This is a genomic window from Blastococcus sp. TBT05-19, from assembly GCF_003319095.1.
Classification (GTDB): domain Bacteria; phylum Actinomycetota; class Actinomycetes; order Mycobacteriales; family Geodermatophilaceae; genus Blastococcus.
The window spans coordinates 1-113849 of sequence record NZ_QOHI01000005.1 but is presented as its reverse complement, the minus strand read 5'-3'; the positions used below and the strand labels follow the sequence as shown (position 1 = coordinate 113849).

Genomic DNA, 113849 nt, shown 5'->3' with positions numbered 1-113849 from the left:
CGCTGAGCGTGCCGAGACCGTCGACCTGCACGGTGCGCACCGCCAGCACCGGCCCGAGCCAGAGCAGCCAGCCGATCAGGGCCAGGACGGTGAGCAGGGTGGCGGCCTGGAGCGAGCGCCGCTGCCGGGTGCCGAGCGCGCGGCGGTTGGGCAGCGGGGTGGCCCCGGCGCCGCGCCGCTCGGCAGGCCGGCGCCCGCCCCGCGTGCGGTCCCGGGTGGTGCGACCGGCGCGGTTCACCGTCCGGCGTCCGCCCCGTCGTCCGTCCCCGCCGTGCCCTCCGCGGCGTGCAGGGCGTCGAGGACCTCCGGGCCCACCATCGACACGTCGCCGGCGCCCATGGTCATGACCAGGTCACCCGGCCGCGCCCGCGCGGCCAGCGCCGGACCGGTGGCCGACCAGGACGGCTCGAACAGCACGCGGTCGGCCGGCAGCGGGACGGCGTCGGCGACCATCGCGCCGGTCACGCCGGGCACCGGGTCCTCGCGCGCGCCGTAGACGTCCATCACCACGACGTCGTCGGCCAGACCGAGCGCGACGCCGAAGGCCTGCGCGAACTCCTGGGTGCGGCTGTAGAGGTGCGGCTGGAAGGCGACCACCAGCCGCCCCTCCCCCGCGACCGCGCGGGCCGCGCGGAGCTGGGCTGCGACCTCGGTCGGGTGGTGGGCGTAGTCGTCGTAGACCCGCACCCCGCCGGCGACGCCCTTGAGCTCGAACCGGCGGTGGACGCCGCCGAAGCGGCCGAGCCCCTCGATCAGCGCGTCGGCCGGCAGGCCCAGCTCCAGGCCGGTGAGCAGCGCGGCCGCGCTGTTGCGCGCCATGTGCTCCCCCGGCACCTGGATGCGGACCCGGCCCAGCTCCGTGCCCTCGAGCACCGCCGTGTAGCTGGTGCCCTCGGCCGCGACGTCGAGGCCGGTGAGCCGCAGGTCGGCGTCCTCGGCGGTGCCGTAGGTGCGCACGCGGGCCGGCGTCGGCACGGTGCGCAGCCGCGCCGCCCCGGGGTCGTCGGCGCAGAGGACGACGAACCCGGCCGGGTCGACCGTCTGCAGGAAGCGGTCGAAGGCGGCCTCGACGGCGGCGAGGTCGCCGTAGTTGTCCAGGTGGTCGGCCTCGACGTTGGTGACGATCGCGCAGAAGGGCGAGAGCAGCAGGAAGGAGCGGTCGCTCTCGTCGGCCTCGGCCACGAAGACGTCGCCCTCGCCGGCGTGCGCGTTGCTGCCGGACTCGTTGAGCGTGCCGCCGATGGCGAAGGACGGGTCGACCCCGCACGCCTGCACCGCGACGGTGAGCATCGAGGTGGTCGAGGTCTTGCCGTGGGTGCCGGCCACGGCGATGCTCCGCCGTCCGGCCATCACCGCGGCGAGGGCGACCGCACGGGGCAGCACCCGCAGGCCCCGCTCGCGGGCGGCCACCAGCTCGGGGTTGTCCGGGCGGATCGCCGTGGACACCACCACGGTGTCGGCGTCGCCGACGTGCCCGCCCTCGTGCCCGAGCTCCACCCGCGCGCCGAGAGCGCGCAGGGCGAGCAGCGTCGGGCCGTCCCGGCGGTCGCTGCCGGAGACCCGCACCCCGCGGGCCAGCAGGATGCGGGCGATCCCGCTCATGCCGGCACCGCCGATGCCGATGAAGTGCACCGCGCCCAGCTCGGGCAGCGTGGGCACCGGTCCGGTCCAGGCCGCTACGTCGGAGGCGCTCACGAGGTCGTCACCCCGCAGACGATGTCAGCCAGGCGCTCGTCGGCGTCGGGCACCCCGGCCGCGGCGGCGTGCCGGGCCAGCCCGGCCAGCGCGGCGGGATCGGTGAGCAGCGGCAGCAGGGTGCCGGTGATCCACCCGGGGTCGAGGTCGGCGTCCTCCACCAGCAGCCCGCCGCCGGCCTCGATCACCGGCAGCGCGTTGCGGCGCTGCTCGCCGTTGCCGATGGGCAGCGGGACGAAGGCCGCGGGCAGCCCGACGGCCGACAGCTCGGCCACGGTCACCGCGCCGGAGCGGCAGAGCGCGAGGTCCGCGGCCGCGTAGGCGAGGTCCATGCGCTCCAGGTAGTCGACGACGACGTAGGGCGCGCGGCCGGCGGGCCGCTCGGGCACGACGACGCCGGTGTTCTTCGGCCCGCGGGCGTGCAGCACCTGCACCCCCGCCTCGGTCAGGGCGTCGGCAGCCGCGACGGCGGCCAGGTTGAGCGTGCGGGCGCCCTGCGAGCCGCCGAAGACCAGCAGCGTCGGCCGGTCGGCGTCCAGGCCGAACGCCTCCCGCGCCTCGGCCCGCAGGCCCGCGCGGTCGAGGGTGGAGATGCTGCGGCGCAGCGGCATGCCGACGTGCTCGCCGCGGTGCAGCGGGGTGCCGGGCACGGTGACCGCGACGCGGGCGGCGAGCCGCGCGCCGATGCGGTTGGCCAGCCCGGGCAGCGCGTTCTGCTCGTGCACCACGACCGGCACCTTCGCCCTGCGTGCGGCGAGGTAGGCCGGCAGCGCCACGTAGCCGCCGAAGCCCACGACGACGTCGGCCGCGACCTCGTCGAGCACCGCCCGGGTCTCGGCCACCGAGCGGAGCACGCGGCCGGGCACCCGGAGCAGGTCCGGGGTCGGCCGGCGCGGCAGCGGCACCGGCGGGATGAGCCGCAGGTCGTAGCCGCGCGCGGGGACCAGCCGGGTCTCCAGACCGCGCGCGGTGCCCAGGCAGGTGATCCGCAGGTCGGGCCCACCGCGGCGGCGCAGGGCGTCGGCGAGGGAGAGCATCGGCTCGATGTGCCCGGCGGTGCCACCGCCGGCCAGCACGACCGAGAGCGGGCCGCTCACCGGTTCCCACCCGGTCGCCGGCGCGGCGCGGGTGCACCGGTCCGGCTCGATCCCTCGCGCCGGGCGGTCTCGGAGCGGGCCGGGGAGCGGCGGGCCGCCGTCCCCCGGGCGTGCACGACGGTGCGCGCCCCACCGACCACTGGCTGCCCGGCGGCCGGCTCGTCGGGGAACCGCCGCGGCGGCAGCGGGTCGACGGCCGACGACGGCGCCGGCATCAGCAGCCGGGCCAGCCGGCTCCGGTCGGCGGTGCGGAGGTGCTCGACGGCGGCGGGCTCGGAGCAGGCGAACCGGACGAGCAACCCCACGATGAACAGCGTGAGGATCAGCGACGTGCCGCCGGCCGAGATCAGCGGCAGCGTCACACCGGTCACCGGCAGCATCCCCACCACGTAGCCCATGTTCATGGTCGCCTGGCCGATGAGCCACACGGTGATGGCGACGCTGGCCAGCTGGACGAACCGGTCGGCGGAGTTCCGCGCGATCCGGAAGCCGGCGTAGGCGAGCACGCCGTACAGGGTGACCACCACCAGGCAGCCGAGGAAACCCAGTTCCTCGCCGATGATCGCGAAGATGTAGTCCGACTCCGCCTCGGGGAGGATGTTCCACTTCATCGCGCTGTTGCCCAGCCCCACGCCCCAGAACCCGCCGGTGGCCAGCGCGTAGAAGCCGCGGATGGCCTGGAAGCCGGTGTTCGTGGGGTCGGCGAACGGGTCGAGGAACGCGGTGATGCGCTCCATCCGGTAGGGAGCCACGACCACCGCCAGGCCGACGAGGACGGCGCCGACGGCGGCGAACGCGCCGAACCAGCGCATGGGCAGCCCGCCGGCCCACAGCAGGCCGACCAGGACCAGGCCGAGGCTGACGACGCCGCCGAAGTCGGGCTCGAGGATGAGCAGCAGCGAGAGGACGCCGAACACCGGCAGCACCGGCACCAGCAGCGCCCGGGTGGTCATGTAGCGCTCGCGCAGCGCCAGCATGTGCGCGCCCCACAGCGCGAAGACGAGCTTGCCCAGCTCCGAGGGCTGGAAGTCGGTGACGCCCAGCGGGATCCACTGCCGGGCGCCGTTGCGCTGGATCCCGATGCCGGGGATCAGCACCAGCAGCAGGAGCGCGAAGACGACGACGAGGGCCTTCGGCGCGTGCCGGCGGACCAGGCCGACCGGCAGGCGCATGCCGACCACCATCGCGCCCACGCCGACGCAGGCCAGGACCAGCTGCTTGACGCCGGGCGCCCAGGCCGGCTGGTCGTCCAGCGCGGCCTCGATCGCCGACGCGCTGAACACCATGACCAGGCCGATGAGCAGCAGCAGGCCGGCCGAGCCGAGCACCAGGTGGGCGCTGGTCATGGGCCCGTCGAGCCAGGCGGGACCGGTCCAGCGACGGGTGGGTCGCGTCGGCCGCGGAGCGCGGGAGCCACCCCGGTCGGTGCGCGGGGAGCGCGGGCGGGCCTCGGTGCTGGTCATCAGCTCACCCCAGGGCCCGCACCGCGTCGGCGAAGGCCTCGCCGCGGTGGTGGTAGTCGCGGAAGACGTCCATGGAGGCCGCGGCCGGCGCCAGCAGGACGGTGTCGCCGGGGCGGGCCAGCTCCGCGGCCGCGGCGACGACGGCGGCCATCGTCGCCGCGGGGTCGGGCCGGGCGGCGTCCATCCGGCCATCGTCGCCGCTGGCCACCTCGACGACGGGCACCGACGGCGCGTGTCGCGCCATCGACCGGGCGATCTGGTCCCGGTCGCGGCCGAGCAGCACCACGCCGGCCAGCCGGGGGCCCACCGCCGCGACCAGCGGGTCGACGTCGGCGCCCTTGAGCAGGCCACCGGCGATCCAGACCACCCGCGGGTAGGCGGCCAGCGAGGCCCCGGCGGCGTGCGGGTTCGTCGCCTTGCTGTCGTCGACGTAGTCCACGCCGTCGACCGTGGCGACGAGGACGTTGCGGTGGGCGCCGCCGCGGAAGCCGGCCAGCCCGCGGGCGACCGCCTCGGACGGCACGCCGAGCGCCCGGGCCAGCGCGGCCGCGGCGAGCGCGTTGACCGTGTTGTGCGGTCCGGGTACCTGGAGCTCCGAGCGCTGGAGCATCACCTCGCCCGCGGGGTCGTCGGCGAAGGCCCTGTCCACCAGGGCACCGGAGCGCACTCCGAGCTGGCCGGGCGCCGGCTCGCCGAGCGTCACGGTGACCGGCCGGGCATGCCCCTCGACCAGGCGCGCGGCGACCGGGTCCCCGGCATCGGCGACAGCGACCGGCGAGCGCTCGATGATGCGGGCCTTGGCGTCGCGGTAGGCCGGGAAGGAACCGTGCCAGTCGGTGTGGTCGTCGGCCACGTTGAGCACCGCCGCGGCGGCCGGCGCCAGCGTCGAGGACCAGTGCAGCTGGAAGCTGGAGAGCTCCACGGCGACCGCGTCGAAGGCGGGGCTGCCGTCGTCGGCGCGGGCGGTGACCACCTCGACCAGCGGGCGGCCGACGTTGCCGGCCGCCACCGCGCGGCGGCCGGCCGCGAGCAGGATCGCCTCGAGCATCGTCACCGTGGTGGTCTTGCCGTTGGTGCCGGTGACGGCCAGCCACGGCGCGGGCGTGCCGTCGGGGCCGGGGATGCGCAGCCGCCAGGCGAGCTCGGGCTCCCCCACGACCTCGATGCCCCGCGCAGCGGCGTCGGCCAGCAGCGGGTTGTCCGGCCGCCAGCCGGGCGAGGTGACGACGAGGTCGACCTCCGCGGGTGCCCGGTCGACCGCGCCAAGCCACGTGGCGCCGGCGGCGGTCAGCTCGGCGACGGCCGGCACCTGCGCGGCGTCGGTGAGCAGGACGCGGGCCTGCTGGTCGAGCAGCACGCGGGCGGCCGCGACCCCGGAGACGCCGAGTCCGGCGACGAGGACGGTGCGGCCGGTCAGGTCCCCGCTCACAGTGCCCTCTGGTTCGCTCCCGCGGTGCGCTCCGCTCCTCGCTCGTTCCTCGCTGCGATGCTCACGCCCCTGTCCGCTCACAGGCCCACGAAGCTCAGCCAGTCGGCGTAGAACAGCCCCAGCCCGAAGGCGACCGCCATGCCGGTGACCAGCCAGAACCGGACGATGACGGTGCTCTCCGTCCAGCCGGCCAGCTCGAAGTGGTGGTGCAGCGGTGCCATGCGGAAGACCCGCCGGCGGGTGGCGCGGAAGAACGCCACCTGGATGACCACCGAGAGCGTGACGGCGACGAAGAGCCCGCCCAGGACGACGAGCAGCAGCTCCGTGCGGGTGACGATCGCGAGCCCCGCGATCAGACCACCGAGGGCCAGCGAGCCGGTGTCGCCCATGAAGATCCGCGCCGGGCTCGTGTTCCACCACAGGAAGCCCAGGCAGGCGCCCATCCCCGAGGCCGCGATGAGCGTGATGTCGAGCGGGTCGCGCACCGTGTAGCAGCCCTCGATCAGCTCGTTGGCGCAGTCGTGGGTGAACTGCCAGAACGAGATGACCACGTAGGAGGCCAGCACCATCGCCGAGGAACCGGCCGCGAGCCCGTCCAGCCCGTCGGTGAGGTTCACCGCGTTGGAGAACCCGGCGATGAAGAGGTAGGCGAGGATCACGAAGGCGATCGGGCCCAGGGCCAGCGGCGCGATGTCGCGGACGTAGGACACGGTGGTGGACGCCGGCGTGACGCCGTCGCGCGGGAAGTTGATCGCGAGCACCGCGAAGGTGACGCCGATGAGCAGCTGCCCGACCAGCTTGGCGGTCTTGTTCAGGCCGAGGCTGCGCCGGTGCCGGATCTTGAGGTAGTCGTCGAGGAACCCGACGGTGCCCATGCCGACCAGCAGGAAGAGCAGCAGCAGGCCGGTGGCGGTGAAGCCCCAGCCGGACTGGCCCACGAACACGAGGTGGGCGCCGACGTAGCCGAGCACCGTGGCGCCGACGATGACGGTGCCGCCCATCGTGGGCGTGCCCTTCTTCGACAGGTGGCTCTCGGGGCCGTCGTCCCGGATCTCCTGACCCATGCCCTGCCGCCGGAAGGCCCGGATGGCCAGCGGGGTGAGCAGGATGGAGACGATGAGGCCGACCGCGGCGGCGACCAGGATGCTCCTCACTGCCCGGCACCGCCCAGCAGGTCGGCCGCGAGCAGCTCCAGGCCGTAGGAGCGGCTGGCCTTCACGAGGACGACGTCCCCGGGGCGCAGCACCTCCGTCAGGAGCGCGAGGGCAGCGGCCCGGTCCGGCACGTGCACCGACTCCTCTCCTGCGCGCCGCCCCGCGGCGGTCGCACCTCCTGCAATGCCTACCGCATCGGTGCCGACGGCGATGACGACGTCGACCCCCGCGGAGACGGCGTCCCGCCCGAGCCGCTCGTGCTCGGCGGCGGCGTCCGGGCCGAGCTCTGCCATGCCGCCCAGCACCGCGATGCGGCGCTCCGCGGGCAGTCCGGCCAGCGCCGCGAGCGCGGCGCGCATCGACTCGGGGTTGGCGTTGTAGGCGTCGTTGACGATCGTCACGCCGTCGTCCCGGCGCGTGACCTCCATGCGCCAGCGGCTGCGCGGGCCGGCGGCCGACAGCGCGGCGGCCACCTCGGCCGGCGCCATCCCGGCGGCCAGCGCCGCGCCGGCGGCCGACAGCGCGTTGGCCACCTGGTGCTCGCCGACGACCTGCAGCTCGACCCGGTGCTCCTCCCCCGCGGTGACCAGCGTGAACCGGGGGCGGGCGGAGTCGTCGAGCGCGACGTCGGTGGCCCGGACGTCGGCGTCGGCGCCCCGGCCGGTCGCCAGGACGCGGGCCCGCGTGCGCGGGGCCATGCCGATGACCCGGGGGTCGTCGGCGTTGAGCACGGCGGTGCCGTCCTCGGGCAGCGCCTCGACCAGCTCGCCTTTGGCCTGCGCGATGACCTCGGCGCTGCCGAACTCGCCGAGGTGCGCCGAGCCGACGTTGAGGACGACGCCGATCTGCGGGCGGGCCACGCGGCACAGCCGGGCGATGTGCCCCGGCCCGCGCGCGCCCATCTCCAGCACCAGGTACCGGGTGCCCTCGTCGGCCGAGAGCACGGTCAGCGGCAGGCCGATGTCGTTGTTGTAGGAGCCGGGCGGGCTCACCGTGGGGCCGGCCGCGGCCAGCACCTGGCCGAGGAGGTCCTTGGTGGAGGTCTTGCCCGAGGAGCCGGTGATGCCGAGGGTGCGCAGACCGCCGTCGGTGAGCCGCGCGTGCACGGACGCGGCCAGCCGGCCCAGCGCGACGACGGGGTCCTCGACCACCACGCAGGGCAGCGCGGGATCGGGGCGGGTGACCAGCGCGGCGACCGCGCCCGAACCGGCCGCGGCGGCGAGGAAGTCGTGCCCGTCCACCCGCTCGCCGGGCACGGCGACGAACAGGTCGCCGGCGCCGACGGCACGCGAGTCGAGGGTGACCGCACCGGTGACGCGCGCGCCGGGGTCGCCCTCCAGGCGCCCACCGGTCGCCTCGGCGATCTCCGCCGCGGTGAGGGTGATCATGCCGGCGTCCCCGCGGCAGCGAGCAGTTCGCGGAGGACGTCGCGGTCGTCGAACGGGTGCACCGTCCCTGCGACCTCCTGACCGGTCTCGTGCCCCTTGCCCGCGACGAGCAGGGTGTCCCCCGCCCGGGCCAGCCGCACGGCCGCGGCGAGCGCGTCCCGGCGCCCGGCGACCTCGATGATCTCCGCTCGGAGCGCCTCCGGCACGTCGGAGGTCCCGGCCAGCATCGCGGCCCGGATGGTGGCGGGGTCCTCCGAGCGGGGGTTGTCGTCGGTCACCACGAGCACGTCGCTCCCCTCGGCGGCGGCCGCACCCATCCCGGGCCGCTTGCCCGCGTCCCGGTCCCCGCCGCACCCGAGCACGGTGATGAGGCGTCCGGGGGTGTCGGGCCGGAGGGCGGCCAGGGCGGTGCGGACGGCGTCGGGCGTGTGGGCGTAGTCGACGACCGCGACGAAGGGCTGGCCGGCGTCGACGGGCTCCATGCGGCCGGGGACCACGGTCTGCGCCACCCCGGTCAGGGCGTCGTCCACGGCGATCCCCACCCCGTCGAGCAGCGCGACGGCGAGCACCGCGTTGGCCACGTTGAACCGGCCGGGCAGCCGCACGCGGGCCGGCCAGGTGCGGCCGCCGGGGCCGGACAGCGTGAACGTGGACCCGCCGCCCGGCGCGGTGGCCACGTCGGAGGCGGTCCAGTCGGCGGCGGTGCCCTCGGTGCTGGACACCGTGACCGGGCGCCGGCCGGGCCGTGCGGCCAGCCGGCGGCCGTGCTCGTCGTCGACGTCGACCACCTCCACGGCGGCGCGGCCGTCGAAGAGCAGCGCCTTGGCCTGGAAGTAGTCCTCCATGTCGGCGTGGAAGTCGAGGTGGTCGCGGCCCAGGTTGGTGAACCCGGCGGCGGCGAACCGCACGCCGCCGACGCGGCCCATCACGAGGGCGTGGCTGGAGACCTCCATGACCACCGCGGACACCCCGTCGGCGGCCATGCCGGCCAGCAGGGCGTGCAGCGCGGGCGCCTCCGGCGTGGTCCGGACGCTGGGCAGCGCGGTCACCGAGCCGTCGGCGGCGCGGGTCTGGGTCCGGACCGTGCCGATCAGCCCGGTGGAGAGACCGGCCGCGGCGAGCCCGGCCTCGACCAGGTAGCTGGTCGTCGTCTTCCCGTTGGTCCCGGTGATGCCGAGGACGGTGAGCCGGGAGCTGGGCTCGCCGTACACGCGGTCGGCCACGGCGCCCAGCACCGCACGCGGGTCGTCGACCACGCACACCGGCAGCCCGGTCGCCACGGCGTCGTCCCGGCCGGTCGGGTCGGTCAGCAGCGCCACGGCGCCGCGCTCGACGGCGTCCGCGGCGTAGCGGACCCCGTGGGTGCGGGCGCCGGGCAGGGCTGCGTACAGGTCGCCGGGGCGGACCTCGTCCGAGGCGAGCGTGACGCCGGTGACGGCGGCTGCGGCAGCCGGACCGACCGGGTCGCCGACGAGGTCGGCCAGGTCGGCGAGGCGCAGCGTGGTCACGGGACTCCAATCTACCGGCGGGACGGTGCCGGACCGGCACGCGGAGGCTCGACCCGCGCGTCCGCGCGCGGGAAGGGGCAGCGGGGTCCGTCAGCCGGTGAGGTCGAAATCGGGGCGCGCGGTGCCGGAGGGCACGACGCCCTTCCCGGTGAGCGCCGCGCGCATGATGTCGGCGAACACGGGGGCGGCGACCTGCCCGCCCTCCGCGGAGCTGGTCGGCCGCTCCAGGTCGACGGCGACGACGTACTGCGGGTCGTCGGCCGGGGCGAACCCGACGAACGTGGTGATGTAGCCACCGCCGGCGTAGCTGCCGGTCTCGGGGTTGGCCCGCTGCGCCGTCCCGGTCTTGCCGGCCACGCGGAAGCCCTCGACCTGGGCCAGGGGCGCGGTGCCGCCGGGGCCGACGACGGCCTCCAGCATGTAGGCCAGCGAGTCGGCGGTGGCCTGGCTGACGACCCGGGTGCTCTCCGGCTCCGGGGCCGGCGTGACCCGCCCGCCGGGGCCGGTCACCGACTTCACGATCCGCGGCTCCACGCGCACGCCGCCGTTGGCCAGCGTCTGGTAGATCGAGGCCATCTGCAGCGTGGTCACCGAGACGCCCTGCCCGATCGGCACGTTGGCGGCGCGGCTGGCCGTCCACTCGTCGGAGTCCTGGAGGATGCCGCGGCTCTCACCGGGGAGCTCGACGCCCGTCGTCTCCCCCACGCCGAAGGCGCGCAGGTACTTCTCCAGCGTCGCGTCGCCGATCTCGCGCGCCAGCATGATCGTGCCGACGTTGCTGGACTTGGCGAGGATCCCGGTGACCGTCCAGTCGACCGGGGCGTGGTCGTGGGCGTCGGTGACGACGCGGTCGCCGGCCTGGATGTGCCCGTTGACCGAGAGGACCCGGTCCGGCGTCGCCTGCCCCTCCTCCACGGCGGCGGCGAGCGTGACGGCCTTCATGATCGAGCCCGGCTCGAAGACGTCGGAGACCACGGGGTTGCCGAGCAGGTCCGGGTCGGTGGTCGAGTAGGCGCCCGGGTCGTAGCCGGGGCAGGAGCCCATCGCCACGACCTCGCCGGTGCGCGCGTCCAGGACGACGGCGGAGGCCTGGGTGGTGGCGCCGTCGGAGCAGGCCTCGCCCAGCCGCTGGTCGGTGACGAACTGCAGGTCCTGGTCGAGGGTGAGGGTGACGTCGTGCCCGTCGGTGGCCGGCGTCGACTCGTCGATGCCCGAGGGGATCGGGTGCCCGCCGCTGCCCACCTCCACGATGCGCTGGCCGTCGGTGCCGGAGAGCTGCTCCTCGAAGGTGCGCTCGATGCCGGCCAGGCCCTCGCCCTCGCGGCCGACGAAGCCGACGACCTGGCCGCCGACCGCGCCGGCCGGGTAGAGCCGCTGGGGGTTGTCCTCGAGCACGATGCCGGGCAGCTCGAGCTCCTGCACGGCGTCGCTGGTCTCCGACGGCACCTGGGGGGCCAGGACGACGTAGCGGCCCTCGCGGGAGAGCTTCTCGGTCAGCTCGGGCACCGGGACGCCGAGCAGCGTGGTCAGGGCCAGCGCGGTGCGGCGCGGGTCCTCGACCACGGTCGGGTCGGCGACCACGCGGGAGGCGTCCACGGTGTAGGCCAGCGGGTTGCCGTCGCGGTCGAGCACCTGGCCGCGGAGCGCCGCGATCGTGTAGTCGCGCAGCCGGTCCTGCTCGGCGGCGCTGGCGTACGCGCTGCCGCTGATGCCCTGCACCACCACGAGGCGACCCACGACCAGCACGAGCAGGGCGATGAGGACCACCAGCCCCCACCGGTTGCGCCGGCCCCGCTGGTCCACCGAGAGCCCCGCACCCCGGGTGCGCCGGGTGCCGGGTGCCCGGCGGGAGACGAAAGGACCGGTGTCGGCCCGGCCGGGCGCGGTCGACCGGACGGCGCGGGATCCGCTGCCGGGCCCGCGGACGCTGTTCGGCACTGCTCAGTTCCCGCCCGGTACGCCTGCCGGCGGAGCGGGCTCCGGCGCGGGGGCGGGCTCGGGGGTGCCGCGCATCGCCGTCGCCTCGGGGCCGAGCACCAGGTAGCCGGCGACGCCCGCCGGCACGAGCCCGGCTGCTGCCGCCGCGGCGGCGACCGCGGCCGGCGTCTCACCCGAGACGACGTCCTGCTGCAGGCGCTGGACCTCCTGGGCCCGGGCGGCGTTGGCCTCGCGCGCCTTGCTGGCCTCGAGCGAGTCGACGGCGATGGCGGTGTTGAGCACCAGCAGACCCACGGTGGTGAGGCTGAGCATGAGCACGACGGCGAGGACGAAGGTCGCCTTGCGGGACAGCAGGGCGCCGCGTGCGCGACGGCGCGGGCGGGCGCCGACGGTCGGCACGAGCCGGAGCTCGGGGCGGGTGCTCGCGGCCCGGGGTGCCTTCGCCCCGGTGACCCGCGCGGAGGCGCTGCGCGGCGAGGCGGTCCGGGACGAGGCGACCCGGGACGACGCGGTCCGGGACGACGCGGTCCGGGTGGGGGTCGCCCGCGGCACCGCGGTGCGGACGGCGGTGGTGCGGACGGCGGCGGCGCGGCTCATGCGGCGCGCCGGATGCGCTCGGCGGCCCGGACCCGGGCGGAGGCGGCGCGCGGGTTGGCGGCGATCTCGGCCTCACCGGGCGCCTCTCCCCCGCGGGTCAGCAGGCGCAGGACGGGCCCGTGCTCGGGCAGCGGCACGGGCAGGCCCGGCGGTGTCCGGTCGGCCGCCTCGGCGGCGAGGGTCTGCTTCACGATCCGGTCCTCCAAGGAGTGGAAGGTGATGACCGCGACCCGGCCGCCCACGGCCAGGGCGTCGATCGCGGCGGGGAGGGCGCGCTCCAGCGCGCCGAGTTCGTCGTTGACCTCGATGCGCAGCGCCTGGAAGGTGCGCTTGGCGGGGTGGCCCCCGGTGCGGCGGGTGGCGGCGGGGATGGACTCGCGGACCAGCTCGGCCAGCCGCGCGGTGCCGGTGAACGGCTCGCGGGCCCGCTCCCGGTCGATGGCGCCGGCGATCCGGGAGGCGAAGCGCTCCTCGCCGTAGACGCGGAGCACCCGGGCCAGGTCCTTGGGCGGGTAGGTGTTGACCACCTCGGCGGCGGTCCGGCCGACGGTGGGGTCCATGCGCATGTCCAGCGGCGCGTCGGCGGAGTAGCTGAAGCCCCGGTCAGGGCGGTCGAGCTGGAGCGAGGAGACGCCGAGGTCGAACAGGACGCCCTGCACCTCGTCGATGCCGAGGCGGTCGAGCACGTCGGGCAGCTCGTCGAAGACGGCGGGGACGAGGGTGACGCGGTCGGCGTGACCGGCGGCCTCGATGCGGCGGGCGGCCTCGGCGCGGGCGTCGGGGTCGCGGTCCAGGCCGATCACGCGCAGACCCGGGTGGGCGTCGAGCATCGCGAGGGTGTGGCCGGCGAGGCCGAGGGTCGCGTCGACGAGGACGGCGCCGTCGGCGGCGCAGGAGGGGCCGAGGAGCTCGGTCACGCGCTCGAGGAGGACCGAGACGTGCACCGGGGACGCCGGGCCCTGGGCCTCGGGCGTTCCGGTGCTGCTCATCGTCTGCTGCCTCTCGAGGTGTCCGGGCGTTCCCCGCGATGGTGCCGCGCGCGGGGAGGCCTCGACGAGAGGCTGCGGTGCGCGCTGTGCGGGATCGGGCGGGTGGGGCGCAGGGGGCCGTGGGGGTGCGGTGGAGCGGGGTGGGGCCGGTGGAGCGGAATGGGGCCGGTGGAGCGGAGTGGGGCGCGGGAGGCCGGTCGGGGGTGGTCTCCGGCCCCGCGGGGTCCGCCTGGCGTCGGGGAAGAGCGTCAGGTGGCGTCCCGCGGGGCCGGTGGGGTCGTCCCCTGCCGGCAGGGCCCTCCGTCGAACCGGGCACGTCCTCCGCTGCGGGACCGAGCCGCGGGGAAGGCGGCTGGGGCCTGCGATCCGGTCGAGCCGCGGGGAAGGCGGCTCGAACGGGCGGCGCGGAGGCCGGTGGGGCGGGGAGGGCTCCCGGGATCACGACAGCGTCGGCATCCCCTCGCTCTCCATGTCGGCGTACGCGGCCTCCAGCTCGGCCACGTAGGCCTCCCAGTTGGCGGCGTCCCAGATCTCGAAGCGGGTGTCGACGCCGACCACGACCACGTCCCGGTCCAGCCCGGCGTACTCGCGCAGGCTGGCCGGGATGGTGATGCGGCCGGTCTTGTCGGGCTCGATCTCGACCATCGACCCGAAGCTCATGCGGGCGGCCATGCGCGCCCGGGCGGTGTCGGAGGGGGCCATGGCGGCCATCGCGGCGCTCTGCTCGGCGACCCGGGCCATGGTGAGGCCGTAGACGCAGCGCTCCTGGCCCTTCTTGATCACCATGCCGTCGGCCACCTGGTCGCGGAAGCGGACGGGGAGGGCGAGCCGGCCCTTCTCGTCGAGTCGCAACGGATAGCTGCCGACGAACACCGGATCACCCCCTGCATCGGTCCTCCCGTGGCCCCGCAGGCACCCCGGACGGTCCCTGCCTCTCCACCGGGCGCCACAGTAACCCACTGGCCCCCACCGGACACCACCTGAGGCCGTGTCGTGACCCACCGGCCCCACCTCGGCCCCCGCGTCGTCGCACGGAGGGCGGGCAGCTCACCGCAGCGCGATCACGACAGCCCGTCACCGCCGGTTCCCGACGTACGGTGGGAGGCGTGACGGAGACGACACGGGCCGCCGACGGGACGGCCGATCCGTCGGTCGACGTCGCCACCGAAGGTGCACGGATCGCGGCGAGCATCAGCCGTGTCGTCCAGGGCAAGCCGCACGTGGTGCGCCTGGCCCTGGTCGTCCTGCTCGCCGAGGGCCACCTGCTCATCGAGGACGTGCCCGGCGTCGGCAAGACCACGCTGGCCAAGGCCCTGGCCGCCTCGGTCGACGCCAGCGTGCGGCGCATCCAGTTCACGCCGGACCTGCTGCCGAGCGACGTCACGGGTGTGGCCGTCTACGACCAGGAGACCCGGGAGTTCGAGTTCAAGCCCGGCGCCGTCTTCGCCAACATCGTGGTCGCCGACGAGATCAACCGCGCCTCGCCCAAGACCCAGTCCGCGCTGCTGGAGTGCATGGAGGAGCGCCAGGTCACCGTCGACGGCGTCAGCTACGAGCTGGCCCGGCCGTTCCTGGTCATGGCCACCCAGAACCCGCTGGAGATGGAGGGCACCTACCCCCTCCCCGAGGCGCAGCGCGACCGGTTCACCGCCCGCGTCTCCATGGGCTACCCCGACCCCGCCGCCGAGCTGGCCATGCTCGACGACCGCGCGACCGCCGACCCGCTCGCCGGGCTGCGGCCGGTCGCCGACGCCGCGCTGGTGCGCTCGCTGGTGGAGGCGGTCGGCCGGTTGCACGTCTCCGAGGCGGTGCGCCGGTACGTGGTCTCGCTGGTGGAGGCCACCCGCCGCTCCCCCGACCTGCGCCTGGGCGCCTCCCCGCGCGCCGGGCTCCAGCTGCTGCGGGCCGCGCGGGCGTCGGCCGCCCTCGACGGCCGCGACCACGTGCTCCCCGACGACGTGCAGGCCCTCGCCGTGCCGGTGCTCGCCCACCGGCTGCTGCTGGGCAGCGAGGCCGCCGTCGGCCGTCGCAGCACCGAGCAGGTGGTGGCCCAGCTGCTCGCCTCCGTGCCCGTCCCCCGCGGGCGCTGAGGCGTGCGCGGGGTTCCCGGGCGGACGCTGTCCGCCCTCACCCCGCGCGGCCGCTGCCTGATCGGTGGCGGTCTCGCGCTCGGGCTGGTCGGGGCGTTCCTCGGCGAGCGGTCCCTGGTGCAGCTCGCCCTCTTCGTGCTCGTGCTGCCCCTCCTGGCGGCGCTGGGCGTGGCGCGCAGCCGGTTCCGGATCACCACCCGGCGGGCGACCAGGCCGGCGCGGGTGCCCCGCGGCACGCCGGCCGAGGTCCTCGTGGAGCTGGGCAGCACCGACACCCGGCGCGGCGGGCTGTGGCTGCTCACCGAGCGCGTCCCGGCGGCGCTGGGCCCCTCGCCCCGCTACACGGTGTCCGGGCTGCCGGCCGGCGCGACGACGCTGCTGCGCTACTCGGTCACCGGGCGGTTCCGCGGCCGCTACGAGCTGGGCCCGCTGCAGCTGCGCGTCGTCGACCCGTTCGGGCTGGTCGAGCGGTCGGCGTCGGGCACCGGCACCGCCCCGCTCGTCGTCGTCCCGCGGGTGCGGCCGCTGGGTCCCGGGGGCACCGGGGTCGAGCAGGGCCGCGGCAGCGAGGGCGTGCACCGCTCGATCGCCGCCCACGGCGAGGACGACGTCAGCGTGCGGGAGTACCGGCGGGGCGACGACCTGCGCAAGGTGCACTGGCGGGCGACCGCGCGCACCGGTGAGCTCATGGTGCGCATGGAGGAGCGGCCCTGGCACCCCCAGGGCACGCTGCTGCTCGACACCCGCTCCCGGGCGCACCTGGTCGCCCCGGCCCGGCTGGACGGCGTCGCGGTGCCCGGCCCGCCCGGCGACGACTGCCCGCCCGGCGACAGCCTGGAGTGGCTCGTGGAGGCGGCGGCCAGCATCGGCAGCACGCTGGCGCGCCGCGGATCGGTGGTCCGGGTCGTCACCGACGCCGGCGAGCTCACCCCCGCCTCCGGCCGGACCGGGCTCGGCTCCGAGGAGCTGCTCGACCGGCTGGCCACCGTCGGCCCGTCCCGGGTGGCGGACCTGCACGGCGCCGTCGAGACCGCGTGCCGGGCCGCCGGCGACGGCCCCCTGATCTGCCTGCTGGGCGCGGTGGGTCCCGACGACGTCGGGCTGCTCACCCAGCTGCGCCCGGGCACGGGCTCCGACATCGCCGTGCTGCTGGACGTGTCGGGCTGGGCGGCCCCCTCGGGCCGCGGCCGGGCCCGCGGCTCGGTCGCCCGGGACGCGCTCGCCGCCCAGCGGGACGACGCGGCGGCGCTGCTGACCGCGGCCGGCTGGCGGGTCGTCGTCGCCGGGGCCGGGCAGGGGGTCGCCGACGCCTGGGCGGCGGTCCCGGGCACGCCCGCGGGGGTGCCCGCGTGATCCGCGCCGACGTCCGCACCGCCTGCGCCGCCGCGCTCGCCACGCTGCTGGGCTCCGTCGCGCTCACCCCGGTCTTCACCTCGCGCGGCTGGTTGCCGCCCGCGATCGTCGTCGTCGGTGCCGTGCTGGCCGGGGGGCTGCTGCTGCGGGCGGCCGCGCGGCGGACGTCCCGCGGATCGGACCAGGAGCTGTCCGGGCCGTGGGCGGTCCTCGTGCCCGTCGGCCAGCTGGCCCTGGTGGTCTGCGCGCTCACCGCCCTCTTCGCCCCGGACGGCGCGATCGCCGGCCTGCTGCCGACGCCGATGAGCCTGGACGGGCTGGGCGGGGTGCTGGCCGACGGTGCGGCGGAGGTGCGGGAGCAGGCCACGCCGGCCCTTCCGCTGACCGGACTGCTGGCCCTCACCACCCTGTTCGTGGGCCTCGTGGCGATCGTGGTGGACCTCTTCGCGGTGACCGCGCGACGGGCGGCCGTGGCCGGGCTCGTCCTGCTGGTCCTCGTCTGCGTGCCGGTGGGCACGGTGACCGGCGGTATCGGGCTGCCGGCGCTGGTGGGTCCCGCCGTCGGGTTCGCCGTCCTCCTGTGGGCCGACCAGCGGCGCGTGCTCACCGGGCTGCACGGGTGGGCCGGAGGCGGCGGGGCCGCGGTGCGGATCGGCGCCGTCGCGCTGGCGGCCGGCATCCTGCTCGGCCCCCTCGTCCCGATCCAGCCCGAGGGCTCGTTCGGCACCGGCCTGGGCGGTGGGATCGGCGGCTCCACCGGGACGGCGCTGGACCCGGTGGCCGAGCTGCGCGGCGAGCTGAGCCGCCCCGAGCCGATCGACCTGCTGCGCGTCGACGCGTCCGTCGACGACCTGGGATACCTGCGGGCCGTGGCACTGGACCAGTACGACCCGGAGCAGGGCTGGACGCTGAGCAACCTCGACGGCGAGACGGCGGTGATCGAGCGCTACCCGCTCGCCCCGCTGGCGCCCCGCCAGCCCAGCCGCCCGGTGACCGCCGCGGTCGAGGTGCTCGAGCACGACGACCGGTTCCTCCCGGTGCCGACGTCGCCCCTCTCGGTGGAGGTGGACGGCGACACCGGCGACTGGCGTTTCGACGGGTCCACCGGAACGGTCTTCGGCCGCGACGTCACGACCGCGGAGGGGCGCTACCGCGTGACCGCCGCCGAACCGCGGCCCTCCGCCGAGCTGCTGGACCGCACCGCCCCGCTCCCCGAGGGCTCCGACCTGCAGGAGCGCTTCGGCAGCCTGCCCGAGCTGGACCCCTCGATCGGCGCGCTGACCGCCGAGCTCACCGCCGACGCGGCGACGCCGTACGAGCGGGTGCGCCGCATCCAGGACTACCTCACCGACCGGGCCAACGGGTTCACCTACAGCCTGTCGACCTCACCGGGGACGACGGGCGACGACCTCCTCGACTTCCTCCGGCTCAAGCGGGGCTACTGCGAGCAGTACGCGGGCGCCATGGCGGTGCTGGTGCGCCAGGCCGGGCTGCCCGCGCGGGTGGCCCTCGGTTACACCCCCGGCGAGGTCCAGCCCGACGGCACCCGCCTGATCACCAGCGACGACGCGCACGCCTGGGTCGAGGTCTTCTTCCAGGGCTCCGGCTGGGTGCCGTTCGACCCGACGCCGATCGCGATCGACCGGCGGGTCGCCCTGCCGTGGTCGCCGCGCGTCACCGACCGTCGCGAGGAGGTCGAGGAGGCCCCGGCCCCGTCCGCGCCGACCGAGGCGCCGCCGGTGGAGGTCCCGCGCGAGGACCGGGTGCCCGAGGCGGTGCCGCAGGCGCAGACGCCGCAGGAGGCGGCGGGCTCGCTGCGCCCGGTGCTGGTGACCGCCGGCGCGGTGGCCGGGGTCGCTGCGCTGCTGGCGCTGCCGGCCGGCCTGCGGCTGCTGCAGCGGCGCCGGCGGCTGGCCGGCGGGGACGCCGGCGGAGCGTGGGACGAGCTGCGGGCCGGCGCCACCGACCTCGGCATCCGGCTGGATCCGGCGTGGACGCCGCGCCGGGTGGCCGAGGAGCTGACCGCCGTCGCGCGCCCGGAGCCCGGCCTCGCGGAGGCGTTCAGCACCCTGGCCCGCGCCGAGGAGGCGGCCGCGTACGGCCCTCCGGGCAGCACCACCGACCCGCGGCTGCCCGAGGCGCTGCGGACGGCTCAGCACGCGCTGCTGGCCGCCCGGCCGCTGCCCCGGCGCCTGGGCGCGCGGCTGTGGCCGGCGTCGGTGCTGGACGGGGTGCGGGACGCGCTGCCACGGCGCCCCGGAACGGCACCGGCCGCCGTCCGGTGAGGACGGCGGCCGGGTGCTGGATCGCTGCTGCGGGCTACTGGTCGTAGCGGCGGCGGAAGCGCTCCTCGAGACGGTTCTTCATCGGCTGGCGGCCGCGGCCGCGGCTCCCGCGGCCGGTGGCGGAGGAGCCGCGCGGACCGGCGGGACCGGCCGGCTCGACCGCGCCGGTCGCCGAGCGGTAGTTCAGGACGCCGAGCGTGACCCCGCCGAACGCGACGAGGAAGCCCACCACGCCGAGGGCGACGGAGCCGGTGACGGGGCCTGCGACCAGGACGGCGAGGCCGACCAGGACCAGCAGGGCCCCGAGCTGCAGCTTGCGCCGGGCCTTGAGCCGGCGGTCACCGGTGCGGACCGACGAAGCGAACTTCGGATCGTCATCGACGAGGGCGCGCTCGATCTGCTCCAGCAGACGCTGCTCGTGCTCGGAGAGCGGCACGTCGACCTCCAAATGCCAGTTCCGTCGAAGGCTTCCTCCGACGGTGCCACCGAGGATACGAGCCGAATGCAGGCTGCGAAAGGCGACCGCACGGCGAGCCGTCGCGCGCGCTCGCCGATCACCCTTCGGAGGGGCCCTCCCGTCGCGTCTGCGCAGCTCAGCGGGGGGCGCTCCCGGGACGGCCCGATCGGTGCAGCAGGGTGGCCGGCCGGACCGCGCCCGCGCCGAACCGGCGGGCGGCGCGGTCGGCGGCGAGCTCGGCCTCCCGGCGGCCGTGCTCCCGGGCTCCGAGCTCCAGCTGCTGGGGGGTCTCGTCGGCGTCGACGAGCCGTTCGGCGCGCACCCCGACCAGCCGGATCCGGGCCCGGTCGAGCCCCAGGGCGTCGAAGAGGGCGCGCGCGGTGTCGTACAGGTCCTTGCCCACGTCGGTGGGGGTGCCGAGCGTGCGGCTGCGGGTGATCGTCGCGAAGTCGGCGAACCGCACCTTGATGCTCACCGTGCGGGTCAGGCAGCCCATCGAGCGCAACCGTCCCGCCGTGCGCTCGGACAGGTGCAGCAGCTCGCGGTGGATCACGGCAGGGTCGTCGACGTCGGTGGAGAAGGTCTCCTCCGCGCCGGTGGAGCGCTCCGGCTCGTCGGGGACCACCCGCCGCGGGTCGCGACCCCACGCCAGCTCGTGCAGGTGACTCCCGGCCGCGGCACCGAGCGCCCGCTGCAGCGTGCGCGCCGGGACGTGCGCCAGGTCGCCGACGGTGCGCAGCCCGAGCCGGGTCAGCGTCTCCTCGGTCCTGGGGCCCACCCCCCACAGGGCGCCCACCGGCAGGGGGTGCAGGAACCCCATGACCTCCGCCGGGCGGACGACGCGCATCCCGTCGGGCTTGGCGGAGGTGGAGGCGAGCTTGGCCACGAACTTGGTGCCGGCCACCCCGACCGAGCAGGTGATGCCCTGCTCGTCGTAGACCCGGGCACGGATGTACTCGCCGATCTCCGCGGCGTCCCCCAGCCGCCGCCCGGCCCCGGAGACGTCGAGGAACGCCTCGTCCAGGGAGAGCGGCTCGACCAGCGGGGTGATCGACCGGAACAGGGCCATGACCGAGCGGGACACCTCGGTGTAGAGCGCCATGTCCCCCGGCAGGACGGTCGCCGTCGGGCACAGCCGCAGCGCCCGGCCGGTGGGCATGGCCGCGTGCACGCCGTAGCGGCGGGCCTCGTAGGTGGCCGAGGTGACCACGCCCCGGTTGCCGGCCCCGCCGACGATCACCGGCGTGCCGGCCAGCTCCGGCCGCCGCCGCACCTCGACACTGGCGAAGAACGCGTCCATGTCGACGTGCAGGACGGTGCACCCCGTCGTCCGGTCCACCACTCCTCCTCGCTCGAACACGTGTTCGACACCGGATGGAGGGTAGCGCCCGCCCGGGCGCCGCACCGCGCGCCTCGCCGCGCAGGTCGGGCCGCAGGTGTGACTCCGCGATCTCCGAGGTAAGCAGCGCCCAGGGGCCGCCGTCCGGCGGCCCGGATCGACCCTGATCGGAGGAGCCATGGCTCTGGACGACGACATGACGACCGGTGACGGCGGCGCCGACGGCGGTGCTGACGGCGGCGCCCACGGCCCGGCCGACGGCAGCGCCGGCCCGGCCGACCACGGTGCGGCCGGCACGTCCGGCGGGCACGACGGCGGTGCGGACGGCGGCGCCGACGGTGGTGCCGACGGCGGCGCGGACTCGGGTGCGGACGGCGGCGCCGACGGCGGTGCCGACGGCGGCGCGGACGGTTCGGCCTGACCGAGGACCCGACCTCGCGGGGCGGGGCGGAGCAGCTGCTCCGCCCCGCCCTGCGGCGGTGCACCGACATGGCGCCGGAGGTCTTCGCCGCCGAGTACTGGGCCCGCCGGCCGCTGCTCACCCGTGCCGAGGACACCGGCAACTCCTTCACCGACCTGCTCGACCTGCCCGCGGTGGACGAGCTGCTGTCCCGCCGCGGGCTGCGCACGCCGTTCCTGCGGATCGCCAAGGACGGCGCCGTCGTCGACCCCAAGCGCTTCACGACCTCCGGTGGCGCCGGCGCCGAGATCGCCGACCAGGTCAGCTCGGACTCGGTGCTGCGGCTGTTCGCCGACGGCAGCACCGTGGTCCTGCAGGGCCTGCACCGGCTCTGGCCGCCGCTGATCGAGTTCGCCGACGCGCTCGCCGCCGACCTCGGCCACCCCACGCAGGTCAACGCCTACATCACGCCGCCGTCCTCCCGGGGGTTCAGCCCGCACTACGACGTCCACGACGTCTTCGTGCTGCAGGTGGCCGGCGAGAAGCACTGGACCATCCACGCGCCGGTGCTGCCCGACCCGCTGCGCACCCAGGTGTGGACCGACCGGGCCGACGAGGTGGCCGCCGCCGCGGAGCGGGAGCCGGTCATCGACGCCGTGCTGCGCCCGGGCGACGCGCTCTACCTGCCCCGCGGCTACCTGCACTCGGCGCGTGCGCTGGGTGAGATCAGCGCCCACCTGACCGTCGGCATCCACTCCGTCACCCGCTGGGCGGCCGCGGAGCAGGTGCTGGACCTCGTGCGCACCCTCGCCGCGGAGGACCGCTCGCTGCGCGGCTCGCTCCCCCTGGGCGTCGACCTGGCCGACCCGGACGTGGTCGCCGACGACGTCGCCGCCGTCGTCTCCTCCCTGAGGGAGTGGCTGGGCCGGGTCGACCCCGCCGAGGTGGCCGACCGCCTGCGCGCCCGGACGTGGGCGCAGGTGCGCCCCGAGCCGGTGGCGCCGCTGGCCCAGGCCACCGCGGCCGCGGCCCTCACCCCCGACACGGTGCTGCGCCTGCGCACCCGGCTGCGCTGCACCCTGCGCGACGGCGCGGACGGCGGGGTGCTGCTCATCGGCGGGCGGCGGACCCACTCCTTCGGTGCTCCGGAACGGCCCGCGCTGGCCGAGCTGATCGCCGTCGGCGAGCTGAAGGTCGGGGACCTGCCCGGGCTGGAGCCGGCCGAGCGGCTCGCGCTGGCCCGCCGGCTGGTGACGGAGTCGGTCGCCGTCGTCCCCGGCGCGGAGGCCGCGGGCCAGCCGCCCCTGCCGTGACCGCCCGACCGCCCGGCGGCGAGGACTTCTGCCGGACCGACGTCCCCGCCCGGCCGCTGGGCCGCCTCGACGCCGACCGCTGCTCGGTGCGGGCGCTCGCCCGAGCCGACTCCGGCATCGCCACCGCCGCCCCGCTGGACCGCTGGTTGCTGATCGAGCAGCCCGGTCCGTGGGGACGGCAGGCGCTGCCGCAGTCCCGGTTCGACGCCCGCGTGGCGCCGCTGCTGGCCGACCGGGCCGCGCGCGAGGGCGTGCGGGTGCTGCTGGTGCGCCGTCCCGGTGACCGGCTGGCCGACTCCGGCCGGCGGTGGGCCTACGCCGACAGCCGGCCCGGCCGGGAGGGGCTGTGGTGGTCGGTGCGGGAGTCCGACGCCGACCTGCTGACCGCCCCCTGGGACGGCTCGGTGGGCACGCCGGCCGCCGGCCGCACCTACCTGGTGTGCACCCACGGCGGGCACGACGCGTGCTGCGCGCTGCGCGGGCGGCCGCTGGCCCGCGCCCTGCCGACGACCGGCGCCGACGAGGTGTGGGAGTGCAGCCACCTCGGCGGTGACCGGTTCGCGGCGAACCTGCTCGTGCTGCCGCACGGCTTCTACTACGGCCAGGTGCCCGGCGACGGCGCGCTGGTGGTGGCCGCGCACGACCGCGCCCGGGTGGCACTGCCCTGGCTGCGGGGACGCGCCGGGCTGGCCGCGCCGGCGCAGGCGGCCCAGCACTACGCGCGCGAGGAGCTCGGGCTGCTCGGCGTCGACGACCTGCTGCCGCTGACGGTGACCGCCCTGGACTCCCCCGGCGACGGCGCGGAGCGCTGGGAGGTGGCGCTCGCCGGGCCCGAGGGGGACGTCGTCGTGGTCGTGGAGAGCCGGCCCTCGCCCGAGACCGTGCACCTGACCTGCCAGGCCGCCCGGCCGGGCCGGGTGCGCACCTGGCACCACCTCTCGCTGACCACCCGGCCGCGGGCCGGCGCCTAGGCCAGGCCGCGCCCCCGGGCCACCAGCAGCGGGATCGCGAGCTCGGTGGCGGTGAGGGACCCGTGGTAGGCCGCGAGCCGGCTGGGCCCGGGCTCGAGGCGCGGGGTCACCAGCGCCCAGGCCCCCCGCGCGAGCGCCACGACGTCGCCGAGGCGGGTGACGAGGGCGTCGTCGACCGGGCCGAAGATCCCGCTGGCGACCGCCTCGTCGCGCCCGACGACCCAGGCGCGGTCGCCGAGGACCCCGCGCCAGCGGTCCAGCACGTCGGCCTCGGCCCCCGGCTCGGCGTGCACGTAGCGGGCGCGCGGCTCGCCGGTGAGCAGCCGGACGCCGTCGGCGAGGTCGGGTTCCTCGTCGAGGTCGAACCGGGTGTGCGCCGGGACGTCGAGCATGCCGTGGTCGGCGGTGACGAGGAGGGCGGCGTCGTCGGGCAGGCCGTCGACGAGCTGGGCGACCAGCGCGTCGACCTGCTGCAGCTGCGACCGCCAGCTCGGGGAGTCGACGCCGCGGACGTGGCCGGTGAGGTCGAGCTCGGCGAGGTAGCCGTAGACCAGCGCGCGCGGGCCGGCGTCGAGCGCGGTGCGCATCAGGGCGGTGAGGTCGCCGGGGCCGACGCTGCCGGTGTAGTTCCCGCCGCGGTAGGCGGCCTCGGTGAGCCCCGAGCCGGCGTAGGCCCACGGTCCGACGGCGGTGACGGCGATCCCGTCCGCCGCGGCGCGCTGGAAGACGGTGGGCGCGGCCATCCAGTCGGCGGGGTCGGGGTCGTCGGCCCACTGGGTGTGGTTGAGGGTGCGCCCCTCCCCCGGTACCTCGGTGACGAAGCCGAGGACGCCGTGCCCACCCGGCGGCAGGCCGGTGGTCAGGGTGGTGAGGCTGACCGGGGTGGTGCTGGGGCACGGCGCGGACAGGTCACCGGCCGGGGTGCTCAGCGCGGCCAGGGTGGGCGCCAGGTCGGCGTGCGCGCGGATCAGGTCGGCGCCGAGCCCGTCGACGAGCAGGACGGCGACGCGGCGGGCGCCGTGCAGCGCGTCGGTCAGGCCCAGCGGGTCCGGGGGCAGGTCGCCGCGCAGCACCGGCGCCCCGAGCGCCGCGGCCGCACCGGGGAGGACGTCGGCGAGGCTGGCGGCGCCGTAGGCCGGCCGCTGCAGATCGGCCGGGAGGGTCACGGGCGGGTGGCCAGCAGGTGCAGCCCGGCCGCGATCTCCCGGTAGGGCGAGGTGCCGGCGAGCGCCAGCTCCAGGCTGCGGACGGCTGCCGCGTCGGCTCCGGAGGCGGCCTCGAGCAGGTCGGCGACGACGGAGACGCCGCGCCACTCGCCGGCGGTGAGGCCGGCCCCGTCGACGAGGACGAGGAGGTCGCCGTGGGTGAAGCGCCGGCGCCCGGCGCGACCGGTGACGGTCTCCTGGTCGCGGAGGACGGCGAGCGCCTCGGTCGGCTGCCCGGCGATGGCGCGGGCGAGCACACCGCCGGCACGGTTGGCGACCGCGAGGCTCACCTGGCCGCCCGGCCGCAGGGCGCCGGCGATCTCGCGGAGGGTGACCGCGGGGTCGTCGACGACCTCGAGCACGGAGTGGCACAGCGCCAGGTCGTAGCCGCCGTCGTCGTCGGCGAGCACCTCGTGCAGCAGGTCGCCGTCGCCCTGGACGCCCACGACCCGCTCGCCCACGCCGTCGGTCTGCGCACGGCGGGAGAGGGTGGCGAGGGCGTCGGCGCTGGGGTCGACGACGGTGACCGTGTGCCCGAGCCGGGCGAGCGGAACGGCGAACACGCCGCTCCCGCCACCGACGTCGAGGACCCGCAGCGGGGTGCCCGCGCCCACGAGCGGGTCGAGCGCGGCCCACACGGCGGCGGTGCGGACGGGCAGCTGGGCCGCGGTCGGCGAGGCGGGAACGGTCGGCACCCACCGGAGCCTAGTGGCGACGGCGCCGCCGCTCCCCCTCAGGCGGGGACGCTGTCGGCTGCCTGCCGGATGGCCTCGATGTCGATGCGGCGCATCTGGAACATCGCCTGGGCGGCGCGCTGGGCGCGCCCGGGGTCGGAGTCGCCGAGCAGGCTCATGAGCTCGGTGGGGATCACCTGCCACGAGACCCCGAACCGGTCCTTGAGCCAGCCGCACATGCTCTCCTCGCCGCCGTCGGTGAGCCGGTCCCAGTAGTGGTCGGCCTCCTCCTGGTCGGCGCACATGATCTGGAAGGAGATGGCTTCGCTGTGCGGGAACTGCGGCCCGCCGTTGAGCGCCACGTACTCCTGGCCGTCGAGGGTGAAGCTCACGGTCATCGCGGTGCCCTCGGGCATCGGCTGGTCGGGGCCGTAGCGGGTGACGTCGCCGATCGAGGAGTTCGGGAAGATCGAGGTGTAGTGCTCGGCGGCCTGCTCGGCCGTGCCGTCCATCCAGATGCAGGGGATCTGCTTGGGCATGGCGGTCTCCTTCGGGTGCCGGCCGGTGCCGGGCGCGGGACGTGCTGGTCATGGCTATCGACCGGGCAGCAGCCGTGAACTCATCGGTGCTCGCGGCGACGCGGAACGATGGTCCGGTCGATCAGAAGGGCGGCTCGTCCTCCGGGGGTTCCGGAGAGGCGGGCGCGGGCTCCAGGTGCCAGTAGTGGCCCGGCGGCCGCGTCACCCGGGTGACGCCGCTCGGTGTGGTGACGGTCAGGACCCCGTCGTCGTCCATGACGAACGACCACCCGGGTGCGAGGGTCTTGAGCCGGTGGTGCCGGCGGCACAGGCAGCAGAGGTTGTCGCAGGACGTCTCGCCGCCTTCGTCGTGCGGGACGACGTGGTCGAGGTCCACCCAGCCGGCACGCGACGAGCAGCCGGGCATCCGGCAGCGGTGGTCGCGTGCCCGGAGGAAGCGGCGTTGTGCCGGGGTCGGGCGGTAGCGGCCGGGCGCCTCGGGCTCGCCGAGCACGGCGCAACCGCAGTCGGCGCCGGCTCCACCGTGCTGCGGGCAGCCGCGGCGGACCAGGGCCTCCAGCTCGCGGCGGGTGACCGTCGCGCGCAGCCGTCCGGTGCCAGGATCGGTGAGGGCCAGGAGCATGCTGCCCCCGGTCGGCGCCTGCAGACCTCCGGGGCACAGCGCGTCGAGCTGCTCGAGCAGGTCGCGGAGGTCTGCTGCCGTGATCGGCCGGCCGTCGACCTCGCCGACGCCGACGCCATCGGCCAGGACCGGGAGCGGTGCCAGCACGGTCAGCTGGGCCGTGACCGGCGGGCGGCTGGTGTCCCAGGGCCGGAGCACGAGGGCCAGGAGAGCCTGCGCCCGCAGCAGACCGATCGGCGCAGCGGAGCCCGCCTCCTTCTCCAGGCGGGCCATGCGGTCCGCGGTGTCGTAGATGGCGGCGGCGGCCGGAGCCGGCAGGAAGACCGACAGCTCGGCCATCCCGTCGGGGGCCGGGCGAACGGTCACGTCGGCGGCCTTCGCGGCCCGGCGCCGGCGGTGCGCAGCCGCGAGCGGATCGCGGCGGGCCAGTTCGCGCTCCGCGAGGGCCCGGAGCCCCGTGACCGAGAGCTCCATGGCGCGCGGGAGGACCGCGGCTTCCACGGCGGCGAGGACTCCGGGCGCTGCGTCCTCGCCGCACGGACCGAGCTGCTGGGCGAGACCGCGGGCGCGCGGCCAGTCGAGGTGACCGTCGGCCAGCGCGGCCCAGGTCGCGGGCAGCAGGTGCACGAGGGTCAGCGCGTGCGTGGCCGTGGTGGTCGCCTGCGCGCGGGAGCAGCCGAGGACCTGGGCGAGCTCGTCGGGGAAGAACTCGCTGACGCCGCCCAGCCGGGCGAGGTCGGCGGCGGCGGGGCCGGTCCAGTGCTCGGCCGCCGCCCCGGGCGCGCCGGCGGGCAGGTCGGCGGTGGCGGGGCGGTCGGCCGCGAGCCCGGCTATCAGATCGGCCTCGTAGGCGGCGATCGCGGACTTCAGCTGCTGGATGCGGCCGAGCTCGTGCGCCTTCCCCTCGGGGCTGCGCACCGCCACCGGGAGGATCTCGGACAGCCGGGACGGCCGTCCGGGCGTGCCGGGGTGCGCGGGCAGCATCTCCGCCACCGCGAGCCCCACACCCCATCCCTCGAACATGACCCGAACCTACGGACGGGGTACGACACTTTCAGGCCTCCCAGCTGGGCTTTTCCGAAAGAGATCTGGCCGCACCGCCGGCCCCGTCCAGAGGCTCGTCCGGAGCCTGCGAGGGATGAGGAGGACGGGGTCCTTCTTCAGTGGCCGGAGCTGCCCGGGCTGGAGTGCCACAGCTTCCGGGGCGGACCGGCGGCCGCCCGGCGGGCGGCGGTCGCCGCGTCGTCGCCGGCCGGTTTGATGTCGGCGTACGGCGACATCCGGAAGCCGGTCGGGTGCACCAGCACCGGGCGCACCACCACCGGCCGGGGACCCCGCGACGCGGCCGCCCCGGCGATCGACTCCTCGGTGATCGCTCCGCCGTCCCCCACCCGCCCAGCCGCCATCTGATCGGCCACCTGCTCCAGCCCACCGGTCTCCCACGCCTCGTGCAGCGCCGGCAGCTCCCACGCCCCCGTCGCCCGCAGCGACATCCCGCGCGGGCCCGTGCGCCGCAGCACCCCGCGGATGACGAGCAGCCACGAGTGGAAGACCGTCGCCGCGTAGGGGCCCTGCGCGTCCTCGAAGAACGTCGAGTCGGTGCAGCCGCTGCTGTCGTCCAGGGTCACGAACACCACCCGGCGCCCGGAGCGGATCGGCGGTGTCTGGGTGGCGACCTTGACCCCGGCCACCAGCACCTCCGAGCCGCTGCGGCACCCGAGCAGCTCACCGGCCGGCACCGCGCCCAGCGCGGCGAGGAACGGCTTGTAGAAATCGATGACGTGCCGGCTGGCGTCCAGGCCGAGCACCTCCAGCTCGGCGCGCACCAGCTCGGCGTCGGTGAACTCGGGCAGCCCGCTGCCCTCCGCCCAGCTCGGCCCGACGGCGGCGCTCGCCGCGGCGGGGAGTTCCAGGCCGGGGAGCTCCAGGCCGGGGATCTCCGGAGCGGCGTCCTCCATCCCCATGAGGTCCAGGCTCAGCTGCCCGTCGGAGGTGGCCCGTGCCCCGCTGCGGCTCCACCGGTCCAGCTCGCTGATCTGCAGCAGCAGGTCGCGGCGGGTCACCTGACGGCGCCGCCGCGTCGGCCGGCCGGCCTCGCGGTCGCGCATCCCGAAGCCGTAGAGCGAGTCGAACCCGCCGGCCAGCACCAGCCGCTCCACCACCGGCCGGGACACCGACGCCCGCGACCAGAAGTCGGTCAGCGACCGGTACGGCTGCCCGTTGACGACCCTGGCCACCTCGTCGTCGGAGATGCCCTTCACGTCGGCCAGCGACAGCCGGATCCCGTACCCCGAGGGCTCGCGCATCGTCGCCGGCATCCACTCCGGACGACGCCAACCCTCACCCTCCCCCTCAGGGTCCGGGTCGAGCCGTTCGACGCGGTAGGTGGCACCGGAGGCGTTCACGTCCAGCCCGAGCACCCGGATGCCGAAGTTGCGGGCGTCGTCGAGGATCAGCCGCTTCGGGTACATGCCCGGGTCGTGGGTGAGCACCCCGGCCAGGAACGCCGCCGGGTGGTGGGTCTTCAGCCACGCCGACTGGTAGGTGGGCAGCGCGAACGCCGCCGCGTGCGCCTTGCAGAAGCCGAACGACCCGAAGGCCACCAGCACCTGCCAGACCTGCTCGGCGACCTCCACCGGGTACCCGGCGTCCAGGGCACGGGGCAGGAACCAGGTCCGCACCTCGGGGTGGGCGTCCTTCTCCCCCAGCGCCCGGCGCACCTCGTCGGCCTCGGCCAGCGTGCAGCCGGTCATCCGCGACACCACCTGGAGCACCTGCTCGTGGAAGACCACCACACCGGCGGTCTCGGCGAGCGCGAACTCGAGATCGGGGTGCGGGTACTCGGCGTCCCGCCAGCCGTTCCGGGCCATGAGGAACGGGGTCACCATGTCGCTCTTCACCGGCCCGGGCCGGAACAGCGAGATGTCGATGATGATGTCCTCGAACGATCGCGGGCCGAACTTGCCGACCAGCTCGCGCTGCCCCGGCGACTCGATCTGGAACATCCCGAGCGTGCGGGTCGAGCGGATCAGCTCGAACGTCGTCGGGTCGTCGCGCGGGACCGCGTCGATGTCCACCGTCTCGCCGTCGACCCGGGCCACCTCGTCGAGCGCGTGCGCGATCGCCGACTGCATCCGGATGCCCAGCAGGTCGAGCTTGAGCAGCCCGAGCTCCTCGACGTCGTCCTTGTCGAACTGGCTCATCGGGTAGCCGAGGTAGCTGCTCTCCACCGGTGTGCGGTCCAGCAGCGTGGCATCGGACAGCAGCACGCCGCACGGGTGCAGCGCGATGTGCCGGGGCAGCCCGTCGAGCCGGGACACCAGGTCGAACAGCAGGTCCAGGTCGCCGGTACCGCCGGCGCGCTTGGACCCGTAGCGGCTGGCCCGCAGCTCCGGGAGGTCCCGCAGCGCGGCGTGCACCTGGTTGGCCCGGATGTGCGGGAACGCCTTGGCGACGGCGTCGACCTCCGCCGGGGGCAGCCCCATCGCCGCGCCGACGTCGCGGATCGCGTGCCGCACCCGGTAGGTGTCCATCATCGAGATGCAGCTGACCCGGTCGGCGCCGAACCGGTCGATGACCGCGTCGTAGACCTCCATCCGGCGCGCGGATTCCACGTCGATGTCGATGTCGGGGAGCTGGTGGCGCAGCGGCGAGAGGAACCGCTCCATCAGCAGCCCGTACCGCAGCGGGTCGACGTCGGAGATGCCGAGCAGGTAGGTGACCAGGCTGCCGGCGCCGGAGCCCCGCGCCGCGGCCCGGACCCTCAAGCTCTTGATGAGGTCGACGACGTCGGCCACGGTGAGGAAGTAGGACGGGTAGCCGAGCTGCTCGATGACGGCGAGCTCGTCGTCCAGCCGCTGCCGCACCCGCACCGTGGGCGCCAGGCCGCGCCGGCCCATCCCCGCCTCGCACCGCCCCCGCAGCACCTGCGCGGAGGTCATCCCCCGCTCGGACGGCGTGGTGACGACGTCGAGCTCGGGATAGCGGACGCTGCCCACCCCCAGGTCGGCGACGACGTCGACGGCGCACTGCTCGGCCAGCCGCGCGGTGCGCTCGAGCAGCCGGAGTGCTGCGTCCCGGTCGGGACCCATCAGGTCCTCGGCGACCTCGGCCATCTCCTTGCCCGACTTCAGGTACCCCTCGGCCGTCGTGCGGTCGACGTTCCGCTGCCCGAGCGGGACCAACCGGCGGGCCGCGTCCAGGACGTCGGCGGTCGGCGCGTCCAGGGCGTCGACGTACCGGACGGCGTTGCTGAGGACGACGGGCACCTGGTGCTCGGCGGCGAACCGGAGCACCGCCTGCGCGCGCTGCCGGTCGCCCCGGCCGCGGTGGTGCACCACCTCCAGGGCCAGCCCCGGGCCGAAGACCGCCCGCCACGCGTCGAGCACGGCGAGGGCCTCGTCGGCCCGGCCGGCCAGCAGTGCCCGGCCCACCGGCGACCCCGGCCCCAGCAGCGGGGTCAGGCCCTCGGCGTGCTCGGCGGCGATGGCCAGCGAGCTCACCGGCTCGCCGCGGGTGCCGCGCAGGTGGGTGGCGCTGGTGAGCCGGCACAGCGACCGCCAGCCGGCGCCGTTCCGGGCCAGGAAGGTCACCCGGGGCAGCCGCGGGTCGACGCTCGCCCCGCCCCGCGCGGGAGACCGGCGGGCTCCCGGCGCACCGGATCGCGACCCGGCGGCCCGCGAGCGCGGCGACCGCGCGCCGTCGGCCGACCCGTCCAGGACACGGGCCAACGACGGCGGGAGGGTGGTGTCGAGCATGGGCGCCACCGCGAGGTCGACCCCGAAGATCGGCCGGATCCCGGCCGACCGGCACGCCAGCGCGAACTTCACCGAGCCGTAGAGCCCGTCCCGGTCGGTGAGGGCCAGGGCCGGCATGCCGTGCTCGGCAGCGCGGGCCACGAGGTCGGCGGGGTGGTTGGCCCCGTACCGCATGGAGTAGCCGGAGGCGACGTGCAGGTGGACGAAGGGGTCGCTCACCGCCGGGGAGGGACGACGTAGGGCCGCGGGTAGCGGGGTGGCTCGGACAGGGACCCGAACATGGACTCCACCACCGCGAGGAAGCCCCGGGCGTCGCGGACCAGGTCGTCGGCCTCCCGCTCGGTGACCGCGTGGGACAGCCCGGCCTCGGCGGCGGCCCGCTTGGCGGCCCCGGCGGCGAAGAAGGTGGCCCACTCCCCCAGCTCCGGGGCGACCTGACCGAGCAGGACCCAGGCGCTGCGCGGCCGGCGACGGCCGCCCTCAGGACGGGTGCGGGCGGCCAGCACCCCCGCGGCGGCCCGGAGCGCCGACAGGTGCGCGGTGGCGTAGCGGTCCCGCGGATCGGGAGCCGCGGCGGCCTCGGCCAGGCCGCGGTGCGCCTGGTCCAGCAGCGCCGCGGCCGCGGCGGGCAGGACGGGGGGCAGCGGCAGCTGGCCGGCCGGCACGGCTCGTGCGGCGCCCATCAGTCGTGCACCCGGACGAGCCACCAGCGGTTGCCCGCGGCGTCCCAGGTCAGGTCGTAGACCCCGGCGAAGCTCATCCGCGACCGCCCGGCCCGGACCGCCTCGACCCGCCACACCTCGCGAGGGGCCACCAGCTCGGCCGAGGCCCCGCCGACGGCGTCGTTCCCGCGCAGCCACCACGGCGCCGTCTCGACCCAGGAGTCGAGCATCTCGCCCACGACGTAGCGCGACTGCCCGCGCCAGAACTGCACCGGCCCGAGCGGCCCGCGCTCGACCTGCACCTCTTCGCCGGTCCGACCGACGACCTCACCGAGCACCCGGCTCATGACAGCCTCCCCACACCTCGCCCCGCGCCCACGCCCGACCCGGCGCCCACCGGCGGGGAAGAGCCGGGTGGAACGGGCCGCGCCTCGTTCGAACGCGTGTTCGAACGAGGTCAAGTAGACCGGAGCGCCCCGGCGTCGTCAAGCCGCGGCACGGCCCGGCGCGCCGCCGTCGGGGCGGTGGCAGGATCACCGCATGAGCCGACCACCGCACCCCCGGGTGGCCGCCGTCGCCCGTGCCCTCGCCGAGGCCGGCGCCGGGGGTGAGGTGCGCGTCCTCCCGGCCGAGGTGCGCACCGCCGCGGCCGCCGCCGCTGAGCTGGACGTGCCCGTCGGCGCGATCGTCAACAGCCTGGTGTTCCTCGCCGACGACGCGCCCGTCCTGATCCTCACCAGCGGCGCCCACCGGGTCGACGTCGACCGGGTCGCCACCCTGCTCGGCGTCCGCTCGCTGACCCCCGCGCCGGCCGAGGAGGTCCGCCGGCACACGGGCCAGCCCGTCGGCGGCGTCGCCCCGCTGGGGCACCCCGACCCGCTGGGCACCCTGGTCGACGTCGAGCTCGCCCGCCACGACCGGGTGTGGGCCGCCGCCGGTCACCCCGCGGCCGTCTTCCCCACCACCTACGACGAGCTGCTGCGCCTCACCGCCGGTACCCCCGTCGAGGTCGGCGCCGAGGTGGTGGCCCCGTGACCGGCACCCGCCCGGACACCCGCATCGTCGAGCTCCCCCCGCCGTGGATGCGGGAGAACATGCACGCGGTGCTGGCCATCTACGGGGCCGCGATGGGCTACGACCCCGGCGTCGTCGCCGGCCGCTACGGCTACGCGATCCAGCACACCGAGCGCCCCGGCTTCCGCGCCGTGGGTGCCTTCGCACAGACCCCCGAGGGCGAGCGCCTCGTCGGGTTCGGCTACGGCTACCTGATCGCGCCCGGGCAGTGGTGGCACGACCAGGTGCGCGCCGCGCTCGACCGCCGCACGGCGAAGAAGTGGCTGCCGGGCGCCTTCGAGGTGTGCGAGCTGCACGTCGACCCGGGCTCCCAGAGCCAGGGGCTCGGCCGCCGCCTGCTGCACGCGCTCGTCGACGTGCCGCACCCGGTCGCCCTGCTGTCCACGCCCGACGCCGACACGAAGGCCTTCCGGCTGTACCAGGCCGACGGCTTCGTCGACCTGGCCCGGAACTACCACTTCCCCGGCGACAGCCGCCCCTTCGCCATCCTCGGCACCAGGCTGCCGCTGCATCCGCGGGCGTCGTCGGCAGCGAACCCCCAGGCGTGACCACCGCGCAGAACTCCGCCGACGTCGTCGTGATCGGCTCCGGCCACAACGGGATGGTGGCCGCCTGCTACCTGGCGCGCGAAGGCCTCACCGTGGAGGTCGTCGAGTCCGACGACGTCCTGGGCGGCGCCGTCTCGACCGTCGAGCGCTGGCCCGGCGTCCAGGTCGACCGCGGCTCCAGCGCGCACGTGATCGTCCGGCACAGCGGCATCGTCGAGGAGCTCGACCTGGCCGCCTCCGGGCTGCGATACATCGACTGCGACCCCTGGGGCTTCGCCCCGGCACCGGACCCGGACGACGCCGGGCCCGAGGGCCGGCCGCTGGTCTTCTCCGTCGACCTGGACGCCACCTGCGCCTCCATCGAGGCCGCGTGCGGTCCGGACGACGCCGCCGCCTACCGGCGCTTCGTCGAGGTGTGGGGGCCGCGCAGCCGCGCCGTCGTCGCCTCCTTCGGCCGGGCTCCGAACGCCCGCGGTCTGATCGGGTCCTTCTGGCCGCTCGGCGCGCCCGCCGAGGGCCGCCCGCGCACCTCCGGCGGCGAGCTGGCCGCCGACTTCCTGGGCTCGGGCGACGCACTGCTGGACAAGTGGTTCACCAGCGAGCGGCTCAAGGCGGCGCTGGCCTGGTTCGGCGCCCAGTCCGGGCCGCCGATGTCGGAGCCCGGCACCGCGGCGATGGTCGGCTGGGTCGCGCTGCTGCACGACGTCCCGCCCGGTCACCCGGTCGGCGGCTCCGGCGGCCTGACCCGCGCCCTGCGCAGGCGGCTGGAGTCCGACGGCGGTCGGGTCGTCCTGGGCGACGGCGCCGAGCGGCTGCTGGTGGAGGACGGCCGGGTGACCGGTGTCCGCACCCGGTCCGGCCGCACCGTGCGCGCCGACGCCGTCGTCGCCGCCTGCTCCATCGACGTCACCCGGCGGCTGGCCGGGGACGACGCCCCGCCGGTGCTCGCCGAGGCCGCACCGCCGTTCGGCAACGGCTTCGGCCTGGTCGTGCGGGTCCTCACCGACGCCCTCCCCGCCTACCCCGGCGTCGATCCGGACCTGGCGCTGCACGGGCTCCAGCTGCTGTGCACCGACCGCGGGCAGCTGGCCGCCGCGCACGGCGACTGGGGCGCCGGCCGGGTGCCCCGCGAGCCGGTGCCGCTGGCGATGTCGTTCTCCGCGAGCGACGACACCCTGGCCCCGCCCGGACGGCACGTGGTCACCATCTGGGGGCAGTGGTACCCGTACGCGCTGGCCGGCGGTGGCGACTGGGACGCGATCGCCGACGTCGAGGCCCGCCGGCTGATCGACGCGGTGGACCGCTACGCGCCCGGCTTCGCCGCCTCGGTGCAGGAGACCTACGTGCAGACGCCGCTGGCGCTGGAGCGGGAGCTGTCACTGCCCCGCGGCAACGTGATGCACGTGGAGATGGGGCTGTCCAGCATGTTCGCCCTCCGGCCGGTGCCGGGGCTCTCCGGATACAAGGTGCCCGGCCTGCCCGGCCTGTACCTGGCCGGCGCCTCCACGCACCCCGGCGGCGGCGTGTCGGGCAACTCCGGGCGGTCGGCGGCCCGCGTGCTGCTCGCCGACCGCGGCCTCCTCCCCCGCGCCCGGGCCGCAGCGGGCAGGTCGCTGCGCCGCGTCGGCGGACGACTCGCACGGGCGCGGTCGTGATCCCGTTGATCGCCGCGTTCCCGCTGCCGCGCACCTGGACCGCCCGCCAGGTCGTGCCGGTGGTCCTGGCGCTGGCCCTCGTCGGCACGGCGATCGCCTATCCGCTCTCCGGGGGCGGCACGCGCGACGCGGTGAGCTGGGCGATCGTGCTGCTGGGCGCGGCGCTCTCGGTGGTGCACGCCTCGCTCAGCCGCGGCGTGCGCACCGGCGTCGCCGTCCTCGTGCTCGTCGGGGTCGTCTCGGTCGTGTTCGAGAGCATCGGCCTGGCCACCGGGTACCCCTACGGCAGCTACACCTACAGCGACACCCTGGGCCCCACCCTGCTCGGCGTCCCGTTCCTCGTGCCGCTGGCCTGGCTGATGATGGCCTGGCCGAGCTGGCTGCTGGCCGGGTACCTCGCCGACCGCCGGCCGGCGCGGATCGCCTGGGCGGCCGGGATCTTCGCCGCCTGGGACGTCGTCCTGGACCCGCAGATGGTGCAGGCCGGCTACTGGACCTGGGCGCACCCCACCCCGGGCCTGCCGGGCATCGACACCGTGCCCCTGACCAACCTGGCCGGCTGGCTGCTCGCGGGCGCGGTGCTCATGACGCTGCTCGACCTCCTGGTGGCGCGCACCGCGGGACCGCCCCGGATCGGCCCGGCGGCCCCGCTGCTCGCCCTGGCCTGGATGACCCTCGGCGGCGCGCTGGCGCACGCCGGCTGGCTGGACCTGCCGGGCTCGGCCGCCTGGGGCGCGGCGCTGGGGGTGGCGGTGCTGGTCGCGCTCGCCGTCCGGCACCGCCGATGAGCCGGCTCGTCCGCGGGCTGGCCGCGCTCGCCACCGCGGGCGCCGCGCACGCCGCCGTCAACACGGTCCTGCTGCGCCGCCCGCCCGCCGACCCGCCCCCGACGTCGCGGCCGGTCACGGTGGTGGTGCCGGTGCGCGACGAGGCCCGCCAGGTGGGCGCCTGCCTGACCGCGCTGCTCGACCAGCGGGGCGTGGACCGGCTCCGGGTGGTCGTGGTCGACGACGGGTCCACCGACGGCACCGGCGACGTCGTCCGCGCCGTGCACGACCACCGGGTGCGGCTGGTCACCGCTCCCCCGCCGCCGGAGGGCTGGCTCGGCAAACCGCACGCCTGCGCGGTCGGCGCCGCCGCCACCGACCGGCGGGACGGCGAGGTGCTGGTCTTCGTCGACGCCGACGTGCGCCTCTTCCCCGACGCGATCGCCGCCGCCGTGGCGCTGCTCGGCGACAGCGGCCTGGACCTGGTCTCGCCCTGGCCGCGCCCGCTGGCGGCCGGAGCCGCCGAGCGCCTGGTGCAGCCGCTGGCCCCCTGGCTCTGGACGACGACGCTGCCGCTGCGGCTCGCCGAGCGGTCGCCGCGCCCCTCGCTGGCCGCGGCGAACGGCCAGTTCCTCGTCGTCTCGCGGGAGGCCTACGAACGCGCGGGCGGCCACGCGGCCGTGCGCGGCGAGGTGCTGGAGGACATCGCGCTGCTGCGCGCGGTGAAGCGGGCCGGCGGGCGCGGTGGCCCGGTCGACGGGTCCCGGCTGGCCGCCTGCCGGATGTACGAGGGGTGGCCCCAGGTGCGCGCGGGCTACGGGAAGTCGCTGTGGGCCTCGGTCGGCGGCCGGCCCGCCGCCGGTCTGGCCGCCGCCGCCGCGCTCACCGCCGTCTACGTGGTGCCGCCGGTGGCCGCGCTCGGCGGATCGCGCGCCGGGCTGGTGGGCTACCTCGCCGGGGTCGCCGGCCGGCTGCTCAGCGCGCGGGCGTCGGGGAGCCGGGCCTGGCCGGACGCGCTGGCGCACCCGGTCTCGGTGCTGCTGCTGGACGTGCTCATGGTCGGGTCGGTGCGCGGCCGGCGCCGGGGCACCCTGCACTGGCGCGGACGGCCGGTCGCGCCGGCGCCTGCGCTCTCGGCGACGATGGAGCGGTGACCTCCCCCGATCCGTCCCGGCCGCGCACGTCGTTCGACCCCGCCGACATGGAGGTGCGCGCCTTCTACCGGGTGCTGAACTCCGTCGTCGTCCCGCGACCGATCGCCTGGGTGTGCAGCCGCTCGGCCGAGGGCGTGCACAACCTGGCGCCGCACTCCTTCTACACCGTGGCCTGCGTGGACCCGCCGATCGTGCAGTTCACCTCGGTCGGCCGGAAGGACTCGCTGCGCAACGTCGAGGCCACCGGCGAGTTCACGGTGAGCCTCACGCCCGAGGCGCTGTTCGAGCAGATCAACGCCACCGGCACCGACTTCCCGGCCGACCAGAGCGAGGCCGAGGCCACCGGCGTGCGGCTGGAGCCGGCCGAGAAGGTGAGCGCGCTGCGCGTGGCCGACTCACCGGTGACCGTGGAGTGCACGCTGCACTCCACGATGCGGCTGGGCGACAGCACCGTGGTGTTCGGCCGGGTCGTGCACGTGAGCGCGTGGACCGAGGCGGTGCGGGACGGCCGCCCCAGGATCGAGCACCTGCGCCCGCTGGCCCGGCTGGGCGGCAACGAGTGGTCCACGATCGGCGAGATCAAGGAGATCCCCCGCATCCCCTACCGCACGTGGGCCGCGGACCCCTCCATCGGCGAGCGGCTCCGGGGGGACTAACCCGGCAGGTGCGCGGCGACCTCGTCGGCGGCCTCGGCACCGAAGGCCTCGCCGAAGCGGGCGAGGAAGCTCTCCCGCGGCAGGTCGTACTCCTGGGTCCCGATGACCTCGACGGCGGCGGTGGCGACGGCGGAGCCGAGCTGGGTGGCCCGCTCCAGCGACAGGCCCCACATGCGCCCGGCGATGAACCCGGCACGCAGCGCGTCGCCGCCGCCGGTGGGCTCGACCGGCTTGGTCTCGGGGACCGCGATGACCTCGAGCGGCTCCTCGCCGGCCCGGCGGACCAGCACGCCGTCGGCCGCGCGGGTGGTCACCCAGCAGCCCACCCGGTCGAGCACCTCGTCGGCGGTCCAGCCGGTCTTCTGCAGCAGCAGCGCCGACTCGTACTCGTTGGTGAACAGCACCTCGGCGCCGGACACCAGCTCCATGATCATGTCGCCGGCGGCCCAGGCCAGCTGCTGGCTGGGGTCGGCGGCGAAGGCGAAGCCGCGGTCCCGGCACTCCTGGGTGTGCCGCACCATCGCGGTGGGGTCGTTGGGGCCGACGACGACGAGGTCGGGGGCACCGACCCGGCCGACCACGGGCGCGAGCTCGATCTGCGAGGCCTCGGCCATCGCGCCCGAGTAGAACGACGCGATCTGGTTGTTCGCCTGGTCGGTGGTGCACACGAAGCGCGCGGTGTGCTTCAGCTCCGACCAGTGCACGCTCCCGGTGTCCACCCCGTGCCGGCTCAGCCAGGCCTGGTAGTCGGCGAAGTCGCTGCCCACGGCGCCGACCAGGACCGGCGAGAGGCCGAGCAGGCCGAGCCCGTAGGCCATGTTCGCGCCGGCGCCGCCACGGTGCTGCACCAGGTCGTCGACCAGGAAGGACAGCGAGACGTTCTCCATCTGGCCCTCCACGAACTGCTCGGTGAACAGGCCGGGGAAGGTCATGAGGTGGTCGGTGGCGATGGAGCCGGTGACGACGACGGGCACGGGGGCGCTCCTGGAGAGGGTGGCGGGCGTCGGCGGCACGCGGTGCGGCTGCGATGGCCTGGGAGGGGGTCGGGGCACCGCACACCTTAGGAGCCGGGACCCGTCACCGGTCCCCCAGGTGACCGCTCAGTCCGGTGGAGGGACCGCGGCGTCGTCCGGGCCGCCCAGCTCACCGTGCAGCCACCGCCCCAGCTGGGCCGTGCCGAGGGCACCCAGCAGCGCGCCGACCGCGGCCCCGGCGGTGACCACCACGCGCACCGGGTCGAGGTCGGCCACGTCCAGGCCCGAGACCACCCCGGCGCCACCGAGCGTGAGGCCGGTCATCACCACCCGCGTGGGCCGCTCCCAGACCGAGATCGGGCCGGTGCGGCGCACGCCGGCCTGCCCGGCCCGAGCCCGCAGGTAGTCGGGCAGCCAGCACAGCGCCCCGAAGGTCACCGCCAGCCATCCGGGTGCACCGGCCGCCCACAGCGCCGCGGCGTAGGCGGCCTCGGTCAGCCGGTCGACGACGGAGTCGAGCACGTACCCCCGGCGGGACGCCCGTCCGGTACCGATGGCGAGCGCGCCGTCGAGGCTGTCGAGCAGCCCGGAGACGCCCACGAGCAGACCCGCGACCACGAGCCACGCACCGCCCGCGGCGGCCGGGCCGACCGCGGCCGCGGCGACGACGGCCCCGGCGGCGGTCGCGGCGGCCGGGGGCAGCGCGGCCAGCGGCCGGGCCAGGGTGTGGGCGATCGTCAGCCACCCGCGCACGAGCGGTGCGCTGGTGTCGGCCCCGCCGTGCCAGCGGGACCACGCGGCGAGGTACTCCTCCCGGTCGAGCACCGCGCCTCCTCCTCGTCGTACGCACCAGGGACAGTAGGCGGGTGCCCGCCGTCCTCCGGAGACCTCTCCTGCTGATCCTCGTGGTCGTGGCGCTGCTCGGCGCCGGAGTGGCGCTGCTGCTGCAGCGGAGCGGCGCGCCCGCGCCGGTCGGCGAGCCCGTCGTGGAGGAGCCCGGCCCGGTGCTGCTGGTCCCGGGCTACGGCGGGAGCGTGCAGAGCATGGAGCCGCTGGCCGCCCGGCTGCGGACCGAGGGGCGCGACGCGACCGTGGTCGCCTGGCCCGCTCCCGGGACCGGGGACCTGCGGGCCGTCGCCGACGCCCTGGACGACGCGGCGGAAGCGGCCCTCGACCGCACCGGCGCCGACAGCGTCGACGTCGTCGGCTACTCGGCCGGCGGCCTGGTCGCGCGGCTCTGGATCACCGACGGCAACGCCGACGTCGCCCGTCGCGTGGTGACCCTCGGGTCTCCGCACCACGGCACCGAGGTGGCCCAGTTCGCCGCCGCCTTCGCGCCGGACCGGTGCCCGGAGGCCTGCCGGCAGATGGTGCCGGGCAGCGACCTGATCGCCGGCCTGGGCACCGACGAGACCCCCGACGACGTCGGGTGGGTGTCGCTGTGGACCGACCAGGACACCGTGGTCACCCCGCCGGACTCCGCGCGGCTGGACGGTGCGCTGAACCTGACCGTGCAGTCGGTCTGCGCCGGCCGGCAGGTGAGCCACCTCCAGCTGCCCGGCGACCCGGTCGTCCAGGGCATCGTGCTCGCCTCGCTGGGCCCGGCGGACCCCGTCGCCCCCACGCCCGCGGACTGCGCGGCGCTCGACGGCTGAGGCCCGCGTGTCGGGATCGGGCATCCCGGGCAGGACGGGGGGCATGGCTGCTCCCCTGTCCGACGCCGTCGTCGTCGACGTCCTGCGCCGGGTCGACCGGCTGCTCACCCCGCTGGCCACCCGCCTCGGCCGCCCGCCGGCGCTGCCGCGGGGCGAGCGCGAGCGCTGGTGGGCCGACGAGGTCTCCAAGGTCGCCGCGGGCGTGTCCGCCGCACCCCGGTTCGCCGGCAAGCTCGCCGACCTGCTGCCGCTGCAGAACACGGTGGGAACGGCGGTCCAGTCGCTGGTCGTCCTCGGCGTCGCCGGCGAGCACGGCGTCGAGGCCCCGGCCGAGCGGGTGTCGGTGCTCGCGAAGGTGCTGCTCGACCGCGACCTGCCGGCCGAGCGGGTGACGCCGCTGCTGACCCGCAGCAAGGGCGCCTACGTCGAGGGCACGCTGGGCCCGCGGGAGGAGCGCACCGGCGTCTCGGGTGCGGCGAAGACGCTGTGGCGGGCCGCCCGGCTGCTGACCCGCATCGACGACGCCCTGGACGCCCGGCCGAAGGGGCGCTGGGGCGCCCGCGTGCTGTCCAACCTGCCGGTGGTCGGCCTCGCCGGGGGCTACCTGGCCGAACGCGAGGGGCTGCGCCGCGCGGCGGCGCGCACCGCCGACGTGCTGGAGGACACCGTCAGGGCGTGACGGCGTCCCCGGACCGGTCGACGAGGTTGGTGAACACCTCACGCGTCGCCGTCGACCGGTTCATGGTGATGAAGTGGATCCCGGGCACGCCCTCGTCGAGCAGCGTCCGGCACAGGTCGGTGGCCACCTCGACGCCGAGGTCGCGCACGGCGGCCTTGTCCTCCGGGCGGTCCCCGTCGAGGGCGGTGAACCGCTCCATCAGGTCCTCGGGGAACGCCTGACCGGAGAGCTGCACGATCCGGGCGATCTGCCGGACGTCGGTCACCGGCATGACCCCGGCCAGGATCGGCACCTCGCAGCCGTGCGCGGCCACCCGGTCGCGCAGCCGCAGGTAGTCCTCGGCCCGGAAGAACATCTGGGTGATCGCGAAGTCGGCGCCCGCCCGGCACTTGGCCACGAACTGCTGGACGTCGGAGTCGGGGTCGGGCGACCGCGGGTGCAGCTCCGGGAAGGCGGCGACGCCGACGGAGAAGTCACCCATCGACCGGATCAGCTCCACCAGCTCGGCGGCGTACTGCAGCCCCTCGGGGTGGGCGACCCAGTCCGCCTGCGGGTCCGCGCCGGGCGGGTCGCCGCGCAGCGCCAGGACGTTGCGGACGCCGGCCGCCACCAGCCGGCTCACGATGTGCCGGAGCTCGGCGATCGTGTGGTCGACGGCGGTCAGGTGCGCCAGCGGCGTCATCGTCGTCTCGGCGGCGATCCGCTCGGTCACCGCGAGCGTGCCCTCCCGGGTCGACCCGCCGGCGCCGTAGGTCACCGACACGAACGAGGGGCGCAGCCGCTCGAGCTCGCGCAGCGCCGTCCACAGCTGGGCCTCCCCCTCGGCCGACTTGGCGGGGAAGAACTCGAACGACCAGGTCGGGCCCTCGGTGGCCAGCAGCTCGCGCACGGTCCGGGTCACGGCACCCGAGGGTACGGGCGTCCCCGGGCGGGCCGGGCGGGCAGCTCCCGCGGACCGGCTGCATCCGGAGCCGGGCCGGCGGCAGAAGGAGGTCGAGGACCAGCAGCGGCGCGAGGACGAAGGAGATCGGCGATGGATCGGAGCACCGCAGTCAGCCCGCTCGGTGGGTGGGCCGCCACCGTGTTGGGCGATACTGGCCGCATGATCGCCGGGGCGCAGCACCGCCAGCCAGTCCGCCCCTCGTCCCCGCTGGCGGCAGCCGACCTCGACCGCGTGCGCGCCGCGGTCGCCGAGGCCCTCACCACGTTCCTGGACCAGCAGCGGGTCACCCTCGCCGCGATGGACGCCCGCCTCGCGCCGGTGGTCGACGAGGTGTGCGCCCTCGCCGAGGGCGGCAAGAAGCTCCGCCCGTCGTTCGCGTACTGGGGCTGGCGCGGAGCCCGCACCCAGGGGCAGGGCAGCGGCGAGGACGACGGCGACGTCCTGCGCGCGGTGGCCGCCCTGGAGTTCGTGCACGCCAGCGCCCTGGTGCACGACGACGTCATGGACGCCGCCGGCACCCGGCGCGGCCGGCCGACCACCCACGTCGGCTTCGCCGACAAGCACGCCGCCGAGTCCCTGGACGGCGACCGCGACCTGTTCGGCATCGGCGCCGCCATCCTCGTCGGCGACCTGGCCCTGGTCTGGTCCGACGAGATGCTGCGCTGCTCCGGGATCTCCGAGGCCGCGCTCGGCCGCGCCCGCGCGGTGTGGGACACGATGCGCACCGAGGTCACCGCCGGCCAGTACCTGGACCTGCTCCGCGCGGCCGGCGGGCTCCCCGGCCCCGACGGCGCCCTCACCGTCGCCCGCTACAAGAGCGCCGGCTACACCGTCCAGCGCCCGCTGCAGCTGGGGGTCGCCATCGCCGGCGGCGGCCCGGCCGTCGTGGAGGCCTGCACCGCGATCGGCCTGCCGCTGGGCGAGGCGTTCCAGCTGCGCGACGACGTCCTGGGCGTGTTCGGGGACCCGGCCGTCACCGGCAAGTCCGCCGACGACGACCTGCGCGAGGGCAAGCAGACCCTGCTCATCGCGCTGGCCGAGGAAGCCGCCGACGACGCCGGCCGCCGGCTGCTGGACGAGCTGCTCGGCGACCCGGACGCCAGCACCGCAGACTTCGACGCGCTGCGCGGGCTGCTGGTGTCCACCGGTGCGCGCGACCGCGTCGAGGAGCGGATCGCCCGCCGGACCGCCGAGGCCCGCGAGGCCATCGCCGAGGCCCCGATCGCCGACGACGCCCGGGCCGCGCTCGACGCGCTCGCGGTGGCCGCGACCACCCGCGCCGCCTGATGGTGCGCACCGTCCCGGGCCGCACCGACCGCGTCGTCGTCGTCGGTGCCGGGCTGGCCGGCCTCGGGGCGGCGCTGCGGCTGCGCGGCGCCGGGCGCGAGGTGACCGTCGTGGAGCGCGGCGAGGGCCCCGGCGGCCGCGCCGGGCGCGTCGAGCAGGACGGCTACGTGCTGGACACCGGCCCCTCGGTGTTCACCGCCCCTGAGGTCGTCGCCGACACGCTCGCCGCCGTCGGCGAGAAGCTCGAGGACCGGCTGGACCTGCGCCGGCTGGACACCAGCTACCGGGCGCAGTACGCCGACGGCACCACCCTGGACGTGCACGCCGACCCCGAGGCCTTCGCCGCCGAGGTGTCCGCGCTGTGCGGCCCGGCCGAGGCGGTGGCGCTGCGGCGGTACCTGGCCGACCTCGCCGAGCTCTACCGGCTGCAGCTGACCACCTTCATCGACCGCAACCTCGACTCCCCGCTGGACCTCGTCGGCCCGGAGCTGGTCCAGCTCGCCCGGCGCGGCGGCTTCGGCCGGCTGTCGCGGCACGTGGAGAAGTACTTCGCCGACGACCGGCTGCGGCGGCTGTTCAGCTTCCAGGCGCTCTACGCCGGGGTCTCGCCGTTCCGCGCCATCGCCGCCTACGCCGTCATCGCCCAGCTCGACATCGGCGCCGGCGTCTGGCACCCGACCGGCGGCATCGGCGCGGTGCCCCGGGCGCTGGCCGCGGCCGCCGCCGACGCGGGCGTCACCTTCCGCTACGGCGCCCCGGTCGCGGAGCTGGAGACCGGCGGCGGGCGGGTCGGTGCGGTGCGGCTGGCCGACGGCGAGCGGCTGCCCGCCGACGCCGTCGTCGTCACCACCGACGCCCCGCACGCGCTGGTGCCGGGCCTGCGCGGCCCGCGCCGGCCGGTCTACTCCCCCTCGTGCGTCGCCCTGCACGTCGGCGTGCGCACCGAGGTGCCGGGGCAGGCGCACCACACGATCAGCTTCGGCGACTCGTGGCGCGGCGTGTTCGCCGAGCTCACCCGGGACGGCCGCCCCATGAGCGATCCCAGCCTGCTGATCAGCATGCCGTCGGTGACCGACCGGTCGCTGGCCCCCGAGGGCGGCCAGGTGCTCAGCGTGGTGGCCCCCACCCCCAACCTGGACCGCCGCAGCGGCGGGAACCCCGACCTGGACTGGGACGCCCTGGCGCCCCGCTACCGCGACGAGCTGCTGGAGACGCTGGAGGCCCGCGGGTTCACCGGCCTCACCGGCGCGATCGAGGTGGAGCACATGGACACCCCGCGCACCTGGGCCGACCAGGGCATGGCCGCCGGCACCCCGTTCGCGCTGGCGCACACCTTCGGGCAGACCGGGCCCTTCCGCCCCGCCACGCTGCCGCGGCGGGGACCGGAGAACGTGGTGCTGGCCGGGTCGTCGGTGCAGCCGGGCGTCGGCGTGCCGATGGTGCTGATCAGCGGCCGGCTGGCCGCGGAGAGGATCACCGGATGACGGCGGTCGACGACCGGCAGGCGCAGCTGTCCGCCGCCTACCGGCACTGCGCGGCGATCGCAGCCGAGCACGGCAAGAGCTACTTCCTCGCCACCCGCCTGCTCTCCCCCGACCGGCGGCCCGCGGTGCACGCGCTCTACGCCGCCGCCCGGGTCGCCGACGACTTCGTCGACCACCCCGGCGCCGACCCCGCGGGCGACCTGATGAGCTGGTCGAAGGCGCTCCTGGAGGAGCTGGAGGCCGGCTGGTCGGAGGACCCGGTACGGCTGGCGCTGGTGCACACCTACCGCCGCTACGACATCCCCCTCGAGCACCTGGTCGACTTCCTCGCCGCGATGACCAGCGATCTCACGGTCGCCGGCTATCCCACGATGGACGCCCTCGACCGGTACATGTGGGGCTCGGCGTCGGTCATCGGCCTGCAGGTGCTCCCCGTCCTCGGCACCGCACCCGGCGTCGCCCGCGAGGAGGCCGCGCCGCACGCGATCGCCCTGGGCGAGGCGTTCCAGCTGACCAACTTCCTCCGCGACGTCGGCGAGGACGTCGACCGCGGCCGGGTGTACCTGCCCGCCGACCTCATGGCCGCGCACGGGGTGACCCGCGAGCAGCTGGCCGAGAAGCGCTTCGACGACCGCTTCCGCGAGCTGATGCGCGAGATGGTGGCCGTGGTCCGCCGCCGCTACGACGACGCCGCGCCCGGCACCCCGATGCTCGCCCCGGAGTCCCGGGACTGCGTGCGCGCCGCCACCGACCTGTACGGCGGCATCCTCCAGGAGATCGAGCGGGCCGACTACCGGGTGCTCGACCGCCGGGTGTCGGTGTCCAAGCCGCGGCGCCTGGCGGTGTTCGCCCGCCGGTTGACCGCTGCCCAGCTCGCCAGGGTCAGGGTCACCATCGCGAACCCGAAGAGCAGGTCCTCCACCGGCGCGTAGGCGATCCGCGGGCCCCAGATCACCCGCTCGTCGTAGACCACGACCTCCAGGCCGGTGAGCACGCCGTTCATCAGCAGCTGGAACGTCACGATGATCGCGTAGGCCACCCAGAACACCGGCCGGGTGACCATGCGGGTGCGGTAGACGGCGAGGTCCACCACGAGGACGGCGACGACGGCGGTGACCGCCAGCGCGGAGTAGCTCATCGCTCGGCCTCCTCGGCGGGATAGCCGGCGTCCCACCCGGTCACGCGGCGCACCGCCTCCAGCGCCAGCACCGAGCACAGCGGGACGACGAGGAAGAACAGCACCTCCTCGACCGGGATCCCACCGGGCAGGCGGACGTCGAGGGTGCGGGTGGCCGAGTAGTCCCAATGCCCCTGCGCGATCGCGTAGAGCACCCAGACGACGAAGACGGCGAACTCCGGGACGACCGCCAGGAGCAGCCGCCGCCAGCGGGCGTAGACGCGCACCCGCAGGAGCAGCTCCAGCGGGGCGGTCACCACCAGGCAGCCGGCCAGCAGGCCCAGGTAGGTCAGCTGCTCCACGGCAGCACCTTCGGCACCGGGCCGCCGCGCGGATGCACGCGGGCTACAGCGCCAGGGCCTGGGCGCGGCGGGTGACCTCGGTGTGCCGGTTGTCGCGCAGCGCCTGCACCGGCGTCCCGGGCAGCGACTCGTCCTCGCGGAAGAGCCACTCGAAGGCCTCCTCGTCGGTGAACCGGCCGTCCTGCAGGACGGTCAGCAGACCGGCGAGGTGCTTGAGGACGACGCCGTCCTGGATGAAGTCCGCGGGGATCTTGCCGTTGCCGCTGCCGGGGACGGCCAGCAGCTTCCGGTCGCGCAGCAGCTGGCGGACCCGGTTCGGCGAGGTGCCGATCAGCTGGGCCACCTCCGCGGGGGTGAGCGTGTCCATAGAGTGCGAGCCTATGGCGACCGACAACGGGACCGACAGCCCGGTACCGCGCGAGCGGGTCCGCGCGGTGCACGAGATGACCCTTGACGCGCCGGGCCAGGAGCCGCCGTTCCTCGACCTGGCCCTGCTCGAGGCCCGGGCGCGCGACTCGCTGCCCCGCGCCGTCTTCGACTACTACGCCGGCGGCTCGGAGACCGAGACGACGATGCGCGAGGCGCCGGACTCCTGGCGGTCGTGGCGGCTGCGGCCCCGGGTGCTGCGCGGGGTCACCGCACCCCGGCTGGGCACCGAGCTGCTCGGCAGCGCCGTCGGCACCCCGATCGGCGTCGCCCCGTGGGCGTACCAGGGCATGGCGCACCCCGACGGCGAGCTGGCGACGGCACGCGCCGCGGTGGCCACCGGCGCCCTCATGACCGCCTCGACCAGCGCGACGCACACGCTGGAGGAGATCGTCGCGGAGACCGGGGACTCGCCCGCCTGGTTCCAGCTCTACCGGCTGCACTCCACCGCGCACACCGAGGACCTGGCCCGGCGCGCGGGCGACGCCGGCTACCGCGCGCTGGTCATGACCGTCGACGTGCCCCTGCTCGGGCGCCGGCACCGCGACCTGACCAACGCCTTCGCGCTGCCCGAGGGCCTGCGCATGGCCAACCACCCGGCCGCCGGGGACGAGCGGCCCGACCTCAGGGACCTGGCGACCGCCACCTGGACCTTCGACGACATCGCCCGGTTCGGCGAGGTGTCCGGGCTGCCGGTCGTCGTCAAGGGCGTGCTCCGCGGCGACGACGCCGTGCGCTGCGTGCAGGCCGGCGCGTCGGCGGTGTGGGTCTCCACGCACGGCGGCCGGCAGGCCGACCCGGCGATCGCCAGCGCGCACGCCCTCCCCGAGATCGTCGACGCCGTGGGCGACGACGCGGAGGTCTACGCCGACGGCGGCATCCGCACGGGGTCCGACGTGCTGACCGCCCTCGCGCTCGGGGCACGGGCGGTGTTCCTGGGCCGGCCGACCGCCTGGGGGCTGGCCGACGGCGGAGCCGATGGCGTCGCCCGCGTGCTCGCCGGGCTCACCGAGGAGCTGGCGCACATGATGGTGCTGTGCGGTCTCGAGGACGTCCGGTCGGTGCCCCGGGACTCGGTCCGAGCCGCGCGCTAGCCTGGTGCCGGGCTGTGACTGGCGCGTCGAGGTGGGCCACCACCGGGGAGCGGCCTGCACCACCACCGCCGTGCGCCTGGGCACCTACCCGTCGTCACGAGCAGGAGCCCTCATGACCGCCACGCCCCGCACCGCCCCCACCGCCGCCTTCGACGGCGCCGCCGCCTCGACCGCCTACCGCAGCGCGCTGGAGGTCATCGGCGCCGTCGAGCCCCGGGTGGCCGACGCCATCGGCGCCGAGCTCGCCGACCAGCGCGCCTCGCTCAAGCTGATCGCCAGCGAGAACTACGCGAGCCCCGCGGTGCTGCTCACCATGGGCAACTGGTTCAGCGACAAGTACGCCGAGGGCACCGTCGGGCACCGGTTCTACGCCGGCTGCCAGAACGTCGACACCGTCGAGGCGCTGGCCGCCGAGCACGCCCGCGAGCTCTTCGGCGCCTCGCACGCCTACGTCCAGCCGCACTCGGGCATCGACGCCAACCTGGTCGCCTTCTGGGCGGTGCTGGCCTCGCGGATCGAGTCGCCGGCGTTGGAGAAGGCGGGCGCGAAGCACGTCAACGACCTCTCGGAGTCCGGGTGGGCCGAGCTGCGCCGCGCCCTGGGCGACCAGCGGATGCTCGGCATGTCGCTGGACGCCGGCGGCCACCTGACCCACGGGTTCCGCCCGAACATCAGCGGCAAGATGTTCGAGCAGTCCTCCTACGGCACCGACCCGGGCACCGGGCTGCTGGACTACGACGCCGTCCGCGCCACCGCCCGGGAGTTCCGCCCGCTGATCCTCATGGCCGGCTACTCCGCCTACCCGCGCCGGGTGGACTTCGCGACGATGCGCGAGATCGCCGACGAGGTCGGCGCCACCCTCGTCGTCGACATGGCGCACTTCGCCGGCCTGGTCGCGGGCAAGGTGCTCACCGGCGACTTCGACCCGGTGCCGCACGCCCACGTGGTCACCAGCACCAGCCACAAGTCGCTGCGCGGCCCGCGCGGCGGGTTCGTCCTGGCCCAGCCGGAGTTCGCCGACGCCGTCGACCGCGGCTGCCCCATGGTGCTCGGCGGGCCGCTCCCCCACGTCATGGCCGCCAAGGCGGTCGCCTTCGCCGAGGCCCGGCAGCCGGCGTTCGCGGAGTACGCCCGGGCGATCGCGGACAACGCCGTGGCCCTGGCCGAGGGGCTGACCCGCCGCGGCGTCGAGCTGGTCACCGGCGGCACGGACAACCACCTGGCGCTGCTGGACGTGAGCGGCTTCGGCCTCACCGGGCGGCAGGCCGAGTCCGCGCTGCTGGACGCCGGGATCGTCACCAACCGCAACGCCGTGCCGGCCGACCCGAACGGCGCCTGGTACACCTCCGGCGTGCGCATCGGCACCCCGGCGCTGACGACCCGGGGCTTCGGGGCCGCGGAGTTCGACCGCGTGGCCGAGCTCATCGCCGACGTCCTGCGCGCCACCACCCCGGCCACGACGAGCGCGGGCGCGCCGTCGAAGGCGAAGTACGCGATCGCCGACGGCGTGGCGGACCGGACCCGCGCCGCCGCGGCCGAGCTGCTGGCCGAGCACCCGCTCTACCCGGGCCTGGACCTCGGCTGAGCCGCATGGGCGCGGGCACGGGCGTGACCCCCACCACGAGTTCATCCGCACCACGGGCCACGGCGGTCCCCCGTGCCGCGTGGTGGGGCACACCCGGGCCCCGGCGCTCCTACACTGAGTCGCTGTGGACACTGCCGTGACCGACCCCGTGGTCGGCCTCCTCCTCGAGGGGCGCTACCGCCTCGAGGAGCGGCTCGCGCGCGGCGGCATGTCCACCGTCTACGCGGCCACGGACCTCCGGCTGCACAAGACGGTCGCGGTCAAGGTCATGGCCGAGCACCTGGCCCACGACCCGACGTTCGTCGACCGGTTCACCCGCGAGGCGCGCGCCGCCGCCATGCTCAGCCACGCCAACGTGGTCGGGGTCAGCGACCAGGGCAGCGACCAGGGCCTGGTGTTCCTGGTCATGGAGCTCGTGCGCGGCCGCACCCTGCGCGACCTGCTGAGCGCCCGCGGGCGGCTGACCGTCGCCGAGGCCTTCGCGGTGCTGGAGCCGGTGCTCAGCGGCCTGACCGCCGCGCACCGGGCCGGCATCGTGCACCGCGACATCAAGCCCGAGAACGTCCTCATCGGCGTCGACGGCGTCGTCAAGGTGGCCGACTTCGGGCTCGCCCGCGCCGTCGTCGGCACCGGGCAGACCAGCCAGACCGGTGGCGTGCTCATCGGCACGGTCGCCTACCTCTCCCCCGAGCAGCTCGAGCGCGGCCGCGCCGACGCCCGCTCCGACATCTACGCCGCCGGCATCGTGCTCTACGAGATGCTCACCGGGCACCCGCCGTTCGGGGGTGACACGCCGCTGGCCGTGGCCTACCAGCACGTGCACCACGACGTCCCGGCCCCGTCGGCCGAGGTCCCGGGCCTCCCCTGGCAGGTCGACGACCTCGTCGCGCGCACCACCCGCCGCGATCCCGCCGGCCGGCCGATCGACGCCGGCGCGTTCCTCGCCGAGCTCTCCGACGTGCGCCGCGACCTCGGCATCGACCCGGTCCCGGTGCCCACCGGCCAGAGCGCCGGCCCCGGCACGCTGCGGCCGACCAACCGGCCCACCCGCCCGCGCCCCCACGACCGGCACCCGAGCAACCCGGGCACCGCGGTCCTGAACGGCCGCAACCCCGGCCGCGGCGGGCGCACGAGCATGCTGCCGGGCATGGGCGCCGGTCCCACCACCGACGTGCAGGGCCGCCGCCCCGCCCCCGCCCGCCCGCGTCCCGGCGTGCCCGACCACATCCGCAAGCGCCGGGCCCGGTTCGCCATCGCCGTCGTGGCGCTGCTGGCCGTCACCGCCGGCGCGATCGGCTGGTGGTTCGGCGAGGGGCGCTGGACGACGACGCCGGAGCTCGCGGGCAAGGACCAGGCGGCCGCGATCGACCTGCTGCAGAACGCCGGGCTCGACCCGGACTGCTGCGATGAGGTCTGGAGCGAGGACGTCCCCGCCGGCACCGTCCTGTCGACCGAGCCGGCGGCCGGCGCGGAGGTCATCCGCAGCACCGACGTGCGCCTCGTCGTCTCCAAGGGCAAGGAGCGCTACACGGTCTCCCCCGACCTCGTCTCGCTGCCCGTCGAGCAGGTGGAGACCCAGCTCGAGGACCTGCCGGTGCAGATCACCCGCGGCCAGGACTACGACAACCAGATCCCGCCGGGGCACGTGATCCGCTTCGACCCCGCCGCCGGCACCGAGCTCAAGCGCGACCAGGTCGTCACCGTCGTGGTCAGCCAGGGCCGGGCACCGGTCGCCGTCCCCGACGTCACCGGGCAGGCCCCCGACCAGGCCACCAAGATCCTCCAGGACCTCGGCTTCACCGTCGAGCGGATCGAGGACGGGCGCAGCGATGCGGTGGACAAGGGCGAGGTCATGGCGATCGCCCCCGGCCCCGCCGACGGCCGGATCCCCTTCGGCAGCACCGTGAAGATCCAGGTCTCCGCCGGGGTCCCGGTCGTCGCCGTCCCCGACGTCGTCGGGAAGACCGGCGACGAGGCGGCGCAGATCCTGCAGGCGGCCGGCCTCCAGGTGGAGGCGACCCGCTTCTTCGGCAACAAGGTGCTCCGGCAGACACCGGCGGCCGGCGAGCAGGTCGAGCGCGGCACCTCCGTCACCATCCTGCTCACCTTCGGATAGGCACCTCGCTCCGTGTCGAACAGCACTCCCGTGCCGCCCGTCGGGGCGCACATCCAGATCAAGGGCGGCCTGGCCAGGGGTGGGCTCGCCTACACCGACGCCGTCGCCGCCCGCGCCGTCCAGGTCTTCGTGGGCAACCCCCGCGGCTGGAAGCTGACCGACGGGGACCCGAAGCAGGACGCGCTGTTCACCGCCGGCTGCACCGAGCGGGGCGTGCCCTCGTTCATCCACACGCCGTTCCTGGTGAACGTCGGCTCCCCCACCGAGGCCACCGTCGAGCAGTCCGTCGCCTCCATCGCCCACAACCTGCGGCGGGGCGCCCAGCTCGGGTGCGAGGGCGTGGTGGTGCACGCCGGGTCCGCGGTCGGCGAGGACCGCTACGAGGACGCGCTCCGCCAGCTGCACGAGCGGCTGCTGCCGGTGCTCGACGCCGCCGACCCGGACGGGCCGCGGCTGCTGATCGAGCCCACGGCGGGCGGCGGCCGGGCGCTGGCGGCCACCGTCGAGGACCTCGGCCCCTACTTCGCCGCCCTGGAGCAGCACCCGCTGCTCGGCGTCTGCTTCGACACCTGCCACGCCTGGGCGGCCGGCCACGACCTGTCGGTCCCCGGCGGCATGAGCGCGACGCTCGACGCGCTGGAGACGACGGTCGGAGCCGGACGGCTGGGCCTGGTGCACGTCAACGACTCGCTGGACGCCTGCGGCTCCAAGCGCGACCGGCACACCACCATCGGCGAGGGCACGATCGGGTCGGGGCCCTACGGCACCGGCCCGTTCGCCGAGCTGGTCCGGCACCGCACCACGGCCGGCGTCGCCATGGTCGTGGAGACACCGAGCGAGCGCGACGGTGATCCGGGCGGCGGCCACGCGGCCGACATCAAGCTGCTGAACTCGCTGATCGGCGACCCGGTGGGCGACCTCCTCGCCTGAGCCCGGCGACACGCCCGGCTGCCCGCGAATCGCCGCGTCCACCTGCGTTCCGGTACGCGCCCATTCCGCCGACGGCCCCGGTGGGCTTCACTCTGCGCACCCGAGCCGCTGCAGCCAGCGGCCGACCGGTGAACGAGGAGAAGCCGTGCAGATCCGCAAGACCCTGGTGACCGGGGCCGTCGCCGCCCTCGCCGTCGGCACCACCGTCGGTACCGCCGCAGCCGCGCCCGCGCCGAACTCGGCCGTCGCCACCTACATCGTCACGCTCGAGCCGGGCGCCCTCCCGGGCCCGGCCGCCGAGCGCGCGGCACGGCTGGGCGGCTCGGTCCGCCACGTCTACGGCGCCGCGCTGAACGGCTACGCCGTCCAGCTGCCCGAGCGCGTCGCCGACCGGCTCGCGACCCTGCCCGGCGTCGTCTCCGTGGAGCGCGACGCCCCCGTCTCGGTGGCCGCGACCCAGGGATCGGCTCCGTGGGGGCTGGACCGCCTGGACCAGCGCACCCTCCCCCTGAGCGGCAGCTACACCTACACCGCCACCGGGGCCGGCGTCACCGCCTACGTCATCGACACCGGCATCCGCCTGGACCACGCCGACTTCGGCGGCCGGGCCGTCACCGGCTACGACGCCGTCGACGGCGGCAGCGCCGACGACTGCAACGGCCACGGCACGCACGTGGCCGGCACCGTCGGCGGAACCACCCTCGGCGTGGCCAAGGACGTCTCCCTCGTCGCGGTCCGCGTCCTCGACTGCGCCGGCTCCGGCACCAACGCCGGCGTCATCGCGGGCATCGACTGGGTGACCGCGCACCACCCGGCCGGCGCGCCCGCCGTGGCGAACATGAGCCTGGGCGGCGGGGCCAGCACCGCGGTGGACAGCGCGGTGCAGCGCTCCATCGCCGACGGCGTCACGTACGCGGTCGCGGCGGGCAACGGCAACGCCGCGGGCGTGCCGCAGAACGCCTGCAACTCCTCCCCCGCCCGGGTCTCCGCCGCGCTCACCGTGGGCGCCAGCGACCGCACCGACAGGCCGGCGTCCTTCAGCAACTACGGCAGCTGCGTGGACCTGTTCGCACCCGGCGTCGCGATCACCAGCGACTGGCACACCGGCGCGACCGCCACGAACACCATCAGCGGGACGTCGATGGCCACGCCGCACGTGGCGGGCGTCGCCGCGCTGTACCTGCAGGGCGTCCCGGCCGCGACGCCGTCGACGGTGGCCACGGTGATCCGCGCCGCGACCACCAAGGACGCGGTGCCGACCAAGAAGACGGCGAACAACGACCTGCTGTTCAGCGCCTACTGACCCCTCGGCCGGGCCCTCCGCCGTCCAGGGGGCCCGGCCCCCGGCCGTTCCGCGCCCGGGGCAGGATGACCGGATGCGCTTCCAGGTGGTGCCGGCGGCCTACGTGCTGCTGCGCCGGGTGGCGGACGGGGCGGAGCAGGTGCTGCTCCAGCTCCGGTCCGGTACCGGCTACATGGACGACCACTGGGCGGCAGCGGCCGCCGGGCACGTGGAGGCGGGCGAGTCGGTCTTCGAGGCGGCTGCCCGCGAGGCCGCGGAGGAGCTGGGCATCGCCATCGACCCGGCGGACCTGGTGCCGCTGTGCGCCATGCACCGGACCGTCGAGCCCCACGGTCCGGTCGACGAGCGGGTCGACTTCTTCCTCGAGTGCCGCCGGTGGACCGGGACGCCGCGGCGGGTGGAGGCCGGCAAGACCGCCGACCTGCGCTGGTTCGCCCTCGACGCGCTGCCCGCGCCCGTCGTCCCGCACGAGCTGCAGGTCATCGGCGCCCTGGCCGACGGCGCCGTGCCACCGATCGTCACGCACGGCTTCTGACCCGCGCGGGCGCGGTCCTCCGGGCGCGCATCCCGTGGCGCGGGATGCGCGGCCCGGGGGCCACGTGGTCCGGTCAGCGGTCCAGCAGGCCGTTCAGGACCTCGGCGGCGCGCTCGATGCCCGCCCGGTCGACGTCGAGGTGGGTGACGAGCCTGATGCGACGCGGGCTCACCTGCCCGACCAGCACGCCCTGCGCCTTGGCCGCCTCGGCGATCAGCGGTGCCGGCACGTCGTCGACCACGACCATGTTGGTCTCCACCGCCGCGGGATCCACGCCGAGCAGCTTCGCGAGCAGCTGCGCGTGCTCGTGGTCCTCGCCGAGCCGGGGCAGGTGGTGGTCCAGCGCGTACAGGCAGGCGGCGGCGAGCACGCCGACCTGGCGCATGCCGCCGCCGAGGCGCTTGCGCCACAGCCGCGCCTGTGCGATCCGCTCCGCGGACGCCACCAGCACCGATCCGACCGGCGTGCCGAGGCCCTTGGAGAAGCAGACGGAGGCGGTGTCGGCCAGCCGTCCGTAGGTGGCCAGGTCCACGCCGGAGGCGGCGGAGGCGTTCCAGATGCGAGCGCCGTCGAGGTGGACGGCGACGCCGGCCCCGCGGGACCAGTCCCACAGCTTCTCGAGCTCCCCGAGCGGCTGCACCCGACCGAAGCCGCGGTTGTGGGTGTTCTCCACGGCGATCGCGGCCGTGGCCGTCAGGTGCCAGTCGTCCCGGGGTCGCACCTGGGCGACGAGGGCGTCGGCGTCGAGCCGGCCCCGGTCGGAGACGACGGTGCGGGTGGAGATGCCGAAGATCGCGGCGGCGGCGCCCATCTCGTAGGTGACGACGTGGGCGTCGGCGTCGCAGAGGATCTCCTGGCCCGGCTCGCAGACCAGCCGCATCCCGATCTGGTTGCCCATGGTGCCGCTCGGCACGAACAGCGCGGCCTCGTGGCCGAACATCGCCGCCACGCGCTCCTCGAGCGCGCGGACCGCGGGGTCCTCGGCGTAGACGTCGTCGCCGACCTCGGCCTCGGCCATGGCCCGGCGCATGCCCTCGGTCGGCCGGGTGACGGTGTCCGAGCGGAGGTCGACCAGCCCCTCAGCCACGCAGCATCTCCGCGACGAGGAAGGCCAGCTCCAGCGACTGACCGGTGTTCAGCCGCGGGTCGCAGGCGGTCTCGTAGCGGCTGTTGAGGTCCTCGTCGCTGATCTCCATGGCGCCACCGAGGCACTCGGTCACGTCCTCACCGGTCAGCTCGACGTGGATGCCGCCGGGCCACGTGCCCAGCGCGCGGTGCACGTCGAAGAAGCCGAGGACCTCGTCGACGACGCGGTCGAAGTGCCGGGTCTTGTAACCGGTGGAGGACTCGTGGGTGTTGCCGTGCATCGGGTCGCACTGCCACACCACCTGGTGGCCGCTCGCGGTGACCTTCTCCACGATGCCCGGCAGTACGTCGCGGATCTTCCCGTTGCCCATGCGGCTGATCAGCGTGAGCTTGCCGGGCAGGTTGTCGGGGTCCAGCCGCTCGACGAGCTCGGTCGCCTGCTCCGGCGTCGTCGTCGGGCCGATCTTGACCCCGATCGGGTTGGCCAGCTTCGAGACGAACTCGATGTGCGCGCCGTCCATCTGCCGGGTGCGCTCCCCCACCCACACGAAGTGCGCGGAGAGCGCGTACGGGCGGCCCTCGTGCATGCGCAGCAGCGCCCGCTCGTAGTCGAGGATCAGCGCCTCGTGGGAGTTGTAGAGCTCCACCCCGCGCAGCGCGTCGGAGTCGATGCCGCAGGCCTTCATGAACGCCAGCGCGCGGTCGATCTCGCGGGCGATGACCTCGTAGCGCACCCCGGCCGGCGAGCTGGAGACGAAGTCCTTGTTCCAGTCGTGGACGGCGTGCAGGTCGGCCAGACCGCCCCGGGCGTAGGCCCGGATCATGTTCATCGCGGCTGCGGAGTTCGCGTAGGCGCGGACCAGCCGGTACGGGTCCGGGATCCGCTTCTCCAGCACCGGCTCCAGGTCGTTGACCATGTCACCGCGGTAGGAGGGCAGGCCGAGCGCGTCGGTGTCGGAGGACCGCGGCTTGGCGTACTGACCGGCGACGCGGCCCACCTTGACCACCGGGACGCTGGCGCCGTAGGTGAGGACCACGGCCATCTGCAGCAGCGTGCGCGTGGTGCTCTGCAGGTGCGGCTCGGTGTTGAGGTCGAAGGTCTCCGCGCAGTCGCCGCCCTGGAGCAGGAAGGCCTTCCCCCGGGCGACGTCGGCCAGCTGGGCGCGCAGCGCGTCGACCTCGGCCGGCGCGACGATCGGCGGGACCGTGGAGAGCGTCTGCAGCACCGCGTCGAGCGCGGCCCGGTCGGGCCACTGCGGCTGCTGGGCGATGGGCAGTTCCCGCCACCGGTCCAGGCCGGGCACCGGCTGCGCGGATTCGAGGAGACTCACGCCCTGAGGGTACGGCGCCCCTCCCCGGGCCCGGGGTGGCGCGTCCCACCCCGCCGTCCGGGGTCCTCCGGGGTGCCCACGCGGTGCCGTCGATGCACCACCGGCACCACCTGCCACATCTCATGACGAACGGATCACGAACGGTCGGTTCGGTTCCGGACGACGCCCGAGCTGCCGAGGAAACGGGGAGCAGCGGCGACGGACCGCTGCGGAGATCAGGAAGGGCCGACATGAGCGCGCCGAACCTGCCCACCTGGGCGCTCCCCTCCCACTGGGGTATCCGCACCAAGGTCGTGGCCCTCGCGGTCAGCAGCGTCGCGGTGACCGGCGTGGCCATGGGCGGTGTCAGCGCCTGGCAGAGCGGCCGCTTCGCCGACGACGCCGATCGCGACATGGCTGCCCTCGTCGAGGACGACATCAGCCGCGTGGCCGACGGCGTCTACGACGTCGTCGCGACCCAGGGCGCCTCGACCTCGGCCAAGGTCGACGCCGACCTCGCCGCCGCGCAGTACGTGCTGCAGCAGTCCGGCGGGTTCTCGATCGACCCGAACCCGCGCAACGGGCTCGTCGCCTGGGACGCCAAGAACCAGATGAACGGCGAGGTCACCCCGCTGGCCCTGCCGCGCGTCCTGATCGGCGGCCAGTGGCTGGGCAAGAACAGCGACGTCGCCGTCCCCACCCCGGTCGTGGACACGATCAAGACCATGGTCGGCGCGACCGTCACGATCTTCCAGAAGACCCCCGACGGGAGCTTCCTGCGGGTGGCCACGAACGTGCAGGCCGCCTCGGGCGCCCGCGCGATCGGCACCTACATCCCCGCGGTGAACCCCGACGGCAAGCCCAACCCCGTCGCCTCCACGGTGAGCAGCGGGCAGACCTACCGGGGCAACGCCCTCGTCGTCGACTCCTGGCTGGTGTCGGCGTACGCACCGCTGTTCGGCCCTGCCGGCGACGTCATCGGCGTGCTCTACGTCGGCCAGAAGCAGCAGAACCTCCCCGCTCTGCGCGAGAGCCTCGAGGCGACCGAGGTCGGCGACACCGGGCACGTGGAGGTCTACGGCGGCAGCGGCACGATCGCCGGCACCGTGCTCATCAGCCCGGAGGGCGCCCGCGACGGCGAGGCGATGCTCGAGGCGACCGACGCCGACGGCAAGCCCTACGTCAAGGAGATCGTCGAGGCCGCCGTGGCCCTGGAGCCCGGCGAGCAGGCCACCGTCCGCTACGTGGACCCCGAGGCCGGGCCCACGACCGCCCGCATCTCGTACTTCAAGCCCTGGGACTGGGTGCTCGTCACCAACGCCCGCGATGCCGACTTCACCGGCCCCAAGGAGGCGCTGGCCGACGGCCGTTCCTCCATGGTGTGGGCCATGGTCGTCGCCGCCGTCGTCATCGCCCTCCTCGGCGGCCTGATGGCCCAGTTCGTCGGACACCGGCTCACCAAGCCCCTGACCACGCTGCGGGACCGCATGGCCGAGATCGCCGACGGCGAGGGCGACCTGACCCAGCGCATGGACGACTCCCGCAACGACGAGGTCGGCCAGCTCTCCGGTGCGTTCAACAGGTTCGTGGAGAAGGTGGCCGCCACCGTGCGGGACATCCACCGCTGCGCGCAGGAAGTGGCCTCCTCGGCCGCGGGCGTCTCCACGGTGGCCGACGGCCTGGCCCAGCGCGCCTCGCGCAGCCGGGACCAGGCGCAGGACGCCCACGGCGTCGCGGCGGACATCAGCATGAGCGTCTCGTCGGCCGCGGCCGGCGCGGAGGAGATGGGCGCCTCGATCACCGAGATCGCCCGCAGCGCGGCCGAGGCCGCCGAGGTCGGCCGCCAGGCCGCCTCCCTCGCCGAGACCACCGAGACCACGATCGCCGCTCTGGGCGCGAGCTCGGCCGAGATCGGCGACGTCGTCAAGGTGATCTCCGGCGTGGCCGAGCAGACCAACCTGCTCGCGCTCAACGCCACCATCGAGGCCGCCCGCGCCGGTGACGCGGGCAAGGGCTTCGCCGTGGTCGCCAACGAGGTCAAGGAGCTCGCGCAGGAGGCCGCCAAGGCCAGCGAGGAGATCGCCCAGCGGGTGCAGGGCATCCAGTCCGAGACCACGGCGGCGGTGCGCTCCATCTCGCAGATCGCCGAGGTCGTCCGCTCGATCAACGACCACCAGACGACGATCGCCAGCGCCGTGGAGGAGCAGACCGCCACCACCCGGGAGCTCACCCGCAGCGTGGCCACGGCCGCCGAGGGCGCCGGCACGGTGACCACCACGCTCACCGCGGTGAGCCGGGACGCCGACGACAGCGCTGCCGACGTCGACCGCGCCCGGTCGGCGGCCCAGGAGCTCGACGGCCTGTCCCGCGAGCTCAACCGGCTGTTGTCGGTCTTCACCGTCTGACGGCTCGCACCGAACGGCACGAGGCCCCCTCCGGAAGTTCCGGAGGGGGCCTCGTCGCACGTCAGCCGGGAAGGTCTCGGCCGGTCCTGATGTACGGGGCCGGCGAGGCACCCCCGGCGGCGAGCCACGCGGCCACCCCCTGCGGGTCCCGGCGGGCGAGCTCGTCGAGCAGCAGCGCGCGCACCTCGGCGGCCTCGCCCCGGTGCCGGGGCGAGCGCAGGCGCTCCTCCGTGGCGAGCCACTGGCGGACCACCTCCTCGGTCGGCAGCGCGCCGAGCTCGGCGGCGTCCTCGGCCCGCGAGCCGCGCTCCGCCGCGGCGAGGGCGTCGGCCGCCACGAGCGACCCCACGACCAGCACCACCAGGACGACGGCGCCCCCCAGCCCGCCCAGCGCCGGCAGCGCGGCGCCGAACGGGACGGCCAGCACGCCGCCGGCGGCGACGTGGACGACGACCCGGCGCGAGCCCGGCTCCCGCGGGAACCCCGGGTCCGCGGACGCGACCGTGCCTGCCGCGAGCAGCCCCAGCGCGGGCGCGCCGAGGAGCATCACCGCCCACGGCGTGACCACCGCACCGAACATGGCGGTGGCGACGACGACGGTCCCGACCAGGACCCGCCCCGCCCGGACCGCGGCCCGCCGCGGCGTCGACCACCCCCCACGCGGTCCGGCGGTGCTCACGGGCCGCCGATCCGGCAGACCGCGGTGGCAGGGCAGCTACCCCGGTCCGGAAGGCCTCCGGGGAGGAGGGCGACGAGCAGGGAGGGCGGCACGGGTGCTCCGTCCGGTCGATGGTTCCGGTGATGGGCGACGGGGTGACCAGGAGCCAGGCCCTCGACCCGGTCCCAGCCGGGCGCCGTCTGCCGTCTGATGGGATCCGGAAGGCCGGGTCAGGTGCAGCCGCGGCCCCCGCCCGGGCGGCGACCGGCGCCGACGGCCGGCTGCCCCATCAGCGTGAGCAGCCGGTCGACGACGCGCGAGGCGTCGACCAGGACGACGTCGGGCTGGAGAGCCGGCGTCAGCCCGTGGGTGTCCACGAAGGACACCCCGGACAGGTCCACCGCGACGGTCCCCGGGCCGGATGAGCGCACGTGGTCGAGCACCGCCACGAAGAGCTCGCCGCCCACGACGTCCAGTTCCCCGGAGACGACCACGACCGGGCGCGGGTGGTCCCACTCGATGTCCAGGGCCAGTGCCGCCTGCGGTTGCTCCGGGGCCGATCGGACGCAGGTCTGCGACGGGACAAGGGCCGGTCGGCGGGTGGAGGCAGGAGCGGAACGGGCGCGGAACCGCGGGAGCGGGTGGGTGGTCCGTGGCATGAACCGACGCTAGGGCGGCCGGGACGTCGCCCGGCAGGCCTCGCCCCGGACGACTACCGCCCCGGCTCGTTGCCGGGACCCGGCAACGTCGGCGGGCGCCTCAGTCCCCGGACAGCGGTGTGGCGGGCCAGTCCAGCAGCCGCGCCCCGGTCACGGCCACCATCAGCGGGAGCTGGTCCGCCGGGTCGGCCGGGTCGTAGCCGGTGAGCTCCCGGACCCGCTGGAGGCGGTAGGTCACCGCCCGCACGCTCAGGTGCAGTCGACGGGCGGCCGACGCCGCGTTCCGGCCGTCGGCGAAGTAGGCCTCCACGGTCGTGACCAGCGGCTCGGGTCCGCCGCGGGCGTCCTCCAGCGGCCCGAGGACCGTGCCGACGAGATCGGAGATGGCCGCCTCGTCGCGCAGGAGGACCCGGTAGACGAGCATGTCGCGGGCGTGGACCACCCGCTCGGGCAGGTCGAGCCGTTCGGCCACCTCGAGGGCGTCGACGGCCTCGCGGTAGGACCGGAGGACGCCGCGGGGGCCCGGGTGCGACCGGCCCACGCCCACGCGCCAGTGCGGCCGCCGGGTCAACCGGGCCACGGCCGGACCCGCGGCCTCCGCGAGCGCGTGACGGTCCCCCTCATGGCCCTGAGCCGCGCCAGAGGCGATCACGCTGACCAGACGGCCGTCCTTGGCCGCGACCAGGAGGCCTCGGTCGCCGAACCGGAGCCGGGCCTCGTCCTCGAGCCACTTCGTCAGGTGCATGCCGGAGTCGGCGGGACGATCGGTGGTCGCCACCATCACGGTGTGGCTCCCGGCGAGAGCCAGTCCCAACCGCTCGGCCCGCTCCACCAGCGAACCGACCTCCGACCGGCCGGTCAGCAGGTCGTCGACGAACTCGCGGCGGAACGCCTCCTCCCGGCGGACCACCTCCCGCTGGGCTTCCTCGTGACCTGCCGCGAGGGCGGCGAGCGCCGTGTCGGCCGCCCGCCACACGGCCTCCCCCACCGTCACCAGTCCCGCCGGGTCCAGCTGGCGCCCGCGCGCGCCCGCGACCAGCTCCGGCAGCCGGGGCCAGAGACGGCGGGAGGCGCTCATGTAGAGGTCGACCAGCGCCGGGAGACCCACGCCCTGCTGCGCGGCCTCGGCCCCGAGGTCCCGGCAGTGCGCCTCCTCGGCGCGGGTGAGGCGCCGGTCGTGCACGGCGACGTCGACCAGGGCCGTCAGGTAGCCCCCGAGCAGGGACGTGGGCAGCCCGTGCTCGCGTGTCGCTGCGTCCCCGACCTCGACCACCACCGCCGACGGTGGGACCTCCAGGTTGCGGCGCACCTCCGCGAGTCTTCCGTCCGCATCGCTGCGCGGCGAGGGGTGTCCCCGTGGTGCGGTCAGCGTCCGGCCGACTCGATCGCGTTCCAGCGCGCCAGGTTGAAGCGGGCGTCGACCAGCGCGTCGTGCGTGCCCTGCGGCTTCGGCGGGAGCGCCGGCTGACCCCGGTCGTCCCAGCGCTGCCGCAGCTCGCGGGTGAACCGCGGGATCGGCCGCGGCAGGGCGGGCATCGCACCCCAGAGCTGGCACAGGGCGACGTGGTCGTAGGCGCCGAACCACGCCCACAGCTCGATCTCCTCACCCGGCCCGGTCAGGAAGGCCAGCAGGTCCTCGCGGATCCGCGCCCGGCTGCGCCAGGCCCTGTCCGCCGGCGACGGCAGCTGGTCGAGCACGTTGCGCCGCACCCACGGGATCGCCTTGCCGGGGTCGAACTCGGTGCTGACGGCGTAGAACTCGCGGCCGGTCTCGTCGACGACGCCGATCGAGACGAGGTCGATCGTCGTGCCGTCCTCGATGAACTCGGTGTCGTAGAAGAAGCGCCGGACGCTCATCCGTCCAACGTAGCGGCGTCGTCGGGCGGGCCCGGCTCCTGCCAGGTGTCCCGCACGGCGACCGCGTCCACCTCCACCAGCTGGTCGGGGTGCGCGAGGACGGTGACCCCGACCAGGGTGCTCGGCGCGAGGTGGGCACCCAGCGCCTCGCGCACGGCCTCGGCAGCGGCGAGCAGGTCGGCGCGGTCGGTGGTGGCCACGTACACCGTCGTCCTCAGGACGTCGCGCAGCGTGGCGCCGCCCGCCTCCAGGGCCGTGGCGAGGTTCGCCATCGCCCGGCGGGCCTGGCCGGCGACGTCGCCCACCGCCACGGTGCCGTCGTCGTCGAGCGGCGCGGCCCCGGCGGTGAAGACCATCCGGCCGGGATCGGTCACCGCCGCGCAGGCGTGGGGCGCGGGATGGGTCGGACCCGGCGGGCGCACGAGCTCGATGGTCACCGGCCGATCATGGGGCACCGGCGGTCCCGTGTCGTCCGGAGCCGCTCAGACCGGTGTGACCGGGGCCTGCTCCTCGGTGCCGTGCACGGCGCGGGCGCGGCGTGCGCGCTTGCGGTCCAGCCAGTGGATGACCGGCCCGGCCGTGACCCCGTGCAGGACCACGGAGCCGACGACCACGAGCACGGTCACCCGCCACAGCTGCTCGGCGCCGGGGATGTCGGCCTCGCTCAGCCCGTAGGCGAGGTAGTACAGCGAGCCGATGCCGCGGACGCCGAAGAACGACACGACCCAGCGCTCCCGGGACCCCGTCGAGCTGCGGACGAAGGCGAGCAGGCCGGTCAGCGGCCGGACCAGGAGGAGGAACGCCGCGGCGAGCGCGAACTCCCGCCAGCCGACGCCGGCCAGGATGCCGCGCGCCACCGCGCCGCCCACGAGCAGCAGGAGGACGACGGTGAGCAGCCGCTCGAGCTGCTCGACGTGGGCGTGCAGCACCTGGTGCCGGTCGTGCGCCCGCTCGGCGGCCCGGATGGTCAGGGCGCACACGAAGACGGCGACGAACCCGTAGCCCTCGATCACCTCGGCGACCCCGTAGGCGAGGAAGATCGCGCTCAGGGCGACGAACCCCTCGGCGCGCTCGGCCAGGTGCGCCCGCTCACCGGCCCGGGAGAAGAAGAGCCGGCGCAGGACCCAGCCCATCGCGGCGCCGGCACCCACGCCCGCGACCAGGCGCCAGACGACGTCGACCGCCAGCCACTCCCCCAGCCAGCCCGACGGCGCCAGGCCCGCGGCCGCCACCGCGATGGCCGCGTAGGTGAAGGGGAACGCCAGCCCGTCGTTGAGGCCGGCCTCCGAGGTGAGTGCGAAGCGCGCCTCGTCCTCGCTCTCCTCGTCGTCGGTGGGCTCCCCCACCTGGACCTCGGTGGCCAGGACCGGGTCGGTGGGCGCCAGCGCGGCTCCCAGCAGGAGCGCGGCGGCCGCGCCGAGGCCCAGCAGCCAGCCGCCCAGCAGCGCCGTGGCGAGCACGGTCAGGGGCATGGTCACCGCGAGCAACCGCCAGGTGGAGCCCCAGCCGCCCCAGCTGAGCGGGCGGTCCAGCGCGAGCCCGGCGCCCATGAGGCTCACGATCACGACGACCTCGGTGAGGTGCACCGCCGTCGTCCCGTGCTCGATCGGGTCCGGTGAGGGGAGGCCGGGGACCAGCGTGAACGCCAGCACGCCGAGTCCCACGAAGACCATCGGCATGGACAGCGGCGCCCGGCTGGTCAGCCGGGGCAGCAGCGCCGCGAGGAGGGTGGCGGCACCTGCTGCCGCGAAGGCGAGGCCAGTGGGTTCCACGCCTCAGCGCTGCCCGGGACTTGTCACCCCCGCAGTGTCCGGGACGCGCCCCGCCGCCGCCGGGCGACGGCGGGGCGTCCGGAACCGGTCAGGCGGCGCCCTTGGTGCGGTCGCCCACCGAGTTCGAGCCGAACTCGCGGCCGTCCAGCGCGGCGATGTCGCGCTCGAGCTGCGGCACCCGCTTGGCCGCGATCGCCATGGTGAGCTTCTCCGCGACGACGCCGGTGACCAGCTGGCGCAGCGCGGCGACCGTGCCGACCGAGCGCGGCACGAACACCCGGCGTCCGCGGGTCTCCAGGTTCTCGACCAGCGCCTCGGCGCACGCGTCCACGGAGGTGAAGGCACCCAGCGGGCCGGGGAGGGACCTGCGCGTCTCCTTGAAGGTCGGCAGCGCCTCCTCGGTGTCGCGGACCATGTCGGTGTCGATCCAGGTCGGGTGGGCGCTGGCCACGGTGACGCCGCGGTGGGCCACCTCGAGCCGCAGCGCGTCGCCGAAGCGCTCGACGCCGGCCTTGGACGCGCAGTAGGCGCTCATGCCCGGCAGCACGGTGAAGGCAGCGGCGGAGCTGATCAGCTGCACGTGACCCTTGCGCTTGGCGATCTCGGGCAGCGTCGCGTGCGCGGTGAGCATGGTGCCGATCAGGTTGACCTCGATCGTGCGCGCCAGGGCGTGCGCGGAGCTGGTCATGACGGTGGTCAGCGGCGCGATGCCCGCGTTGGCCACGACGATGTCGAGCCCGCCGAAGGTGTCGACCGTCCGCTGCACGGCGGCCGCGAGCGCCTCGGGGTCGGTGACGTCGGCCTCGACCCACAGGTGCTCGGGACCGAGCTCGTCGGCGACCCTGGCCAGCTCCTGCGGCTCCAGGCCGACCAGGGCCACCCGCGCGCCCCGGGCCGCGGCCTTGCGCGCCAGCGCGGCCCCGATCCCGCGGGCGGCGCCGGTGATGAAGACGGACTTCCCGGCCAGGGGCGTGCGCGTGCGCTTTCCGAATCCAGCCGCCATCGGGCTTCTCCTCCGGTTGTCGTCGCGCTCGAATTGAGCGCTGCTCACCAGCCGTTGTAGCTTGTTGAGCGTTGCTCAGCAAGCCGGAGGAGAGGAGCAGACCGAGGTGACCAGCACGATCGAGACGCGGGCCGTTCCCTCCCCGGGGGCGGCCGCGCAGCCGACCCGCGAGGTGCGCGTGGCGGTGATCGGCACGGGCTTCGCGGGCCTGGCCATGGGGATCAAGCTGCGGGAGCGCGGCGAGACCGACTTCGTGCTCCTGGAGCGGGCCGACGACGTCGGCGGCACCTGGCGCGACAACACCTACCCGGGCGCGGCCTGCGACGTGCAGTCGCACCTGTACTCGTACTCCTTCGCGCCGAACCCGGACTGGGGCCGGTCCTACTCCGAGCAGCCCGAGATCCAGGCCTACCTCCAGCGGACGGCCGCTCGGTACGGCGTGCGCGAGCACTGCGTGTTCGGCGCCGACGTGACCGCCGCCCGGTGGGACGAGGGCGAGCGCCGCTGGCACGTCACGACGACGGCCGGGAACTTCCGCGCCCGGGTGCTGATCTCCGCGGCCGGCGCGCTGGCCGACCCGACCTACCCCGCGATCCCGGGCATCGAGTCGTTCGAGGGCACGGTGATGCACTCGGCGCGCTGGGACTCCTCGCACGACATCAGCGGTGAGAAGGTCGCCGTCATCGGCACCGGCGCCTCGGCCATCCAGGTCGTGCCGGCGATCCAGCCGCAGGTGGAGAGCATCACCGTCTACCAGCGCACGCCGGCCTGGGTCGTGCCCCGCACCGACCACCCGGTGAAGCCCTGGGCCCGCCGGCTCTACCGGCTGCTGCCCGGCCTGCAGCGCGCCATCCGCGGGGTGCTCTACGCGTTCCGCGAGTTCCTCGTGCTCGGCATGGCCAAGCAGCGGATGTTCCTCAAGCCGGTCGGCGCGCTGGCCAAGGCCCACCTCGAGCGCCAGGTCCGCGACCCGAAGCTGCGCGAGGCGCTGACGCCGGACTACACCATCGGCTGCAAGCGCATCCTGATCAGCAACGACTACTTCCCCGCCGTCGCCGCCCCCAACGCCGAGCTGGTCACCGCCGGCATCGCGGAGATCCGGCCGCGCTCGATCGTGTCGGAGGACGGCATCGAGCGGCCGACCGACACCCTGGTCCTGGCCACCGGCTTCCACGTCACCGACCTGCCGATCGCGGAGAAGATCTGCGGTCGCGAGGGCCGCACCCTGGCCGAGGTGTGGGAGGAGGGGATGGTGACCAACCGCAGCGCCGCCGTCGCCGGCTTCCCGAACATGTTCCTGCTCGTCGGCCCGAACGTGGGCGTCGGCCACACGTCGATGGTCTACATGATCGAGTCGCAGGTCTCCTACGTCGACGACGCGCTGCGCACCATGGAGACCGAGGACCTGGCCGTGCTCGAGACGACGCCGGAGGCCCAGGCCGCCTGGCGCGAGCTGATCGCGGAGAAGTCCAAGGGCACCGTGTGGCTCGCCGGCGGCTGCGCGAGCTGGTACCTGGACAAGCACGGGCACAACAGCACGCTGTGGCCCGACTTCACCTTCCGGTTCCGCAAGCTGACCAAGCAGCTCGACCGCGAGAACTACGTCGGCGTCCCCGCCGGGGCGCCCGCGAGCACGGAGGAGGCGGCATGACCGCGACGCTCACCCGCACCGTCTGCAAGCGCACCGCCGCGGTCACGACCCCCGACGGCGCCCAGCTGCACGCGACGGTCGAGGGCGCGGAGAACGCCCCGGTGACCGTCGTCCTGGCCCACGGCTGGACCTTGTCGCAGGCCGCGTGGGACGACGTCTCCACCCTGCTCTCCGACCGCGTCGCCGAGGGCGCCCTGCGCCTGGTCCGCTACGACCAGCGCGGGCACGGCCGCTCCACCTGGGGCGACACCGAGATCACCATCGACCAGCTGGGGAACGACCTGGCCGAGGTCATCGACCAGCTCGTGCCCGCGGGGCCGATCGTGCTCGGCGGCCACTCCATGGGCGGCATGACCATCATGTGCCTGGCCGCGGCGCGACCGGAGCTGTTCGGCGACCGCGTGCTCGGCGTCGCCCTGGTGGCGACCTCGGCCGGCGACCTGACTTCGGACCCGAGGTCCGCAGGCGGCCGGATGGCCAAGGTGCGGCCGGGGATGCTCTCCGCGCTGCTCGCCGGCGCCCGCGTGCTGGAGAAGCTGCGCAACCTCGTGCCGCCGACCTCCCCGCGGCACCAGAAGATGGTGCGCGGGCTGCTCTACGGCGCCGACGCCACCGACGAGATGGTGCTCGAGGGCGCGAAGATCATGCACGCCTCCACGCTGCGCTCCTTCTTCGAGTTCATGCCGGCCCTGGGCGACCACGACAAGCGCGAGGAGCTGGCGGCGCTGTCCCGCGTGCCGGTGGAGATCTTCGTCGGCGACAGCGACAAGCTGACGCCGGAGCGGCACGCCCGCCACCTGGCCGAGGTGCTGCCCGAGGCCCGGCTGCACCGCGCCGAGCGGACCGGGCACATGGTCACCCAGGAGCGCCCGCAGCTGGTCGTCGACGGCCTGCTCCGGCTGGTGCGCGAGGCCTCGGGCGGCGGGAGCGCGAACTGAGCGGCGCACCGTGACGGCGTCGTCCCGTCCCGCGCACCCGCGCGAGCGGCGCACGGCGGGCGACCGCCGGGCGCAGCTCGTGCAGATCGGGCTCGAGCTGCTGCCGACGACCCCGGTCCAGGAGCTCACGATCGACGAGGTCGCCCGCCGCGCCGGGATCAGCCGGAGCCTGCTGTTCCACTACTTCGCGAACAAGCGCGAGTACTACACCGCCGTCACGCGGGCGGCGGCCGACCTCCTGTGGGAGCACCTGCTCCCGGCTCCGGGCACCCCGCCGGAGGAGCAGGTCACCGGGATGCTCGACCGGTACGTGGGCTGGGTGGAGACCTTCCGCGAGTCCCACCTGGCGTTCGTGCGCGGTGCGGCGGGCGGCGACCCGTGGGTGTCGGAGGTCTACGCCGACACGCGTCGCCGGCTGGTCGAGGTCGCGCTGGCGGCGCTGGAGCTGCCCGACGACGCCCTGCGACGGCAGCTGGTCCTCGCCTGGTTCGCCTTCACCGAGGACCTCGTGGGCCAGTGGGTGCACGAGCCGACGACGACCCGCCCCGAGCTGCTCGACCTGCTGCGCGACGTGCTCCGCGGCCTCGTGGGCGACCGCCCCGCCCTGCTGCGCGCGGGCCGCTAGCCCGCGAGCGACGTGGGAGCGCGGTCGGCGGCCTCGGCGGCCGGCGGCTGCAGGGTCGCGATGGCCTCGTTCGCGCTGGCGCCGGTGGCGTCCATCGACTTCTTCACCGTGGCGCCGTAGACGTCGACGTACTCCTGGCCCGACAGCGTCATGATCTCGTACATGATCTCGTCGGTGATCGACCGCTCGACGAAGCGGTCACCGGCCAGGCCCTCGTAGCGGGAGAAGTCCAGCGGCTGCCCGAAGCGGACGCGCACCCGGGTGAGCTTCTTGCCGAAGGGCAGCTTGCGGGAGCTGTAGACCATGGCGACCGGGACGACGGGGACGCCGGTCTCCAGCGCCATCCGGGCCACGCCGATCTTGCCGCGGTAGAGCCGGCCGTCGGGCGAGCGGGTGCCCTCCGGGTAGATGCCCAGGAGCTTGCCGTCGCGCAGGGTGCGGATGCCGGTCTGGATGGCGTTCTCGGCCGCCGAGGCGCTGGAGCGGTCGATCGGGACCTGGCCGGCGCCGGTGAAGAACGCCCGCTGCAGGAAGCCCTTCACCCCCGTGCCGGTGAAGTACTCGGCCTTGGCCAGGAACGTGACCCGCCGCTTGAGCTGCATGGGCATGAACACCCAGTCGGCAGCCGACAGGTGGTTGCTCGCGAGGATCGCCGCGCCCGTCGCGGGCACGTTCTCGACGCCTTCGGCCGTGGGGCGGAAGACGACCCGCGCCGGCGGGCCGATCGCGACGAACTTGAGGAACCAGTAGAACAACACGCCTCCCTCGGGGACTGCCAGACTAGGGAGCCTGGGTCCCGGATCACAATCCGGTCCCCACCGTGACGTACCTGACACCCCGGCGTCCCGCCGGACGCCGAGGAGGAGAACCGTGCCCGGAACGACCCCCACCCCCGAGGTCATGCCAGGCGCCGAGGCGTTCGAGTTCCCCGGCGGGGACGGCCCCGACGGACGCACCGGGGTGCTGCTCGTCCACGGCTTCACCGGCACCCCGATGAGCATGCGTCCCTGGGGCGAGGCCCTGGCCGCGGAGGGCTTCGCCGTCAGCTGCCCGCTGCTGCCGGGGCACGGCACCCGCTGGCAGGACTGCAACGCCAGCACGCACGACCAGTGGACCGCCACGGTGGAGCGCGCCTTCGACGCCCTCGCCGCCCGCTGCGACCGCGTCTTCGTGGCCGGCCTCTCGATGGGCGGCACGCTCGCCACCCGGCTGGCCCAGGTCCGCCCCGACGACGTCGCCGGGCTGCTGCTGGTGAACCCCGCGCTGCTCACCCAGCGCCTCGACGCCAAGCTCCTGCCGCTGATCGCCCGGCTCACCGGCAGCTGGGCGCCGATCGCCAGCGACATCAAGAAGGCCGGTGTCACCGAGCTGGCCTACCCCAAGCTGCCCACGCGGGCGATGATGCAGCTGCGCGGCCTGTGGGCCCTCACCCGCGCCGACCTCGGCCGGGTGACCGCCCCGGTGATCGTCTTCCACAGCGCGGTGGACCACGTGGTCGAGCCGGTCAACAGCACGATCCTGCTGGCCGGGATCGGCAGCACGGACACCGAGGAGGTCGTCCTCCACGACAGCTACCACGTGGCGACCCTGGACAACGACGCTCCGCTGATCTTCTCCCGCTCGGCGGAGTGGATCCGGGCGCACGTCCGGGCGGGCGAGCCCGACACGCGGCCGGCCGAGCACCGGTGACCGATCGACGGGGACGGGGCCGCCGCGACAACGGCCTCGACGCGACGCTGTGGTTCCCCCTGCGCGACGTCGACCCGCGGGTCGGTGAGCACCTGCTCGACGTCCTGGAGGCGGTCGGCATCGCCGCCTACCTCGAGCCGTCGGCCGACGTCGGCCCCTACACCCGCGAGGTCTCGCTCCCCAGCCCGCCCTCGGACCGGCTCTTCGTCGACCGTTCGCGCCGCGAGGAGGCCCGCGGGGTGGTCGACCAGCACGCCGACGAGCACCCGGCCTCGCCTCGACCGGTGGCCCGGGCGCCCCGCCGCGAGGTGGACGAGGACGCCGAGTGGCAGCGGATCGTGGCCGCGTTCGAGGCCGAGCACGGCCGCACCGTCGTCGGCGAGCAGCCCTCGGATGCTCCTCCGCCGGTCCCGCACGAGGTCCCGGTCCTGGACCGCCCCGACGAGCACTACGAGCCGCCGACCCCGCCGCCGCTCCCCGTCCCGGCCCCGGCCGCCCTCTACGCCCTGCTGCTCGTGGCCGCCGGCGTGCTGCTCATCGGCGTCCCGTCGGTGCTGGGGCTGTCCGCCGACGTCGGCCTGGTGCTCGGCGTCGCCGTGGTGGCCGGCGGGGTCGCGATGCTCGTGGCGCGGATGCGCGACCGCTCCGACGACGGGGACGACGGCGCCGTCGTCTGAGGGCTGCTGCTCGACCCTCAGGCCTCGCCCTCGGCCACGGCCTTGCGCACCAGGTCGGCCGCACCGACGATGCCGGCCTGCGCGCCGAGCGCCGCCGCGACCACGCGCGGGCCGGGCCGGAACCCGCGACCGGGGAGGGCGCGGTCCAGCCGCTCGCGCGCCGGCCGCAGCACCATCTCGCCGAGCACGCTGACGCCACCGCCGATCACCACGACCTCGGGGTCGAGCACGGCGGCGAGGTCGGCGATGCCCTGCCCGAGCCAGTAGCCGACCTCGGTCACCAGCTCCAGGGCCAGCGGGTCGCCGTCGTAGGCGGCGCGGGCCACGTGCTCGCCGGTCAGCCGGTCGGGCTCGCAGTCCACGCGCTCCAGCAGCAGCGCCGCGGCGGCGGGCGAGGTGCGGGCCACCTCGCGGGCGGTCTGCCCGAGCGCGGTCCCGCTGGCGTACTGCTCCCAGCACCCCCGGTTGCCGCAGGCGCACAGCCGGCCGTCGGGGACGACGCGCATGTGCCCCCACTCCCCCGCCACCCCGTGCGAGCCGCGGCGCAACCGGCCGTCGAGGACGATCCCGCCGCCGATGCCGGTCCCGAGGGTGATCATCAGGGCGAGGTCGGAGCCCCGGGCCGCCCCGTAGCGGTACTCGGCCCAGGCGGCCGCGTCGGCGTCGTTGCCCACCCACAGCGGGCGCTGCAGCCGGGCGCCGAGGTCCTTGCGCAGGGTCGAGTTGCGCCACGCCAGGTGCGGGCTGAACAGCACCGTGTCGCCGGTGCGGTCGAACCACCCGGCGGCGCCGACCCCGACGCCCACGAGCTCGCCGTCGTGCCCGGCGGCCAGCTCCTCCACGACCGCGGCGATGGCGTCCTCGGTGTCGGTGACCGATGCGCCCGGCGTCGCGCGGCGGGCCGTCGCGAGGATGGTGCCGTCGGGGGCGACCAGGCCGCCGGCCACCTTGGTGCCACCGATGTCGATCCCGAGCGCGGGCAGGCTCCCCACGTCGTCGGTCACGCGATGTCGATCCGCTGCACCTCGGGCTCCTCGGCCGGCGCGCTCGGCTCCTCGGTCGCCCGCGGCCGGGAGGCGCCCGCGTCGGCCGCGAAGGCGCGCAGGGCGGCCGCTGCCGTCGTCAGGAGGTCGGCGACGGCCTCGGTGACCTCCGGCCGCTCGCCGCGGAGCACGGACGCGGCCTGGCACACCGGGCACCACGAGCAGTCGGGCGCGTGCCCGTCCGCCCCGGCGCCGGAGGCGTTCTCGGGGCCGCGGACGGCGTCGAGCAGGCGGCGGGCCTGGTCGACCCAGTCGGCACCGCTGGTCATGAGGTCCTCCCCTCGGCCGCCAGGAGGTCGGCCGGCCACTGCTGCGGATCCGGGCGGAAGCTGACCACGAGCCGCGCGGTGGCGGTGCCGGGGTCGGCGAGCCGCCCCCCGGTCACCTCGCACCGGCGCAGCAGCGAGTCCAGCCGCAGCGAGCGCCGATCCTCCCCTACGCCGACCACGAGGTCATCGCCCCACCGGGTCAGGGCGATCGCGCCGCGCTCGGCGAAGGGCAGCGGCACCGACAGCTCCCAGCCACCCTCGACCCGTCGCGGGGCGGGCGCGGCCGGTCCTCCGGAGGACGGCAGGTCCAGCCCGTCGAGCAGCGCGAGCGCAGCCGCTGCGTCGGCGGGCCCCTCCGGCGTCTCCCGCACCGCGTGCACGGGAGCCAGCTCGGCCAGCGCGCGGAGCGCCGCCTCCTGCGCGGCGGCGCGGTCCCGCCACCAGTCCTCCGGTCCTCCGGCGGGCAGCGCCCGGACGACGACGGCGGCGGGATCCAGCCCGTGCAGGCCGAGCACCGTGGTCGCGCGGCGCAGCGCGGCGGCGGCCGGGCCCCGGGCCTCGCCGGTCAGCCAGACCGCCGTCCCGGACGCGTCGGCCAGCCGGTCGCCGCGCAGCAGGCCTTCCAGGGCCGGCAGTGCGCCGATGACCGCGTCGACGGGGCCCGGGCGCACGGTGCCGGCCGAGACGCCCGCCGTCCGGACCGCGGCGAGGGCGCGGACCGAGGGCGGCAGCAGCTGGTCCAGCCACCAGCGCAGCGTCCCCGGGAGCGCGGCCAGGGCGAGCCCGTCCGCGAGCGGTCCGGCGTCGACCACCACGAGGTCGGCGTCGGCGGAGCCCAGGGCCGCCAGCATCGCCAGGTCGCCGGCGCCGGGCAGCGGCACGACGGAGGTGGCCGGGGGCAGCGTCAGGTGCGGGAGGAGCCCGGACAGCGTCCGCGCGTGCGCCGCCCACAGCTCCCCGACCGCCCGCGGACCGCCGACCGGGCGGACGGCGAGGTGCGGCTCGTCGTCCAGACCCGCCACCGGCGGTGTGCCGCGGGCGAGCAGCAGCGTGTCCCGGCCCGACCGGGCGGCCCGGAGCGCGGCGGCGGCGGCCACCGTCGAGGTGCCGGCCCCGCCGGGACCGGTGACGAGCAGGGTGCGCACGCCGCTCAGCTCTCGACGCGCTTCTTGAGCTCCTTGAGCGCGGTGTCGAGGATGACCTTCTCCGCCTTGCGCTTGATCATCCCGAGCATCGGGATGGAGAGGTCGATGGTGATCGCGTAGGTGACCTCGGTGCGCCCGTCGCTCTCGTTGAGGGTGTACGAGCCCTCCTGGCGGCGCTGCATCTGGCCCGTCACGAGGGTCCAGGAGACGCGGCGGTCGCCGTCCCAGGTGTACTCGAGGACGTAGTCGTCCTTGACCGCACCGGCGTCCAGCACGAAGTGGACGCGGCGGGCACGGCCGTCGTCCCCGGTCTCGGTGACCTCCACCTTCTTGGCGGCGGCCACCCACTGCGGATAGGCGGGGAAATCGGCGATCACGGCCATGACCTGGGCCGCAGGCGCCTCGACGACGATCGACTGGGTGGACTGGTCCGCCATGGCAGCAGGCTAGCCGCTCGCGGCGGACCCGGGAGTCCGGACTGTGGCCTCGGCTACTCCCCGGTAGGAAGAGCCGCTAGATTGACGCCGACGTCCCCAGGTGGGGTCGCGGGCGACGGTGCCCGGCGACGGCCGGGGAGGAGAGGACCGGGCGTGCGCGAGTTCAGCGTTCCAGCGACCTACGAAGTGGGGGCCGACGAGGCCCTGACCGACATGCTCACCGCCAACGTCGCCGACCACGGCGGCGAGGTGGGCCTGCGCCGCCAGGTGGACGGGCGGTGGACCGACGTCACGTGGAAGCAGTTCGGCGAGGAGGTGCGCGGCGCCGCCAAGGGGCTGATCGCCTCCGGCGTGGCCGCCGGCGACCGCGTGGCGCTGCAGGCGAAGACGCGGTACGAGTGGACCGTCCTCGACTTCGCCATCTGGACCGCGGGCGGCGTCGTCGTCCCGATCTACGAGACCTCCAGCGCCGACCAGGTCGCCTGGATCCTGTCCGACTCCGGCGCGACCGCCGCCGTCGTCGAGCGCGACGAGCACGCCGAGGCGATCGCCTCCGTGCGCGACCAGGCGCCGGACCTCAAGACCGTGCACGTCATCGAGGACGGTGCCCTCGAGCAGCTGACCGCGGCCGGCGCCGACGTCCCCGACAGCGAGCTCGACGCCCGCCGGGCCACGCTGAACGCCGAGAGCCTCGCGACGCTGATCTACACCAGCGGCACCACCGGCCGGCCCAAGGGCTGCGAGCTGACGCACGGCAACTTCCTGTTCGAGATCGGCAACGGCATCACGCTGCTCGACCGCTTCATGAGCGTGCAGGGCTCGCTGCTGCTGTTCATCCCGCTCGCGCACGTCCTGGCCCGCGTCCTGCAGGTCGGCGCGGTCAAGAACCGCACGATCATCGGGCACACGCCGGACGTGAAGAACCTGGTCGAGGACCTCGGCGAGTTCAAGCCGACCTTCGTCCTCGCCGTCCCCCGCGTGTTCGAGAAGGTCTTCAACCAGGCGAAGGCCAAGGCCGAGGGCGACGGCAAGGGCAAGATCTTCGACAAGGCCGCCCAGGTGGCCATCGACTGGTCCCGCGCCCAGGACACCGGCGGTGCCGGGCTGGGCCTGAAGGTCCAGCACGCGCTGTTCGACAAGCTGGTCTACGGCAAGCTCCGCGCCGCGCTGGGCGGCCGGTGCCTCGGTGCCATCTCCGGTGGGGCGCCGCTCGGCGAGCGGCTGGGCCACTTCTACCGCGGCATCGGCGTGACCGTCTTCGAGGGCTACGGCCTGACCGAGACCACCGCCGCCGCGTCGGTCAACCACGACGAGGCGCTGCGCATCGGCACCGTCGGTCGCCCGCTGCCCGGCGTGGAGTTCCGGATCGGCGAGGACGGCGAGGTGCTCATCAAGGGCGGCATCGTCATGCGCGGCTACTGGAAGAACGAGGACGCCACCAAGGAGGCGATCGACTCGGAGGGCTTCTTCCACACCGGTGACATCGGCGAGCTGGACAAGGACGGCTTCCTGAAGATCACCGGCCGCAAGAAGGAGATCCTGGTGACCGCCGGCGGCAAGAACGTCGCCCCGGCCGTCCTCGAGGACCGGCTCCGCGCCCACCGGCTGGTCAGCCAGTGCATCGTGGTCGGTGACCAGAAGCCCTTCATCGGCGCGCTGATCACCCTCGACGAGGAGGCCCTCCCGCAGTGGCTGGAGGGCAAGGGCAAGGACAAGAGCCTGACCGCCGAGCAGCTGCGCGAGGACCCCGACGTGAAGGCCGAGATCGAGTCCGCGGTCAAGGACGCCAACAAGGCGGTCTCGCAGGCCGAGGCGATCAAGAAGTACACGATCCTGGCCACGGACTTCACCGAGGACAACGGGATGCTGACCCCGAGCCTCAAGCTCAAGCGCAACGTCGTCATGAAGGAGTTCGGCTCCGAGGTGGAGAAGCTCTACACGCGCTGACCCACCACCACCGAGCCCCGTCCCGCGATCCGCGGGGCGGGGCTCAGTGCTTCTCGAGCAGCTCGGCGAAGGTGGCGGCGATCGAGGCCCAGGACCACCGCTCCTCCACCCAGGCCCGCCCCGCCGTCCCCATCGCCCGGGCCCGCGCCGGGTCGTCGAGCAGCCCTGACAGCGCCACCGCCACCGCCTCGGCCGACCGCGGGTCCACCACGAGGCCCGTGACGCCGTCCTGCACCGCCTCCGGTGCCCCGCCGGAGGTCCCGGCCACGACCGGGCGCCCGGTGGCCGCCGCCTCGAGGAACACCATGCCGAGGCCCTCGACGTCCAGTCCCCCGCGGCGGGTCCGGCAGGGCATGGCGAAGACGTCGCCGGCCGCGTAGTGCGCCGGCAGCTCGTCGTGCGGCACGGCGCCGGTCAGGACCACCGAGTCCTCCAGTGACCGGGAGGCCACCGCGCGGCGCAGCGCCCGCTCGTCCGGTCCGCCACCGACCAGGAGCAGCCGGGCCCCGGGGTGCCGGGCGAGCACGCGCGGCCAGGCGTGCACCAGCACGTCCTGGCCCTTGCGTGCCACCAGCCGGGAGACGCAGACGACGACCGGGGCGTCGCCCAGGCCCCACCGGCGCCGCACTCCGGTGCCGTCGACGTCAGGGGTGAACCGCTCGACGTCCACCCCGGGTGAGAGCTGGGCCAGCCGGGTGCGGCCGGCCAGCGCCGGGGCGAGGCGGTCCCGGGTGTACTCGCTGATGTAGGTGAGCACGTCGAGCCCGCCCGCGATCCGCTGCATCACCTGCCGGCTGCCGGGAAGGGCCACCCAGCCGGTCTCGTGACCGTGGGTGGCGCCCACCAGGTGCCGCACGCCGGCGGCCCGGAGCGTCGGCGCGAGCAGCCCCAAGGGCGCCGCGGCGCCGAAGAACGCGGTGTCGCAGCCGTGCCGCCGAGCCAGGTCCACGGCGGCCCGGGCGGTGGCGCGGGTGGGCAGCAGCATCCCGGTGGGGCGCCGGACGACCGGGTAGGGCAGCGCGGCGTCGTGCTCGGCCGACCCCGGGGAGTCCGACGCCAGCACGACCAGGGACTCCGGCGGACGGCGTTCCAGGAGCGCGGCGACGAACGTCTGGATCCCGCCCTGCCGCGGCGGGAAGTCGTTGGTGACCACCAGCGTGCGGCTCACCGCTGGTCCTCCAGGCGCTGCCAGTCCTCCGCCATGGCGATCCGCTGCGCGACGGTCGGATGGCTGCCGAAGAACCAGTGCCAGGCAGCGGGCGGGTCGGGGTCGCCGAGGTTGGTCGAGGCCAGACGCCGCTGCATGGCGATGAAGGCCTCCGGGTCGCGCGTCAGGTCGAGGGCGTGCACGTCGGCCCGCGCCTCGATCTGCCGGGAGACGACGTTCTGCACGGGGGTCCCCAGCAGCCCCCCGACGGTCACGAGGAAGAGCATCAGCGGGACGACCCGCGGATCGCCCGGGGAGTCGGCGCCGGCCCGCCGGAGCAGCGGCCCCCAGGACAGCAGCCAGCCGGCGAGGGCGGTGGCCGCCCCGGCGCCGAGCGCACCCATCAGCGTGCCGGTGAGCACGTCGTCGTTGGCCACGTGCCCGAGCTCGTGGGCGACGATGGACTCGATCTCGTCGTCGGGCAGCCGGTCGAGGAGCGTGTCGTAGACCACGACCCGCCTGGTGGAGCCGAAGCCGGACACGTACGCGTTGAGCGCCGTCGTGCGCCGCGAGGCGTCCGAGACGAGGACGTCGCGCACCGGCGTGCCGTTCTCCTCGGCCAGCGCGAGCAGGTCGCTGCGCAGCTCGCCGGCGGGCAGCGGCTCGAACCGGTTGAACGCCGGCTCGATGACCACCGGGTAGAGGAACGACCCCACGAACACCAGCCCGACGGCGGCCACGCCCGACCACGCCCACCAGGTGCGCGGGGCGCGCCGGATCAGCCAGAGCACCGCCAGCACCACCAGCGCGGTCAGCGCGGCGCTGATGGCCACCGAGACGACGACGTCGCGCAGCCAGAGCCCCCAGCTGCGCGTGGAGAGCCCGAACCGGTGGCGGACCACCTCGGCGTAGGCGGAGACCGGAAGGGTCACCAGCCGCCCGACGAGGATCAGCGCCGGGACGCCCAGCAGGACCTGCGCCCACCAGCGCCCGCCGACCCGGTCGCCGGCGGCGCGCAGCAGGCCGCTGCCGAGCCGGGTGAGGCCCAGCAGCGCCGACACCGCCAGGCCCAGCAGCAGCGACAGCAGGGACGCCGGCCGCAGGGCCGCGGCGAACGCCTCGGCACGGTCGAGCTGGGCGGCGGAGAGCCCGGCCGCGGGATCGGGTTCGGTGGACCCACCGGGCGGCTCCGGCAGCACGACCCACGGGGTGCGGACGGCGACGACGACCAGCGCGGCGATCCCGAGCGCGGCCGCCACCACGAGCGCGACGCGAGCGGCCGGTCGTGCTCCCGTGCTCACGCGGCGATCCTAGGAGGCGGCGTCCCCGGACCCCGCGACGCCGAAGGGCCGGCGCCCCCCGGAGGAGGCGCCGGCCCTTCGGGCGGTGCGATCAGCTGTCAGCCGGCGATGCGGCGGGCGTGCGTGAAGTCGCCCTTCATCGCGTTGAAGCTGGCCACCTTGACCGGCTGGCTGGAGGTCGAGGCGTGCACCATCTGGCCGTTGCCGATGTACATGGCGACGTGGCTGGTCGGTGAGTAGAAGAACAGCAGGTCACCCGGCTGGAGCGCGTTCGCCGGCACCGCCTGCCCCATGCCCGCCTGGCTCTTGCTCGAGTGCGGCAGGCTCACACCGGCCGCCGCGTACGCGTAGGAGGTCAGGCCCGAGCAGTCGAAGGCGTTCGGTCCGCCGGCGCCCCAGACGTAGGGGTCGCCGACCTGGGCCAGCGCCGTGTCGACCGCCTTCTGCGCCGCGGCGCTGGAGGCGACCACGCCGCTGGGCGCGGGCAGGGCCTCGCCGCCGCCGTGCGCCTGCGCCACGACCGCCTGCTGCGGTGCGCTGAGCGCGTCGTACTGGCGCTGGAACTCGGCGATCTGCCCCTCGAGCTCCTTCTGCTGGTCGGCGATCTCGTCGACCTGCTCCTGGGCCTCGGCGGCGGCGCGGTCGGCGGACTCGCGAGACTGCTCGGCGCCCTCGGCCACGACCGAGACCTCGGCGAGCACCTCGTTGGTGTAGCCGGCGATGGCGTCGAGCGTGCCCATCTGGGACACCAGGTCCTGGGCGGAGTTGCTGGTCAGCAGCACGTCGAAGTGCGAGGTGGCGCTGCCGGTGTAGGCGCTGCGGGCCAGCTGGCGGATCTGCCCGTCGAGGGCGTCGAGACGGCGCTGGGCCTCGTCGGCGGCCTCCTCGGCGGCGCGGGCCGCGTCCTGGTGGCCGGCGAGCAGCACGCGCGCCTCGTTGAGCTGCTCGGCGACGACCTCGAGCCGGTGCTCGGCGTCGGCGACCCGGGCGGCGGCCTGGTCGGCGGTGGTCGCGTCACCCGGGACGGCGGTGGCGGTGCCGGGGAGGACGGTCAGCGTCAGGGCGGCGGTGGCGCCGACCAGCAGGCTCGTGCGCAGCGGCCCGAAGCGGCGTCCACGAGCGGAGCCGGCCAGGCGATCGGTGTGGAGCTGTCCACGGGCGTGCGTCAGTGCGTGAGGGGTCGCCACGAGCGGCGGCTCTCCGTTTCTTCCTCTGCAACCGCCTACCGAGTTAGCTGACGGGTTCGGGCTGGGAAGACTGGCCCTATCCCCCGGACCGGCGAGCCGGCCGCGGAGGAACTCACCCCAGGACTGCGGTGGGTCCCCGGTTCACTCGGGCGCCGGTGCTGCGCGCCGTCCGTGATTCGGCGGTGTCTGGTCGAGGTCACCCCTCTGCGGGTGACGACCGCTCGACCGAACGGCGACGACCCTACGACCGTGATCCGGATGTGACAAACGGGGGCAGAGATTTTCGTGTGATGCACATCCCGGCTGCTCAGGCGCGCCTGCGCCGTGCTAAGGGCTCCCGCGTGTATGCGCCGGATCAGCCGATCCGGCGGTCACGAGGGGTCTCGCCGGACCCGTCGCGGTGCCGCAGGGGCGGCACCAGCCCGCACTCGGCCAGCGCCCGCACCGCACGCCGTTCCACGTCGTCGAACTCCACGACCACACCGGGCGGGGGGACGACGACGTCCTCCGCGGCGGCCTCGATCGGGGTCCCGGCCGTGATCTCCGCCGGGCCGACGCGCGGGCGCCCGGTCATCGGGACCACCACCGGGTCGACCCCCTGCCATCCCGGGGGCGCACCGAGCAGGACGGTGACCACGCAGTCGGCGCAGCCGGTACCCCGGGCGGTGCAGGTGTCGCAGTCGATCAGCATCGCTTCTTCTCCTCCGTGAGTCGTTCCGCACGGTAGGAGGGGCCACCGACAATTCCGGATCCGGACGGAGCGTCCGGCCCCGGCTCAGGTGCCGGCGTACTCCCAGTGCCAGGGCTCCTCGCGGCCGTTCCCGGGATCGGCCCAGGTCGGGTGCAGGTAGCCGAACCGGCCGGCGTTGGCGACCATCCAGGCGTACTGCGGCGTCCCGAACCGCTCGATGCCGCCGCACAGGTCGACGGCCAGACCCCAGCCGTGGTTGCTGGTGCCCGGGACGGCGGCCAGCGCCGGCTTCTGCCCGTACAGCCGCACCTGGCTGCCGTACGTGCGGTAGGAGTCGGTGATGCAGAGGGGACCGCCGAAGGCGGCGGCGTAGGCCTGCGACATCGCGCGGTAGGCGGCGGCGGCGTCGCAACGGAGGGTGTGCCCGGCCGCTCCCAGCGGGCACATCGCGCTGGGCGGGATGAGGCCGTTCGGGTACCCGCCCCAGGCACGCGCGCCGTCGTAGCTCGGGGGGTAGACGGTGTTGCCGCACTCCACGCGCAGCGCGCCCTCGGCCGGCTCCGGCACGGCGACGGCGGCCCGGGCGGGCAGGCTCGGGCGGCCGATGCCCAGCACCTGGTCACCCGGCAGCGTCCGCACCACCACCGCGCCGGCCCGTCCGTCGGCGGCCAGCATCGTGCGGGGGTCCAGGGCGATGCCCACGTGCCCGAGCCCGGACTCCGGGGTGCCCAGGAAGACCAGGTCACCGGGCAGCACGTCGGCCGGGGCCACCGGCGCGGTCGTGGCGAACAGCTCCCCCTGCGTGCCCGGCAGGGGGACGCCGGCCCGTCCGTAGACCGACTGCACCAGCGAGCCGCAGTCCCACGAGTCCGGACCGGCCGTGCCGGGGGCGTACGGCTTCCCGAGGGCCTCCATGGCCCCGCTGACCGCGGTCAGCGTCTCCGCGGGCAGCACGAGGACCGAGCTCGGCTGGGCGGGCTGCTGGGCAGCACCCGCCTGGGCACCGCCGCCGCTCGCGGCGACCGGCACCAGGGCGCCGGGCAGCCCCCGCTCCGGGGTGCGCAGCGCGGCGGCGGGCGTCGCGGCGAGACCCGCCGCGGCGAGCTGGTCGACGTAGGCGCGCCAGTTGGCCGCCGTCCGCTCGTTGACGTCGACCTGCTCGGCCTGCAGCTGCGCCAGCTGCCCGTCGACCACGTCGAGCGCCTCGTCCAGCTCCGCGGTGACGGCGTCGGCCGCCGCCTCCAGCTCGGCGACGCGGGCGCTCACCTCGTCGGCCCGCGCCGCGGCCCGGTCCAGGACGGCCTGGGCCCGCTGCTGCTCGTCCAGCGCGGCCCTGCGGTAGGTCTCGGCCACCGTGATGACCTGCGCCGCGTGCGAGTCGACGGCGTCCAGGAAGCCCATGGCGGACAGGACGTCGCCGGGGTCGCCGCTGCCGAGGAGCACGGTCAGCCGCGACAGCCCCCCGCCGTCGCGGTAGACGGCGGCGGCGTACCCGGCCACCGCCTGCTGGTGGACCGACAGCTCGCCCTGCTTGGCCGCGAGGACCGCGCGCGCCTCCTCGACGGCCCGCTGCGCCTCGGCCAGCTCCTCGCGGGCGGCCACGACCTCGTCCTGCTGCGCGCGCAGGTCGTCCTGCACCTCCGCGGCCTTGTCCTGCAGCCGGTCCAGGTCACGGCTGTCGAGCACGCCCGAGGTGCCACCGGGCTGGTCGCTGGGAGCTGCCGACGCCGTCGCCGGCGCGACCGCCAGGGCGACCGCCAGGGAGGCCACCGCGGCCAGCACGGCACGCCGGGCCGGCGGGACGGACGGGCGCGACCGGGAACGCGCGGGCATCGGGCCACCTTCACGACCGGACGGTCGCCCCCTGCGCGACCGTCACCAGCACGAATGGTGTCCTGCCCGCGCCAGGAGTGCCAGGCGGGAGCCCCCGCGAGCGGCTCCGACCCCCTGGACGGGGGACGCCGGGCCCGGCGCGCGTCCCCCGGACTGTCAGCACCCCGACCTAGCGTCCGCCGCGTGCCACCCTCCTCTCCCGCTGCGGGCTACCAGCAGGTCTCGATCGCGGAGCTCGGGACGCAGCTGTCCCAGGTCACCTTCGTCGTGGTCGACCTGGAGACGACCGGCGGCTCGCCCAAGGACAGCGCGATCACCGAGATCGGGGCCGTGAAGGTCCGCGGCGGCCAGGTCCTCGGGGAGTTCCAGACGCTGGTCGACCCCGGTCACGAGATCCCGCCCTACATCAGCGTGCTGACCGGCATCACGTCGACGATGGTCGCGACCGCGCCCCGCATCGACGCCGTCCTGCCGGCCTTCCTGGAGTTCGCGCGCGGCACGGTCATGGTCGCCCACAACGCCCCGTTCGACCTCGGCTTCCTCAAGGCCGCCTGCGCGGGGTCGGGCATCCCGTGGCCGGGACCGGCATCGGTCGACACCGCGGTCCTGGCCCGCCGGCTGCTCAGCCGCGACGAGGTGCCCAACTGCAAGCTCGGCACCCTCGCGCCGTACTTCTCCGCGACCACCTCCCCCACCCACCGGGCCCTCGACGACGCGCGGGCCACCGTCGACGTGCTGCACGGCCTGTTCGAGCGGCTCGGCCCCCTGGGCATCACGACCCTCGAGGAGCTGACCGGGCTCACCCGCCAGATCGACCCCGAGCGGCGGCGGAAGCGGCACCTGGCCGACGGCGTCCCCCACGGGCCGGGCGTCTACCTCTTCCGCGGCCCGCGCGACGAGCCGCTCTACGTCGGCACGTCCACCGATCTGCGCAGCCGGGTCCGGAGCTACTTCTCCTCCAGCGAGCAGCGCAGCCGGATCACCGAGATGGTCCGGCTGGCCCAGCGGATCGACACCGTCTCCTGCGCCCACGCCCTCGAGGCGGCCGTTCGGGAGCTCCGGCTGATCGCCGAGCACAAGCCCCGGTACAACCGGCGGTCCCGCTTCCCCGAGCGCACGCTGTGGGTGCGGCTCACCGAGGAGCCCTTCCCCCGGCTCTCCGTGGTGCGGCGCGTCCGGCCCGACGCCGGGGTGTTCCTCGGCCCCTTCCCCGACCGCCGGGCCGCCGACGCCGCCGTCGCGGCCGTCCACGAGGTCCTCCCCCTGCGCCAGTGCACCGTCCGGATCTCCCCGCGCACGCCCGGCAGCGCGTGCGCCCTCGCGGGCATGGGCCGGTGCGGCGCCCCGTGCACCGGCGCCCAGTCGGTCGACGAGTACGCCGACGTCGCCGCGGTCTTCGCCGCGGCCGTCACCTCCGACCCGCGGCCCCTCATGGCGCCGCTGCTGCACCGGGTGGAGCGCCTGGCCGCCGAGGAGCGCTACGAGGACGCCGCCGTGCTGCGCGACCGGATGGCGGTGCTGGTGCGGGCCGTCCGCCGCCGTCAGCGCCTGGAGTCCCTGGCCGCGGTGCCCGAGCTGGTGCTCGCCCGGCCCGACGGGTCGGGCGGCTGGGAGCTCTCGGTGGTCCGGTACGGCCGGCTGGTCGCCGCCGGCACCGCGCCGAGCGGCTCGACCGTCCGCCGCGTCCTCCCCGGCCTCCTCGCGACGGCGGAGACGCTGCCGGGCACCGACGGCGCCGCGACGACGTCGGTCGACGAGACCGAGCTCGTGCTGCGCTGGCTGGAGAAGCCCGGCACCCGGCTGGTCGAGCTCACGGGGACCCTGGCCAGCCCCGCGCCGGGGACCGGTGCCTACAGCGGCTTCCTGGGCCAGGTCGAGGCCGGTCGCGCCGGGCGCGACCCCTTCGCCGACGGCCGCTCGCTGGGGACCCGCGCCCGGCCGGAGCGGATAGCATCCCCGGCGTGATCACCGCCATCGTCATGATCGACGCCGCCACGGACTCGATCCCCGAGGTGGCCGGCGCGATCGCCGACCTCGACGGCGTCAGCGAGGTCTACTCCACCGCCGGCGAGGTCGACCTGATCGCGATCGTCCGGGTGCGGGAGTTCGAGCAGATCGCCGAGGTCGTCGCCGGCCGCATCAACAAGGTGCCCGGCGTGCTGGAGACCGAGACGCACATCGCGTTCCGGGCCTACTCCAAGCACGACCTCGAGGCCGCCTTCTCCATCGGCTTCGAGAGCGCCGACTAGCGGCTGCGCGCCGCCTGGCTGACCTCGACCCAGCGGTCGAGCAGCGCGGCAGCGCGCCCGTCGTCGACGGCCGCCGCGGCCCGCTGCAGCCCAGCGGCCAGGGCGTCGTGCAGCCGCACGTCCCGCTCGGCGAAGGCAGCCAGCGCCGCGGCCGCGTTCAGCAGCACCGCATCGCGGACCGGACCGCGCTCCCCGTCCACGACCCGGCGGAACACGTCGGCGTTGGCCCGCGCGTCGCCCCCGCGCAGCGCGTCCGGACCCGGGGTCCCGATGCCGAGCGCGGACGGATCGACCCGGTCGGCCACCACGCGCCCGTCCCGCACGACCCACACCGCGGACGTGGTGGCCGTCGTCAGCTCGTCGAGCCCGTCGTCCCCGCGGAAGACCAGGGCCCGGGTGCCGCGCACCGCCAGGACCTCGGCGAGGACCGGCGCCATGCGCGCGTTGGCGCAGCCGATCGCCGCGGCCACCGGTCGCGCCGGGTTGGTCAGCGGGCCGAGGAAGTTGAAGACCGTCGCGATGCCCATCTCCCGCCGGGCCGCCGCCGTGTGGCGGTAGCCGGGGTGGAAGACCGGCGCGAAGAAGAACCCGATGCCGGCCTCCCGCACGCAGCGCGCCACGGCCTCGGCCGGCAGGTCGATGACCACACCGAGGGCCTCGAGCACGTCCGCCGCCCCGGACGACGACGACGCGGCGCGGTTGCCGTGCTTGGCCACCGGCGCGCCCGCCGCCGCCGTCACCACCGCCGCCATCGTCGAGATGTTGACGGTGTGCGCGCCGTCGCCACCGGTGCCCACGATGTCGACGCAGTCCAGCGGCAGCTCCACCGCCGTCGCCTGCGCCACCATCTCGGTGGCGAGCCCGGCGACCTCCTGGGCCGACTCCCCCTTGGCACGCAGGGCCACGGCGAACCCGGCCACCTGCGCCGGGGTCGCCTCCCCGGTCATGATCTCGCGCATCGCCCAGCGGGTGTCCTCGGCGGTGAGGTCCTCCCCCGCGAGCAGGCGGTTGAGCAGTCCGGGCCAGGTGGGAGCGACGGCGGGCACCCGCGTCACGGGCGCACGGCCGTCCGCCGGGCGGGGCTGCGCAGCAGGTCGGCGATCACACCGGGGGCCACGAGCGGGTCGACCGGCAGCGGCAGCGTGGCCTCGGCGCGGGACCAGTGCGCCAGCCACCGGTCGGGCTGGCGCGCGATCAGCAGGCAGATCGCGGGCCGGTCGGCCACCTCGACCTCGAGCTGGCGCGCGAGCGCCATGCCGCCGGTCGGCTGGGCCTCGCCGTCCAGGACGCACAGGTCGATGCCGCCGGCGTCGACCGCGGACACGACCTCGGCCGCCGTGGAGCACTCCACCCAGGTGAGCGGGCCGACGTCGCTCGCCGGGCGACGGCCGACCGCGGTGCGGACGGCGTCCCGCACCTCGGGTCGGTGGCTGTAGAGCAGCACGGTGGCCGGTGCGGCGGAGTTCTCGGCGGCACTCACCCGCCCGAGACTAGTGCCCAGGGGCGTTCCCGCAGGCCAACACCTGCGAGTCGGTATCGAGCTGGTCACATCGGCGCCACGCCGTCGCCACCCGCAGTCGTGACCGGGGCCTGCCGATGCCATGATGACCCTCGTGACAACGGCCCCCGTGGCGAGCAGCACCTTCGACACCTCGCGGGTGCACTCCCTGACCCGACCGAACATGGTCAGCGTCGGCACGATCATCTGGCTCGCCAGTGAGCTGATGTTCTTCGCCGGCCTGTTCGCCATGTACTTCACCGCGCGAGCCCGGGCCACCGACGGGTGGCCGCCGGAGCCGACCGAGCTGAACCTGCCGTACGCCACGATCTTCACGGTGATCCTCGTGGCGTCGTCGTTCACCTGCCAGTTCGGCGTCTTCGCCGCCGAGCAGGGCAACGTCTACGGCCTCCGGCGCTGGTTCACCATCACCTTCGCGATGGGCCTGGTCTTCGTGCTCGCGCAGGCGAACGAGTACCGCGTCCTGGTCGTGGACCACGGGACGACGATCTCGTCGTCCACGTACGGCTCCGTCTTCTACCTGACGACGGGCTTCCACGCCCTCCACGTCATCGGCGGGCTCGTCGCCTTCGTCTACGTGCTCATCAGATCGACGATGGGCCGTTTCACGCCGGCACAGGCGACCTCGGCGATCGTGGTCTCCTACTACTGGCACTTCGTCGACGTCGTGTGGGTCGGGCTCTTCGCCACGATCTACCTGATCCGCTAGGGAACCGGTGTCCACCACGAACCCGCAGTCCGACGCCCCGACCGACGCTCCGGGCCGCCCGGTCGACCGGGCCCGCGCCCGCCGCCGGTCCAAGCAGCGCCGCCGCATCGCCAACGTCGCCGGCCTCATGGCGTCGCTGGTGCTCACCGGCTCGCTCTACTCGGTGTTCGCGCCGGCCCAGGCCGCTGACGACACCTCTGAGTCGGCCGCCGAGGCCGCGGGCCGCGAGCTGTACGAGCGCAGCTGCATCACCTGCCACGGCGAGAACCTCGAGGGCGAGCCGAACCGCGGCCCGTCGCTGATCGGCGTCGGCGAGGCCGCCGTCTACTTCCAGGTGCACACCGGGCGCATGCCGCTCGTGCGCCAGGAGGCCGACGCGCCCGACAAGCCGACCATCTTCTCCGACGAGGAGATCGACCAGCTGATGGCCTACATCCAGGCCAACGGCGGCGGCCCCACGCTGCCCTCGGGCAACCTGCGCGACGGCGACCTGGCCGAGGGCGGCGAGCTGTTCCGGCTCAACTGCGCCTCCTGCCACAACTTCGTCGGCGAGGGCGGCGCCCTCTCCTCCGGCAAGGCGGCCCCGAGCCTCGGGGACAGCAACGACCTCGAGATCTACACCGCGATGCTCAGCGGCCCGGAGAACATGCCGGTCTTCGGTGACAACCAGCTGACGCCGGAGGAGAAGCGCTCGATCATCAACTACGTCCAGACCATCAAGTCCCAGGCGGACCCCGGTGGTGCCGGCATCGGCCGCATCGGGCCGGTGGCCGAGGGCCTCGTCATCTGGATCGTCGGCATCGGCGCCCTGATGTTCGGAATCTTCTGGATGGGGAGCAAGGCGTGAACGCCCACGACACCCGCCCCGGTTCGTCCGGCGGCGCGGACACCCCCGGACCGCTGCACGGCGGCCCGGACGCGGACTACACCCCGGAGCAGCTCGCGGCCATGAGCCGCGAGGAGCTGGACCTCCTCGGGGCCCGGTACGACGGCGTGGAGGTCCTCCACGTCGACCCCGGCCCGGAGCCCGGCTCCCGCATGGAGAAGCGCGCCGTCCGCCAGGTCGGCTGGACCTTCGCCGGCGCGGGCATCTCCGCCTTCCTCTTCCTGGTCGTCTACGCCGGGTCGGGCTGGTTCCTCCCCGAGTGGAACTGGGCCACCGAGGGGACCACCTGGAGCGCCATGTTCAACCCGCTCCTGGGTCTGTTCATGGGTCTGGCCTTCACCCTCGCCGGCGTCGGCCTGGTGCTCTACACGAAGAAGCTGCTGCCGCACGAGACCGCGGTGCAGGACAAGCACGACGGCTCGCACTTCGACCGGGTGACCACGGGCGCCACGCTCGTCGGCGGTCTGCACAACAGCGGCCTGGCCCGGCGCAAGCTGCTCACCCGCTCGCTCGGCTTCATGGGCGCGGCGTTCGGTCTCATGCTCATCGCCCCGCTCGGCGGCCTGATCAAGAACCCGAACACGGGCAACCCGCTCGGCCGCACCAGCTGGGCCGAGGGCGTGCGCCTGCTGCGCGACGACGGCAGCCCGATCCGTCCCGGTGACCAGCAGCCCGGCTCCCTGGAGACGGTCTTCCCTGCCGTGCCGGGCGGGAACCTGCAGTCCGACGCCGCCACCATGCTGATCCGGCTCCGCCCGGAGCAGGTCGCCGCGGACCGGCCCAAGGAGGGCCAGGAGGACTTCGGCTACGGCGACTACGTCGCCTACTCCAAGATCTGCACGCACGCCGGTTGCCCGGTGTCGCTGTACGAGCAGGAGACCAGCCGGATCCTCTGCCCGTGCCACCAGTCGCAGTTCGACGTGACGCAGGGAGCCAAGCCGGTCTTCGGGCCCGCGACCCGCTCCCTGCCGCAGCTGCCCATCACCGTCGACGACGAGGGCTACTTCGTCGCCAGAAGTGACTACATTGAAGCGGTAGGACCCACCTACTGGAACCGGGAGCGCATCTGATGGCAGCTACCGCCACGGCGCCGGGCGCGCCGACCTCCCGGCTGGGCAAGGCCGCGACCGAGTTCGACGACCGGCTGATCGTCGCGGGCCCGGTGCGCCGCACGCTCAACAAGGTCTTCCCGGACCACTGGTCGTTCCTGCTGGGTGAGATCGCCCTCTACTCCTTCATCATCGCGCTGCTGTCGGGCACCTACCTGACGTTCTTCTTCGACGCGTCGATGGTCGAGGTCGCCTACGACGGCGAGTACGACCCGCTGCGCGGCACCGAGATGTCGGCGGCCTACGCCTCGGCGCTCGACCTGTCGTTCGACGTCCGCGGCGGCCTGTTCATGCGCCAGATGCACCACTGGGCGGCGCTGCTCTTCGTCGCCTCGATCGTGGTGCACCTGCTGCGCGTCTTCTTCACCGGCGCCTTCCGCCGGCCGCGCGAGACCAACTGGCTCATCGGCGTGGTCATGCTGGTGCTGGCGCTGCTCATGGGCGTCACCGGCTACACCCTCCCTGACGACCTGCTGTCGGGTACCGGGCTCCGCATCATCAGCGCGATCCTGCTGTCGATCCCCGTCATCGGGACCTGGGCGCACTTCGCCATCTTCAACGGCGACTTCGTCGGCACCGAGATCATCGGGCGCTTCTACATCGCCCACGTGCTGATCTTCCCGGCGATCCTGCTCGCCCTGATCGCGGTGCACCTGCTGATCCTGGTCAAGCAGAAGCACACCCAGTTCCCCGGCCCGGGCCGCACCGAGCACAACGTGGTCGGCAACCGGCTCTTCCCCACCTTCGCGGGCAAGGCCACCGGGCTGCTGCTGGTCGTCTTCGGCGTCTGCGCCGCTCTCGCGGGTCTCGTCCAGATCAACCCGATCTGGCTGTGGGGCCCGTACAACCCGGCGCAGGTCTCGGCGGCGTCGCAGCCGGACTGGTACATCGGCTTCCTCGACGGCTCGACCCGCATCTTCCCGGCCTGGGACATCAACCTCCCCGGTGACTACACGATCCCGGCGCTCTTCTGGCCGACCGTCGTCGTGGCCGGCGCGATGTTCACGGTGCTCGCGCTCTACCCGACGCTCGAGCGCAAGATCTCCGGCGACACGGCGCCGCACCACCTGCTGCAGCGTCCCCGCGACGTCCCCGTGCGCACGTCGCTCGGCGCGATGGCCCTGACGTTCTACTTCTGGCTGATGGTGGCCGGCGGCAACGACGTCATCGCCGACAAGTTCGACATCAGCCTGAACGCGATGACGTGGATCGGCCGGATCGGGGTCATCGTGCTCCCGCCGATCGTCTACGTGATCACGTACCGGATCTGCCTGGGCCTGCAGCAGCACGACCGCGAGGTCCTGGAGCACGGCATCGAGACCGGTGTCATCCGGCGGCTGCCGCACGGCGAGTTCATCGAGGTGCACCAGCCCCTCGGCCCGGTCGACGAGCACGGCCACGGCCAGCTGGCCTACGGCGGCGCTCCGGTGCCGAAGCGCATGAACCATGTCGGCGGCGCCCGCCGTGCGATCCGGGGCTTCTTCACGCCGATCGAGCAGCCGTCCGCGGTGGAGCTCGAGCTGCGTGAGCGCCGTGGCCTCCCGTCCGGCGAGACGACGCGGGAGCTCACCAGCTCCGGTCGCCCCTCCGACGGTGGTCGCCCGTCCGACGGCGGCCGGCCCTCCGACGGTGGTCGCCCGCAGGACGCGCGCGACTGATCGACAGCACTCCAGAAGGGCCCCGGTGGAATCCACCGGGGCCCTTCTGCACGTCCGGGTCTCCGTCGTCCGGCCCCGCTCGTCGGTCGCGGCCCACTCCCACGCAGCACGGCGCGCAGCACGGACCCGCGAACCCCTGACGGCACCCGCTGGACGACGCCGCCGGGAGCGCTCAGCCGGCGGGACGGCGGCCACCACCGCGCCTCGGGCCGCAGGTCGTGGCGGCGGACGGGGGCCGACATGAGGAGCGGCGGCCGGGCCACACCGTGTCACCGGCCCACGGCGGGGCTCCACCGGTCCGGCCCCCGACAGCGGGCGGGGGCGGCGACGCGGGCTCCGGGGAGCTGATGGCTCCTGGGGTGCCGCTGCCGCTCGTCGAGCGCCTCCGCGCCACGCAGGGGGGCTGGGACCACGCCCCCTCCACGGACGCGCCGCTGGAGCAGGTCAGCCCCGCTCATCGTGCGGCTGGCCGGGCACCTCCGGTCCGAGCTGCCCCGTCACCGCCTCGTCACCAGCACCCGCGGCGCCCCACGTCCCGTGGGGGGGTGCAGCGGCTGACCGGGGCGAGATGACCGACCGGCCGATCCGCCGCTGTACGGGACCTCCCCAGGTGGACCGCCCGAGGCCGGACCGCGACGAGCGGGACCGGGCCCCCGGTCCGGGGCTGCAGCCGGTACGTCCCTCTGCAGGCGGCCGGGCAGACGACGAGGGCCCCACCCGCCAGTGGCGGGTGGGGCCCTCGTCGACGATCCGAGCCGGTCAGCTCTGCGTTGCGTTCTGCCCCACGTAGAACTCGAAGAGCAGGCCGCCGACGGTGATCAGCAGCGCAGCGCCGGCGATCAGCATCAGCCAGAAGTAGAAGAAAGCGAGAGCCAGACCCATGAGCGCCGCGGACAGCGCCAGGCCGAACGGCCAGTAGCTGGCCGGCGGGAAGAAGCCGAGCTCACCCGCACCTTCGGCGATGTCGGCGTCCTTGCGGTCCTCGGGACGGGCGTCGATGCGCCGCGACACGAACCAGAAGAAGCCACCGATGAGGCCGGTCAGCCCACCCGACAGGGCGAGCGCCGTGGTGCCGATCGGCTCGCGGGACCACAGCCCGTACACCAGCGCGGCCACGATGCAGAACAACGTGATCAGGTTGAAGATCAGCGCCTCGACCTTCACGGCCGTGCCTCCTCGTGCGTGGCTCCCGTGCGGGGAGCGGGAGCGTCAGTCACCAGCGGACTGCTGCTGGTCGACGTTCTTGTTCTGTGCCAGGTCCAGCGGCGTGGTCGTGCCGGCGTCGCCGGGCTGACCGATCTCCTCGAGGGCCTCGTACGTGCCCAGGCCGGACTCGCGAGCGGCCAGGTAGGCGTCGTAGTCGTCACCCGAGACCGCGCGCACCTCGAAGTTCATGTACGCGTGGTAGGTGCCGCACAGCTCGGCGCAGCGGCCGACGTAGGCACCCTCCTCCTGGACGGTGACCTCGAAGACGTTGTCGCGGCCGTTCTCGTTGCCGGGGATCACGTCGAGCTTGAAGAGGAACTCGGGGACCCAGAACGAGTGGATGACGTCGGCGGACGCCACCTGGAACCGGATGGAGCGGTCGGTGGGCACCACCAGGATCGGGATCTGGGTGCTGCTGCCGACGGTGCTGACGGGCGTGCCGTCCTGCCCCTCGGTCTCCGGGTAGACGAACTCCCAGTTCCACTTGAACGCGTTGACCTGGATGGTCTCGTCCGGGTTCGCGCTGCGCTCCATCACCTTGTTCTGCGTCACCACGGTGTAGAAGAACAACCCGGCGATGATCACGAACGGGATGACCGTGAGCACGATCTCCAGCGGCAGGTTGTACGCCGTCTGCCGCGGCAGCTCGTCGCCCCGCTTCCGGTGACGGACCACGGAGTAGCCGATGAGCGCCCAGACGATGATGCCGACGATCAGGGCGGCGATGACCGACCCCGTCCACAGCTCACGCATGGCGGTGGCCTCTTCGGTGATGCCTTCCGGCCAACCGAAGCGCCAGAACTCGTTGTTCGGCATCTCGCATCCGGTGAGGGTCAGCACCCCCAGGAGACCGAGCGCGGCCAGCCGCGCGAGCCTGCTGCCTCGAGCCACTGCTCGCTGCCTCCTCGTCCTCCGCCCGGGTACCGGGCGGTCGTTCCAGCGGGTCCTCCACCGGTGTTCGGCGGCGTGCGTGCACGCCGATCACAGTGTGGGCCGAGACTAGCCGACCCGCCTGCGGGGCCGACCACCGGAGACGGTTGCGGCGGGTCGCAGCGGCCGGGACGGCCCGCGCGCCCCGCCTCCTCCCCCGCCGGGCCGCGAGCCGGACGGGGCGCACCGGGACGGCGGTTAGAGTCGGGTGCGTGTACACCCGGCTGCTGACCCCGAAGTGGGTGCTCCTGCACCTGCTCGTGGTCGCCCTGTTCGTCGCCACGTTCTTCCTCGGCTACTGGCAGTTCAGCAAGGCCGAGGCCGGCGGTGGCGCGGTCAACTGGAGCTACGCGCTGCAGTGGCCCCTCTACGGCTTCATGGGCGTGTGGTTCTACGTGCGCATGGTGCGCGACGAGCTCCGCCGCGACCCCGACGCCGACGACCCGGGCAGCGCGATCGTGCTGTACCAGCGGCCCCGGATCGACACCACGGGCGACCCCGAGCTCGCCGCCTACAACGCCTACCTCGCCGAGCTCAACGAGCGGGCGCTGGGACAGAGGAGCAGCAATGGCCGTTGAGCAGCCCACCCGCGCGGCCGGCCGCGACGTCCCCACCGCCCTGACCCGTTACCGGGTGATGGCCAACGTCGTCGGGGTGCTGCTCATCGCGCTGATCTTCGTCGCCGTGCCGCTCAAGCACCTCGGCGGCATCGACGGCCCGGTCGCGGTGCTGGGCACCGCGCACGGGTGGCTCTACGGCCTGTTCTTCCTCGCCACGGTCGACCTCGCCCTGCGCGCCCGGTGGACCGTCCAGGGCTTCCTGGTCACCGTCGTCGCCGGCACGGTCCCGTTCCTGTCCTTCTGGGCGGAGCGCCGGGCCACCCGGAAGACCCGCGCCGGCGAGCGCGTCTGACCGTCGCGGTCCCCCGCCCCCTCACGATCCCGGAGTCCCGCGCCTCATGTGTGGCCTGATCGCCTACTTCTCCACCGACGCCGACCGCGTCGACGACGGCACGGTCGACGCGGTGCGCGCGGCGCAGAACTGCGTCCGCCACCGCGGTCCCGACGAGAACGAGGCCTGGTGGGACACCCGGGCGGTGTTCGGGTTCAACCGGCTGTCCTTCATCGACATCGAGCACAGCCACCAGCCGATGCCCTACGCCGACGGCCGGTACCGGATCGTCTTCAACGGCGAGATCTACAACTACCTGGAGCTCCGCGAGGAGCTGAAGGCCGTCGGCGCCACGTTCGCCACCGAGGGCGACACCGAGGCGATCGTCGCGGGCTACCACCTGTGGGGCGAGGACGTCGTCCAGAAGCTGCGCGGCATGTTCGCCTTTCTCATCTGGGACACCCAGGAGAAGACGGTGTTCGGCGCCCGCGACCCGTTCGGCATCAAGCCCCTGTTCACCGCCCGGCTGGCCGACGGCGGGCTGGTCTTCAGCTCCGAGAAGAAGGCCGTGCTCGAGCTGCTGGGCGGCAGCGAGGCGGCGGGCGGGGTCGACGCCGCGTCCCTGCAGCACTACCTGACCCTGCAGTACGTGCCGGAGCCCGCCACGCTGCACCGTGGGATCCGCCGCATCGAGAGCGGCACCAGCTTCACCGTCGTCGACGGCGAGCTGACGACGAAGCGCTACTTCCACCCGTCCTTCCCGATCCGCCCGGTCGCGAAGGACGAGCAGCAGGCCCTCTACGACCGCATCGCCGACGTCCTCGACGACTCGGTGCGCGTGCACATGCGCGCCGACGTCACCGTCGGGTCGTTCCTCTCCGGTGGCATCGACTCCACGGCCATCGCGGCGCTGGCCAAGCGCTACAACCCGAAGCTGCTCACCTTCACGACCGGCTTCGAGCGCCAGGGCTTCTCCGAGATCGACGTCGCCGCCGAGTCCGCCGCCGCCATCGGCGTCGAGCACATCACCAAGGTGGTCACCCCGCAGGAGTTCGCCGAGTCGATCCCGCTGGTGGTCTGGTACCTCGACGACCCGGTCGCCGACCCCGCGCTCGTGCCGCTGTACTTCATCGCCCGCGAGGCCCGGAAGCACGTGAAGGTCGTGCTCTCCGGCGAAGGCGCCGACGAGCTGTTCGGCGGCTACAACATCTACCGCGAGCCGCTGTCGCTGGCGGCGTTCGAGAAGCTGCCGCGCGGCGTCCGCCGGGCCCTCGGCGCGCTGTCGACGAAGCTGCCCGACGGCATGCGCGGCAAGGACCTGCTGCGCCGCGGCTCGATCCCGCTGGAGCAGCGCTACTACGGCAACGCACGGCTCTTCCGCGACGACGAGCTCGGCTTCCTGCGCAGCCGCGACCCCGACCTCTCCCACGTGACGGTGACCCGGGAGCTGTACGAGCGCACCCGCGCGGCCGGGTACGACGACGTCACGGCCATGCAGTACGTGGACCTGTTCACCTGGCTGCGCGGGGACATCCTGGTCAAGGCCGACAAGATGACGATGGCCAACTCGCTGGAGCTGCGGGTGCCGTTCCTCGACCCCGAGGTCTTCCGGGTGGCGTCCACCATCCCGGTCGACCAGCGGGTGACCAAGGAGACGACGAAGTACGCGCTGCGGCGGGCGCTGGAGCAGATCGTGCCGGCGCACGTGCTGAACCGCCGCAAGCTGGGCTTCCCCGTGCCCACGCGGCACTGGCTGGCCGAGGACCTGCACGACTGGGCCCGGCAGGTCATCACCGACAGCGGCACCGACGAGTGGCTGGACAGGTCCCAGGTGCTGGCGATGCTCGACGCGCACCGGGACAACCAGCGGTCGGGCTCGCCGGTCGACTACTCGCGCAAGCTGTGGACGCTGCTGGTCTTCATGATCTGGCACGGCATCTTCGTCGAGGAGCGGATCCGGCCCGAGATCCCGGCGACGGTCTACCCCGTGCGGCTCTGACCGCCCGGGAACGCGACAGCGCCCGGTCCCCCGAGGGGGGACCGGGCGCTGCGTGCGTCTGGGATCAGCTGAACGAGTCGCCGCACGCGCAGGAGCTGCCCGCGTTGGGGTTGTCGATCGTGAAGCCCTGCTTCTCGATGCTGTCGACGAAGTCGATCGTCGCGCCGCCCAGGTACGGGCCGCTCATCCGGTCGACGATGACCTCGACGCCACCGAAGTCGTAGGTCTGGTCGCCGTCGAGGTACCGCTCGTCGAAGAAGAGCTGGTACCGCAGGCCGGAGCAACCGCCGGGCTGGACGGCGATGCGCAGCCGCAGGTCGTCACGACCCTCCTGGTCCAGCAGAGCCTTGACCTTGGCGGCCGCGGGGTCGCTGAGCACGACGCCGGTGGCCGCAGTGTCCTGCACCGTCATATTCCTGTCCTCTCCCTCCGAGGTGTCCGCGCACGCGCACTCCCTCGCGGACGAACGCCGCCGGGACGGCACCTCTTCCCGTGCTGCCCCCACTGTACGGCTCCGGGCGCGACCTCCGGGGGTGCGTTGCTCACACACGTAGACTCGCGCCCTGTGAAGCTCCGCCTGCCCGGCCGCCGTGACGCCGCCCCGACGCCCGACGCCAGCTCCGCCGATCCCGGCGAGCTCACCTCCGAGCTGCTCAAGACCGGCGGCAAGGGCCGTCCGACGCCCCGGCGCAGCGAGGCCCAGGGCCGCCGCCAGGGTCCGCCCCCGCCGCCGCCCACCACGCGCAAGGAGGCCTACAAGCGGATGCGCGAGCAGCAGGCGCTCCGCCGGGCCGAGACCCGCCAGGGCGCGGCCCGCGGCGACGACTCCTTCCTGCCCGCGCGCGACCGGGGTCCGGTCCGCAAGCTCGTGCGCGACGTCGTCGACGGCCGGCGCAACATCGGCAGCCTCTTCCTCGCCGTCGCCGCCGTCGCCCTCATCGGCACGTTCGTGCCGAGCCTCGCGGTGAAGGCCTACTCCAGCTTCGTGCTCTTCGGCTTCTTCGTCCTCCTGGTCATCGACTCGGTGGTGCTCGGTCGCAAGATCAAGCAGACCGTCCTCGCCCGCTTCCCCGACCAGGACCACCGGATGAAGGGCCTGGTCTGGTACGGCATCAGCCGCTCCACCATGATCCGCCGGTGGCGCTTCCCCAAGCCCGAGGTCTCCCTCGGCTCGAAGGCCTGAGCACCCGACCCGCGCCGGCGCGTTGATGCGCGTCACCCTGCTCGGCACCGGCGCCGCCGACGGCTGGCCCAACCCGTGGTGCACCTGCACGTCCTGCTCCGATGCCCGCGCGACCGGCCAGGCGCGGCGGCCCACCTCGGCCCTGCTCGACGGCGTGCTGCTGCTCGACCTCTCCCCCGCACCGCCGCCGGTCGAGGTCTGCCTCGCTGAGGTGCGCACGGTGCTGGTGACGCACGACCACCCCGACCACTGCGCTCCGCTGGCCCTGCTGGCCCGTCAGTGGGTGCGCCGCGACGAGCCGCTCACCGTGGCCGGGCCGGCACCGGTGCTCGACGCCGTCCGCCCGTGGCTCGGCCCCGGCGACCCGGTGGACCTCGTCGCGCTCGGGCCCGGGGACCGGCTCGACCGGCACGGGTACGCGGTCCGCGCCCTCGCCGCCGCGCACGAGGTGCCGACGGTGCTCTTCGACGTCACCGGCCCCGACGGGGGGCGGTTGCTCTACGCCACCGACACCGGTCCCCTGCCGGAGGGGACGGTGGAGGCCGCCCGCGGCGCCGCCTACGACGTCGTCCTGCTCGAGGAGACCTTCGGCGACCACGTCACCCACGGGACCGGCCACCTCGACCTGACGACGTTCCCCGCGCAGCTGGACCGGCTGCGCGCGGTCGGTGCGGTCACCGCAGCCACCGACGTCGTCGCCGTCCACCTGGGCCACCACAACCCACCGACCGCCGTGCTCGCCGGCCGGCTGGCCCGGCACGGCGCCCGCGTGGTCCCCGACGGGGCCGAGCTCGGGGGCGAGCGAGCGGTGGGGGGCGAGGGGTCCTTCCACTAACGTCGCGGTACGTGGAATTCAGACGCCTCGGCCGCTCCGGCCTGACCATCTCCGAGATCGCGTACGGCAACTGGCTCACCCACGGCGGGCAGGTGGAGGAGGACGCGGCCAACGCCTGCGTCCGGGCCGCCCTCGACGCCGGCATCACCACCTTCGACACCGCCGACGTCTACGCCGGCACGCGCGCCGAGACCGTGCTGGGCGAGGCCCTGGCCGGCGTGCGCCGCGAGTCGATCGAGCTGTTCACCAAGGTCTACTGGCCGACCGGCCCCGGGCAGAACGACCGCGGCCTCGGCCGCAAGCACGTCATCGAGAGCGCGCACGCCTCGCTGCGCCGGCTGCGGACCGACTACGTCGACCTGTACCAGGCGCACCGCTACGACACCACGGTGCCGCTCGAGGAGACGATGACCGCCTTCGCCGACCTGGTGCGGCAGGGCAAGGCGCTCTACATCGGCGTCTCGGAGTGGAACGCCGAGCAGATCGCCGCGGGCGCCGCGCTGGCCCGCGACCTCGGCATCCAGCTGATCAGCAACCAGCCGCAGTACTCGATGCTCTGGCGGGTCATCGAGCCCGAGGTGGTCCCGACGTCGGAGTCCGAGGGCATCTCCCAGATCGTCTGGTCGCCGCTGGCGCAGGGCATCCTCACCGGCAAGTACCGGCCCGGCGAGCAGCCCCCGGCCGACAGCCGCGCCGGCCACGCCGAGGCGGGCCAGTCGATGCAGCGGTTCATGCGCGACGACCTGCTCGCCCGCGTGCAGGACCTGCGCCCGATCGCCGAGGACCTGGGCCTGTCGATGGCCCAGCTGGCGCTGGCCTGGGTGCTCCAGAACGGGAACGTCGCCGCCGCGATCATCGGTGCGACCCGGCCGGAGCAGGTGCACGACAACGTGAAGGCCGCCGGGGTCACGCTGGACGACGACGTCCTCGCCCGGATCGACGAGGTCCTGGGCGACGCGGTCGAGCGCGACGCGAGCAAGACCGCCCGGGGATTCTGACCCGGGGCCGTGACCCTCGGGTTCTACCTGAGGGTCACGCCTCGGCGAGACCCATGCCGTAGACCTTCCGGTCCCCGTCGAAGAGGGTCACCGTGGCGACGCCGTTGTCGAGCAGCTCGCGCCAGTTCTCCCCGAGCCACGACTCGGCGTCGCCCTGGTTGTCCTCCTCCGGCACCTCCACACCGACCGCGGCGGGGTCCAGGGTCGAGCCGGACGGGTCCTCCAAGCGCCAGTGCCAGGTCATGGGCGCAGGTTAGCCGGGTGCGGGCGCCGTTGCCGCGATGTGATCCTGTCGCCGGTTTCCGGTCCGCCGGGGCGGGCATGGCAGTCCACCGACCCGCCTACCGGAGGACAGATGACCGCCACCCCCCAGCCCGCGACGGGCGCCACGCGCGCCCAGGCCCCGCCGCCCGACCCGGCCACCGCCTCGACCGGCGAGCTGATCGGTGCCCTCCCCGACCTCGTCACCCGGCTGGTGCGCGACGAGGTCCGCCTCGCGCAGGCGGAGGTCACGCAGAAGGCCAAGCGGCTGGGCATCGGCGCCGGTCTGTTCGGCGGGGCGGGCCTCCTCGCCGTCCTGGGGCTGGGGGCGCTGGTGACCGCCGCGATCCTCGGCCTGGCGAACGTCATGCCGGGCTGGCTGGCCGCGATCGTCGTCGCCGTCGTCCTCTTCCTCGTCGCCGGCGTGCTCGCCCTCGTCGGGAAGAAGGACGTGCAGCAGGCGGCCCCGCCGCTGCCGACCGAGACCCTCGCGAGCGTCCAGGAGGACATCGCCGCGGTGAAGCGCGGGGTCGGCCGATGAGCACGCCCGAGCCCACGGCCGACGGGCCCACCGACGTCGACGCGATCAAGGCCGACATCGACGCCACCCGCGAGCAGCTCGGCCGCACCGTCGACGAGCTCAGCCACCGGCTGGACGTCCCCGCCCGCACCAAGGAGAGTGCGCTCCGGGCGAAGGACACGGCGGTGGAGACCTACCGCGAGAGCCCGCCGCTCACCATCGCCGGCCTGCTGGCCGTCGCCGGGGTGATCGCCGGGATCGTCGTCCTGCGCAAGAAGCGCGCCGAGCGCGCCACGAGGAGGAGGAAGCGTTGAGCAAGGGAGCCAAGCTCGCCTACCGGCCCATCGGCCTGATCGGCGGCATCCTGGCCGGTTCGCTGAGCGGGCTGGTCTTCAAGCAGATCTGGAAGGCCGTCGCCAACGAGGACGACGCACCCTCGGCGCTGCAGAGCGAGTACCGGATGCGCGAGGTCGTGCTGGCCGCCGCCATCCAGGGTGCGATCTTCGCGGCGACGAAGGCCGCGATCGACCGCGCGGGCGCCCGGGGCTTCACCAAGCTCACCGGCGCCTGGCCCGGCGACTAGGTCGATGGCCGGCACGAAGCAGCACGAGAGCGCGGTCGAGCGGATCCGCCAGCGCGTCGAGGAGAAGGCCGCCCGCCGGGCCGCCGCCGCGGAGGCGGCCCGGAAGACCCGGCCCACGTCCGACGGCGACCGGCTGCCGGCCGACGCCCCCTCCCCCGCCGAGCTGCCCGGGATCCACGCGGAGAAGCCCACGCAGATCCCGTGGAGCGGCTGGAAGCAGATCGTCAAGCGCGCCTGGGCCGAGAACAGCGCCGACAACATGCCGATCATCGCCGGCGGCGTCGCGTTCTTCGCGTTCCTGTCGATCTTCCCGGCGCTCATCGCGATGATCTCGGTCTACGGCCTGGTGGCCTCCCCCGAGACCGTCGCCCGGCAGGTCGAGGACCTCTCCGCGCAGCTCCCCCAGGACGCCGCCGGGCTCATCGAGGACCAGCTCACCGCGATCGTCGCCAACAGCGGCAGCGCGCTGAGCATCAGCCTGGTCGTGTCCATCCTCGCCGCGCTGTGGAGCGCGTCGGGCGGGGTGGGCAACGTGATCACCGCCGTCAACATCGCCTACGACGAGGTCGAGGCGCGCGGCTTCGTCAAGCTGAAGCTGCTCTCGCTGGCCCTGACGCTCGGCGCGATCGTCTTCGTCCTGATCACCTTCACGCTGGTGGCCGTCGTCCCGGCCGTCCTGGAGGCGCTGCCGCTGGGCGTCGCCGGCACGATCCTGGCCCAGGTGGCCCGGTGGGTGCTGCTGCTGGCCGTGTTCGCCGGCGCCCTGTCGGTGCTGTACCGCCTCGCCCCCGACCGCGACTCCCCGCGGTTCAGCTGGGTGAGCCTGGGCGCCGTCGTGGTCACCGTCATCTGGGCGCTGGTCAGCGTCGGGTTCGCGGTCTACGTGGACAACTTCGGGTCCTACGACAAGACCTACGGCGCCATCGCCGGCGTCATCGTGCTGATGCTGTGGCTGTACCTGACCTGCTACCTGGTCCTGCTGGGCGCGGAGATCAACGCCGAGGCCGAGCACCAGACGGCGCGGGACACCACCGACGGCGACCCGGAGCCGATGGGCGACCGGGGCGCCGTCGTCGCCGACACCCTGCCCGAGTCGCCCGAGCCGGAGAAGGGCGCGAGCGACCCGACGAGGAAGTAGGGCCCGCCGGCTACCGCACGCGCGAGGGCACGAACGGCGGCTTGACCACCTCGACCGGCTGCGGCCGGCCGCGGACGTCGACGGAGAGCTCCGCGCCCTCGGCGATGCCGGCCGAGGCGTCCAGCAGGGCGAGGCCGATGCCGGTCTTGAGCGTGGGCGAGAAGGTGCCGCTGGTGGTCTCCCCCACCCGCTCCCCGGCGGCGTCGAGCACCGCCATGCCGGGGCGCGGGATGCCGCGCCCGGTGGACCGCAGGCCCCACAGCAGGCGGGCGGGGCCGGCCTCCTTCTCGGCCAGCAGCGCCTCGCGGCCCCAGAAGGCGGGCTTGCGCCAGCCGACCGCCCACCCGGCCCGGGCCTGCACCGGGGTGATGTCGCGGGACAGCTCGTGCCCGTGCAACGGGTAGCCCATCTCGGTGCGCAGGGTGTCGCGGGCGCCCAGCCCGCACGGACGGATGCCGAGGTCGGCCCCGGCCTCGAGCAGCGCGTCCCACAGCTCGGCGGCGCGGTCGGCCCCGACGAGCAGCTCGTAGCCGTGCTCGCCGGTGTAGCCGGTCCGGCAGACCGTCACCTCGGTGGCGCCCCCACCGGTGCCGGTCACGAAGGACATGTAGCCGATCTCCCCCGGCACGCCCAGCAGCTCCAGCACCTGCAGCGCACGCGGGCCCTGCACGGCGAGGACGGCGACCTCGGCGTGCCGGTCCTCGACGGTGACCCCGGCCGGGGCGGCGTCGGCCAGCCGGCCGAGCACCTCGGGGGCGTTCGCGGCGTTGGGCACCAGCAGCACGTCGTCGGGGCCGTGCAGGTAGACGATCAGGTCGTCCACGACCCCGCCGGCCTGCTGCTCCCCGTCCGGCACGCAGCAGAGCGTGTACTGCGCCTGACCACGGCCGATGCGGGACAGGTCGTTGGTCAGGCACGAGTCGAGGAACGCCGCCGCACCGGGACCGCGCACGGTCCCCGTCCCGAGGTGCGACACGTCGAACAGGCCGACGCCGGTGCGCACGGCCGCGTGCTCGGCGAGCACCCCGCCGCCGGCGTACTCGATGGGCATCGACCAGCCGCTGAAGTCGGCGAGCTTGGCCCCGGCCGCGAGGTGCCGGTCGTGCAGAGGGGAGGTCAGCGGGCTCACGGAGGCCAACGTAGTGACGACCCCGCCTCGCGGCTCGCCCGAGCCTGCGAGGGGTGAGGTGGACGGGGTCCTCTTACGATCTGTCGGTGCCACCGACGATCTCCGCCACCGACCAACCGCTCGAGAAGCTGACCGCCGACGCCGTCGTCGTCGCCGTCGGCAAGGGGCCCGACGGCCTGCTCCCGACCCCCGGGGCCGAGGCGGTCGACCGCCTCCTCGGCGGCCGGCTGTTCGCCGCCCTCGCCGACCTCGGCGCCAAGGGCGGTGAGGACGAGGTCACCCGCCTCCCCTCCTTCGGGCAGGGCCCGTTCCCCGTCGTCGCGGTCGCCGGGCTCGGCGCCCCGGACGCCGCCGGCGGCTACGCCCCCGAGGCGGTGCGCCGCGCCGCCGGTGCCGCCAGCCGGGCGCTGCGCGGACGCCGCTCGGTGATCACGCTGCTCGCCGCCGTGGGCGGGACCCCCGACGCCGACCGGCTGCACGCCGTCGGCGAGGGCTCGCTGCTCGGGGCCTACGAGTTCACCGCCTACAAGTCCGACCTGCCGGCGAACCGTCCGACGCCGCCGCAGGAGTTCACCGTCGTCGTCCCGGGCGCGGCCGCCGCCGAGAGCGCGCTGCGCCGGGTGCGCGCCGTCGCCGACGCCGTGGCCCTCGTGCGCGACCTGGTGAACACCCCGCCGAACGACCTCTTCCCCGCCGAGCTCGCCGCCCGCGGTGCCGCCGCCGGCGAGAAGCTCGGCCTGACCTCGGAGATCCTCGACGAGGACGCCCTCGCCGCCGGGAGCTACGGCGGGATCCTCGCCGTCGGTGGTGGGTCCTCCCGCAAGCCGCGGCTGCTGCGGCTCACCTACGTCGGCTCCGGCGCCCGCAAGAAGATCGCGCTCGTGGGCAAGGGCATCACCTTCGACAGCGGCGGCATCTCGATCAAGCCCGCCGCGAAGATGGAGGACATGAAGAGCGACATGGCCGGTGCCGCGGCCGTGATCGCCACCGTGTGCCTCGTCGCCCAGCTGGGCCTCCCGGTCGAGGTGACCGCCACCGTCCCGATCGCGGAGAACCTGCCCAGCGGGACCTCCTACCGCCCGGCCGACGTGGTGACCTTCCGCAACGGCAAGAAGGCCGAGATCACCAACACCGACGCCGAGGGTCGCGTGGTGCTCGCCGACGCGATCGCCCGCGCCGCCGAGGACGCCCCCGACGTGCTGCTCGAGACCTCGACCCTCACCGGCGCCCAGATGGTGGCGCTGGGCGGGCGGACCTCCGGCGTGATGGGCTCCGACGACCTGCGCGACGCGGTCGTCGCCGCAGCGTCGCGCAGCGGCGAGAGCATGTGGCCGATGCCCCTGCCGCCCGAGCTGCGCCGCGGCCTGGACTCCACGGTGGCGGACTTCGTCAACGCCAACACCGACCGCCTCGGCGGCATGCTCGTCGGCGGTCACTTCCTGGCCGAGTTCGTGCCGGCCGGGCTGCCGTGGGTGCACATCGACATCGCCGGCCCGAGCTACAACACCGGCGGCCCGTGGGGCTACACGCCCAAGGGCGGCACCGGCGTCCCGGTGCGCACCCTGCTCGCGACCATCGAGGCGCTCATCTCGGAGTGACCTACCGGGACGGCCCCGCCCCTCGACGTCCACGGGGCGGGGCCGTCCTACCTCCCGCGGTACTCGCGCATGCGCTGCGGGTAGCCCGTCACCTGGGCGTCGTAGACCGGGATGGCGAGCTCCCGGGACAACCGCCGCGCGGTGCCGGGCCCGTCGATCCGCCGGCGGGTCCACTCCCCGTCCGCGGCGACCAGCACGATCGTCGTCTCGGTGACGGCGGTGCGCGGCTCCACGTAGCCCTCGACCCCGCGGCGGGTGCCGACGAAATCCTCCAGGTGCCGGAGGTCGGCCCGCTGGGACGCCCGGTCGAGGGTCGCGGCCCGGCCGTCCCCCTCGCCGCGCCGACGGCGCAACCAGCCGAACAGACCCACGCCCGCCTCCTACCGCTCCGGTCGTGATCACCACGACGCTCGCGAGAGAAACGGTGGTCCCGGCCGGCTCGTTCCCGGAGTGGCAGGATGGGGCCCAGCCCCCGCCCGCTCGAGCGGGGCCGCCGTCCTACGCACCTGAGGAGCACTCGTGAGCGCACCCGCCTCCCCCGCTGACCTGGTCATCCTCGGGGGTGGCTCCGGCGGGTACGCCGCGGCGTTCCGCGCCTCGGAGCTGGGCCTGAACGTCGTCCTGATCGAGAAGGACAAGGTCGGCGGCACCTGCCTGCACCGCGGCTGCATCCCCACCAAGGCGCTGCTGCACGCCGGCGAGGTCGCCGACCTGGCCCGCGAGGGCGAGCAGTTCGGCGTGAAGACGTCGCTGGCCGGCATCGACATGGACGGCGTCAACAGCTACAAGGACGGCGTCATCGCCAAGCTCTACAAGGGGCTGCAGGGCCTGGTGAAGGCCCGCAAGATCACCTACGTCGAGGGCGAGGGCCGGCTGACCTCCCCCACCACCGTCGAGGTGGACGGGCAGAGCTACGAGGGCAAGCACGTGCTGCTGGCCACCGGCTCCTACCCGCGGTCGCTGCCGGGTCTGGAGATCGACGGCACCCGGGTCATCACCAGCGACCACGCGCTCAACCTGGACCGGGTGCCCGCCTCGGCGATCATCCTCGGCGGCGGCGTCATCGGCTGCGAGTTCGCCAGCGCGTGGAAGTCCTTCGGCGTCGACGTCACCATCGTCGAGGCGCTCCCCCACCTCGTCCCGCTCGAGGACGAGGCCGCCTCCAAGCTGCTGGAGCGCGCCTTCCGCCGTCGCAAGATCGGCTTCGAGCTGGGCAGCCGCTTCTCCGGTGTGCAGAACACCGAGAACGGCGTGAAGGTCTCGCTGGAGAACGGCAAGGAGATCGAGGCCGAGCTGCTGCTCGTCGCCGTCGGCCGCGGCCCGGTCAGCCAGGGCCTCGGCTACGAGGAGGTCGGCGTCGCCATGGAGCGCGGCTACGTCCTCGTCGACGAGTACATGCAGACCAACATCCCCACGGTCTCCGCCGTCGGCGACCTCGTGCCCACCCTGCAGCTCGCGCACGTCGGGTTCGGCGAGGGCATCCTCGTCGCCGAGCGCGTCGCGGGCCTGGAGCCGGCGCCGATCGACTACGCCGGCGTCCCGCGGATCACCTACTCCGACCCCGAGGTCGCCTCGGTCGGGCTCACCGAGGCCCAGGCCAAGGAGCGCTACGGCGAGGTGAAGACCCTCACCTACGACCTGGCGGGCAACGGCCGCAGCCAGATCCTCAAGACGACCGGCGCGGTGAAGCTCATCCAGGCCCCCGACGGCCCGGTCGTCGGCATCCACATGGTGGGCAGCCGCGTCGGCGAGCTCATCGCCGAGGCGCAGCTCATCTACAACTGGGAGGCCGAGGCCGACGACGTCGCCAGCCTCATCCACCCGCACCCGACGCAGAGCGAGGCGCTCGGCGAGGCCCACCTGGCCCTCGCCGGCAAGCCCCTGCACGTGCACGGCTGATCCACCTACTCCCCCCATCCCGCGCCAGAAGGAGCACTGCCCCGATGCCGACGTCCGTCACCATGCCCGCCCTGGGCGAGAGCGTCACCGAGGGCACGGTCACCCGATGGCTCAAGCAGGAGGGTGAGCAGGTCGCAGTCGACGAGCCCCTCCTCGAGGTCTCGACCGACAAGGTCGACACCGAGATCCCGTCCCCGGCCGCCGGCGTCCTGACCAAGATCCTGGTCGCGGAGGACGAGACGGTCGAGGTCGGCGCCGAGCTGGCCGTCATCGGCGGCGAGGGCGACGGCGGCGGTGACGCGGGCGGCGGCGACGCTGCCTCCGCCGACGACGAGACCATGCCCGAGACCCCGGCCCAGCAGGTCGACGACGCCGGGGCCGAGCAGCAGGAGGAGCAGCCCGCGGCCGAGCCCGAGCCGGCGCCCGCCCAGAGCGGCGGCGACGGCGGTGGCTCCGGTGGCGGCGAGGGCACCCCGGTCACCATGCCGGCGCTGGGCGAGAGCGTCACCGAGGGCACCGTCACCCGCTGGCTCAAGGCCGTGGGCGACGAGATCACCGCCGACGAGCCGCTGCTCGAGGTGTCCACCGACAAGGTCGACACCGAGATCCCGGCGCCGGTCAGCGGCACCCTGCTCGAGATCACCGTGAACGAGGACGAGACCGTCGACGTCGGCGCCCAGCTCGCCGTCATCGGCAGCGGCTCGTCCGGCGGCGGCTCGGCCCCCGCCCCCCAGCAGGAGGCCCCGAAGCAGGAGGCCCCGAAGCAGGAGGCCCCGGCGGAGGAGAAGCCGCAGGCCGCGCCCGAGGCGAAGCCCGCCGCCCCGGCGCCCGCGACCTCCCAGCCCGGTGGCGACTACGGCGCCAGCGGCGCCCAGCCCGCCACCTCGCCCACCTCGGAGCCGGCCCCCCAGGTCGCGCCGCAGGCCCCGACACCCGGCTCCTCGGCACCCTCGGGTGACGGCGGCGGCCAGTACGTGACCCCGCTGGTGCGCCGCCTGGCCGCCGACCACGGCGTCGACCTCGCGAGCGTCTCGGGCACCGGCGTCGGTGGCCGCATCCGCAAGCAGGACGTCCTCGCCGCGGCGGAGAAGGCCTCGGCCCCGGCGGCTCCGGCGGCCTCCGCGCCGGCCGCCTCGGGCGGGGCCCGCACCCCGTCGCCGGCCGCGACCCCCGACACCTCGGTCCGCGGGCGCACCGAGAAGCTGTCCCGCCTCCGCGCCGTGATCGCGCGCCGCATGGTCGAGTCGCTGCAGGTCAGCGCCCAGCTCACCACCGTCGTCGAGGCCGACGTCACCAGGATCGCCCGGCTGCGGCAGAAGGCGAAGGGGGACTTCGAGTCCCGCGAGGGCGTCAAGCTCTCGTTCCTGCCGTTCTTCGCCAAGGCCTCGATCGAGGCCCTGAAGGCGCACCCGTCGGTGAACTCCTCCATCGACCAGGAAGCCGGCACGGTCACCTTCCACGACACCGAGAACCTCGGGATCGCGGTGGACACCGAGCGCGGCCTGCTCGTGCCGGTCATCCACGACGCCGGCGACCTCAGCATCGGCGGCATCGCCCGCAAGATCGCCGACCTGGCCGAGCGCACCCGCACCAACAAGGTGACGCCCGACGAGCTCGGTGGCGGCACGTTCACGCTGACCAACACCGGCAGCCGTGGCGCGCTGTTCGACACGCCGATCATCAACCAGCCGCAGGTCGCGATCCTCGGCGTCGGCTCGGTGGTGAAGCGCCCGGTCGTCGTCCAGGACGCCGACCTCGGCGAGGTCATCGCGATCCGGTCGATGGTCTACCTGGCCCTCACCTACGACCACCGGATCGTCGACGGCGCCGACGCCGCACGCTTCCTCACGACGGTGAAGGAGCGGCTCGAGGCAGGGCAGTTCGAGGGAGAACTCGGCCTCGCTTGATGCACGCCCGCTCGGGGCCCCGGTGACCACCGGGGCCCCGAGCCCGTTCCGGCCCCGCCACACCGCTCCCGGGAGTGCCGCATGAAGATCGCCGTGTCCGGTGCGTCCGGCTTCGTGGGCAGCGCGCTGCTCCCGGCCCTGCGCGAGGACGGCCACGAGGTCCTCCAGCTCGTCCGCCGCACGCCGCGCACCGCGGAGGAGCACCGCTGGGATCCCCGGCACCGCCGGATCGACGCCACGCTGCTCCACGACGTCGACGCGGTCGTGAACCTCGGCGGCGTCGGCGTCGGGGACCGACGCTGGACCGAGAAGCACAAGCGGGCCGTGCTCGACAGCCGCGTGGAGACGACGGCGACGCTCAGCCAGGCCCTCGCGGACGCGGCCGCCGCCGATCCGGACCGGCCACGGGTGCTGCTGAACGGCTCGGCCGTCGGCTTCTACGGTGACACCGGCGACCGGGTCGTCGACGAGACGGCGCCCGCCGGCGACGACTTCCTGGCCCACGTGTGCACCGAGTGGGAGGGCGCCACCGAGCCCGCCGCGCAGGCCGGCGTCCGGGTGGTCCGCCTCCGCACCGGGTTGGTGCTCGGGCCCGGTGGCCTGCTCAAGCAGCTCCTGCCGATCTTCCGGCTGGGGCTGGGCGGCCGGCTGGGCTCGGGGCGGCAGTACATGCCCTGGATCAGCCTGCGCGACGAGGTCGACGCGATCCGGTTCCTGCTGACCTCGCCCCTCGAGGGGCCGGTCAACCTCTCCGGGCCGGTACCGGTGACCAACGCCGAGTTCACCGCGGCGCTGGGCCGGGTCCTGCACCGGCCCGCCGTGCTGGTCGTCCCGCCGCCCGCGCTGTCGCTGGCGCTCGGGGAGTTCACCCGCGTCGGCGTGCTGGCCGGGCAGCGTGCCGTTCCGGCCGCGCTGACCGAGGCGGGCTTCCGGTTCACCCATCCCGACGTCGAGGCGGCCCTGCGCGCCGCGGTCGCCCGCGGCTGACGCTCAGCCGTTCCGGACGGCGGAGTCGATCCGCCAGCCCTCCGCCGTGCGCACCAGCACGAGCTGCACGACCGCGTCGGACCGGCCGGGCACCGTGCGCAGCACCGGGCCCTCCGGCCGGCCGGCCGGGACGACCAGGTAGTCCAGCCACCGGTCGGTGAGCCGCAGCTCGGCGCGCTCACCCGAGGCGCTCAGCACGGTCACGTCGCGCACCACCGGCGAGAAGCCGCTGAGCGCCTCTCCGGCAGCGGCGAGCGTGCGGGCGTGCTCCTCGTCGGGGGCCAGGAGCGCGCTGCCGGGCGCGTGCACGTCGCGCAGCGTCTCCGGCCCGGCGGCGCCGAACGCCGCTCCCCGCCGCGAGTACAGCTCCGCGACCACAGCCTGCCACTCCTCCGGGGTCGCCGGTGTGGAGGTCTCCGGGAGCCCCGCCGCCGGGATCTCGGCAGGCGGGGTCCCGACGGGCGGGGTCTCGGCGGGCGGGGTCTTGGCGGGCGGGGCCGGCGCTGGCGACGGCTTGGACGCCGGCGCCGCGGCGGCCGCCTCGGAGGGCTCCGCGGCCGCCGGCGCGTCGCCGGAACCCCAGCGGGTGCCGGCCCACGCGGTGAGGGACAGCGCGATCAGGACGGCCGCACCCACCAGCACGCCGCGCACCGCCCGGGGCGGGAGGAGCTGCCGGCGACGAGGGCCCTGGTCGGCGACCACGGGCACAGGGCGCGGCCGGCGCCCCGGCACCACGTGGGTCAGCGCCGTGCGCGCGTCCGGCCGGCCGGTGGAGCCGACCGGCGCCCCTGCACCCAGGACCACCGGCTCCGCGCGGCAGGCGTGCCGGAGGTCGAGGGCGAACTCCGCGGCGCTCCCCCGCTCGTGCGGCTCCGCTGCGAGCCCGCGCCGGACGACCGCGAGGAGCGGGGCCGGCACGTTCGGGGCCAGTTCCGCCAGGTCGGGCAGGTACCCCTCGGCGGCGACCGCCAGGGTGTCCTCCGGGGTGGCCGCGTTCCACGGGGAGATGCCGGTGAGCGCGTGGAAGGCGGCCGCGGCCACCCCGAACACGTCCGACGGCGGGCCCGGCACGCCCCCGCGGGCGACGACGGGGTCGACGTAGGCGGGCGTGACCTCCGCGGCGGCCGTCTCCCCCAGCACCCGGGCGACGCCGAGGTCGGTGAGCACCGGCCGCCCCTCGGCGGTGAAGAGGATGTTCCCGGGGGCGAGGTCACCGTGGACGACGCCGTGCGCGTGCGCGTGCGCGAGGGCGGAGGCCACCGGCGCCAGCGCGGTGACCACCTCGCCGGGCGCGAGCCGCCCGCGCCGGGCCAGCAGCGCCGCCAGGCTGCCGCCGGCGAGCAGGTCGAGCACCAGGGCGACCCGCGGCCCCCCTCCGCGCCGCGGCTGGTGCACCACCTCGTGCAGGCGCACCAGGTGCGGGTGGTCCAGCTCGCCCAGCAGCGCGGCCTCCCGCACCTGCCGGTCCGGGTCGCCCGCCACGAGCACCTTCACCGCCACCGGTCCACCGCCGCCCGACGGGACCGCGCGCCAGACCTCGCCGGACCCGCCGGCACCGAGCAGGGCCTGCAACGTGTAGCCGGGAACCGGGGGCGGCACGGGCGCGGGAGCGGACATGCAGGGCACCGTAGGACGAACCGGCCGACCGGCGTTCCGGTTGTCCACAGGCCCGGGCGGCCCGCCTCGCCGGCCCCGGTTACGGTCGGGCCGTGTCGATGCCCCAGCGCGCCGAGGTCGTCGTCGTCGGGGCGGGCCTCGCCGGGTTGTCCGCGGCGACGCGGCTGGCCGACGCCGGGATCGACGTCTCCGTGCTCGAGGCCTCGGGGCACGTCGGTGGCCGGGTGGCCAGCGAGCGCGTCGACGGCTTCGTCGTGGACCGCGGGTTCCAGGTCTTCAACACCGGCTACCCGCGTGCGGCCGACCTCGACCTCCCCGCGCTGCAGCTCGGCTTCTTCGAACGCGGTGCGGTGGTCCGGGAGGACGGTCGCGTGCACCGCGTCGTCGATCCGCGCCGCAGGCCCACCGGGGTGGTCGGCACCGCGACGACCCCGCTGGGATCGCTGCGCGAGAAGGCGGCGTTGGCCGGCTTCGCCCTCCGGGCCGGCTACGCGCCGGTCGCCCGCCTGCTCCGGGCACCGGAGACCACCGCCGAGGCCGCCCTCCGCTCGGCGGGGATCGGCGACGCGGCGCTGCAGCGCTTCCTCCGGCCCTTCCTGGCCGGGGTCCTGCTGGAGGACGAGCTGGCGACGTCCAGCCGGTACGTGGACCTGCTGTGGCGCAGCTTCGTCCGGGGCTCCACCGGGCTGCCCGCCGCGGGCATGCAGGCCATCGGGGAGCAGCTGGCCGGGCGCCTCCCCGCCGGCCGCGTGCGGCTGGGTACCCCGGTCCGCTCGGTGGGCCCGGGAGCGGTGACCACCGACGAGGGCACCTGGACCGCCCGCGCGGTCGTCGTCGCCACCGACCCGTCGACGGCGGCCCGGCTGCTCCCGTCCGTCGACGCCGCCGCGCCGCGCCGGGTGACCACGCACCTGCACGTGCTCCCGCAGTCACCGTGGCCCTCCCCGCTGCTGGTGCTCGGGCAGCCCGGCGGCCGGGTGGTCAACACCGCCGTCGTCTCCGACGCCCAGCCCCGGTACAGCCCCGACGGGCGGGCACTCGTCTCCAGCTCGACCCTGGTCCCGACGCGGGAGGCCGAGGTGCGGGCGGAGATCGCCGCCGCCCACGGCGTCTCGCCGTCGGACCTGGAGCACCTGACCACGGTCTCCGTCGCCGAGGCGCAGCCGGCCGCGGTCCCCCCGCTGCGGCTCCGTCGTCCGGTCGACCTGGGCGACGGCCTCTACGTCTGCGGGGACCACCGCGACACCCCGTCCATCCAGGGCGCGATGGCCAGCGGCGCCCGGGCGGCACGGGCGGTCCTCGCCGCCCTCGGCGCACCGACCGACGACCGGAGGAGCGGCTGATGCCCGCGACCGCACCCACGATCCTGGCCACCAGCATGGGCTTCGCCTCCCGCGGCCGGGGCCCTGCGGACTGGTCGCCCGGACCGGTGTTCGACCTGGCGTTCGAGCTCGCCGGGGCCCCGGACCGGCCGCGGCTCTGCTACCTCGGCACGGCCACCGGCGACGACCCGGCGCGCGTCGCCGGCGTCTACGGCGCGTTCGCCGGCAGCGACGTCCGGGTGAGCCACCTGAGCCTCTTCCCCATGCCCGCGGTCGGTGACCTGCGCGCCCACCTGCTCGCCCAGGACGTCGTCTGGGTCGGCGGCGGCAGCGTGGCCAACCTGCTCGCGGTGTGGCGGGTGCACGGGCTGGACGAGGTGTTCCGCGAGGTGTGGGAGGCCGGCGTCGTGCTGGCGGGCGTCTCGGCCGGGTCGCTGTGCTGGCACGTCGGGGGCACGACCGACTCCTTCGGGCCGGACCTGCGCCCGGTGACGAACGGGCTGGGGCTGATCCCGACCTCCAACGGCGTCCACCACGACTCCGAGGAGCAGCGCCGGCCGCTGTACCACCGGCTGGTCGCCGACGGCACGCTGCCCGCCGGTCACGCGACCGACGACGGCGCGGGTCTGGTCTACCGCGGCACCGAGCTGGTGGAGGCGGTCGCGGACCGCCCGGGAGCGGCCGCCTACCGGGTCGAGCGCGGCCCGGACGGCACCGCGATCGAGACCCGCGTCGAGCCGCGGCGTCTGCGGTGAGGGTCTGGAACGGCCCCCTGCAGGGGCCCGTCGCGAGCCTGCGAGCGATGGGGGGCAGGGGGTCCTTCAATTAGGCTTGCGGACGTGACGCTCGAGGTGCACCGGCTCGGCCTGGTCGACTACGAGGAGGCCTGGGCGCGGCAGCGGGAGCTGCACGCCCGGGTCGTGGCGGGCGAGGCCCCCGGCACCCTCCTCCTGCTGGAGCACCCGCCGGTCTACACCGCGGGCAAGCGCACCGAGCCGCACGAGCGACCCTTCGACGGCACCCCGGTCGTCGACGTCGACCGCGGCGGGAAGATCACTTGGCACGGCCCGGGGCAGCTCGTCGGCTACCCGATCGTGGCGCTGCCGGACCCGGTCGACGTCGTCGCCTACGTCCGCCGCCTCGAGGGCGCGCTCATCGAGGTGTGCGCGGGACTCGGCGTGGCCGCCGGCCGGGTCGAGGGCCGCAGCGGCGTCTGGCTGCCCGCGGACGAGCCCGGCTCCGGGAACCGACCCGAGCGCAAGGTGGCCGCCATCGGCATCCGGGTCGCCCGCGGCGTCACGATGCACGGCTTCGCGCTGAACTGCGACCCCGACCTGGGCTTCTTCGCCAACATGATCCCGTGCGGCATCCCCGACGCGGGGGTGACCTCGCTGTCGGCCGAGCTCGGCCGCGACGTCCCCGTGTCCGAGGCCATCGATCCGGTGGAGGCCGCGATGCGCGCCGTCCTCACCGCCGAGCCCGCGACCGCCCGCTGACCGTGGCACCGCTCCCCCGCAGCGAGTACGTCAGCCTCACCACCTTCCGGCGCACCGGTGCGCCGGTAGCCACCCCGGTGTGGGCAGCCCCCGACGGCGACGACCTGGTCGTCTGGACCCGCGCCGACAGCGGGAAGGTGAAGCGGCTCCGGCACACCTCGCGGGTGACGGTCGCGCCGTGCGACGTCCGCGGGAAGGTGGAAGGCCCCGCGGTCGACGCCGTGGCCGGGTTCGTGGACCGCGCGGAGTGGCCGCAGGCGCTGGCGGCCCTGCGCCGGGCGTACGGGTGGAAGTTCCGGCTCGGCCACCACTTCTCCCGGTTCTGGCACCGGGTCACCCGCCAGGGCGGCGAGCGGCACGAGCTGATCCGCATCCACCCAGCCTGAGCGCTACCCCAGCCGCAGCGACCAGGACGACAGCCGGCCGGCCGGCACGAACCCGAGCGCCTCGTTGACCGCGACCATCGGGGTGTTGCTCTCCGCGTTGTAGGTGCTGATCCGCCGCACCTCCGGGAAGGCGCCCGCCAGCTCGCGCAGGACGGCGGCCTTCACCAGTGCACCCAGCCGGTGACCCCGGTGCTCCCGCAGGACCAGCGTGCCGCCCTGGTCGGCCCGCTGCGGACGGGCCAGCGGCACCTGCAGGTCGGTGAACGCGACCATCCGGCCGTCCCGCACCGCGCCCGCGGAGAGCACGGTGCGCCCGCGCGCGACGTGCGCCGCCTCGTACTCGCGGATGCGCGCACCGTCCCAGCGCTCCTCCTCCACCGGCAGGTCCCCGTGCGGCGCGTCGGTGCTCATCCGCTGCTCGAGCAGCGCGCGGTCGTCGAGGAACTCCTCCGGGGTCCGGTCGCGCCAGGTCACCACCTCGTACCCGGCGCTGTGCGCCCGGGCGTCGGCCTCCAGGGCCGCGAGCCGGGCCTCGTCCACCGGGAGGACCAGGTCGCGGCGGGTCTCCTCCAGGTCGCGCGTCCACCCGAGGAGCTCGGCGAACCGGCGCCCGGGCACGTCGGCTCGGGGCTCGTCGACCTCGGTGATCAGCGTCGTGCGCCCGTGCGCGGCGGCCAGGCGGAGGGCTTCGGCGTGCAGCACCCGGCCGAGACCCCGGCGCCGGTGCGCGGGGTGCACGGCGAGGTCGACGACGGCCACCGTCGGGTTGTCCTTCACCGGCAGGATCAGCCGCAGCGCGCCGACGACGTCGTCCCCGACGAGCGCCGCCCGGTGGGTGCCGTCCCGCGAGCCGCCGGGCTCGACCAGCTGCCGCCCGAGGGCGACGTGCTCGGCGGCCGGCCGCGGGACCTCGCCGGGCCGGTCGGCACGCTCGGACGCCGCCCACACCTCGCACCAGTCGGCGAAGCGGTCGTCGTCCGGGCCGAGCTCCGCGAGCGTCGCGGTCGAGGAGGTCACGCCTCTGGTTCTACCGCCCCCGGCAACCGGTTTTCGGCCCCGCTAGGGCCACAATGGCCATTTCGGCCCTAGCCGAGGACGAAGTTCACCAGCCGGCCGGCACCGTGACCTGCGAGCGCACCTTGCCGTTCACCTGCACGGCGACCTGCACGGTGTCCTCGACCAGCCAGCGCTGGTCGGCGACCGGGAACGGCGCCCACGCCGACGACTCCTCGTGG

At 75.1% G+C, this 113849-nt stretch carries 109 protein-coding genes, 1 pseudogene and 2 riboswitches (1 of these 112 running past the window's edge); of the genes and pseudogenes, 54 read left to right on the top strand and 56 right to left on the bottom strand.

What is annotated here, in order from left to right:
• From DQ244_RS14195 to mraZ, 12 genes are all read right to left on the bottom strand, one after another.
• Positions 1-238, bottom strand: the 5' portion of a protein-coding gene (locus DQ244_RS14195; RefSeq protein ID WP_113812147.1) for a cell division protein FtsQ/DivIB. Its footprint begins 557 nt before the window's first position; 238 of the gene's 795 nt are visible here — the first part of the coding sequence; the start codon lies at positions 236-238; its stop codon lies beyond the left edge, outside the window.
• Positions 235-1695, bottom strand: coding sequence for a UDP-N-acetylmuramate--L-alanine ligase (gene murC, locus DQ244_RS14190; protein ID WP_113812146.1), 1461 nt, complete (start codon positions 1693-1695; stop codon positions 235-237). Before murC ends, DQ244_RS14195 begins: the two co-directional genes overlap by 4 nt.
• Complete coding sequence (locus DQ244_RS14185) at positions 1692-2732, bottom strand: glycosyltransferase (RefSeq protein ID WP_304557389.1); 1041 nt, start codon at positions 2730-2732, stop codon at positions 1692-1694. Before DQ244_RS14185 ends, murC begins: the two co-directional genes overlap by 4 nt.
• 56 nt (positions 2733-2788) lie before the next feature.
• Positions 2789-4255 carry a putative lipid II flippase FtsW gene (gene ftsW, locus DQ244_RS14180; RefSeq protein WP_233491448.1) on the bottom strand — a complete coding sequence of 489 codons (1467 nt, stop codon included), beginning with the start codon at positions 4253-4255 and terminating at the stop codon, positions 2789-2791.
• A gap of 4 nt (positions 4256-4259) precedes the next feature.
• Positions 4260-5684, bottom strand: a complete 1425-nt coding sequence (gene murD / locus DQ244_RS14175) for a UDP-N-acetylmuramoyl-L-alanine--D-glutamate ligase (RefSeq protein ID WP_113812144.1) — start codon at positions 5682-5684, stop codon at positions 4260-4262.
• 77 nt (positions 5685-5761) lie between these two features.
• A complete protein-coding gene (gene mraY, locus DQ244_RS14170; RefSeq protein ID WP_113812143.1) occupies positions 5762-6838 on the bottom strand; it encodes a phospho-N-acetylmuramoyl-pentapeptide-transferase in 1077 nt (358 codons plus the stop codon).
• Positions 6835-8226: a UDP-N-acetylmuramoyl-tripeptide--D-alanyl-D-alanine ligase gene (gene murF, locus DQ244_RS14165; RefSeq protein ID WP_113812142.1), complete on the bottom strand. Its 1392-nt coding sequence runs from the start codon at positions 8224-8226 to the stop codon at positions 6835-6837. The genes mraY and murF overlap by 4 nt, the downstream gene beginning before the upstream one ends.
• The gene (locus DQ244_RS14160) at positions 8223-9734 is read right to left on the bottom strand and encodes a UDP-N-acetylmuramoyl-L-alanyl-D-glutamate--2,6-diaminopimelate ligase (protein ID WP_113812141.1); all 1512 of its coding nucleotides are present in this window, start codon (positions 9732-9734) and stop codon (positions 8223-8225) included. The genes murF and DQ244_RS14160 overlap by 4 nt, the downstream gene beginning before the upstream one ends.
• A 90-nt stretch (positions 9735-9824) precedes the next feature.
• On the bottom strand, positions 9825-11672 hold the full coding sequence (locus DQ244_RS14155) for a penicillin-binding protein 2 (protein WP_113812140.1): 1848 nt from the start codon (positions 11670-11672) through the stop codon (positions 9825-9827).
• A 3-nt stretch (positions 11673-11675) separates the two neighbouring features.
• Positions 11676-12269 (bottom strand): hypothetical protein, encoded by a 594-nt coding sequence (locus DQ244_RS14150; protein WP_113812139.1) that lies wholly within the window; start codon positions 12267-12269, stop codon positions 11676-11678.
• The gene (rsmH, locus tag DQ244_RS14145; RefSeq protein ID WP_113812138.1) at positions 12266-13258 is read right to left on the bottom strand and encodes a 16S rRNA (cytosine(1402)-N(4))-methyltransferase RsmH; all 993 of its coding nucleotides are present in this window, start codon (positions 13256-13258) and stop codon (positions 12266-12268) included. The genes DQ244_RS14150 and rsmH overlap by 4 nt, the downstream gene beginning before the upstream one ends.
• A 438-nt stretch (positions 13259-13696) precedes the next feature.
• Entirely contained in the window at positions 13697-14131 is a 435-nt protein-coding gene (mraZ, locus tag DQ244_RS14140) for a division/cell wall cluster transcriptional repressor MraZ (protein WP_104525733.1), read from the bottom strand.
• A gap of 233 nt (positions 14132-14364) precedes the next feature.
• Between mraZ and DQ244_RS14135 the strand changes: the two genes are divergently transcribed.
• The 3 genes from DQ244_RS14135 to DQ244_RS14125 are packed head-to-tail and all read left to right on the top strand — an operon-like array spanning position 14365 to position 18986.
• Complete coding sequence (locus DQ244_RS14135; RefSeq protein WP_113812401.1) at positions 14365-15348, top strand: MoxR family ATPase; 984 nt, start codon at positions 14365-14367, stop codon at positions 15346-15348.
• A 3-nt stretch (positions 15349-15351) separates the two neighbouring features.
• The gene (locus tag DQ244_RS14130; protein WP_113812137.1) at positions 15352-16701 is read left to right on the top strand and encodes a DUF58 domain-containing protein; all 1350 of its coding nucleotides are present in this window, start codon (positions 15352-15354) and stop codon (positions 16699-16701) included.
• Complete coding sequence (locus DQ244_RS14125; protein ID WP_113812136.1) at positions 16698-18986, top strand: DUF3488 and transglutaminase-like domain-containing protein; 2289 nt, start codon at positions 16698-16700, stop codon at positions 18984-18986. The genes DQ244_RS14130 and DQ244_RS14125 overlap by 4 nt, the downstream gene beginning before the upstream one ends.
• A gap of 34 nt (positions 18987-19020) precedes the next feature.
• On the opposite strand, the gene DQ244_RS14120 is transcribed toward DQ244_RS14125, so the two are convergent.
• Together DQ244_RS14120 and dinB are read right to left on the bottom strand one after the other, a co-directional pair.
• Positions 19021-19422, bottom strand: a complete 402-nt coding sequence (locus DQ244_RS14120) for a DUF3040 domain-containing protein (protein ID WP_113812400.1) — start codon at positions 19420-19422, stop codon at positions 19021-19023.
• Between the two features lie 157 nt (positions 19423-19579).
• The gene (gene dinB / locus DQ244_RS14115) at positions 19580-20782 is read right to left on the bottom strand and encodes a DNA polymerase IV (RefSeq protein ID WP_233491436.1); all 1203 of its coding nucleotides are present in this window, start codon (positions 20780-20782) and stop codon (positions 19580-19582) included.
• 178 nt (positions 20783-20960) lie between these two features.
• Between dinB and DQ244_RS14110 the strand changes: the two genes are divergently transcribed.
• The 3 genes from DQ244_RS14110 to DQ244_RS14100 all read left to right on the top strand — a co-directional run bounded on the left by DQ244_RS14110 (position 20961) and on the right by DQ244_RS14100 (position 23466).
• A complete protein-coding gene (locus tag DQ244_RS14110) occupies positions 20961-21203 on the top strand; it encodes a BatC protein (protein WP_113812134.1) in 243 nt (80 codons plus the stop codon).
• Between the two features lie 68 nt (positions 21204-21271).
• Complete coding sequence (locus DQ244_RS14105) at positions 21272-22495, top strand: cupin domain-containing protein (RefSeq protein WP_113812133.1); 1224 nt, start codon at positions 21272-21274, stop codon at positions 22493-22495.
• Positions 22492-23466: a sucrase ferredoxin gene (locus DQ244_RS14100; RefSeq protein ID WP_113812132.1), complete on the top strand. Its 975-nt coding sequence runs from the start codon at positions 22492-22494 to the stop codon at positions 23464-23466. The genes DQ244_RS14105 and DQ244_RS14100 overlap by 4 nt, the downstream gene beginning before the upstream one ends.
• On the opposite strand, the gene DQ244_RS14095 is transcribed toward DQ244_RS14100, so the two are convergent.
• The 7 genes from DQ244_RS14095 to DQ244_RS14065 all read right to left on the bottom strand — a co-directional run bounded on the left by DQ244_RS14095 (position 23463) and on the right by DQ244_RS14065 (position 32272).
• Positions 23463-24632, bottom strand: coding sequence for an alkaline phosphatase family protein (locus DQ244_RS14095; RefSeq protein WP_113812131.1), 1170 nt, complete (start codon positions 24630-24632; stop codon positions 23463-23465). The two genes, DQ244_RS14100 and DQ244_RS14095, sit on opposite strands and share 4 nt — an antisense overlap.
• Positions 24629-25366 carry a bifunctional 2-polyprenyl-6-hydroxyphenol methylase/3-demethylubiquinol 3-O-methyltransferase UbiG gene (locus DQ244_RS14090; RefSeq protein WP_113812130.1) on the bottom strand — a complete coding sequence of 246 codons (738 nt, stop codon included), beginning with the start codon at positions 25364-25366 and terminating at the stop codon, positions 24629-24631. The genes DQ244_RS14095 and DQ244_RS14090 overlap by 4 nt, the downstream gene beginning before the upstream one ends.
• Positions 25367-25404: 38 nt before the next feature.
• Complete coding sequence (locus DQ244_RS14085; protein ID WP_113812129.1) at positions 25405-25884, bottom strand: VOC family protein; 480 nt, start codon at positions 25882-25884, stop codon at positions 25405-25407.
• Positions 25885-26005: 121 nt separating this feature from the next.
• Positions 26006-27529 carry an HNH endonuclease signature motif containing protein gene (locus tag DQ244_RS14080; protein ID WP_113812128.1) on the bottom strand — a complete coding sequence of 508 codons (1524 nt, stop codon included), beginning with the start codon at positions 27527-27529 and terminating at the stop codon, positions 26006-26008.
• A 137-nt stretch (positions 27530-27666) separates the two neighbouring features.
• Complete coding sequence (locus DQ244_RS14075; protein ID WP_113812127.1) at positions 27667-31482, bottom strand: DNA polymerase III subunit alpha; 3816 nt, start codon at positions 31480-31482, stop codon at positions 27667-27669.
• The gene (locus tag DQ244_RS14070) at positions 31479-31946 is read right to left on the bottom strand and encodes an SAV_6107 family HEPN domain-containing protein (protein WP_113812126.1); all 468 of its coding nucleotides are present in this window, start codon (positions 31944-31946) and stop codon (positions 31479-31481) included. Before DQ244_RS14070 ends, DQ244_RS14075 begins: the two co-directional genes overlap by 4 nt.
• The gene (locus DQ244_RS14065) at positions 31946-32272 is read right to left on the bottom strand and encodes a DUF6504 family protein (RefSeq protein ID WP_113812125.1); all 327 of its coding nucleotides are present in this window, start codon (positions 32270-32272) and stop codon (positions 31946-31948) included. The genes DQ244_RS14070 and DQ244_RS14065 overlap by 1 nt, the downstream gene beginning before the upstream one ends.
• A 193-nt stretch (positions 32273-32465) precedes the next feature.
• Here DQ244_RS14065 and DQ244_RS14060 point away from each other — a divergent pair, with 193 nt between their 5' ends.
• From DQ244_RS14060 to DQ244_RS14035, 6 genes are read left to right on the top strand one after another with little or no spacing between them, the layout of a single operon-like run.
• The gene (locus tag DQ244_RS14060; RefSeq protein ID WP_113812124.1) at positions 32466-32960 is read left to right on the top strand and encodes a YbaK/EbsC family protein; all 495 of its coding nucleotides are present in this window, start codon (positions 32466-32468) and stop codon (positions 32958-32960) included.
• Positions 32957-33547 carry an N-acetyltransferase gene (locus tag DQ244_RS14055; RefSeq protein ID WP_113812123.1) on the top strand — a complete coding sequence of 197 codons (591 nt, stop codon included), beginning with the start codon at positions 32957-32959 and terminating at the stop codon, positions 33545-33547. The genes DQ244_RS14060 and DQ244_RS14055 overlap by 4 nt, the downstream gene beginning before the upstream one ends.
• Positions 33544-35202 carry an NAD(P)/FAD-dependent oxidoreductase gene (locus tag DQ244_RS14050; protein WP_233491404.1) on the top strand — a complete coding sequence of 553 codons (1659 nt, stop codon included), beginning with the start codon at positions 33544-33546 and terminating at the stop codon, positions 35200-35202. Before DQ244_RS14055 ends, DQ244_RS14050 begins: the two co-directional genes overlap by 4 nt.
• Positions 35199-35990, top strand: coding sequence for a carotenoid biosynthesis protein (locus DQ244_RS14045; RefSeq protein WP_233491402.1), 792 nt, complete (start codon positions 35199-35201; stop codon positions 35988-35990). Before DQ244_RS14050 ends, DQ244_RS14045 begins: the two co-directional genes overlap by 4 nt.
• A complete protein-coding gene (locus DQ244_RS14040; RefSeq protein ID WP_113812122.1) occupies positions 35987-37123 on the top strand; it encodes a glycosyltransferase family 2 protein in 1137 nt (378 codons plus the stop codon). The genes DQ244_RS14045 and DQ244_RS14040 overlap by 4 nt, the downstream gene beginning before the upstream one ends.
• Positions 37120-37779, top strand: a complete 660-nt coding sequence (locus DQ244_RS14035; RefSeq protein WP_199580405.1) for a flavin reductase family protein — start codon at positions 37120-37122, stop codon at positions 37777-37779. The genes DQ244_RS14040 and DQ244_RS14035 overlap by 4 nt, the downstream gene beginning before the upstream one ends.
• Here DQ244_RS14035 and DQ244_RS14030 read toward each other — a convergent pair.
• Complete coding sequence (locus DQ244_RS14030; protein WP_113812121.1) at positions 37776-38753, bottom strand: carbohydrate kinase family protein; 978 nt, start codon at positions 38751-38753, stop codon at positions 37776-37778. The genes DQ244_RS14035 and DQ244_RS14030 overlap by 4 nt on opposite strands.
• A gap of 126 nt (positions 38754-38879) precedes the next feature.
• The gene (locus DQ244_RS14025) at positions 38880-39578 is read right to left on the bottom strand and encodes a CDP-alcohol phosphatidyltransferase family protein (RefSeq protein WP_113812120.1); all 699 of its coding nucleotides are present in this window, start codon (positions 39576-39578) and stop codon (positions 38880-38882) included.
• A gap of 41 nt (positions 39579-39619) precedes the next feature.
• On the opposite strand from DQ244_RS14025, the gene DQ244_RS14020 reads away from it, so the two are divergent.
• Together DQ244_RS14020 and DQ244_RS14015 are read left to right on the top strand one after the other, a co-directional pair.
• Positions 39620-40408, top strand: coding sequence for a triacylglycerol lipase (locus tag DQ244_RS14020; RefSeq protein WP_199580404.1), 789 nt, complete (start codon positions 39620-39622; stop codon positions 40406-40408).
• 43 nt (positions 40409-40451) lie between these two features.
• Positions 40452-41087, top strand: a complete 636-nt coding sequence (locus tag DQ244_RS14015) for a hypothetical protein (RefSeq protein WP_113812119.1) — start codon at positions 40452-40454, stop codon at positions 41085-41087.
• On the opposite strand, the gene metF is transcribed toward DQ244_RS14015, so the two are convergent.
• Complete coding sequence (metF, locus tag DQ244_RS14010) at positions 41077-41988, bottom strand: methylenetetrahydrofolate reductase [NAD(P)H] (protein WP_113812118.1); 912 nt, start codon at positions 41986-41988, stop codon at positions 41077-41079. The genes DQ244_RS14015 and metF overlap by 11 nt on opposite strands.
• A gap of 201 nt (positions 41989-42189) precedes the next feature.
• On the opposite strand from metF, the gene DQ244_RS14005 reads away from it, so the two are divergent.
• From DQ244_RS14005 to DQ244_RS13995, 3 genes are read left to right on the top strand one after another with little or no spacing between them, the layout of a single operon-like run.
• On the top strand, positions 42190-43317 hold the full coding sequence (locus DQ244_RS14005; protein WP_113812117.1) for a polyprenyl synthetase family protein: 1128 nt from the start codon (positions 42190-42192) through the stop codon (positions 43315-43317).
• A complete protein-coding gene (gene crtI / locus DQ244_RS14000) occupies positions 43317-44801 on the top strand; it encodes a phytoene desaturase family protein (RefSeq protein WP_113812116.1) in 1485 nt (494 codons plus the stop codon). Before DQ244_RS14005 ends, crtI begins: the two co-directional genes overlap by 1 nt.
• Entirely contained in the window at positions 44798-45733 is a 936-nt protein-coding gene (locus DQ244_RS13995; protein WP_199580403.1) for a phytoene/squalene synthase family protein, read from the top strand. Before crtI ends, DQ244_RS13995 begins: the two co-directional genes overlap by 4 nt.
• Here the strand turns inward: DQ244_RS13995 and DQ244_RS19965 are convergent.
• The 3 genes and pseudogenes from DQ244_RS19965 to DQ244_RS13980 all read right to left on the bottom strand — a co-directional run.
• Positions 45730-45939: pseudogene (locus DQ244_RS19965) on the bottom strand (lycopene cyclase domain-containing protein); the annotation flags it as partial. The gene DQ244_RS13995 and the pseudogene DQ244_RS19965 overlap by 4 nt on opposite strands.
• On the bottom strand, positions 45936-46280 hold the full coding sequence (locus DQ244_RS13985) for a lycopene cyclase domain-containing protein (protein WP_113812114.1): 345 nt from the start codon (positions 46278-46280) through the stop codon (positions 45936-45938). The gene DQ244_RS13985 and the pseudogene DQ244_RS19965, both read right to left, overlap by 4 nt.
• 43 nt (positions 46281-46323) lie before the next feature.
• A complete protein-coding gene (locus tag DQ244_RS13980; RefSeq protein ID WP_113812113.1) occupies positions 46324-46647 on the bottom strand; it encodes an Rv2175c family DNA-binding protein in 324 nt (107 codons plus the stop codon).
• A gap of 13 nt (positions 46648-46660) precedes the next feature.
• Here DQ244_RS13980 and DQ244_RS13975 point away from each other — a divergent pair, with 13 nt between their 5' ends.
• The 6 genes from DQ244_RS13975 to DQ244_RS13950 all read left to right on the top strand — a co-directional run bounded on the left by DQ244_RS13975 (position 46661) and on the right by DQ244_RS13950 (position 54269).
• Positions 46661-47800: an alpha-hydroxy acid oxidase gene (locus tag DQ244_RS13975; RefSeq protein WP_113812112.1), complete on the top strand. Its 1140-nt coding sequence runs from the start codon at positions 46661-46663 to the stop codon at positions 47798-47800.
• A 4-nt stretch (positions 47801-47804) separates the two neighbouring features.
• A riboswitch (ZMP/ZTP riboswitch) is annotated at positions 47805-47889 on the top strand.
• Positions 47890-47912: 23 nt separating this feature from the next.
• The gene (locus DQ244_RS13970) at positions 47913-49385 is read left to right on the top strand and encodes a glycine hydroxymethyltransferase (protein ID WP_113812111.1); all 1473 of its coding nucleotides are present in this window, start codon (positions 47913-47915) and stop codon (positions 49383-49385) included.
• Between the two features lie 124 nt (positions 49386-49509).
• Positions 49510-51501 carry a Stk1 family PASTA domain-containing Ser/Thr kinase gene (pknB, locus tag DQ244_RS13965; protein WP_113812110.1) on the top strand — a complete coding sequence of 664 codons (1992 nt, stop codon included), beginning with the start codon at positions 49510-49512 and terminating at the stop codon, positions 51499-51501.
• Between the two features lie 30 nt (positions 51502-51531).
• Positions 51532-52431, top strand: a complete 900-nt coding sequence (locus DQ244_RS13960; protein WP_113812109.1) for a deoxyribonuclease IV — start codon at positions 51532-51534, stop codon at positions 52429-52431.
• A 145-nt stretch (positions 52432-52576) separates the two neighbouring features.
• Positions 52577-53734: a S8 family peptidase gene (locus DQ244_RS13955; RefSeq protein ID WP_199580402.1), complete on the top strand. Its 1158-nt coding sequence runs from the start codon at positions 52577-52579 to the stop codon at positions 53732-53734.
• A gap of 73 nt (positions 53735-53807) precedes the next feature.
• Complete coding sequence (locus DQ244_RS13950; RefSeq protein ID WP_113812108.1) at positions 53808-54269, top strand: NUDIX domain-containing protein; 462 nt, start codon at positions 53808-53810, stop codon at positions 54267-54269.
• Positions 54270-54342: 73 nt separating this feature from the next.
• Here the strand turns inward: DQ244_RS13950 and DQ244_RS13945 are convergent, their stop codons facing one another.
• Complete coding sequence (locus tag DQ244_RS13945) at positions 54343-55356, bottom strand: low specificity L-threonine aldolase (protein WP_113812107.1); 1014 nt, start codon at positions 55354-55356, stop codon at positions 54343-54345.
• Positions 55349-56686 (bottom strand): class II 3-deoxy-7-phosphoheptulonate synthase, encoded by a 1338-nt coding sequence (locus tag DQ244_RS13940; protein WP_113812106.1) that lies wholly within the window; start codon positions 56684-56686, stop codon positions 55349-55351. The genes DQ244_RS13945 and DQ244_RS13940 overlap by 8 nt, the downstream gene beginning before the upstream one ends.
• 230 nt (positions 56687-56916) lie before the next feature.
• Between DQ244_RS13940 and DQ244_RS13935 the strand changes: the two genes are divergently transcribed.
• On the top strand, positions 56917-59070 hold the full coding sequence (locus DQ244_RS13935; RefSeq protein WP_113812105.1) for a methyl-accepting chemotaxis protein: 2154 nt from the start codon (positions 56917-56919) through the stop codon (positions 59068-59070).
• Between the two features lie 61 nt (positions 59071-59131).
• Here DQ244_RS13935 and DQ244_RS13930 read toward each other — a convergent pair whose 3' ends face one another.
• The 7 genes from DQ244_RS13930 to DQ244_RS13900 all read right to left on the bottom strand — a co-directional run bounded on the left by DQ244_RS13930 (position 59132) and on the right by DQ244_RS13900 (position 65019).
• The gene (locus DQ244_RS13930; RefSeq protein ID WP_113812104.1) at positions 59132-59749 is read right to left on the bottom strand and encodes a hypothetical protein; all 618 of its coding nucleotides are present in this window, start codon (positions 59747-59749) and stop codon (positions 59132-59134) included.
• A gap of 209 nt (positions 59750-59958) precedes the next feature.
• A complete protein-coding gene (locus tag DQ244_RS19220; protein ID WP_147251528.1) occupies positions 59959-60387 on the bottom strand; it encodes an STAS domain-containing protein in 429 nt (142 codons plus the stop codon).
• A 100-nt stretch (positions 60388-60487) separates the two neighbouring features.
• Positions 60488-61696 (bottom strand): CdaR family transcriptional regulator, encoded by a 1209-nt coding sequence (locus tag DQ244_RS13920; protein WP_113812102.1) that lies wholly within the window; start codon positions 61694-61696, stop codon positions 60488-60490.
• Positions 61697-61752: 56 nt separating this feature from the next.
• Positions 61753-62244, bottom strand: coding sequence for a polyadenylate-specific 3'-exoribonuclease AS (locus tag DQ244_RS13915; RefSeq protein ID WP_113812101.1), 492 nt, complete (start codon positions 62242-62244; stop codon positions 61753-61755).
• Positions 62241-62681: a RidA family protein gene (locus DQ244_RS13910; RefSeq protein ID WP_199580401.1), complete on the bottom strand. Its 441-nt coding sequence runs from the start codon at positions 62679-62681 to the stop codon at positions 62241-62243. Before DQ244_RS13910 ends, DQ244_RS13915 begins: the two co-directional genes overlap by 4 nt.
• Before the next feature lie 45 nt (positions 62682-62726).
• Positions 62727-64016, bottom strand: coding sequence for a cation:proton antiporter (locus DQ244_RS13905; protein WP_113812100.1), 1290 nt, complete (start codon positions 64014-64016; stop codon positions 62727-62729).
• Between the two features lie 88 nt (positions 64017-64104).
• On the bottom strand, positions 64105-65019 hold the full coding sequence (locus DQ244_RS13900; protein WP_113812099.1) for an SDR family oxidoreductase: 915 nt from the start codon (positions 65017-65019) through the stop codon (positions 64105-64107).
• A gap of 106 nt (positions 65020-65125) precedes the next feature.
• Between DQ244_RS13900 and DQ244_RS13895 the strand changes: the two genes are divergently transcribed.
• From DQ244_RS13895 to DQ244_RS13885, 3 genes are read left to right on the top strand one after another with little or no spacing between them, the layout of a single operon-like run.
• On the top strand, positions 65126-66670 hold the full coding sequence (locus tag DQ244_RS13895) for an NAD(P)/FAD-dependent oxidoreductase (RefSeq protein WP_113812098.1): 1545 nt from the start codon (positions 65126-65128) through the stop codon (positions 66668-66670).
• Positions 66667-67608, top strand: a complete 942-nt coding sequence (locus tag DQ244_RS13890; RefSeq protein ID WP_113812097.1) for an alpha/beta fold hydrolase — start codon at positions 66667-66669, stop codon at positions 67606-67608. Before DQ244_RS13895 ends, DQ244_RS13890 begins: the two co-directional genes overlap by 4 nt.
• A 10-nt stretch (positions 67609-67618) precedes the next feature.
• Complete coding sequence (locus DQ244_RS13885) at positions 67619-68233, top strand: TetR/AcrR family transcriptional regulator (protein WP_113812096.1); 615 nt, start codon at positions 67619-67621, stop codon at positions 68231-68233.
• Here the strand turns inward: DQ244_RS13885 and DQ244_RS13880 are convergent.
• A complete protein-coding gene (locus tag DQ244_RS13880; RefSeq protein ID WP_233491397.1) occupies positions 68230-68991 on the bottom strand; it encodes a 1-acyl-sn-glycerol-3-phosphate acyltransferase in 762 nt (253 codons plus the stop codon). The two genes, DQ244_RS13885 and DQ244_RS13880, sit on opposite strands and share 4 nt — an antisense overlap.
• A 112-nt stretch (positions 68992-69103) precedes the next feature.
• Here DQ244_RS13880 and DQ244_RS13875 point away from each other — a divergent pair, with 112 nt between their 5' ends.
• Together DQ244_RS13875 and DQ244_RS13870 are read left to right on the top strand one after the other, a co-directional pair.
• A complete protein-coding gene (locus DQ244_RS13875; RefSeq protein ID WP_113812095.1) occupies positions 69104-69922 on the top strand; it encodes a carboxylesterase in 819 nt (272 codons plus the stop codon).
• Complete coding sequence (locus tag DQ244_RS13870) at positions 69919-70599, top strand: hypothetical protein (protein ID WP_113812094.1); 681 nt, start codon at positions 69919-69921, stop codon at positions 70597-70599. The genes DQ244_RS13875 and DQ244_RS13870 overlap by 4 nt, the downstream gene beginning before the upstream one ends.
• A 17-nt stretch (positions 70600-70616) precedes the next feature.
• Here the strand turns inward: DQ244_RS13870 and DQ244_RS13865 are convergent, their stop codons facing one another.
• Genes DQ244_RS13865 through DQ244_RS13850 form a run of 4 tightly spaced genes read right to left on the bottom strand, consistent with a single transcriptional unit; the run spans position 70617 to position 73493 of the window.
• Positions 70617-71603 carry an ROK family glucokinase gene (locus tag DQ244_RS13865; protein WP_113812093.1) on the bottom strand — a complete coding sequence of 329 codons (987 nt, stop codon included), beginning with the start codon at positions 71601-71603 and terminating at the stop codon, positions 70617-70619.
• Positions 71600-71911 (bottom strand): hypothetical protein, encoded by a 312-nt coding sequence (locus tag DQ244_RS13860; RefSeq protein ID WP_113812092.1) that lies wholly within the window; start codon positions 71909-71911, stop codon positions 71600-71602. The genes DQ244_RS13865 and DQ244_RS13860 overlap by 4 nt, the downstream gene beginning before the upstream one ends.
• Entirely contained in the window at positions 71908-73056 is a 1149-nt protein-coding gene (locus tag DQ244_RS13855) for an ion transporter (RefSeq protein ID WP_113812091.1), read from the bottom strand. Before DQ244_RS13855 ends, DQ244_RS13860 begins: the two co-directional genes overlap by 4 nt.
• Positions 73057-73061: 5 nt before the next feature.
• Positions 73062-73493, bottom strand: coding sequence for an SRPBCC family protein (locus tag DQ244_RS13850; RefSeq protein ID WP_113812090.1), 432 nt, complete (start codon positions 73491-73493; stop codon positions 73062-73064).
• Between the two features lie 153 nt (positions 73494-73646).
• On the opposite strand from DQ244_RS13850, the gene DQ244_RS13845 reads away from it, so the two are divergent.
• Positions 73647-75440 (top strand): long-chain fatty acid--CoA ligase, encoded by a 1794-nt coding sequence (locus tag DQ244_RS13845; RefSeq protein WP_113812089.1) that lies wholly within the window; start codon positions 73647-73649, stop codon positions 75438-75440.
• Positions 75441-75483: 43 nt separating this feature from the next.
• Here the strand turns inward: DQ244_RS13845 and DQ244_RS13840 are convergent, their stop codons facing one another.
• From DQ244_RS13840 to DQ244_RS13820, 5 genes are all read right to left on the bottom strand, one after another.
• Positions 75484-76608 carry a glycosyltransferase family 4 protein gene (locus DQ244_RS13840; RefSeq protein WP_113812088.1) on the bottom strand — a complete coding sequence of 375 codons (1125 nt, stop codon included), beginning with the start codon at positions 76606-76608 and terminating at the stop codon, positions 75484-75486.
• Positions 76605-77888 (bottom strand): M48 family metallopeptidase, encoded by a 1284-nt coding sequence (locus DQ244_RS13835; protein ID WP_113812087.1) that lies wholly within the window; start codon positions 77886-77888, stop codon positions 76605-76607. The genes DQ244_RS13840 and DQ244_RS13835 overlap by 4 nt, the downstream gene beginning before the upstream one ends.
• Positions 77889-77986: 98 nt before the next feature.
• Positions 77987-79075: a C40 family peptidase gene (locus tag DQ244_RS20095; RefSeq protein ID WP_113812086.1), complete on the bottom strand. Its 1089-nt coding sequence runs from the start codon at positions 79073-79075 to the stop codon at positions 77987-77989.
• Between the two features lie 16 nt (positions 79076-79091).
• A riboswitch (cyclic di-AMP (ydaO/yuaA leader) is annotated at positions 79092-79267 on the bottom strand.
• A gap of 163 nt (positions 79268-79430) precedes the next feature.
• Positions 79431-79766 (bottom strand): hypothetical protein, encoded by a 336-nt coding sequence (locus DQ244_RS13825; protein WP_113812085.1) that lies wholly within the window; start codon positions 79764-79766, stop codon positions 79431-79433.
• Positions 79767-79850: 84 nt separating this feature from the next.
• Positions 79851-81599 (bottom strand): D-alanyl-D-alanine carboxypeptidase family protein, encoded by a 1749-nt coding sequence (locus DQ244_RS13820; protein WP_113812084.1) that lies wholly within the window; start codon positions 81597-81599, stop codon positions 79851-79853.
• Positions 81600-81782: 183 nt separating this feature from the next.
• On the opposite strand from DQ244_RS13820, the gene DQ244_RS13815 reads away from it, so the two are divergent.
• Both DQ244_RS13815 and DQ244_RS13810 read left to right on the top strand, forming a co-directional pair.
• Entirely contained in the window at positions 81783-83564 is a 1782-nt protein-coding gene (locus tag DQ244_RS13815) for a DEDD exonuclease domain-containing protein (RefSeq protein WP_113812083.1), read from the top strand.
• Positions 83561-83848 carry an Lrp/AsnC family transcriptional regulator gene (locus DQ244_RS13810; protein WP_113812082.1) on the top strand — a complete coding sequence of 96 codons (288 nt, stop codon included), beginning with the start codon at positions 83561-83563 and terminating at the stop codon, positions 83846-83848. Before DQ244_RS13815 ends, DQ244_RS13810 begins: the two co-directional genes overlap by 4 nt.
• On the opposite strand, the gene trpD is transcribed toward DQ244_RS13810, so the two are convergent.
• Both trpD and DQ244_RS13800 read right to left on the bottom strand, forming a co-directional pair.
• The gene (gene trpD / locus DQ244_RS13805) at positions 83845-84894 is read right to left on the bottom strand and encodes an anthranilate phosphoribosyltransferase (RefSeq protein WP_233491395.1); all 1050 of its coding nucleotides are present in this window, start codon (positions 84892-84894) and stop codon (positions 83845-83847) included. The genes DQ244_RS13810 and trpD overlap by 4 nt on opposite strands.
• A 5-nt stretch (positions 84895-84899) precedes the next feature.
• Entirely contained in the window at positions 84900-85328 is a 429-nt protein-coding gene (locus DQ244_RS13800) for a hypothetical protein (RefSeq protein WP_113812080.1), read from the bottom strand.
• A 124-nt stretch (positions 85329-85452) separates the two neighbouring features.
• Between DQ244_RS13800 and DQ244_RS13795 the strand changes: the two genes are divergently transcribed.
• Genes DQ244_RS13795 through DQ244_RS13780 form a run of 4 tightly spaced genes read left to right on the top strand, consistent with a single transcriptional unit; the run spans position 85453 to position 89729 of the window.
• Positions 85453-86076, top strand: a complete 624-nt coding sequence (locus DQ244_RS13795; RefSeq protein WP_199580400.1) for a heme-copper oxidase subunit III — start codon at positions 85453-85455, stop codon at positions 86074-86076.
• 7 nt (positions 86077-86083) lie between these two features.
• Positions 86084-86923, top strand: a complete 840-nt coding sequence (locus tag DQ244_RS13790) for a cytochrome c (protein ID WP_113812079.1) — start codon at positions 86084-86086, stop codon at positions 86921-86923.
• Positions 86920-88032 (top strand): ubiquinol-cytochrome c reductase iron-sulfur subunit, encoded by a 1113-nt coding sequence (locus tag DQ244_RS13785; RefSeq protein ID WP_113812078.1) that lies wholly within the window; start codon positions 86920-86922, stop codon positions 88030-88032. Before DQ244_RS13790 ends, DQ244_RS13785 begins: the two co-directional genes overlap by 4 nt.
• Positions 88032-89729, top strand: a complete 1698-nt coding sequence (locus DQ244_RS13780; RefSeq protein WP_113812077.1) for a cytochrome bc complex cytochrome b subunit — start codon at positions 88032-88034, stop codon at positions 89727-89729. Before DQ244_RS13785 ends, DQ244_RS13780 begins: the two co-directional genes overlap by 1 nt.
• A gap of 759 nt (positions 89730-90488) precedes the next feature.
• Here DQ244_RS13780 and DQ244_RS13775 read toward each other — a convergent pair.
• Together DQ244_RS13775 and coxB are read right to left on the bottom strand one after the other, a co-directional pair.
• The gene (locus DQ244_RS13775; protein ID WP_113812076.1) at positions 90489-90893 is read right to left on the bottom strand and encodes a cytochrome c oxidase subunit 4; all 405 of its coding nucleotides are present in this window, start codon (positions 90891-90893) and stop codon (positions 90489-90491) included.
• Between the two features lie 45 nt (positions 90894-90938).
• Positions 90939-91826: a cytochrome c oxidase subunit II gene (coxB, locus tag DQ244_RS13770; protein ID WP_113812075.1), complete on the bottom strand. Its 888-nt coding sequence runs from the start codon at positions 91824-91826 to the stop codon at positions 90939-90941.
• A 251-nt stretch (positions 91827-92077) separates the two neighbouring features.
• Between coxB and DQ244_RS13765 the strand changes: the two genes are divergently transcribed.
• Genes DQ244_RS13765 through asnB form a run of 3 tightly spaced genes read left to right on the top strand, consistent with a single transcriptional unit; the run spans position 92078 to position 94755 of the window.
• A complete protein-coding gene (locus DQ244_RS13765) occupies positions 92078-92443 on the top strand; it encodes a metalloprotease (RefSeq protein WP_113812074.1) in 366 nt (121 codons plus the stop codon).
• A complete protein-coding gene (locus DQ244_RS13760; protein ID WP_113812073.1) occupies positions 92433-92777 on the top strand; it encodes a DUF3817 domain-containing protein in 345 nt (114 codons plus the stop codon). The genes DQ244_RS13765 and DQ244_RS13760 overlap by 11 nt, the downstream gene beginning before the upstream one ends.
• 46 nt (positions 92778-92823) lie before the next feature.
• A complete protein-coding gene (gene asnB, locus DQ244_RS13755; protein WP_113812072.1) occupies positions 92824-94755 on the top strand; it encodes an asparagine synthase (glutamine-hydrolyzing) in 1932 nt (643 codons plus the stop codon).
• Between the two features lie 64 nt (positions 94756-94819).
• On the opposite strand, the gene DQ244_RS13750 is transcribed toward asnB, so the two are convergent.
• The gene (locus tag DQ244_RS13750; protein WP_113812071.1) at positions 94820-95167 is read right to left on the bottom strand and encodes an iron-sulfur cluster assembly accessory protein; all 348 of its coding nucleotides are present in this window, start codon (positions 95165-95167) and stop codon (positions 94820-94822) included.
• A gap of 153 nt (positions 95168-95320) precedes the next feature.
• Here DQ244_RS13750 and DQ244_RS13745 point away from each other — a divergent pair, with 153 nt between their 5' ends.
• The 3 genes from DQ244_RS13745 to DQ244_RS13735 are packed head-to-tail and all read left to right on the top strand — an operon-like array spanning position 95321 to position 97771.
• On the top strand, positions 95321-95938 hold the full coding sequence (locus DQ244_RS13745; protein WP_113812070.1) for a DUF3043 domain-containing protein: 618 nt from the start codon (positions 95321-95323) through the stop codon (positions 95936-95938).
• A gap of 25 nt (positions 95939-95963) precedes the next feature.
• A complete protein-coding gene (locus DQ244_RS13740) occupies positions 95964-96773 on the top strand; it encodes an MBL fold metallo-hydrolase (RefSeq protein ID WP_113812069.1) in 810 nt (269 codons plus the stop codon).
• Positions 96774-96784: 11 nt separating this feature from the next.
• Positions 96785-97771, top strand: coding sequence for an aldo/keto reductase family protein (locus DQ244_RS13735; RefSeq protein WP_113812068.1), 987 nt, complete (start codon positions 96785-96787; stop codon positions 97769-97771).
• A 34-nt stretch (positions 97772-97805) separates the two neighbouring features.
• On the opposite strand, the gene DQ244_RS13730 is transcribed toward DQ244_RS13735, so the two are convergent.
• Complete coding sequence (locus DQ244_RS13730) at positions 97806-98015, bottom strand: hypothetical protein (RefSeq protein ID WP_113812067.1); 210 nt, start codon at positions 98013-98015, stop codon at positions 97806-97808.
• A gap of 111 nt (positions 98016-98126) precedes the next feature.
• Here DQ244_RS13730 and DQ244_RS13725 point away from each other — a divergent pair, with 111 nt between their 5' ends.
• From DQ244_RS13725 to DQ244_RS13710, 4 genes are read left to right on the top strand one after another with little or no spacing between them, the layout of a single operon-like run.
• Positions 98127-98573, top strand: a complete 447-nt coding sequence (locus DQ244_RS13725; RefSeq protein ID WP_113812066.1) for a phage holin family protein — start codon at positions 98127-98129, stop codon at positions 98571-98573.
• Positions 98570-98866 (top strand): DUF3618 domain-containing protein, encoded by a 297-nt coding sequence (locus DQ244_RS13720; protein ID WP_113812065.1) that lies wholly within the window; start codon positions 98570-98572, stop codon positions 98864-98866. Before DQ244_RS13725 ends, DQ244_RS13720 begins: the two co-directional genes overlap by 4 nt.
• Positions 98863-99135: a DUF4235 domain-containing protein gene (locus tag DQ244_RS13715; RefSeq protein WP_113812064.1), complete on the top strand. Its 273-nt coding sequence runs from the start codon at positions 98863-98865 to the stop codon at positions 99133-99135. The genes DQ244_RS13720 and DQ244_RS13715 overlap by 4 nt, the downstream gene beginning before the upstream one ends.
• A gap of 4 nt (positions 99136-99139) precedes the next feature.
• Positions 99140-100273 carry a YihY/virulence factor BrkB family protein gene (locus DQ244_RS13710; protein WP_113812063.1) on the top strand — a complete coding sequence of 378 codons (1134 nt, stop codon included), beginning with the start codon at positions 99140-99142 and terminating at the stop codon, positions 100271-100273.
• 10 nt (positions 100274-100283) lie between these two features.
• Here DQ244_RS13710 and gcvT read toward each other — a convergent pair whose 3' ends face one another.
• A complete protein-coding gene (gcvT, locus tag DQ244_RS13705; RefSeq protein WP_113812062.1) occupies positions 100284-101402 on the bottom strand; it encodes a glycine cleavage system aminomethyltransferase GcvT in 1119 nt (372 codons plus the stop codon).
• Positions 101403-101488: 86 nt separating this feature from the next.
• Here gcvT and DQ244_RS13700 point away from each other — a divergent pair, with 86 nt between their 5' ends.
• On the top strand, positions 101489-103000 hold the full coding sequence (locus DQ244_RS13700) for a leucyl aminopeptidase (RefSeq protein ID WP_199580399.1): 1512 nt from the start codon (positions 101489-101491) through the stop codon (positions 102998-103000).
• A gap of 47 nt (positions 103001-103047) precedes the next feature.
• Here DQ244_RS13700 and DQ244_RS13695 read toward each other — a convergent pair whose 3' ends face one another.
• Complete coding sequence (locus DQ244_RS13695) at positions 103048-103371, bottom strand: oxidoreductase (RefSeq protein WP_199580398.1); 324 nt, start codon at positions 103369-103371, stop codon at positions 103048-103050.
• Positions 103372-103519: 148 nt separating this feature from the next.
• On the opposite strand from DQ244_RS13695, the gene lpdA reads away from it, so the two are divergent.
• From lpdA to DQ244_RS13680, 3 genes are all read left to right on the top strand, one after another.
• Entirely contained in the window at positions 103520-104899 is a 1380-nt protein-coding gene (gene lpdA, locus DQ244_RS13690) for a dihydrolipoyl dehydrogenase (protein ID WP_113812061.1), read from the top strand.
• A gap of 44 nt (positions 104900-104943) precedes the next feature.
• Entirely contained in the window at positions 104944-106806 is a 1863-nt protein-coding gene (gene sucB, locus DQ244_RS13685) for a 2-oxoglutarate dehydrogenase, E2 component, dihydrolipoamide succinyltransferase (RefSeq protein ID WP_113812060.1), read from the top strand.
• A gap of 81 nt (positions 106807-106887) precedes the next feature.
• Positions 106888-107793 (top strand): TIGR01777 family oxidoreductase, encoded by a 906-nt coding sequence (locus DQ244_RS13680; RefSeq protein ID WP_113812059.1) that lies wholly within the window; start codon positions 106888-106890, stop codon positions 107791-107793.
• A 3-nt stretch (positions 107794-107796) separates the two neighbouring features.
• Here DQ244_RS13680 and DQ244_RS13675 read toward each other — a convergent pair whose 3' ends face one another.
• Complete coding sequence (locus DQ244_RS13675; protein ID WP_113812058.1) at positions 107797-109410, bottom strand: serine/threonine-protein kinase; 1614 nt, start codon at positions 109408-109410, stop codon at positions 107797-107799.
• Positions 109411-109508: 98 nt separating this feature from the next.
• Between DQ244_RS13675 and DQ244_RS13670 the strand changes: the two genes are divergently transcribed.
• The 4 genes from DQ244_RS13670 (at position 109509) to DQ244_RS13655 (ending at position 112614) form a co-directional block, all read left to right on the top strand.
• Positions 109509-110753, top strand: a complete 1245-nt coding sequence (locus DQ244_RS13670) for an NAD(P)/FAD-dependent oxidoreductase (RefSeq protein WP_113812389.1) — start codon at positions 109509-109511, stop codon at positions 110751-110753.
• Complete coding sequence (locus tag DQ244_RS13665; protein WP_113812057.1) at positions 110753-111487, top strand: peptidase E; 735 nt, start codon at positions 110753-110755, stop codon at positions 111485-111487. Before DQ244_RS13670 ends, DQ244_RS13665 begins: the two co-directional genes overlap by 1 nt.
• A gap of 69 nt (positions 111488-111556) precedes the next feature.
• Positions 111557-112228, top strand: a complete 672-nt coding sequence (gene lipB / locus DQ244_RS13660) for a lipoyl(octanoyl) transferase LipB (RefSeq protein ID WP_113812056.1) — start codon at positions 111557-111559, stop codon at positions 112226-112228.
• A gap of 2 nt (positions 112229-112230) precedes the next feature.
• Positions 112231-112614: a PPOX class F420-dependent oxidoreductase gene (locus DQ244_RS13655; RefSeq protein ID WP_199580397.1), complete on the top strand. Its 384-nt coding sequence runs from the start codon at positions 112231-112233 to the stop codon at positions 112612-112614.
• A gap of 3 nt (positions 112615-112617) precedes the next feature.
• On the opposite strand, the gene DQ244_RS13650 is transcribed toward DQ244_RS13655, so the two are convergent.
• Entirely contained in the window at positions 112618-113631 is a 1014-nt protein-coding gene (locus DQ244_RS13650; RefSeq protein WP_113812055.1) for a GNAT family N-acetyltransferase, read from the bottom strand.
• Positions 113632-113849 lie beyond the last annotated feature (218 nt).

Coding starts and splice junctions, on each gene's coding strand:
- DQ244_RS14185 (WP_304557389.1), bottom strand. CDS start 2,732: ATGCTCTCCCTCGCCGACGCCCTGCGCCGCCGCGGTGGGCCCGACCTG.
- ftsW (WP_233491448.1), bottom strand. CDS start 4,255: ATGACCAGCACCGAGGCCCGCCCGCGCTCCCCGCGCACCGACCGGGGT.
- murF (WP_113812142.1), bottom strand. CDS start 8,226: ATGATCACCCTCACCGCGGCGGAGATCGCCGAGGCGACCGGTGGGCGC.
- DQ244_RS14150 (WP_113812139.1), bottom strand. CDS start 12,269: ATGAGCCGCGCCGCCGCCGTCCGCACCACCGCCGTCCGCACCGCGGTG.
- rsmH (WP_113812138.1), bottom strand. CDS start 13,258: ATGAGCAGCACCGGAACGCCCGAGGCCCAGGGCCCGGCGTCCCCGGTG.
- DQ244_RS14110 (WP_113812134.1), top strand. CDS start 20,961: ATGGCTCTGGACGACGACATGACGACCGGTGACGGCGGCGCCGACGGC.
- DQ244_RS14105 (WP_113812133.1), top strand. CDS start 21,272: ATGGCGCCGGAGGTCTTCGCCGCCGAGTACTGGGCCCGCCGGCCGCTG.
- DQ244_RS14085 (WP_113812129.1), bottom strand. CDS start 25,884: ATGCCCAAGCAGATCCCCTGCATCTGGATGGACGGCACGGCCGAGCAG.
- DQ244_RS14080 (WP_113812128.1), bottom strand. CDS start 27,529: ATGTTCGAGGGATGGGGTGTGGGGCTCGCGGTGGCGGAGATGCTGCCC.
- DQ244_RS14070 (WP_113812126.1), bottom strand. CDS start 31,946: ATGGGCGCCGCACGAGCCGTGCCGGCCGGCCAGCTGCCGCTGCCCCCC.
- DQ244_RS14065 (WP_113812125.1), bottom strand. CDS start 32,272: ATGAGCCGGGTGCTCGGTGAGGTCGTCGGTCGGACCGGCGAAGAGGTG.
- DQ244_RS14060 (WP_113812124.1), top strand. CDS start 32,466: ATGAGCCGACCACCGCACCCCCGGGTGGCCGCCGTCGCCCGTGCCCTC.
- DQ244_RS14040 (WP_113812122.1), top strand. CDS start 35,987: ATGAGCCGGCTCGTCCGCGGGCTGGCCGCGCTCGCCACCGCGGGCGCC.
- DQ244_RS14015 (WP_113812119.1), top strand. CDS start 40,452: ATGGCTGCTCCCCTGTCCGACGCCGTCGTCGTCGACGTCCTGCGCCGG.
- DQ244_RS14005 (WP_113812117.1), top strand. CDS start 42,190: ATGATCGCCGGGGCGCAGCACCGCCAGCCAGTCCGCCCCTCGTCCCCG.
- crtI (WP_113812116.1), top strand. CDS start 43,317: ATGGTGCGCACCGTCCCGGGCCGCACCGACCGCGTCGTCGTCGTCGGT.
- DQ244_RS13995 (WP_199580403.1), top strand. CDS start 44,798: ATGACGGCGGTCGACGACCGGCAGGCGCAGCTGTCCGCCGCCTACCGG.
- DQ244_RS13980 (WP_113812113.1), bottom strand. CDS start 46,647: ATGGACACGCTCACCCCCGCGGAGGTGGCCCAGCTGATCGGCACCTCG.
- DQ244_RS13975 (WP_113812112.1), top strand. CDS start 46,661: ATGGCGACCGACAACGGGACCGACAGCCCGGTACCGCGCGAGCGGGTC.
- DQ244_RS13970 (WP_113812111.1), top strand. CDS start 47,913: ATGACCGCCACGCCCCGCACCGCCCCCACCGCCGCCTTCGACGGCGCC.
- DQ244_RS13950 (WP_113812108.1), top strand. CDS start 53,808: ATGCGCTTCCAGGTGGTGCCGGCGGCCTACGTGCTGCTGCGCCGGGTG.
- DQ244_RS13935 (WP_113812105.1), top strand. CDS start 56,917: ATGAGCGCGCCGAACCTGCCCACCTGGGCGCTCCCCTCCCACTGGGGT.
- DQ244_RS19220 (WP_147251528.1), bottom strand. CDS start 60,387: ATGCCACGGACCACCCACCCGCTCCCGCGGTTCCGCGCCCGTTCCGCT.
- DQ244_RS13915 (WP_113812101.1), bottom strand. CDS start 62,244: ATGAGCGTCCGGCGCTTCTTCTACGACACCGAGTTCATCGAGGACGGC.
- DQ244_RS13900 (WP_113812099.1), bottom strand. CDS start 65,019: ATGGCGGCTGGATTCGGAAAGCGCACGCGCACGCCCCTGGCCGGGAAG.
- DQ244_RS13890 (WP_113812097.1), top strand. CDS start 66,667: ATGACCGCGACGCTCACCCGCACCGTCTGCAAGCGCACCGCCGCGGTC.
- DQ244_RS13860 (WP_113812092.1), bottom strand. CDS start 71,911: ATGACCAGCGGTGCCGACTGGGTCGACCAGGCCCGCCGCCTGCTCGAC.
- DQ244_RS13850 (WP_113812090.1), bottom strand. CDS start 73,493: ATGGCGGACCAGTCCACCCAGTCGATCGTCGTCGAGGCGCCTGCGGCC.
- DQ244_RS13825 (WP_113812085.1), bottom strand. CDS start 79,766: ATGCTGATCGACTGCGACACCTGCACCGCCCGGGGTACCGGCTGCGCC.
- DQ244_RS13820 (WP_113812084.1), bottom strand. CDS start 81,599: ATGCCCGCGCGTTCCCGGTCGCGCCCGTCCGTCCCGCCGGCCCGGCGT.
- DQ244_RS13795 (WP_199580400.1), top strand. CDS start 85,453: ATGACCCTCGTGACAACGGCCCCCGTGGCGAGCAGCACCTTCGACACC.
- DQ244_RS13780 (WP_113812077.1), top strand. CDS start 88,032: ATGGCAGCTACCGCCACGGCGCCGGGCGCGCCGACCTCCCGGCTGGGC.
- DQ244_RS13760 (WP_113812073.1), top strand. CDS start 92,433: ATGGCCGTTGAGCAGCCCACCCGCGCGGCCGGCCGCGACGTCCCCACC.
- asnB (WP_113812072.1), top strand. CDS start 92,824: ATGTGTGGCCTGATCGCCTACTTCTCCACCGACGCCGACCGCGTCGAC.
- DQ244_RS13750 (WP_113812071.1), bottom strand. CDS start 95,167: ATGACGGTGCAGGACACTGCGGCCACCGGCGTCGTGCTCAGCGACCCC.
- DQ244_RS13740 (WP_113812069.1), top strand. CDS start 95,964: ATGCGCGTCACCCTGCTCGGCACCGGCGCCGCCGACGGCTGGCCCAAC.
- DQ244_RS13730 (WP_113812067.1), bottom strand. CDS start 98,015: ATGACCTGGCACTGGCGCTTGGAGGACCCGTCCGGCTCGACCCTGGAC.
- DQ244_RS13725 (WP_113812066.1), top strand. CDS start 98,127: ATGACCGCCACCCCCCAGCCCGCGACGGGCGCCACGCGCGCCCAGGCC.
- DQ244_RS13720 (WP_113812065.1), top strand. CDS start 98,570: ATGAGCACGCCCGAGCCCACGGCCGACGGGCCCACCGACGTCGACGCG.
- DQ244_RS13710 (WP_113812063.1), top strand. CDS start 99,140: ATGGCCGGCACGAAGCAGCACGAGAGCGCGGTCGAGCGGATCCGCCAG.
- sucB (WP_113812060.1), top strand. CDS start 104,944: ATGCCGACGTCCGTCACCATGCCCGCCCTGGGCGAGAGCGTCACCGAG.
- DQ244_RS13680 (WP_113812059.1), top strand. CDS start 106,888: ATGAAGATCGCCGTGTCCGGTGCGTCCGGCTTCGTGGGCAGCGCGCTG.
- DQ244_RS13675 (WP_113812058.1), bottom strand. CDS start 109,410: ATGTCCGCTCCCGCGCCCGTGCCGCCCCCGGTTCCCGGCTACACGTTG.
- DQ244_RS13670 (WP_113812389.1), top strand. CDS start 109,509: ATGCCCCAGCGCGCCGAGGTCGTCGTCGTCGGGGCGGGCCTCGCCGGG.
- DQ244_RS13665 (WP_113812057.1), top strand. CDS start 110,753: ATGCCCGCGACCGCACCCACGATCCTGGCCACCAGCATGGGCTTCGCC.